The sequence below is a fragment of the Rhodoplanes tepidamans genome (assembly GCF_030813915.1).
Taxonomy (GTDB): domain Bacteria; phylum Pseudomonadota; class Alphaproteobacteria; order Rhizobiales; family Xanthobacteraceae; genus Rhodoplanes; species Rhodoplanes tepidamans.
This window is the reverse complement of sequence record NZ_JAUSUJ010000018.1, coordinates 56,046-152,161: the sequence shown is the minus strand read 5'-3', so window position 1 is coordinate 152,161 and position 96,116 is coordinate 56,046. Positions and strand designations below refer to the sequence as shown.

The 96,116-nt window shown below is 71.3% G+C and carries 82 protein-coding genes (1 of these 82 only partly in view); 37 read left to right on the top strand and 45 right to left on the bottom strand.

From position 1 onward, the window contains the following. Window positions 1–123: 123 nt before the first annotated feature. Window positions 124–1,557 (bottom strand): TolC family outer membrane protein, encoded by a 1,434-nt coding sequence (locus J2S22_RS20910; protein ID WP_272780403.1) that lies wholly within the window; start codon window positions 1,555–1,557, stop codon window positions 124–126. Between the two features lie 312 nt (window positions 1,558–1,869). Between J2S22_RS20910 and J2S22_RS20905 the strand changes: the two genes are divergently transcribed. The 3 genes from J2S22_RS20905 to J2S22_RS20895 all read left to right on the top strand — a co-directional run bounded on the left by J2S22_RS20905 (window position 1,870) and on the right by J2S22_RS20895 (window position 4,858). Beyond that, the gene (locus tag J2S22_RS20905; protein WP_272780404.1) at window positions 1,870–3,555 is read left to right on the top strand and encodes a thiamine pyrophosphate-binding protein; all 1,686 of its coding nucleotides are present in this window, start codon (window positions 1,870–1,872) and stop codon (window positions 3,553–3,555) included. 212 nt (window positions 3,556–3,767) lie between these two features. Further along, window positions 3,768–4,433 (top strand): TetR/AcrR family transcriptional regulator, encoded by a 666-nt coding sequence (locus tag J2S22_RS20900; RefSeq protein WP_272780405.1) that lies wholly within the window; start codon window positions 3,768–3,770, stop codon window positions 4,431–4,433. Window positions 4,434–4,570: 137 nt separating this feature from the next. Continuing rightward, window positions 4,571–4,858 (top strand): DUF6455 family protein, encoded by a 288-nt coding sequence (locus J2S22_RS20895; protein WP_272780406.1) that lies wholly within the window; start codon window positions 4,571–4,573, stop codon window positions 4,856–4,858. 135 nt (window positions 4,859–4,993) lie between these two features. Here J2S22_RS20895 and J2S22_RS20890 read toward each other — a convergent pair whose 3' ends face one another. Together J2S22_RS20890 and J2S22_RS20885 are read right to left on the bottom strand one after the other, a co-directional pair. Beyond that, a complete protein-coding gene (locus J2S22_RS20890; RefSeq protein ID WP_272780407.1) occupies window positions 4,994–5,824 on the bottom strand; it encodes a universal stress protein in 831 nt (276 codons plus the stop codon). Window positions 5,825–6,107: 283 nt separating this feature from the next. Next, a complete protein-coding gene (locus tag J2S22_RS20885) occupies window positions 6,108–6,479 on the bottom strand; it encodes a c-type cytochrome (protein ID WP_272780408.1) in 372 nt (123 codons plus the stop codon). A 196-nt stretch (window positions 6,480–6,675) separates the two neighbouring features. On the opposite strand from J2S22_RS20885, the gene J2S22_RS20880 reads away from it, so the two are divergent. From J2S22_RS20880 to J2S22_RS20845, 8 genes are all read left to right on the top strand, one after another. Beyond that, window positions 6,676–8,169: an FAD-linked oxidase C-terminal domain-containing protein gene (locus tag J2S22_RS20880; protein ID WP_272780409.1), complete on the top strand. Its 1,494-nt coding sequence runs from the start codon at window positions 6,676–6,678 to the stop codon at window positions 8,167–8,169. An 82-nt stretch (window positions 8,170–8,251) separates the two neighbouring features. Then, window positions 8,252–9,484 carry an FAD-binding protein gene (locus tag J2S22_RS20875; RefSeq protein WP_272780410.1) on the top strand — a complete coding sequence of 411 codons (1,233 nt, stop codon included), beginning with the start codon at window positions 8,252–8,254 and terminating at the stop codon, window positions 9,482–9,484. Continuing rightward, complete coding sequence (locus J2S22_RS20870; RefSeq protein ID WP_272780411.1) at window positions 9,484–10,167, top strand: response regulator; 684 nt, start codon at window positions 9,484–9,486, stop codon at window positions 10,165–10,167. Before J2S22_RS20875 ends, J2S22_RS20870 begins: the two co-directional genes overlap by 1 nt. Continuing rightward, on the top strand, window positions 10,164–11,510 hold the full coding sequence (gene glcF, locus J2S22_RS20865; protein ID WP_272780412.1) for a glycolate oxidase subunit GlcF: 1,347 nt from the start codon (window positions 10,164–10,166) through the stop codon (window positions 11,508–11,510). The genes J2S22_RS20870 and glcF overlap by 4 nt, the downstream gene beginning before the upstream one ends. 208 nt (window positions 11,511–11,718) lie before the next feature. Continuing rightward, the gene (locus tag J2S22_RS20860; protein ID WP_272780413.1) at window positions 11,719–11,991 is read left to right on the top strand and encodes a hypothetical protein; all 273 of its coding nucleotides are present in this window, start codon (window positions 11,719–11,721) and stop codon (window positions 11,989–11,991) included. A gap of 32 nt (window positions 11,992–12,023) precedes the next feature. Beyond that, the gene (locus tag J2S22_RS20855) at window positions 12,024–12,683 is read left to right on the top strand and encodes a hypothetical protein (protein WP_272780414.1); all 660 of its coding nucleotides are present in this window, start codon (window positions 12,024–12,026) and stop codon (window positions 12,681–12,683) included. Window positions 12,684–12,708: 25 nt separating this feature from the next. Beyond that, on the top strand, window positions 12,709–15,108 hold the full coding sequence (aceB, locus tag J2S22_RS20850; protein ID WP_272780415.1) for a malate synthase A: 2,400 nt from the start codon (window positions 12,709–12,711) through the stop codon (window positions 15,106–15,108). A gap of 390 nt (window positions 15,109–15,498) precedes the next feature. Further along, window positions 15,499–16,473 carry a TorF family putative porin gene (locus J2S22_RS20845; protein ID WP_272780416.1) on the top strand — a complete coding sequence of 325 codons (975 nt, stop codon included), beginning with the start codon at window positions 15,499–15,501 and terminating at the stop codon, window positions 16,471–16,473. 114 nt (window positions 16,474–16,587) lie between these two features. Here J2S22_RS20845 and J2S22_RS20840 read toward each other — a convergent pair whose 3' ends face one another. Continuing rightward, window positions 16,588–18,333 carry an ABC transporter ATP-binding protein/permease gene (locus tag J2S22_RS20840; RefSeq protein ID WP_272780417.1) on the bottom strand — a complete coding sequence of 582 codons (1,746 nt, stop codon included), beginning with the start codon at window positions 18,331–18,333 and terminating at the stop codon, window positions 16,588–16,590. 311 nt (window positions 18,334–18,644) lie between these two features. On the opposite strand from J2S22_RS20840, the gene J2S22_RS20835 reads away from it, so the two are divergent. The 3 genes from J2S22_RS20835 (at window position 18,645) to J2S22_RS20825 (ending at window position 22,425) form a co-directional block, all read left to right on the top strand. Continuing rightward, on the top strand, window positions 18,645–19,826 hold the full coding sequence (locus tag J2S22_RS20835) for a TRAP transporter substrate-binding protein (RefSeq protein ID WP_272780418.1): 1,182 nt from the start codon (window positions 18,645–18,647) through the stop codon (window positions 19,824–19,826). Between the two features lie 158 nt (window positions 19,827–19,984). Next, window positions 19,985–20,686 (top strand): TRAP transporter small permease subunit, encoded by a 702-nt coding sequence (locus J2S22_RS20830; protein WP_370878229.1) that lies wholly within the window; start codon window positions 19,985–19,987, stop codon window positions 20,684–20,686. After that, entirely contained in the window at window positions 20,683–22,425 is a 1,743-nt protein-coding gene (locus J2S22_RS20825; RefSeq protein ID WP_272780420.1) for a TRAP transporter large permease, read from the top strand. The genes J2S22_RS20830 and J2S22_RS20825 overlap by 4 nt, the downstream gene beginning before the upstream one ends. Before the next feature lie 447 nt (window positions 22,426–22,872). On the opposite strand, the gene J2S22_RS20820 is transcribed toward J2S22_RS20825, so the two are convergent. Then, entirely contained in the window at window positions 22,873–24,084 is a 1,212-nt protein-coding gene (locus J2S22_RS20820; protein WP_272840448.1) for a hypothetical protein, read from the bottom strand. Window positions 24,085–24,437: 353 nt separating this feature from the next. Between J2S22_RS20820 and J2S22_RS20815 the strand changes: the two genes are divergently transcribed. Beyond that, window positions 24,438–24,737: an META domain-containing protein gene (locus J2S22_RS20815; protein ID WP_272840447.1), complete on the top strand. Its 300-nt coding sequence runs from the start codon at window positions 24,438–24,440 to the stop codon at window positions 24,735–24,737. Between the two features lie 200 nt (window positions 24,738–24,937). On the opposite strand, the gene J2S22_RS20810 is transcribed toward J2S22_RS20815, so the two are convergent. Continuing rightward, complete coding sequence (locus tag J2S22_RS20810; RefSeq protein WP_272777041.1) at window positions 24,938–26,389, bottom strand: UbiD family decarboxylase; 1,452 nt, start codon at window positions 26,387–26,389, stop codon at window positions 24,938–24,940. Window positions 26,390–26,536: 147 nt separating this feature from the next. On the opposite strand from J2S22_RS20810, the gene ubiT reads away from it, so the two are divergent. The 6 genes from ubiT (at window position 26,537) to J2S22_RS20780 (ending at window position 29,904) form a co-directional block, all read left to right on the top strand. Then, window positions 26,537–27,091 (top strand): ubiquinone anaerobic biosynthesis accessory factor UbiT, encoded by a 555-nt coding sequence (gene ubiT / locus J2S22_RS20805; RefSeq protein ID WP_272776930.1) that lies wholly within the window; start codon window positions 26,537–26,539, stop codon window positions 27,089–27,091. A gap of 134 nt (window positions 27,092–27,225) precedes the next feature. Further along, window positions 27,226–28,167, top strand: a complete 942-nt coding sequence (ubiU, locus tag J2S22_RS20800) for a ubiquinone anaerobic biosynthesis protein UbiU (RefSeq protein WP_272777042.1) — start codon at window positions 27,226–27,228, stop codon at window positions 28,165–28,167. Continuing rightward, entirely contained in the window at window positions 28,164–28,289 is a 126-nt protein-coding gene (locus J2S22_RS20795) for a hypothetical protein (RefSeq protein WP_272776931.1), read from the top strand. The genes ubiU and J2S22_RS20795 overlap by 4 nt, the downstream gene beginning before the upstream one ends. A 27-nt stretch (window positions 28,290–28,316) precedes the next feature. Next, window positions 28,317–29,240 carry a ubiquinone anaerobic biosynthesis protein UbiV gene (gene ubiV / locus J2S22_RS20790; RefSeq protein ID WP_272776932.1) on the top strand — a complete coding sequence of 308 codons (924 nt, stop codon included), beginning with the start codon at window positions 28,317–28,319 and terminating at the stop codon, window positions 29,238–29,240. Window positions 29,241–29,307: 67 nt separating this feature from the next. Next, the gene (locus tag J2S22_RS20785) at window positions 29,308–29,538 is read left to right on the top strand and encodes a DUF433 domain-containing protein (RefSeq protein ID WP_272776933.1); all 231 of its coding nucleotides are present in this window, start codon (window positions 29,308–29,310) and stop codon (window positions 29,536–29,538) included. Then, window positions 29,539–29,904 carry a DUF5615 family PIN-like protein gene (locus tag J2S22_RS20780; protein WP_272776934.1) on the top strand — a complete coding sequence of 122 codons (366 nt, stop codon included), beginning with the start codon at window positions 29,539–29,541 and terminating at the stop codon, window positions 29,902–29,904. 52 nt (window positions 29,905–29,956) lie between these two features. Here J2S22_RS20780 and J2S22_RS20775 read toward each other — a convergent pair whose 3' ends face one another. The 3 genes from J2S22_RS20775 to J2S22_RS20765 all read right to left on the bottom strand — a co-directional run bounded on the left by J2S22_RS20775 (window position 29,957) and on the right by J2S22_RS20765 (window position 32,279). Then, window positions 29,957–30,388, bottom strand: a complete 432-nt coding sequence (locus tag J2S22_RS20775; RefSeq protein WP_272776935.1) for a RidA family protein — start codon at window positions 30,386–30,388, stop codon at window positions 29,957–29,959. Between the two features lie 194 nt (window positions 30,389–30,582). Beyond that, window positions 30,583–31,413 carry an ABC transporter permease gene (locus J2S22_RS20770; RefSeq protein ID WP_272776936.1) on the bottom strand — a complete coding sequence of 277 codons (831 nt, stop codon included), beginning with the start codon at window positions 31,411–31,413 and terminating at the stop codon, window positions 30,583–30,585. After that, window positions 31,410–32,279, bottom strand: coding sequence for an ABC transporter ATP-binding protein (locus J2S22_RS20765; RefSeq protein ID WP_272776937.1), 870 nt, complete (start codon window positions 32,277–32,279; stop codon window positions 31,410–31,412). The genes J2S22_RS20770 and J2S22_RS20765 overlap by 4 nt, the downstream gene beginning before the upstream one ends. A gap of 165 nt (window positions 32,280–32,444) precedes the next feature. On the opposite strand from J2S22_RS20765, the gene J2S22_RS20760 reads away from it, so the two are divergent. Beyond that, a complete protein-coding gene (locus J2S22_RS20760; RefSeq protein ID WP_272776938.1) occupies window positions 32,445–32,945 on the top strand; it encodes a MarR family winged helix-turn-helix transcriptional regulator in 501 nt (166 codons plus the stop codon). A gap of 247 nt (window positions 32,946–33,192) precedes the next feature. Then, window positions 33,193–34,248, top strand: a complete 1,056-nt coding sequence (locus tag J2S22_RS20755) for an ABC transporter substrate-binding protein (protein WP_272776939.1) — start codon at window positions 33,193–33,195, stop codon at window positions 34,246–34,248. A 115-nt stretch (window positions 34,249–34,363) separates the two neighbouring features. Here the strand turns inward: J2S22_RS20755 and J2S22_RS20750 are convergent, their stop codons facing one another. The 4 genes from J2S22_RS20750 to J2S22_RS20735 form a co-directional block, all read right to left on the bottom strand. Next, window positions 34,364–36,463, bottom strand: a complete 2,100-nt coding sequence (locus J2S22_RS20750) for a phosphatase PAP2 family protein (RefSeq protein WP_272776940.1) — start codon at window positions 36,461–36,463, stop codon at window positions 34,364–34,366. Window positions 36,464–37,190: 727 nt separating this feature from the next. Further along, on the bottom strand, window positions 37,191–38,828 hold the full coding sequence (groL, locus tag J2S22_RS20745; protein WP_272776941.1) for a chaperonin GroEL: 1,638 nt from the start codon (window positions 38,826–38,828) through the stop codon (window positions 37,191–37,193). Between the two features lie 95 nt (window positions 38,829–38,923). Beyond that, the gene (gene groES, locus J2S22_RS20740) at window positions 38,924–39,220 is read right to left on the bottom strand and encodes a co-chaperone GroES (protein ID WP_111357443.1); all 297 of its coding nucleotides are present in this window, start codon (window positions 39,218–39,220) and stop codon (window positions 38,924–38,926) included. A gap of 422 nt (window positions 39,221–39,642) precedes the next feature. Continuing rightward, a complete protein-coding gene (locus J2S22_RS20735; protein ID WP_272776942.1) occupies window positions 39,643–40,275 on the bottom strand; it encodes a peptidoglycan-binding domain-containing protein in 633 nt (210 codons plus the stop codon). Window positions 40,276–40,738: 463 nt separating this feature from the next. Between J2S22_RS20735 and J2S22_RS20730 the strand changes: the two genes are divergently transcribed. Beyond that, window positions 40,739–41,296, top strand: coding sequence for a hypothetical protein (locus J2S22_RS20730; RefSeq protein ID WP_272776943.1), 558 nt, complete (start codon window positions 40,739–40,741; stop codon window positions 41,294–41,296). A 13-nt stretch (window positions 41,297–41,309) separates the two neighbouring features. Next, a complete protein-coding gene (locus tag J2S22_RS20725) occupies window positions 41,310–41,744 on the top strand; it encodes a GNAT family N-acetyltransferase (protein WP_272776944.1) in 435 nt (144 codons plus the stop codon). Between the two features lie 106 nt (window positions 41,745–41,850). Here the strand turns inward: J2S22_RS20725 and J2S22_RS20720 are convergent, their stop codons facing one another. After that, window positions 41,851–42,846, bottom strand: a complete 996-nt coding sequence (locus J2S22_RS20720) for a Bug family tripartite tricarboxylate transporter substrate binding protein (RefSeq protein WP_272776945.1) — start codon at window positions 42,844–42,846, stop codon at window positions 41,851–41,853. A 167-nt stretch (window positions 42,847–43,013) separates the two neighbouring features. On the opposite strand from J2S22_RS20720, the gene J2S22_RS20715 reads away from it, so the two are divergent. Continuing rightward, the gene (locus tag J2S22_RS20715) at window positions 43,014–44,222 is read left to right on the top strand and encodes an MFS transporter (protein WP_272776946.1); all 1,209 of its coding nucleotides are present in this window, start codon (window positions 43,014–43,016) and stop codon (window positions 44,220–44,222) included. A 21-nt stretch (window positions 44,223–44,243) separates the two neighbouring features. Here the strand turns inward: J2S22_RS20715 and J2S22_RS20710 are convergent, their stop codons facing one another. Next, entirely contained in the window at window positions 44,244–45,005 is a 762-nt protein-coding gene (locus J2S22_RS20710) for a chemotaxis protein (protein WP_272776947.1), read from the bottom strand. Between the two features lie 360 nt (window positions 45,006–45,365). On the opposite strand from J2S22_RS20710, the gene J2S22_RS20705 reads away from it, so the two are divergent. Together J2S22_RS20705 and J2S22_RS20700 are read left to right on the top strand one after the other, a co-directional pair. Then, on the top strand, window positions 45,366–46,109 hold the full coding sequence (locus tag J2S22_RS20705) for a L,D-transpeptidase (protein WP_272776948.1): 744 nt from the start codon (window positions 45,366–45,368) through the stop codon (window positions 46,107–46,109). A gap of 303 nt (window positions 46,110–46,412) precedes the next feature. Next, on the top strand, window positions 46,413–48,797 hold the full coding sequence (locus J2S22_RS20700; RefSeq protein ID WP_272776949.1) for a tetratricopeptide repeat protein: 2,385 nt from the start codon (window positions 46,413–46,415) through the stop codon (window positions 48,795–48,797). A gap of 75 nt (window positions 48,798–48,872) precedes the next feature. Here the strand turns inward: J2S22_RS20700 and J2S22_RS20695 are convergent, their stop codons facing one another. From J2S22_RS20695 to J2S22_RS20685, 3 genes are all read right to left on the bottom strand, one after another. Beyond that, window positions 48,873–49,751, bottom strand: a complete 879-nt coding sequence (locus J2S22_RS20695; protein WP_272776950.1) for a DUF2076 domain-containing protein — start codon at window positions 49,749–49,751, stop codon at window positions 48,873–48,875. A 166-nt stretch (window positions 49,752–49,917) separates the two neighbouring features. After that, window positions 49,918–50,760 carry a ChbG/HpnK family deacetylase gene (locus J2S22_RS20690; RefSeq protein WP_272776951.1) on the bottom strand — a complete coding sequence of 281 codons (843 nt, stop codon included), beginning with the start codon at window positions 50,758–50,760 and terminating at the stop codon, window positions 49,918–49,920. Then, window positions 50,757–51,827, bottom strand: a complete 1,071-nt coding sequence (locus J2S22_RS20685) for a glycosyltransferase family 2 protein (protein WP_272776952.1) — start codon at window positions 51,825–51,827, stop codon at window positions 50,757–50,759. Before J2S22_RS20685 ends, J2S22_RS20690 begins: the two co-directional genes overlap by 4 nt. A gap of 206 nt (window positions 51,828–52,033) precedes the next feature. On the opposite strand from J2S22_RS20685, the gene J2S22_RS20680 reads away from it, so the two are divergent. After that, complete coding sequence (locus J2S22_RS20680; RefSeq protein ID WP_272776953.1) at window positions 52,034–52,588, top strand: GtrA family protein; 555 nt, start codon at window positions 52,034–52,036, stop codon at window positions 52,586–52,588. A 12-nt stretch (window positions 52,589–52,600) separates the two neighbouring features. Here the strand turns inward: J2S22_RS20680 and J2S22_RS20675 are convergent, their stop codons facing one another. The 6 genes from J2S22_RS20675 to J2S22_RS20650 form a co-directional block, all read right to left on the bottom strand. Next, the gene (locus J2S22_RS20675; RefSeq protein ID WP_307155867.1) at window positions 52,601–52,831 is read right to left on the bottom strand and encodes a GNAT family N-acetyltransferase; all 231 of its coding nucleotides are present in this window, start codon (window positions 52,829–52,831) and stop codon (window positions 52,601–52,603) included. A 271-nt stretch (window positions 52,832–53,102) separates the two neighbouring features. Further along, window positions 53,103–53,390 (bottom strand): type II toxin-antitoxin system TacA family antitoxin, encoded by a 288-nt coding sequence (locus tag J2S22_RS20670; RefSeq protein ID WP_272776954.1) that lies wholly within the window; start codon window positions 53,388–53,390, stop codon window positions 53,103–53,105. Window positions 53,391–53,504: 114 nt separating this feature from the next. Then, entirely contained in the window at window positions 53,505–53,747 is a 243-nt protein-coding gene (locus tag J2S22_RS20665) for a hypothetical protein (protein WP_272776955.1), read from the bottom strand. 102 nt (window positions 53,748–53,849) lie between these two features. Next, window positions 53,850–55,172 (bottom strand): S8 family serine peptidase, encoded by a 1,323-nt coding sequence (locus J2S22_RS20660; protein WP_272776956.1) that lies wholly within the window; start codon window positions 55,170–55,172, stop codon window positions 53,850–53,852. Between the two features lie 163 nt (window positions 55,173–55,335). Continuing rightward, complete coding sequence (gene hisG / locus J2S22_RS20655) at window positions 55,336–56,304, bottom strand: ATP phosphoribosyltransferase (RefSeq protein ID WP_272776957.1); 969 nt, start codon at window positions 56,302–56,304, stop codon at window positions 55,336–55,338. After that, window positions 56,301–57,476: an ATP phosphoribosyltransferase regulatory subunit gene (locus tag J2S22_RS20650; RefSeq protein ID WP_272776958.1), complete on the bottom strand. Its 1,176-nt coding sequence runs from the start codon at window positions 57,474–57,476 to the stop codon at window positions 56,301–56,303. The genes hisG and J2S22_RS20650 overlap by 4 nt, the downstream gene beginning before the upstream one ends. Window positions 57,477–57,918: 442 nt before the next feature. Between J2S22_RS20650 and J2S22_RS20645 the strand changes: the two genes are divergently transcribed. Then, window positions 57,919–58,734, top strand: a complete 816-nt coding sequence (locus tag J2S22_RS20645; protein ID WP_272776959.1) for an enoyl-CoA hydratase — start codon at window positions 57,919–57,921, stop codon at window positions 58,732–58,734. A gap of 135 nt (window positions 58,735–58,869) precedes the next feature. Here the strand turns inward: J2S22_RS20645 and J2S22_RS20640 are convergent, their stop codons facing one another. After that, window positions 58,870–60,225, bottom strand: a complete 1,356-nt coding sequence (locus J2S22_RS20640) for a peptidoglycan-binding domain-containing protein (RefSeq protein WP_272776960.1) — start codon at window positions 60,223–60,225, stop codon at window positions 58,870–58,872. Window positions 60,226–60,293: 68 nt separating this feature from the next. On the opposite strand from J2S22_RS20640, the gene J2S22_RS20635 reads away from it, so the two are divergent. Then, entirely contained in the window at window positions 60,294–61,100 is an 807-nt protein-coding gene (locus tag J2S22_RS20635; RefSeq protein WP_272776961.1) for a HesA/MoeB/ThiF family protein, read from the top strand. A 128-nt stretch (window positions 61,101–61,228) separates the two neighbouring features. On the opposite strand, the gene J2S22_RS20630 is transcribed toward J2S22_RS20635, so the two are convergent. After that, complete coding sequence (locus J2S22_RS20630; RefSeq protein ID WP_272776962.1) at window positions 61,229–62,011, bottom strand: SDR family NAD(P)-dependent oxidoreductase; 783 nt, start codon at window positions 62,009–62,011, stop codon at window positions 61,229–61,231. Window positions 62,012–62,187: 176 nt separating this feature from the next. On the opposite strand from J2S22_RS20630, the gene J2S22_RS20625 reads away from it, so the two are divergent. Further along, window positions 62,188–63,429 carry an extracellular catalytic domain type 1 short-chain-length polyhydroxyalkanoate depolymerase gene (locus J2S22_RS20625; RefSeq protein ID WP_272776963.1) on the top strand — a complete coding sequence of 414 codons (1,242 nt, stop codon included), beginning with the start codon at window positions 62,188–62,190 and terminating at the stop codon, window positions 63,427–63,429. 16 nt (window positions 63,430–63,445) lie between these two features. Here J2S22_RS20625 and J2S22_RS20620 read toward each other — a convergent pair whose 3' ends face one another. Together J2S22_RS20620 and J2S22_RS20615 are read right to left on the bottom strand one after the other, a co-directional pair. Next, the gene (locus J2S22_RS20620; RefSeq protein ID WP_272776964.1) at window positions 63,446–63,751 is read right to left on the bottom strand and encodes a hypothetical protein; all 306 of its coding nucleotides are present in this window, start codon (window positions 63,749–63,751) and stop codon (window positions 63,446–63,448) included. 55 nt (window positions 63,752–63,806) lie between these two features. After that, complete coding sequence (locus J2S22_RS20615) at window positions 63,807–63,971, bottom strand: hypothetical protein (RefSeq protein WP_272776965.1); 165 nt, start codon at window positions 63,969–63,971, stop codon at window positions 63,807–63,809. Window positions 63,972–64,248: 277 nt separating this feature from the next. Here J2S22_RS20615 and J2S22_RS20610 point away from each other — a divergent pair, with 277 nt between their 5' ends. Next, window positions 64,249–65,136, top strand: a complete 888-nt coding sequence (locus J2S22_RS20610; protein WP_272776966.1) for a LysR family transcriptional regulator — start codon at window positions 64,249–64,251, stop codon at window positions 65,134–65,136. Between the two features lie 28 nt (window positions 65,137–65,164). Here J2S22_RS20610 and J2S22_RS20605 read toward each other — a convergent pair whose 3' ends face one another. The 3 genes from J2S22_RS20605 to J2S22_RS20595 all read right to left on the bottom strand — a co-directional run bounded on the left by J2S22_RS20605 (window position 65,165) and on the right by J2S22_RS20595 (window position 66,602). After that, the gene (locus tag J2S22_RS20605; RefSeq protein WP_272776967.1) at window positions 65,165–65,869 is read right to left on the bottom strand and encodes a redoxin domain-containing protein; all 705 of its coding nucleotides are present in this window, start codon (window positions 65,867–65,869) and stop codon (window positions 65,165–65,167) included. Window positions 65,870–66,053: 184 nt separating this feature from the next. Then, entirely contained in the window at window positions 66,054–66,218 is a 165-nt protein-coding gene (locus tag J2S22_RS20600; protein WP_272776968.1) for a hypothetical protein, read from the bottom strand. Window positions 66,219–66,437: 219 nt separating this feature from the next. Continuing rightward, entirely contained in the window at window positions 66,438–66,602 is a 165-nt protein-coding gene (locus J2S22_RS20595; RefSeq protein ID WP_272776969.1) for a hypothetical protein, read from the bottom strand. An 810-nt stretch (window positions 66,603–67,412) separates the two neighbouring features. Between J2S22_RS20595 and J2S22_RS20590 the strand changes: the two genes are divergently transcribed. The 4 genes from J2S22_RS20590 (at window position 67,413) to J2S22_RS20575 (ending at window position 77,272) form a co-directional block, all read left to right on the top strand. Then, entirely contained in the window at window positions 67,413–72,401 is a 4,989-nt protein-coding gene (locus J2S22_RS20590) for a 2-oxoacid:acceptor oxidoreductase family protein (protein WP_272776970.1), read from the top strand. Next, complete coding sequence (locus J2S22_RS20585) at window positions 72,398–75,241, top strand: sulfide/dihydroorotate dehydrogenase-like FAD/NAD-binding protein (RefSeq protein ID WP_272776971.1); 2,844 nt, start codon at window positions 72,398–72,400, stop codon at window positions 75,239–75,241. The genes J2S22_RS20590 and J2S22_RS20585 overlap by 4 nt, the downstream gene beginning before the upstream one ends. A gap of 393 nt (window positions 75,242–75,634) precedes the next feature. Next, the gene (locus J2S22_RS20580; protein ID WP_272776972.1) at window positions 75,635–76,087 is read left to right on the top strand and encodes a GlcG/HbpS family heme-binding protein; all 453 of its coding nucleotides are present in this window, start codon (window positions 75,635–75,637) and stop codon (window positions 76,085–76,087) included. Window positions 76,088–76,261: 174 nt separating this feature from the next. Further along, window positions 76,262–77,272 carry a Gfo/Idh/MocA family protein gene (locus tag J2S22_RS20575; RefSeq protein ID WP_272776973.1) on the top strand — a complete coding sequence of 337 codons (1,011 nt, stop codon included), beginning with the start codon at window positions 76,262–76,264 and terminating at the stop codon, window positions 77,270–77,272. 334 nt (window positions 77,273–77,606) lie between these two features. On the opposite strand, the gene J2S22_RS20570 is transcribed toward J2S22_RS20575, so the two are convergent. The 14 genes from J2S22_RS20570 to J2S22_RS20505 form a co-directional block, all read right to left on the bottom strand. Further along, on the bottom strand, window positions 77,607–78,737 hold the full coding sequence (locus tag J2S22_RS20570; RefSeq protein WP_272776974.1) for a zinc-dependent alcohol dehydrogenase: 1,131 nt from the start codon (window positions 78,735–78,737) through the stop codon (window positions 77,607–77,609). 46 nt (window positions 78,738–78,783) lie between these two features. After that, window positions 78,784–79,623 (bottom strand): sulfurtransferase, encoded by an 840-nt coding sequence (locus J2S22_RS20565; RefSeq protein WP_272776975.1) that lies wholly within the window; start codon window positions 79,621–79,623, stop codon window positions 78,784–78,786. Between the two features lie 85 nt (window positions 79,624–79,708). Then, window positions 79,709–81,025: a C4-dicarboxylate transporter DctA gene (gene dctA, locus J2S22_RS20560; RefSeq protein WP_272776976.1), complete on the bottom strand. Its 1,317-nt coding sequence runs from the start codon at window positions 81,023–81,025 to the stop codon at window positions 79,709–79,711. A 130-nt stretch (window positions 81,026–81,155) separates the two neighbouring features. Further along, window positions 81,156–82,661, bottom strand: a complete 1,506-nt coding sequence (locus tag J2S22_RS20555; RefSeq protein ID WP_272776977.1) for a tripartite tricarboxylate transporter permease — start codon at window positions 82,659–82,661, stop codon at window positions 81,156–81,158. 9 nt (window positions 82,662–82,670) lie between these two features. Next, window positions 82,671–83,156, bottom strand: coding sequence for a tripartite tricarboxylate transporter TctB family protein (locus tag J2S22_RS20550; protein WP_272776978.1), 486 nt, complete (start codon window positions 83,154–83,156; stop codon window positions 82,671–82,673). 71 nt (window positions 83,157–83,227) lie between these two features. After that, on the bottom strand, window positions 83,228–84,211 hold the full coding sequence (locus J2S22_RS20545; protein WP_272776979.1) for a Bug family tripartite tricarboxylate transporter substrate binding protein: 984 nt from the start codon (window positions 84,209–84,211) through the stop codon (window positions 83,228–83,230). A gap of 460 nt (window positions 84,212–84,671) precedes the next feature. Next, on the bottom strand, window positions 84,672–85,547 hold the full coding sequence (ku, locus tag J2S22_RS20540) for a non-homologous end joining protein Ku (protein ID WP_272776980.1): 876 nt from the start codon (window positions 85,545–85,547) through the stop codon (window positions 84,672–84,674). A 347-nt stretch (window positions 85,548–85,894) separates the two neighbouring features. Further along, complete coding sequence (locus J2S22_RS20535) at window positions 85,895–86,887, bottom strand: Bug family tripartite tricarboxylate transporter substrate binding protein (RefSeq protein WP_272776981.1); 993 nt, start codon at window positions 86,885–86,887, stop codon at window positions 85,895–85,897. A 170-nt stretch (window positions 86,888–87,057) separates the two neighbouring features. Beyond that, on the bottom strand, window positions 87,058–87,735 hold the full coding sequence (locus J2S22_RS20530) for a GNAT family N-acetyltransferase (RefSeq protein ID WP_272776982.1): 678 nt from the start codon (window positions 87,733–87,735) through the stop codon (window positions 87,058–87,060). Continuing rightward, complete coding sequence (locus J2S22_RS20525) at window positions 87,732–88,565, bottom strand: lysophospholipid acyltransferase family protein (RefSeq protein WP_272776983.1); 834 nt, start codon at window positions 88,563–88,565, stop codon at window positions 87,732–87,734. The genes J2S22_RS20530 and J2S22_RS20525 overlap by 4 nt, the downstream gene beginning before the upstream one ends. 631 nt (window positions 88,566–89,196) lie before the next feature. Then, a complete protein-coding gene (locus J2S22_RS20520; protein WP_272776984.1) occupies window positions 89,197–91,881 on the bottom strand; it encodes an AAA family ATPase in 2,685 nt (894 codons plus the stop codon). A 7-nt stretch (window positions 91,882–91,888) separates the two neighbouring features. After that, window positions 91,889–93,007, bottom strand: a complete 1,119-nt coding sequence (locus J2S22_RS20515; RefSeq protein WP_272776985.1) for a metallophosphoesterase family protein — start codon at window positions 93,005–93,007, stop codon at window positions 91,889–91,891. 134 nt (window positions 93,008–93,141) lie between these two features. Further along, complete coding sequence (locus tag J2S22_RS20510; RefSeq protein WP_272776986.1) at window positions 93,142–95,310, bottom strand: S9 family peptidase; 2,169 nt, start codon at window positions 95,308–95,310, stop codon at window positions 93,142–93,144. Window positions 95,311–95,492: 182 nt separating this feature from the next. Beyond that, on the bottom strand, window positions 95,493–96,116 hold the 3' portion of the coding sequence (locus J2S22_RS20505) for a class I SAM-dependent methyltransferase (protein ID WP_272776987.1). 81 nt of this gene lie beyond the right edge of the window; the window shows 624 of its 705 coding nt (coding positions 82–705); its start codon lies off the right edge, out of view; it ends in the stop codon at window positions 95,493–95,495.

Genomic DNA, 96,116 nt, shown 5'->3' with positions numbered 1-96,116 from the left:
CCCCGCCCCCCCCCCCCGCGCCCGCCCCGCCCGCCGCGGCCCCCCCCCCCCGGGCGATTGGCGCCCCACCCCGGGGGGCGGGGGCGGCCCCGCGGCGGCCCCCCCCCCCACGACCCGCTCGCGCTACTTCCCGTCCGGGGTGCGCAGGCCGTGCCAGGCGTCGCGGACCTGCTGGTAGTGCACCTGCGGCTCGTAGCTCGACGTGCCGAGGCCGAGGCTCTTGTGGTCGAGCCGGCCGATGGTGGAGAGCAGCGTGTAGGAGGCGACGACGCGGTCGCGCTGCGCCAGGATCAGGCGCGAGCGGGCGAGCGTGAGGTCCTGCTGCGAGTTCAGCACCTCGAGCGTGGTGCGCTGGCCGGCCTGGGCCTCGCGCTGCACGCCCTCGAGCGCGAGGGTCGCGGCCCGCACCTCCGCCTCGGCGGCCGACAGCGCGACCTTGGCGCCCTCGTGCGTCACCCAGGCGGCGACCGCCGCCGTGTTGGTCTGGGTGCGCACCCGGTCGAGCACCATGCGGGCCTGGGTCATGACCTCCTTGGACTGGCGCACCTGCGCGGCCGCCTGGCCGCCGTCGTAGATCGGCACGTCGAGCCGGCCGACCAGGAAGGCCTGGTCGGTGCCCTTCGAGCCGAGCGTCGTGTCGGTGTTGCGGTCGCGCTGCAGCCCGGCCTGCGCCGTCAGGGTCGGATAGAGCGAGCCCTCGGCGATCTTGATGGCGTACTGGGCGACGTCGATGTCGTAGGTGGCGCCGGTCACGGCGGGATTGTCGCGGCGGGCGCGGGCGACGCTCTCGTCGCGGCTCCTCGGCAGCAGGCGGTCGATCGGCTCGGCATTGGCGAGGCGGCCGGGCGGCGTGCCGACCACCTGCTCGTAGGTCGCCTGGCTGATCGCGAGGCTGACCTCGGCGGCGTTGAGGTCGGCATTGCCGCGGGCGAGCCGGGCCTCGGCCTGGGCGACGTCGGTCGGCGTCACGTCGCCGGCGTCGAGCCGCTTGCGCGTGGTGCCGAGCGTCTCGCGCAGGAACGTCACGTTGACGCGCTGCGCCTCGACCAGCGACTGGTTGGCGACGACGTTCATGTAGGCCGTCACGGCGTCGAGCAGCACCGACTGCTCGACGCCGCGCAGCGCCTCGCGCCCGGACAGCACCTGCGCCTCGGCCTGACGGACCTGGTTGCCGGTGCGGAAGCCGTTGAACAGGACCTGGGTGATGGTGAGCTGCGCCGTGTAGCCGCGCAGCGTCGCCCGCTCGGTGTCGCCGCCCGGCAGCAGGTCGCGCAGCGCGATCAGGCTGGGGGAGAGCCCCGCCGCGATCTGCGGCCGATAGCCGGACAGCGCGATCGACACGTTCTCGTCGGTGCCGCGCTGGCGGGCCCGCTCGGCATTGAGCACCGGATTGGCCTGATAGGCGCGCACCAGCGCGCCCTGCAGGGTCTCGGCCAGCGCCGGCAGCGGCGCCGTCAGCACCAGCACGAGCGCCGTCGCGGTCAGCGCCCGATGGGAGCGCCGCCGGCGCGACGGCCGGTCCTCGGCGCCCGCGGCGCCCTGCCTCGTCGAAACCATCTGACCCCGTGCTCTCGTCCGACACCCCGGGCGGCGGGCCGTGCGTCTGTCGCCGTGCCGCGCGCGATCGCCGTCGCCCGTCCGGATGTTTACTACGGATTCACCGGCCGGTCGTCAGGGCGACGCCGCGTCGCGCCCGGATTCGTCCTCGGCGTGGCCGAAAAGACGCATTCAGGTCAGAGGCTTACACCTGGCTTACGCGCCCGAGTTGACACGTCGCCGCCGGCTCGGATGATCGCGACGCGCCCGCGCGGGGCGCGCGCCAGAGGCCGCCCTCACGTCGCCGCCTCGTCATCCGGGAACTGTCCTCACATGCGTCCGCAAGGCAATCTTCGCACGGCTGCCGAAGCCCTCGTCGATCAGCTCATCGTCAACGAGGTCCAGCACGTCTTCTGCGTGCCCGGCGAGAGCTATCTCGCGGTGCTCGACGCGTTCCACGATCGCGACATCGCCGTCACGGTGTGCCGGCAGGAGGGCGGCGCCGCCATGATGGCGGAGGCGGTCGGCAAGACGACGGGCCGGCCGGGCGTGTGCTTCGTCACCCGCGGGCCGGGTGCCACCAACGCCTCGCCGGGCGTGCACATCGCCCAGCAGGACTCGAGCCCGATGATCCTGTTCATCGGCCAGGTCGGACGCGACCAGAAGGAGCGCGAGGCGTTCCAGGAGGTCGACTACCGGGCGATGTTCGGCGGCATGGCCAAGTGGGTGGTCGAGATCAGCGATCCGGCCCGCATGCCGGAGCTGGTCTCGCGCGCCTTCTACGAGGCGACCTCGGGCCGGCCCGGCCCGGTGGTGGTGGCGCTGCCGCAGGACGTGCTGACCGAGCGCATCGAGACGCCGCCGGCGCCGCCGTTCCGGCCGGTCGACACCGCGGCCGGCGCCGCCGACATGGCGACGCTCAGCGACATGCTCGGCGCGGCGAAGCGGCCGATCCTGCTGCTCGGCGGCAGCCGCTGGTCGGAGGAGGGGTGCCGGGCGATCGCCGACTTCGCCACCCGCTTCGATCTGCCGGTCGCCACCACGTTCCGCCGCACCCATCTGTTCGACGCGCTGCATCCGTGCTTCGCCGGCGATCTCGGCATCGGCCCCAATCCGAAGCTGCTCGCCCGGGTGAAGGGGGCCGACCTGGTGATGCTGGTCGGCGGCCGGCTCGGCGAGATGCCGTCGCAGGGCTACACGCTGATCGACATTCCCGGGCCGCAGATGACCTTCGTGCACGTGCATCCGGGCGCCCAGGAGCTCGGCCGCGTCTACCGGCCGCACCTCGCCGTCAACGCGACGCCGACCGCCTTCGCGGCCGCCGCCGCGGCGCTGCCGCCGCCCGCGGCGATTCCGTGGGCCGGCGCCGCCGCCGCCGCCCATGCCGACTATCTCGCCTGGACCGAGACGCCGACCGAGGTCCCGGGCGGCGTCAATCTGGGCCACGTGATGGCGTGGCTGCGCGACAACATTCCGGCCGATTCGTTCGTCAGCAACGGCGCCGGCAACTATGCGGGCTGGATTCACCGCTTCTACCGGTTCCGCCGCTTCGCCACCCAGGTGGCGCCGATCTCCGGCTCGATGGGCTATTCGGTGCCGGCCGCCGTGGCGATGAAGCGCCTGCACCCGGACCGCACCGTCGTCTCGATCAACGGCGACGGCGATTTCCTGATGAACGGCCAGGAGTTCGCCACCGCCGTCCAGTACGGCCTGCCGGTGATCGTGGTGGTCTGCGACAACGGCATCTACGGCACCATCCGGATGCATCAGGAGCGCGAGTATCCGGGCCGCGTCTCGGCGACCGTGCTGCGCAACCCCGACTTCGCCGCCTATGCGCGGGCGTTCGGCGGCTTCGGCGCCACCGTCGAGACGACGGCGGCGTTCGCTCCGGCCTTCCGGGCCGCGCAGGCCTCCGGCCTGCCGGCGATCCTGCATCTCAAGATCGACCCGGAGGCCATCACGCCGACCGCGACGCTCGCCGGCATCCGCGAGACGGCGCTGGCCGCTCAGGGGGCCTGAGATCCGCGGCGGCGTCCCGGCGCCTGCGTGGTATGCCGGAGGCGGGACGCCGCCCGCGTGGTTTCGCTTGCGCGACGACGCCCGGCGCGGCAGGGTGTGAATCTCGACTCATCGCTTCTCGCGCGAGAACCCGCGGTCGAGCGGCCGACGCGCCGCCGGTGAGTCGCCGACACCCGTTTCAGATCGGTTCGAGAGTCGCCCGGAATCCGCCCATGCCCTACCGCCGCACCGAACGGGTCATCGAGCGCCTGGCCGCTCGCCGCGACGACATTCTCGCCTCCGCCCGGGCCGTCGCCGCCGCCCAGGGGCTCGCCGGCGTCCAGATCGTCCCGGTGGCCGAGCGGGCCGGCATCGCGGCCGGCACGGTCTATCGCTACTTTCCGGCCAAGGCCGACCTCGTCGCCGCCCTGCTCGAGCAGGTGAGCGGCCAGGAGGTCGCCGCCATGGTCAAGGCCGCCGCGGCGGCGCCCGGCCCGCTGTCCGGCCTCGCCGCCGCGGTGACGACCTTCGCGGGGCGGGCGCTGCGTCAGCGGCGCCTCGTCTTCGCCGTGCTGTCCGAGCCGGTGGAGCCCGACATCGAGCCGCAGCGGCGCGCCTGCCGGCGCGCCATCACCGACGTGATCGAGGGCTGCATCCGCACCGCCGTCGCCACCGGGCGGCTGCCCGAGCAGGACACCCGGATCGGCGCCGACGCCATCCTGGGCGCCCTGGTCGAGGCGCTGATCGGCCCGTCGGCGTCGATCGACGCCGACCCGGCCAAGCAGAAGGACGCCGTCCAGGCGATGGTGCTGCTGGTCCTGCGGGCGCTCGGCGTGGTCGACGCGCGCGCCCGCGGCCTCGTCGTGCAGGCCCCGTGGCCGGCCGAGGAGGCCGCCTGATCACGCCGGCGCGGGACCGCCGCGGCCGGTTTGCTGCAGATCAAGGTTGCGCTTGCCTAAGATCAAGGACGGTGGTGTCCGGGCAATCCAGTATGCCCACGGTGCCGGCCGCTCGATGCCGCGCCGCGGAGACGACGATGCGCGATTTCGACAGATTCGACCGGTTCTCGGCCAATATCGGCGAGATGATGGAGCGGCTCGGCATCGAGTGCGACGACGAGGTCGACAGCTATTTCGGGCGCGCGCTGGGCAGCGTCATCCGCTCCTGCCAGGCCTGCCGCTCCGCCGAGCTGTGCAGCGACTGGCTCGCCCGCGCACCCGTCGCGGTGAGCCGCGCCCCGGCCTTCTGCCCCTATGCCGAGCGGCTCGACGGCCTCGCCCTCGACCAGGCGGTCCTGCCGCCGCGCCGCCACACGGTGCACTGAGGGAGCCCGCAGCGAGCCCCTGCCGTGCCCGGCCTCGCGCCGGGCATTCTCTCGGAACCGGAGCGGTCGCGGCCTGTCATCCTCTCCCCGCCGGGGAGAGGTGACAGCACGTCTTCCGCCGAGCCGCCGAAAGGCTCAGTGCGCCATCAGCACCGGCACCGTCATCGAGGCGAGGATGCCGCGGGTGGCGCCGCCGAGGACGAACTCGCGCAGCCGCGAATGGCCGTAGCCGCCCATCACGATGAGGTCGGCCGAGACGTCGGCCGCGTAGGACAGGATGGTGTTCGGCACGTCGACGTCCTCGGCGACGATGCGCTTGACGTCGACCTTGATGCCGTGGCGCGCCAGATGGTGGCCGACATCGGCGCCCGGGACCTCGTCGCTCTTCGAGCGGCCGGTCGCCACGATCACCACGTCGACCTGCCTGGCGCGGGTCAGGAACGGCATCGCGTCGCCCATGGCGCGCGCCGCCGTCCGGCTGCCGTCCCAGCACATCAGCACCCGGTCGAGCGCGAGGCCCTGCTTCTGGATGTAGGGCACCATCACGACCGGCCGGCCGGACTCGAACAGGGCGCCTTCGGCGAACAGGTCGGCGGGCGACATGCGGTCGGGCTCGCGCTGGCCGACGACGACGAGGTCGAACCGCCGCGCGATGCGGCCGAACATGTCGGTGGCGCCGCCGAGCGTCGCCTCGATGATGCGGTGGCCGGCCTGGATGCCGGCGAGCTGCGCGGCCCGCTCGAACCGCTCGATCGCCGCCTGCGCCATGGTGCGGCTCTCGTCGCGCTGGGCGTCGATCCACTCGGCCGAGACCCCGTCCATGATGCTCGGCGAGATCACCGGATCGTAGACGAACACCACGCCGGTGACGTGCGCCCCGAAGATCCGGGCGATCGAGATCGCGAAGGCGGCGGCCGGATCGTGGTCGCCGACCAGGGCGAGGTTCACGACGATGTCCTTGATCATGTTTCACTCCCGTGACGCGCGGCCGGACGGGGCCGGCCCGGCGTCCTCTCGTTGCAGGGGTCGATGCTAGAAGGCGGACGGTGGTGGGTGTTGACGGGCGTCAAAGCCTAAGGCGGCGCGCCCGATCCATCAATCGGCGGCCGCATCGGCCCGCCGGCTCGGGCCGGGACGCGGCACCCGCCGCGGCGGCCGCGGGGCGGCCGACCCATCCCCTCGGCAGCGCGGGGGCGGCGGGGGCGGGCGGCCCGGCCGTGCGGCCGGACCGCCGGGTCGCTGGCGCGACCTACTTCAGGGTCTTGAGATAGGCGATCACCGCCTTGACGTCGTCCGGGTTCTTCAGGCCCGCGAAGACCATCTTGTTGCCGGGAATCGTGCCCTTGGGGTCGGCCAGGTACTTGGTGAGGAACGGCTCGTCCACGGTCTGCTGGGCGAACTTCAGGTGCGCCTCGGAGTACTTGAAGCCCGGGGCCTGGCCGAGCTTGTGGCCGAAGATGCCGAACAGCGACGGACCGACGCCGTTCTTGCCGGCCTCCACCTTGTGGCACGCCTTGCACTGATTGAAAGCCTTGGGGGCCTCCTGGGCCATGGCGGTCGAGGCCGTCGTGGCGCCGAGGAGGAACACGGCGAGCGCGGTAGCTGCAATCTGTGACGTCAACGTCGAGGCTCCTTATCGAGTGGTGTTGGAACAGGGTTGGTCGACGCCGCCCCGCCCAGGCCTCGCGGGCCTGGTGGCGGGACGGCCGGGGGATCGCCGCCACGACCAATACCATATTGCCGGTGCTATCCGAGAGCCCCCGATTGGCTGTATCGTGGCCGTCAACGAGAACAATGATCGTCGGGAGGATCGGCCGATGTCGGTGGGAATGCCCGCCCTCGATCAGGGCGTGCTGGCGCGGCGCGACGAGATCGTCGCCGCCTTGCGGCGCATCGTCCCCGGCGAGGGCGTCATCGCGACCGAGCGCGAGATGCGGCCCTACGAGTCGGACGGGCTGACCGCCTATCGCCAGCTTCCGCTGGTGGTCGTGCTGCCGGGCACCACGGCCCAGGTCTCGCAGGTGCTGCGCTGGTGCTTCGAGAACGGCGTCAAGGTGGTGCCGCGCGGCGCCGGGACCTCGCTGTCGGGCGGCGCGCTGCCGCTCGGCGACGGCGTGCTGCTCGGCATGGGCAAGTTCAACAAGGTGCGCCGGATCGACTTCGCCGACCGCGTCGCCGTGGTCGAGCCGGGGGTCACCAACCTGGCCATCACCCGGGCCGTGGAGCACGCCGGCTTCTACTACGCGCCCGACCCGTCCTCGCAGATCGCCTGCACGATCGGCGGCAACATCGCCGAGAACTCGGGCGGCGTGCACTGCCTCAAATACGGGCTGACCACCAACAACGTGCTCGGCTGCGAGCTGGTGCTGATCACCGGCGATGTGGTGCGGCTCGGCGGTGGCCATCTCGACGCCGGCGGCTACGATCTCCTGGGCGTGGTGACGGGCTCGGAGGGGCTGCTCGGCGTCGTCACCGAGGTGACGGTGCGGATCCTGCAGAAGCCGGAGACGGCCCGGGCGCTGCTGCTCGGCTTCGAGACGCCCGAGGCGGCCGGCGACTGCGTGGGAAAGATCATCGCGGCCGGCATCATCCCGGGCGGCATGGAGATGATGGACCGGCTCGCCACCGCGGCCGTCGAGGAATTCGTCCATGCCGGCTATCCGCTCGACGTCGAGGCGATCCTGATCGTCGAGCTCGACGGGCCGCGGGCCGAGTGCGACCACCTGGTCGAGACCGTGTCGGCGATCGCCCGCGACTGCGGCGCCGTCACGGTGCGGGTCTCCGCCTCGGAGGAGGAACGTCTGCTGTTCTGGGCCGGCCGCAAGGCGGCGTTCCCGGCGGTCGGACGCATCTCGCCCGACTACTACTGCATGGACGGCACCATCCCGCGCGCCAGGCTCCCTTACGTGCTGCAGCGCACCCGCGAGCTGTCGGAGCAGTACGGGCTGCGCTGCGCCAACGTGTTCCACGCCGGCGACGGCAACCTGCACCCGCTGATCCTCTACGACGCCAACGACGCCGACCAGCTCGCCCGCGCCGAGGCGTTCGGGGCCGACATCCTGCGGCTCTGCGTCGAGGTCGGCGGCGTGCTGACCGGCGAGCACGGCGTCGGGGTCGAGAAGCGCGACCTGATGCCGAGCATGTTCTCGCAGATCGATCTCGCCCATCAGCAGCGGCTCAAATGCGCCTTCGACCAGAAGGGCCTGCTCAATCCCGGCAAGGTCTTCCCGGTGCTGAGCACCTGCGCCGAGCTCGGCCGCATGCACGTCTCCGCCGGCCGGCTGCCGTTTCCCGACATTCCGAGGTTCTGATGCGTTCGAGCTGTTGCGAGACGACGCGGCGCTCTTCGACTCTCTCCCGCGGGGGGAGAGGGAAGACGAGAAGCGGTTCGCCATGACCGCCCCCCTGGTTCCCCGCGATGCCGCCGAGGTCGAGGAGGCCGTGCGCTGGGCGCTCGGCGCCGGCAAGACGCTGGAGGTGACGGGCCGCGGCTCGAAGCGCACGCTCGGCCGTCCGGCCCAGACCGACGCCACCCTCGACCTCTCGGCGCTCGCCGGCGTCACGCTCTACGAGCCCAGGGAGCTCGTCCTCTCGGCGCGCGCCGCCACGCCGATCGCCGCCATCGCGGCCCTGGTGGCGGAGAACGGCCAGGAGCTCGCCTTCGAGCCGATGGATTGTTCGGCGCTGCTCGGCGGCCCGGCCCGCGAGGGGACGCTGGGCGGGGTGCTGGCGACCAATCTCTCCGGCCCGCGGCGGATCAAGGCGGGCGCGGCGCGCGACCACTTCCTCGGCTTCTCGGCCGTGTCGGGCCGCGGCGAGACCTTCAAGGCGGGCGGCCGGGTGGTGAAGAACGTCACCGGCTACGACCTGTCGAAGCTGATGGCCGGCTCCTTCGGCACGCTGGCGGCGATGACCGAGGTGACGATCAAGACCCTGCCGCGGGCCGAGACCGAGGCGAGCGTGCTGCTGCTCGGGCTCGCGCCCGAAGCGGCCGTCCCGGCCATGGCGGCCGCCATGGGCTCGCCCTTCGAGGTGTCGGGGGCCGCCCACCTGCCGGCCGGCGTCGCCGCCCGTACGGGCGTCCCCGGGCTGCCGGACGGCAAGGCGGTGACGGCCCTGCGGCTGGAGGGCGTCGGACCGTCGGTGGCCCACCGCCGCGACGGACTTCTGGGACTTCTCGCCCCGCACGGGACCCGCGAATGCCTCGCGGTCGAGGCCTCGCGACAGCTGTGGGGAGCGATCCGGGACGTGACGCCGTTCGCGACGCGCGGGGAACCCGACGCCGACCGGCCGGTCTGGCGCATCTCGACGGCACCGTCGCGCGGCGCCGAGCTCGCCGCCATGATCGCCGGCGCGGACGAGGCGGAGGTGCTGCTCGACTGGGCCGGCGGCCTGGTCTGGGCCGCGGTGGCGCCGTCTGCGGACGCCGGCGCCGCGACGGTGCGGGCCGCGACGGCGCACTGCGGCGGCCACGCCACCCTGATCCGGGCGAGCGCCGCGGTGCGGGCCGCCGTGGACGTGTTCGAGCCGCAACGCGGCCCGCTCGCGGTGCTGACCCGGCGGGTCAAGGAGAGCTTCGATCCACGGGGCGTGCTCTGCCCCGGGCGGATGTGGGTGGGGGTGTGATGGACACTAAAGCAATCGCTGATCTTGTGAGCGCCCTTGCAAGCCTAGCATGGCCGGTGCTGGCTTTTCTGGTCATTCTGAAAATCTTTCCGCTTGCAGTGGGGTTATTCAAGAGGGAAAGGGTTCGGATAAAAATCGGCGATATGGAACTGTCTGCTGAGCAGGCAGGCGAGGCGTTCACCTCTCAAATAAAAGATCTTCAGGCTAAATTGGTCCAGATCGAAGACCGTCTGGGGATGAGCGGCGGTTCCCGAGAGGCTGAACGCTTCTCGGAGATCGAAACACTTCCGACTCGCCGACGAATATTGTGGGTTGACGATATTCCTACGAATAACGCGATATCAATCGATAAACTGAAGGGCGATGGCTACGATGTGATCGTCGCGCGGTCGACACGAGAGGCTATCGAGCAAATTGACTCGAGTTCGGGCTTCGATTTGATCATTTCTGATATGGGGCGACACGAAAGCGGTCGTTATGTGCCGAACGCCGGTATAATATTCGCACGGGAAATTCGCCAGCGTGCCTTGAATTTGCCGATTATAATTTTCTCCTCACAGGTCTCGATCCAAAAGTACCAGCAAGATGCGCGCGAGGCGGGCGTTACCGCCATGACCACATCGGTTGTGGATCTATACCTTTTTATCCAACGGTCCCTATCTGCGGCCGGAAAGGCGTCATGAGGACCGAGTTCTCCCTGGCCCAGCTGGCCGATCCCGCCATCGCCGAGGCCGACCGGATCCTGCGCGCCTGCGTGCATTGCGGCTTCTGCACGGCGACTTGCCCGACCTATGTGCTGCTCGGCGACGAGCTCGATTCGCCGCGCGGCCGCATCTACCTGATCAAGGACATGCTGGAGGCGGACCGGCCGGCTGGGCCCGAGGAGGCCAAGCACATCGACCGCTGCCTCTCGTGCCTGTCCTGCATGACCACCTGCCCGTCGGGGGTGCACTACATGCATCTCGTCGACCACGCCCGTGCCCATATCGCCGAGACCTACAGGCGGCCCTGGCACGACCGGCTGCTGCGCACGCTGCTCGCCCGCACCATCCCGAACCCGCGCCTGTTCCGCCTGGCGAGCGCCGCCGCGGCGCTCGGCAAGCCGCTGGCGCCGCTCCTCGCGCGCGCCGGGTTCTCGCGAATGGCCGCGATGCTGCGCCTCGCTCCGGCCGGGCTGCTGCCGGCCCCGACGCCGTCGGGCCGGGTGTTTCCCGCCGAAGGGCCGCGGCGCGGCCGGGTCGGCCTCCTGTCGGGCTGCGTCCAGCGGGTGCTGTCGCCCGACATCAACGCCGCCGCCATCCGGGTGCTGACGCGGCACGGCTTCGAGGTGGTGCTGCCGAAGGGCGAGGGCTGCTGCGGCTCGGTCACCCACCACATGGGGGACGAGGACCACGCGCTCGCCGCGGCGCGCGCCAACGTGACCGCCTTCTCGGCGGAGCTCGACGGCGCGGGACTCGACGCCGTCGTCTCCACGGCATCCGGCTGCGGCACCACGATGAAGGACTACGGCTTCATGCTGCGCACCGACCCCGCCTTCGCCGACCGGGCGGCGCGGTTCTCGGCCAAGGTGCGCGACGTCTCCGAGGTGCTGGCCGGCCTCGAGACGCTGCGGCCCGTGCCGGTGCCGGCCCTGACGGTCGCCTACCAGGCGCCGTGCTCGCTGCAGCACGGGCAGAAGGTGGTGCGGCAGCCCAAGGAGGTGCTGGCGCGCCTCGGCTTCACGGTGCGGGACGTGCCCGAGGGGCATCTGTGCTGCGGCTCGGCCGGCACCTACAACATCCTCCAGCCGGAGCTGTCGGACCGGCTGCGCGACCGCAAGATCGCGCATCTCGAGGGGCTCGCGCCCGACGTGATCGCGGCCGGCAATGTCGGCTGCATCAACCAGCTCGCCAGCGCGACCGCGGTGCCCGTCGTGCATCCGGTCGAGCTCGTCGACTGGGCCACGGGCGGGCCGCCGCCGGCCGCGCTCGCCCGCGCCGCATCCGCCGTCGCGCCGGCCGCGACGACCGCCGCACGAGCGTCGTGAGCGTCGCGCCGCGCCGCCGCCGGCGCGGCCGCGTCTCGTCTGGAGCGGTTCGAAAGCGGCAGTGCCGCGCCGATGCGACGCCGGTCATGCGCGGAAACCGCACGAAATGCTTTGCAAGCGGAGCGTCGTCGTGAAAGATGACGCGCGCGCAGTCGTTCGCTCACGACCGCACCGGTCATGAAAGGCCGGCCGCGAGTTGGCGAATCGGTTGCGCGAGCGCAAGATCGTGAATATCGAGAAGACCACGCCCGATGCGATCGTCGCCGACATGCTCGGCTCCTCCAGCGGATCGCCGCGGGCTTCGCAATCCCGGTCGCGCATGCCGATCGAGCACCTCGGTCGGACGACCGGGGGATCAGCGCAGATGGCCATGGAGCATCGCGGAATGGTCGAATCCGGTGTGCCCGACAGGAGCGCCGTGATGTCGTCCGCGTCCCCGCACGGTTCTTCTCGTCGTCCGATGATCCAGGCCATGCCGTAACGTCGAGCCCAGCCGAGATCGGGAGCACCATCATGGCGAAGACAGCGAAGAAGTCCGCCGCGAAGCCGAAGGCCAAGAAGCCGGCCAAGGCCGCCGCCAAGGCGCCGACGGCCAAGAAGGCCGCGGTGAAGAAGGCCGCGGTGAAGAAGGCGCCTGCCGCACGCAAGCCCGCCGCCAAGACGGCGACCGCGAAGAAGACCGCGGCCAAGAAGCCGGCGGCCAAAACGACCGCCACCAAGAAGGCGGCGACCAAGAAGACCGCGACCAGCAAGGCCACGACCAGCAAGACCACGGCGCGCAAGCCGGCCGCGACGAGCGCCCGCAAGCCGGCCGCCGCCAAGAAGACGACGGCGCGCAAGCCCGCCGCCAAGAAGACCACGGTGCGCAAGAGCACGGTCGGCAAGCCGTCCGCCGCGAAGCCCGCCCGCAAGGCCGCGGCGCCGCGCAAGCGCGTGACGGCTCCGGCTCCGGCTCCGGCGCCCGCGCCGGTCGCTCCGCCGGTCGCCGAGGCGGCGCCGCCCGCGGCCGTCAAACCGGCGCCGAAACCGCGCCGTATCGTCCGTCGTCCGGCGTCCCCGCCGGCCGCTGCCGCGCCGGCGCCCGTCGCCGCGGCGACGCCGGAGGACGTGAGCGTTTCCCCGCCGCCCGCCGCCGCCGTCGCGGCCGGCGAGATCGAGCAACCGAGTCCGTAAGACAGTAGGCCAACGAAGAGGTCCCATGGCCAAGGCATCCCGGAATCCGAAGAAGAACACGGGCGCGAAGGGCGCCAAGAAGGCGAAGGGCGCGGCGGCTGCCGAGCCGAAGACGCCGAAGACAGCCGCCAAGGCGGCCACGGCCGGGAGCCGTGCCGGCAAGACCAGCAAGCCGGCCGCGCGCCCTGCCGAGCGCGCGGCGGCCAGGCCGGCGAAGCCGGTCAAGGCCAAGACGCCGGCGAAGCCCGCAAAGGCGGCGAAGCCGGCCAGAGCCAAGGCCGCGGCCAAGCCGGCGAAGGCCAAGGCGCCGGCGAGCAGGCCGGCCGCGAAGCCGGCGCGCAAGGGCGCCGTGAAGGCCTCCGCCCCGAAGGCGAAGGCGGCCGGCAGGCCGGCCGCCAAGGCGCCGGCCCGCAGGGCTCCGGCCGCCAAGGTCGCCCCCAGGTCGGCCCCGAAGTCCGCGTCGAAGCCGCTGGCGAAGCCCGCCGCGAAGCCGGCCTCCCGACCGGCCCCGAAGGCGGCGGCGAAGCCGGCCGCCAAGCCGGCGGCGAAGCCGGCGAAGGCGCCGGCCGCCAGGACGCCCGCGGCCGGCAAGGCCCCGGCCAAGAGTCCGGCCAAGGCTCCGGCCAAGACCCAGACGCCCGCCGCCGAGGCGCCGGCGATGTCGACCATCGACCTCGCGCGCGAGCGCGCCGCCGGCCGTGTGAAGCGTGCCGTGCGCCGCGTGGTGGCGACCGTCGCGGACGTCGCGGCCTCCGCCCTCAAGCCGGCGCCGCGTCCGGCCTCGGCGCTGCGTCCGGCCGAGAAGAAGCCGCGGGCCGAGCGGCCGCGGGCGCGCGGAGGCGCGGTTCCGGGCGTGGTGATCAAGGGCCGCATGGGACCGCGCTATCCGGAGATCCTGTCGCCCGGGGCGCTCGCCTTCCTGGCCGAGCTGCATCGCCGCTTCGACGGCCGTCGCCGCGAGCTCCTGGCCGCCCGCGCCGAGCGGCAGGCCCGCTTCGACGCCGGCGAGCTGCCCGACTTCCTGCCCGAGACGGCCGAGATCCGCGCCGGCGACTGGACGGTCGGCCCGATCCCGGCCGACCTGCAGAACCGCCGCGTCGAGATCACGGGCCCGGTCGACCGCAAGATGATCGTCAATGCCCTCAACTCGGGCGCGACGCATTTCATGGCCGACTTCGAGGACGCCAACTCGCCGACCTGGTCCAACAACATCGAGGGCCAGCTCAACCTGCGCGACCGCTGGGACGGCAAGATCGACTTCACCGACGAGACCTCGGGGAAGCGCTACGCGATCGGCGAGAACCCGGCCGTGCTGATCATCCGGCCGCGCGGCTGGCACCTCCTGGAGGAGCACCTGACGGTCGACGGCGAGCCGATCTCCGGGTCGCTGTTCGACTTCGGCCTGTACTTCTTCCACAACGCCAAGGCGCTGCTCGCCAAGGGCTCGGGCCCGTACTTCTACATCCCCAAGCTCGAGTCGCATCTCGAGGCGCGGCTGTGGAACGACGTGTTCGTCTTCGCCCAGGAGAAGCTCGGCATCCCGACCGGCTCGATCAAGGCGACCGTGCTGATCGAGACCCTGCCGGCCGGCTTCGAGATGGACGAGATCCTCTACGAGCTGCGCGACCACGCCGCCGGCCTCAATGCCGGGCGCTGGGACTACATCTTCTCCTTCATCAAGAAGCTGGCGAAGCGGCCCGACTACGTGCTGCCGGACCGCGGCCAGGTGGTGATGGGGAAGGCGTTCCTGGGCGCCTATGCGCTTCTGCTGATCAAGACCTGCCACCGCCGCGGCGCCTTCGCGATGGGCGGCATGGCGGCGCAGATCCCGATCAAGAACGACCCGGCGGCCAACGAGGCGGCCTTCGCCAAGGTGCGGGCCGACAAGGAGCGCGAGGTCGGCGACGGCCACGACGGCACCTGGGTCGCCCATCCGGACCTGGTGTCGGTCGCCAAGGAGGTGTTCGACCGGCTGATGCCGCAGCCCAACCAGGTCGACCGCCAGCGCGACGACGTCGAGGTCGGCCAGGCCGATCTGCTGCGCATCCACGAGGGCACCAAGACCGAGGAGGGCTTCCGCCTGAACATCCGGGTCGGCGTGCAGTACATCGAGGCGTGGCTGCGCGGCCGCGGCGCGGTGCCGATCTACAACCTGATGGAGGACGCGGCGACGGCCGAGATCTCCCGGGCGCAGATCTGGCAGTGGCTCCAGTACGGCGCCGTGCTGGAGAACGGCATCACGGTGACGCCGGAGTTCTTCGACAAGGCGTTGGCCGAGGAGATGGAGCGGGTCAAGCAGGAGCTCGGGGCCGAGGCCTACGAGGCGGGCCGCTTCCCCGAGGCCATCGACCTGTTCCGCAGCCTGTCGCTGGCGCCTCAGTTCGAGGACTTCCTCACCGTGCCGGCCTACAAGCTGATCGCCTGACCGCCGCGCCGGTCCGGCCTGTCGGAAAGGGTCGCCCTCGCGGGCGGCCCTTTTTCGATTCGGCGGCGGGTCGGGCGGGACGCGGCACGGCCGCAATTTCGCCGTCCCGCGATGGGGCCGCGACGAGCGACCCATCTGACGGGACTAGGGAAATGACCCGGTCGGGCGGGCCACACGGCCACATTGTGACCAAAATGCAACGCGCCACGCGAACCTATCAGGGTTGCCTATTTAAGCGGCAATTGCTGCGCGATTTACCTTGCGATGCGTGTATCCCGTGTGAGTTTATAAAACACGATCTGTACCCGTCTGGGGAACGACGGGGCAGCGAGTGGGGGTTCAGGCGAGCGCAGCAGCCCGGTGCGGCTCGCAAGGGGGAAGGGGGCTCAGATGAAGAAGATCGCTCTGGCTACGGTCGCCATCACCTGTCTGGCCGGCTCGGCGTTCGCCGCCGACATGGCCGTGAAGGCGCCGCCGATCGTCGCGCCGGTCGTCACCAATCCGTGGGATCTGGCGTTCGGCGCCGGCATCTACTCCGACTACAATTTCCGCGGCATCTCGCAGTCGGACCGCGGTCCGTCGGTGAACGCCTATTTCGAGCCGCGCTACAACGTGAACTCGAACCTGCAGCTCTACGCGGGCATCGGCGGCTGGAGCATCAACTTCGCCAACAACGCGGACGCCGAGATCGACATCTACGGCGGCATCCGGCCGACCTTCGGCGCCCTCGCGCTCGATTTCGGCGTCTGGTACTACTACTATCCGGGCGGCCAGTGCTTCAACACGCCGATCGACACGGCCGGGCTCGCCACCGGGTGCACGGCGCCGCTGCAGAACGGCAACGTCATCAAGAAGGACCTGAGCTTCCTCGAGTACTACGCGAAGGCCACCTACACGTTCAGCCCGAACGTCGCGGTCGGCGCCGCGTTCTACTACGACGACAACTGGCTCAACTTCGGCTTCGACGCCCAGTACCTGTCGGGCAACATCAAGCTGACCGCCCCGTCGAACTGGCTGCCGACCGGCTTCGGCATGTACGTGTCGGGCGAGGTCGGCCACTACTGGCTCGGCACCACCGACTCGTTCTACGGCAACGGCTTCTTCCCGCTCGGCGTCGCGCTGCCCGACTACACCACCTGGAACGTCGGCATCGGCCTGACCTGGAAGGTGTTCACGGTCGACCTGCGCTACTACGACACCGACCTCTCCGAGGGCGACTGCAACGCCATCACGGGCGACCACACCGCCACGTTCGATCCGTCCGCCTACAGCCTGATCAACACCGGCAGCCTCGCCTCCAAGTGGTGCGGCCAGGCCTACGTGATCTCGCTCAAGGCCGACCTGACGCTCGACAGCTTGAAGTAAGAACCTCCTCCATCGAATGCCTCTCGGGGCGGCGCCATCGGCGCCGCCCCTTTTTCATGGAGGGCCGTGCGGGTCCGTGCGGCGGTGCGGACCGCCGCCGGAGGTCCGTCCGAGCTACTGGGCCGGCGTCAGGGTGCGCTCGCGCACCGCGTGGCCGTCGCCCTCGCGCTCCAGCACCAGATGGCGGTCGTGCAGGGCGTCCAGCGTCGAGCGGTGGCCGATCGAGATCAGCGCGGTGCCGGGCAGCCGCTCGCGCAGCAGACGATAGAGGGCCGCCTCCGACGGCTCGTCGAGCGAGGCGGTCGCCTCGTCCAGGAGCAGATAGTCGGGGGCGTGCAGGATGGCGCGGGCGATGGCGACGCGCTGCTGCTCGCCGAGCGACAGCATGCGGCCCCAGTGGGCCTCCTCGTCTAGCCGCGGCACCAGCCCGGGCAGGCCGACGGCGCCCAGCACCTCGGCCACGGTGTCGCGTGGAAACGCGTCCGGCAGGCCCGGATAGCTGACCGCGGCGGCGAGCGGGCCGACCGGCAGATAGGGCCGCTGGGGCAGCACCATCACGCTCTTGCCCTCCGGCACCGCGACGGTGCCGTCGCCGAACGGCCAGATCCCGGCGAGCGCCCGGAACAGGGTCGACTTGCCCGAGCCCGACGGGCCGTTCACCAGCACGCGCTCGCCGGCCGGCAGGCCGAGCGCGTCCGCCCTCACCAGCGCCCGGCCGTCGGGCAGCCGAACCGCGAGCGAGCCGGCGGCGATCCGGTCCGCCTCCGCCCGCGGCGTCACCGCGATGGTGGCCGGTCCCGCGGCCACGGCGCGGCCGGCCGCGATCGACCGGTCGAAGCCGTCGAGGCGGTCGACCACCGCCTTCCATTCGGCGATCGTGCGGTAGGAGGTGACGAAGAAGGAGAGCGCCGTCTGCACGTTGGCGAAGGCGTCGGCCGCCTGCATCAGGGCGCCCAGATTGATGACGCTGGCGAAATAGGCCGGCGACATCACCACGAAGGGGAACACGGTCGAGGCCTGGCGATAGCCGGCCGTGAAGAAGGTGAGCTTCTTCTGCCGGATCATGATCGCGTACCAGTTGCTCATCACGGCCGCGAAGCGGTCGAGCAGGCGGGCCTTCTCGGCGGGCTCGCCGGCCAGCAGGGCGATCTGCTCGCCGTTCTCGCGCACCCGCACCAGATGGAAGCGGAAGTCGGCCTCGTAGCGCTGCTGCTGGAAGTTCAGCGGGATCAGCGGACGGCCGATCAGATGGGTGAGCGCCGTGCCGGCGATCGCGTAGAGGAGCGCGGCCCAGACCAGATAGCCGGGGATGCTCCAGACCGTGCCGCCGATCTGCAGCGGCGCCTGCGCCGACAGGTTCCACAGGATGGCGACGAAGGAGACCAGGGTGACGACCGAGCTGAGCAGGCCGAGCCCGATCGACAGGCCGCGGTCGATGAACAGGTTGATGTCGTCGGCGATGCGCTGGTCGGGATTGTCGGCGGCGTCGCCGAGCAGCTGCATGCGGTAGTGGTTGGCGTCCTCCAGCCAGTGGGAGAGATAGCGGTCGGTCATCCAGCGCCGCCAGCGGATCTGCAGCCACTGGTTCAGGTAGAGCTGATAGACGGCGAGCACGATGAAGGCCGCGGCCAGCGCGCAGAAGAACACCAGCTCGGACACGAAGCTCGTCCAGTCGCGCTCCTGCAGGGCGTTGTAGAAGCGGGCGTTCCACTGGTTGATCATCACCGTGATGGCGACGATGGCGAGCTCGATGGCGATCACGGCGGCCAGGAGGGCACGGCCGGCCCAGCGGTCCTCCGAGCGGAAATAGGGTGCGGCGAGGCGCCACACGACGGCGAGGGCGGCGATCAGGCGGGACACGGGACGGCTCCGGTGGGGGCGGGCGCGCGCCGGCACGGCGCCCGCGGGACGGGCGCCTGCATCGGCGCCAAAGCAGGCGTTTTCACGTCCCGGCGGGCACCCGGCCGGCCGCCGGGGCGCCGGTCGACGGTCCGGAATTGCACCTAAAGTTCGACGGGTTCGCCCTTGAGGTTGCGCCGGGAACCGGCCACACTGCCGCGCAACCGACGGCCCCGCGTCCACGGATCCGCCTGTCGGACAACGAGCGGTCCACGCTCCAAGACGGCCCGAAACGAGGCCGCCGTTCCAAGATCCCAGGAGGAAACGAAGTCATGTCCCGTCAGGATTCCCGCCATTCTCCCCCCGCTTCCGCCTCGGCGTCGTCGGCGAAAGCCGCGACGCGGCGAAAATTCCTGCTGACCGCCGGCGCGGCCGGCGCCGCCGCCACGGTCGCCGCCCCGGCGGTCGCCCAGTCGACCGGCCCGGTCTCGATGCGCTGGCAGAGCACGTGGCCGTCGAAGGACATCTTCCACGAATACGCCCTCGACTTCGCCAAGAAGGTCAACGACATGACCGGTGGCGACCTGAAGATCGAGGTGCTGCCGGCGGGCGCCGTGGTGCCCGCCTTCGGCCTGCTCGAGGCGGTGTCGAAGGGCACCCTCGACGGCGGTCACGGCGTCATGGTCTATCACTACGGCAAGCAGACCGCGCTCGCCCTGTGGGGCTCCGGCCCGGGCTACGGCATGGACGCCAACATGCTGCTCGCCTGGCACAAGTACGGCGGCGGCAAGGAACTGCTCGCCAAGCTCTACGACTCGATCGGCGCCAGCGTTGTGTCGTTCCCCTACGGCCCGATGCCGACCCAGCCGCTCGGCTGGTTCAAGAAGCCGGTCGCCAAGGTCGACGACATGAAGGGCCTCAAGTTCCGCACCGTCGGCATCTCGATCGACGTGTTCCAGGGGCTCGGCATGGCCGTCAACGCGCTGCCCGGCGGCGAGATCGTCTCGGCCATGGACCGCGGCCTGCTCGACGCCGCCGAGTTCAACAACGCCTCCTCGGACCGGGTGCTCGGCTTCCCCGACGTCTCCAAGGTCTGCATGCTGCAGAGCTATCACCAGAACGCCGAGCAGTTCGAGGTGCTGTTCAACAAGGGCCGGTACGAGGCGCTGCCGGAGAAGATGCGGGCCATCATCGCCAACGCGGTCGAGGCCGCGTCGGCCGACATGTCGTGGAAGGCGATCGACCGCTACTCCAAGGACTATGTCGAGATGCAGCAGAAGGACAAGGTCCGCTTCTACAAGACCCCCGACGCCGTGCTGAAGCGGCAGCTCGAGGTCTACGACGACGTGGTGAAGAAGAAGGCCGCCGAGAACCCGATGTTCAAGGAGATTCTCGAGTCGCAGCGCCAGTTCGCCCAGCGCGCCACGCAGTGGGAGAACGACACGGTGGTGAACCGCCGCATGGCGTTCGACCATTACTTCGGCGCCTCCGGCGTGGCGAAGCAGCCGACCTGACGGATGCCGCGCCGGAGCGGCCTCCGTCCGCGGAGGCCGCTCCGCGCGGGTGACCGGCCGGTGCCGGCCCCGGCGCCGGCCAGACGACGTACCGTCCGCGGCGCGCCGGACGGTTCACGCCCCCGATCGCCCCGCGCCGAGCGGTCCCGCCCATGTCGATGCAAGCGTCCACCCGGGCCATCCGGCGCGCCAAGCCGGTCCAGCGCGTCCTCTACATCGCCGACCTGATCAGCACGCTGGTCGGCAAGACCGCGGCCTGGCTGATCATCGTCCTGATGACCGTGGTGGTGGTCGAGGTGGGCAAGCGCTACCTCCTCAACGCGCCCACCGCCTGGATCTTCGATCTCAACAACATGCTGTACGGCACCGTGTTCATGCTGTGCGGCGCCTACACGCTGGCGCAGAACTCGCACGTGCGCGGCGACTTCATCTACGGCTCGCTGAAGCCGCGCACCCAGGCGACGCTCGACCTGATCCTCTACGTGCTGTTCTTCCTGCCCGGCATCGCCGCGCTGGTCTATGCCGGCTGGCACTACGCGCAGGACTCCTGGCGCATCCTCGAGCACTCCAACGTCACGGCCGACGGGCCGCCCGTCTATCCGTTCAAGACCGTCATCCCGATCGCCGGCGCGCTGGTGCTGATGCAGGGCTTCGCCGAGATGCTGCGCTGCGTCGTCTGCCTGAAGAGCGGCGCGTGGCCGCCACGGCTGAAGGACGTCAGCGAGCTCGACGTCGTCGAGGAGCAGCTCGAGCACAGCGAATACGTGGACGAGGAGGTCCGGAAGTCGGCGATCGCCCGGGCCCACAAGATCGACGAGACCGCGCGCCAGCGCGGCATGGGGGGAGACGTGAACACATGAGTGATCCGGCCCTCGGGCTCCTGATGCTCGGGCTCATCGTGGTCGCCATCATGATGGGCTTCCCCACCGCCTTCACCCTGATGGGGCTCGGCATCTTCTTCGGCTTCTACGCCTTCTGGGATCCGACCCAGTTCTGGTGGGACAACCGGGTGTTCGACCTGATGGTCCAGCGCACCTACGGCGCCATGACCAACGACGTGCTGATCTCCATCCCGCTCTTCGTGCTGATGGGCTACGTGATGGAGCGCGGCGCCCTGGTCGACAAGATGTTCTACAGCGTGCAGCTGTCGTTCAGCCGGCTGCCGGCCTCGCTCGCGGTCGCCACCCTGATCGTCTGCGCCTTCTGGGGGCTGGCCTCCGGCCTCGTCGGCGCCGTCGTGGTGCTGATGGGCGTCATCGCCTTCGGCCCCATGCTGCGCGCCGGCTACGACGTCAAGCTCGCCGCCGGCGTCATCACGGCGGGCGGCACGCTCGGCATCCTGATCCCGCCGTCGGTGATGATCATCGTCTACGCGGCGGTCGCCGGGCAGTCGGTGGTGAAGCTCTACGCCGCCGCGATGTTTCCGGGCTTCTTCCTGGCGACCCTCTACATCGCCTACATCGTCGGCCGGGCCATCATCCAGCCGTCGCTGGCGCCGCCGCTGCCGCCGGACCAGACCCGCGTGCCGGTGCCGGCCTGGGTCGACCGGCTGCGGAGCGTCTACTCCTCCAACATGCTGAAGACCTTCGTCTCGGCCCTGGTCTCGCCGGCCCGCGCCCGCGCCGTGAAGACGGAGGACGGGCGGCCGATCGGCTACGGCACGCTGGTCGCCAACTTCCTGATCGCCCTGGTGCCGCTCGCGCTGTGCGCGGCCGTGATGGGGCTCGTCTGGTGGTACGTCGTCATCCATCGCGCCCCCGCCGAGGAGATCGAGTCGCTCGGCCTGCAGCCGCTCGGCGGCGCCGCGCCGGTGGAGGCCGAGGCGGCGTCCGGCCCGGCCACCGGCTTCTACGTCACCTACGCCGTGATCGCCGTGCTGCTCGCCCTGATGCTGGTCCGCTACTACTGGCGCATGGGCGCGGAGCGCTTCTCGCTGCTCAAGCTGCTCGCCTCGTCGGTGCTGCCGATCGCCGTGCTCAGCATCTCGGTGCTGCTGGTGATCCTGCTCGGCATCACCACGGCGACCGAGTCGGCCGCGGTCGGCTCGGCCGGCGCCTTTCTCCTGGCGCTGCTCGCGCGAACGCTCGACTGGAAGCGCACCAAGGAGGCGGTGTTCCTCACCGCCAAGACGACCGCCATGGTGTGCTGGCTGTTCGTCGGCTCGGCGCTGTTCTCGGCCGTGTTCGCGGTGCTGGGCGGTCAGGCGCTGCTGGAGCGGTGGGTGCTGTCGCTCGACCTCACGCCCACCCAGTTCATGATCCTGTCGCAGGCCATCATCTTCGTGCTCGGCTGGCCGCTGGAATGGACCGAGATCATCATCATCTTCGTGCCGATCTTCCTGCCGCTGCTCAAGCACTTCGGCATCGACCCGATCCTGTGGGGCGTGCTCGTCTTCGTGAACCTGCAGGCCGCCTTCCTGTCGCCGCCGGTCGCCATGTCGGCCTTCTACCTCAAGGGCGTCGCGCCGCCGCACGTCACCATCAACCAGATCTTCGCCGGCATGATGCCCTACATGGGCGTGGTGATCCTGTGCATGGTGATCATGTACATCTGGCCCGAGATCGTGCTTTGGCTTCCGACCTGGCTGTACGGGAGCTGACGGGACGAGGACGCCTGCTTCACCCTCTCCTGGAGGGGGAGGGTCGGGACGCGGAGCCTCCGACTCTCTCGTTTCACCTCTCCCCAGCGGGGAGAGGTCGACGCGCGAAGCGCGTCGAGGTGATCTTTGGACCGGTCCTGCTCGGCGTCATAACGCCCGGCGACGACCGGCTGAAGCGGCCGAAGCGCTGTGGACTTGTGGACGACGCAGCGCGTCGCCCACAGAGCCCACAGCCCCCACAATCGCAGCAATAGCAGACCTGAACGAAACGGGAATTGTGTCACCCATGTCCCAGGTCAGATCTGTAACCCATGTTCCCGGTTGCTCACGCCGCGCTCGCCGTATCGTCATAGGCTCCTCACGACCGTTCGTTTGCGGTCGTCCCAGGCGTCGTGAAAGGTGCCCGCGCCAGCCCTCGCGTGGAGAGGGACGAGACTCGGCGCACCCTCACTTCCAGCGCTGGTTCTCGGTGTCCCAGATGCGGCCGTTCAGGTCGCGGGCGAGCGCCGCGATCAGGGCGTCGATCTCGACCGCCGCGCTCTCCTCCTCCTGGCCGTGATAGCCGGACGTGAAGGCGAGCTGGGCGCCCGCCGCCTTGTCGGCCGGCTCTACCGAGGACTCGCCGAGCCAGATCACGAGACCATCGCCGCCGGCGGGCTTCTCCGGACCGACCAACAGGGTGACCTCGATCACCTCGGTGAGATCGAGCCCGCGCGCCGCCTGGTCGGGGCGCTCGAGCTTGATGGTCACCTCGCGCGTCACCTCGTCCCAGCGCGCCGACACCGGCTTCGCCCCGAGCGCGGCGCCGACCGCGGCCGATAGCCGCTCGCTCAACGCGTCGATCTTGAGGGCGCCGCCGTCCATGAACGCCGCGGCATCGATCCGCACGGCACGCTCGATCCCGTAGGCGCCGGTGGTCCAGCCCGCCATGATCACGCCCGTCATGCCCTGCAGCTTCGAGACCAGCGCCGCGGCGCGCTCCGGCGCCGTCTCCAGCCGCACCGTCTGATGGCCGCTGCGCAGATCCCTGCAGGTCTGCACCAGGCTCGTATAATCGACCCGCACGCCCTGGCCGCGCAGGCTCTTCACCAGCTCGGGCAGACCCTCGCGCGACACCTTCACGGCGACCGCCACGGGGGAGATGTCGGCGAAGGTCCCGGGCGCGGTGACGATCTCCTCCTCGCCGGCCTGCTGCTCCTGGAACTCCGGCTCGCTCATGTCCGAGAGGTCGGTCGCGGCGACCGGCTGGGTCTTGCCGCCGCGCGTGATGGTGCCCTCGAGCGAGAAGGTGTCGCCCGACGCCTTGCGCACCAGGCTGACCGAGATCGGCACGCCGTCGGGCTCGCTCTGGCCGGAGCCGACGAGCTTGCCGCCCTCGGGCTTCAGGGCGACGACGAAGCGGTCCTTGCGGTTCGAGCTCGGCGTCACCGAATGGCAGAGATCGAGCTCGGCCGAGACGACGCGGTTGCCCTGCCGGACCTCGCGCCACACCGCGTCGCTCGGCAGCTGGCCCATCAGCTCGCCGAAGATGGTCGCGTAGCGCACCGTCTCGGCGGGCGGTGTCGGAGCCGGCCGTGTTCCGCCCTTGGCCTGCGGAAAGGCCGGGCCCGCGAGGGCGAGCGTCAGGGACGCGGCAGCGACGACGGCGAGCGCACGCATGAAGTCCTCCAAAGGGGGATCGGCCGGATCGGCGGGGCGGCCGCCGAGGCTTGACCACAACCACGGCCAGCCGGCAAGAACAAGGCGCCCGCGGCGCGGCCGGCGGGCGCGGGGCCCGGCATTCGGCCGCCCCGGCGATCTGTTCTCGTTTTCGGAGTGTGCCCATGATTCGGCACTGCGCCCTGGATCCGCGGCCTTCGACCCGGCGCGGGGGCCCGATCCCCGGAGGCGCGCGCCGTCCGGTCCGCTTCGCCGCGGCGCTCGGCCTTCTCGCCGCGGGACTCGCGGCCGGCGGTGCGGGATCCGGGCCCGCGGCGGCGCAGGCGGCCTTCCCTTACGGGCAGGAGCTGCGCATGGACACCGATCCGATGAAGGGCTCCAAGAAGGTCCCGATCCTCGACATCGCCGACAACGGCCTCGCCGAGATCGAGCTGTGGTGCAACGCCGTGAAGGCGCGCCTGGTGGTGGCGGGCGACACCGTGACGGTGCTGGTCGGTCCGCGCACCGAGCGTCCGTGTCCGCCCGATCGCGCCCGCGGCGACGAGGAGATGCTCGCCGCCCTCAACCAGGCGACGCACTGGCGGGTGGTGGACGACGCCCTGGTGCTGACCGGCGGCCCGCGCGAGCTGCGCTTCAGGAAGCAGGGGAACTGAGGGGGCTTTCTTTCACCTCTCCCCGGCGGGGAGAGGTCGGATCTCGCGCGACCGCGCGAGATCCGGGTGAGGGGGGCCGAGGCAACCAATTGACGCCGTAAACCCTCACCCCGACGCGCTTCCCGCGTCGACCCTCTCCCTCAGGGAAAGGGTATCGGGGCGTGCGGCTCGGGAACGATGTCCTCGATCACGACGCCCCTTCAAAGGCCCAGCTTCGGCCACAGCGCGTCGACGCGCGCGACCAGGTCGGGCGTGGCCTTGAGCACCTGGCCCCATTCGCGGCTGGTCTCGGTCCCGATCTTGTTGGTGGCGTCGAGGCCGAGCTTGCCGCCGAGGCCGGAGAGCGGCGAGGCGAAGTCGAGATAGTCGATCGGCGTGCGGTCGATCACCATCAGGTCGCGCGAGGCGTCGAAGCGGGTCGAGATCGCCCAGGCGACGTCGTCCCAGCTCTTCGGATCGACGTCGTCGTCCACCACCACGATCAGCTTGGTGTAGGTGAACTGCGGCAGCATCCCCCACAGGCCCATCATGATGCGACGGGCGTGGCCGGGATAGCGCTTCCTGATCGAGATGATCGCCATCCGGTACGAGCAGGCGTGCGGCGGCAGCCAGACGTCGACGATCTCCGGGAAGGCGCGCTTGACGATCGGCAGGAACAGCTCGTTGAAGGTGGCGCCCAGCACCGCCGGCTCGTCCGGCGCGCGGCCCGTCAAGGTCGAGAGGTAGCTCGGGTCGCGCCGCGTCGTGATCGCGGTGACGCGCATCACCGGGAACGGCTCGACCGAGTTGTAGTAGCCGGTGTGGTCGCCGAACGGGCCCTCCGGCGCCGTCTCGGTCGGCGAGACGAAGCCCTCCAGCACGATCTCCGAATCCGCCGGCACCATCAGCGGCACGGTGCGGGCCTTGGCCAGCCGCGGCCGGGCGCCGCGCAGCAGCCCGGAGAAGCGCACCTCCGACAGCGTCTCGGGCAGCGGCAGCACGGCGCTCAGCATGGTGGCCGGATCGGTGCCGATCGCCACCGCCACCGGCGTCTCCTGGCCCTGCGCCGCCCACTGGGCGTGGTGCTTCGCCCCGCCGCGATGGTGCAGCCAGCGCATGATGACGCGGTCGCGTCCCAGCACCTGCATGCGGTAGATGCCGAGATTGTAGCCGGCGACCGCCTCCTGGTCCGGCGGGCGGGTCACCACCACGCCCCAGGTGATCAGCGGGCCGGCCTCGCCGGGCCAGCAGGTCTGCACGGGCAGGGCCGCGAGATCGACGTCCCGGCCGAGCCGCACCTCGTCCTGGGCCGGCGGCCGGTCGACGACCTCGGCGCGGGTCCGCATCGCGGCGCGCAGGATCGGCAGGCGGGCGAGGGCGTCGCGCAGGCCGTCCACGGGTTGCGGCTCGCGCAGGCTCGCGAGCGCCTCGCCGAGCTCGGCCAGCCGTTCGGGCCGGATGCCGAGGCCGGCGGCGACGCGGGCCCGCGTGCCGAACAGGTTGGCGACCACCGGCACGGGCAGGATCCGGCCGCTCGCGTCGCGCGGGCACTCGAACACCAGCGCCGGCCCGTCGCGGGCGATCACGCGGCGATGGACCTCCGCCATGTCGTGGACGATGTCGACCGGTTCGGACACCCGCGCCACCTCGCCGGCTGCGTCGAGATGGCGCATGAAGTCGCGCAGGTCGCGAAAGGGCGGAAAGTCTCGGATCGGCACGGCTCGTCTCCGGAAGGGAGGGGATCAAGAGCGCTAGCCTGTCGTGAGTCCTTGACATAGGACAAAGTGCCAGCCGCTGCGGCGCGGTAACCAAGCCATTCCATGTCGAGCAACTCAGCCACAGTTCCCGAGCTCCCGGGGGTTCTCGCGTTCGGCCTGCGGCCGCTGCCGCTCGCCCCGCTCGCGGCCGCCCTCGATCTCGTCGTCAAGTCGGCCGCCCGGCGGCATCCCGGCATGTTCGCCCGCCTGGGCGACCAGGCGGGGAAGCGGTTCCTGATCGAGCCGACCGACCTGCCCTTCGTCGTGGTGATGACGCCGCGCGCCGAGGACCCCGAGGTCCTGGTGGTGCGTCCGGGCGAGGAGCCGCAGGCCGACGCCCGCATCGCCGGGCCGCTCGGCGCGCTGGTCGGGCTGATCCACGGCGCCTATGACGGCGACGCCCTGTTCTTCTCGCGCGACCTGACCGTGGAAGGCGACATGTCGGCCGTGGTGGCGCTGCGCAACGCGCTCGACGACGCCGAGATCGACCTCGTCGCCGAGGCCGCCGCGGTGCTCGGCCCGCTCGCCTCGCCGGCCGAGCAGGTCGGCCGGCTCGCCGCCTCGGTCGCCGAGCGCATCACCGGCATCGCCTTCGCCCGCCCACGGAGCGGCTCATGACCCCCACTCTCGCGGCCGAACGGCCCGCCCCCGCCAAGTCGACGGGCTCCAAGCCGGCCGGCTCGACGACGACCGACACCTGGACGCCCAAGGGCAAGCTCGAGCTGGTCTGCCCGGCCGGCACGCCGGCGGCCATGCGGGCCGCCATCGAGGCGGGCGCCGACTCGGTCTATTGCGGCTTCGCCGACGACACCAACGCGCGCAACTTCCCGGGCCTCAACTTCTCGCCCGCCGAGATGGCCGAGGGCGTCGCCTACGCCCACAAGCGCGGCGTCAAGGTGCTGATCGCCGTCAACACGTTCCCGCGCGCCGGGCAGCCGGAGGCGTGGCACCGCGCCATCGACACCATCGCCCAGATCGGCGGCGACGCCGCGATCGTCGCCGACATCGGCCTGCTCGACTACGCCGCCGAGAAGCACCCCGGCCTGCGGCTGCATCTCTCGGTGCAGGCGGCGGCCGCCAATCCGGAGGCGATCGGCTTCTTCGTCGAGCGCTTCGGCGTCCGCCGCGTGGTACTGCCGCGGGTTCTGACCGTCCAGGAGATCGCCGTCCTCAACAAGGAGATCCCCTGCGAGACCGAGGTGTTCGTGTTCGGCGGCCTGTGCGTGATGGCGGAGGGGCGCTGCTCGCTGTCCTCCTACGCCACCGGCTGCTCGCCCAACATGAACGGCGTCTGCTCGCCGCCGAGCCACGTCACCTATGCGCAGGAGAAGGGCAACTTCGTCTCGCGCCTCGGCGAGTTCATGATCAACACCGTGCCGGGCGGCCAGCCGATGCCGTATCCGACGCTGTGCAAGGGCCGCTTCACGGCGAACGGCGAGACCTCGCACATCTTCGAGGACCCGGCGAGCCTCGACGCCAGCCTGCTGATCCCGCCGCTCGCCGAGGCCGGCGTGACGGCGCTGAAGATCGAGGGCCGGCAGCGCAGCCGCAGCTACACGGACGCGGTGGTGCGGGCCCTGCGCGGCGCGCTCGACCAGCACGCCCGCGGCCTGCCGATCAATGCCCGCGCCCTGATGGCGCTCTCCGAGGGCGCCTCGACGACGCGCGGCGCCTATCAGAAGACGTGGCGATGAGAACAGCGGAGCCGTCGCTGGTCATTCCGGGGCGCGCCGAAGGCGCGAACCCGGAATCCAGCACCGCGCTCGGAGTTTTCGGCTGGATTCCGGGTTCGGCGCTGCGCGTCGCCCCGGAATGACGCCGTCGGATATCGGGATCTGAGACAATGTCATCTTCGGACACCGCGGCGCGGCCGACCCTGACGCTCGGAGCGGTGCTGTTCAACTGGTCGCCCGAGCAGTGGCGCGACTTCCATTACCGGATCGCCGACGAGGCGCCGGTGGAGCGCGTCTGCGTCGGCGAGGTGGTGTGCTCGAAGCGCCTGCCGTTCTACCAGGACGACATGCCGGGCGTGATCGAGCGCCTGCAGCGCGGTGGCAAGACCGTGATCCTCTCCTCGCTGGCGCTGCCGACGCTGCCGCGCGAGCGCAGGATGATCAACGATCTCCTGGCGATCCCGGACGTGCTCGTCGAGGCGAGCGACGTCTCGGCGCTCTCGCCGATCGCCGGGCGGCCGCACGCCATCGGCCCGCTGATCAACGTCTACAACGAGGGCACGGTCGCCTTCATGGAGAAGCAGGGCGCCGTGCACATCTGCCTGCCGCCCGAGCTGCCGATGAGCGCCATGGGGCCGCTCGCCGCCAAGGCGCGGACCGCGACGCTCGAGGCCTGGGCCTTCGGCCGGGCGCCGCTCGCCATCTCGGCGCGCTGCTACCACGCCCGCATCCACGGGCTCGCCAAGGATTCCTGCCAGTTCGTCTGCAACAAGGACCCGGACGGGCTGGAGGTCGACACGCTGGAGGGCCGCCGCTTCCTCTCGGTCAACGGCGTGCAGACGCTCTCAGACACGGTGGTCAACCTGATCGGCGACCTCGACGCGGTGGTGTCGCGCGGCGTGCGCGCGTTCCGCCTGTCGCCGCACACCTGCGACATGGTGGCGGTGGCGCGGGCCTTCCGCGACGTGCTCGACGGCCGGCTCGCCGCCGCCGAGGGCGAGGCGCGGGTCGCCGCCCTGATGCCGAACGCCGCCTTCTCCAACGGCTTCCTGCACGGCAGGCCCGGCCACCAGCACATCGCCCTGGCCGGGTGAGGCGCCGCACGGCCCAGGTGTCAGGTCGATAGATTCACGTTAGACTGCGCCATCGGAGGATGATCCCGTGGCCGACCTGTCCCGTATCGTACTCGATCCCGCCGTCCTGGCCGGAAAGCCGGTGGTCCGCGGAACGCGGATCTCGGTCGACTTCGTCATCGGCCTCATGGCCGACGGCTGGAGCGAGACCGACATTCTGCAGAACTACCCGGGGCTCACCCACGAGGACGTCACGGCGTGCCTCGCCTACGCGCACGGGCTGCTCGCGTCCGAAAAGGTCTATCCGAGCGTCGTCTGAATGCGCTTCCTCGCGAACGAGAACATGCCGGCTTCGGCTGTCGTCGAACTGCGGGCCGCCGGGCACGACGTCGCCTGGATCCGGATCGATGCTCCCGGCGCAAGTGACGAAGACGTTCTCGACCGCGCTATCCGGGAGAACCGGATCTTGCCGACGTTCGACAAGGATTTCGGTGAGCTTGCCTGGCGGTACGGGCTGCCGGCCACGTGCGGCGTGGTGCTGTTCCGCCTTTCCATGCCGGCGGCCGGAAATGCAGGTGCGTCGATCACAGTTCGCATCGCCGAACGGACCGACTGGGCCGGACACTTCAGCATCGTCGAACCCGGCCGCACGCGTATGCGAGTCCTGCCGTCCAGGCCGCATTGACGTCATGGCCGGGGCGAGCCCCGGCCACGACGCGTCGTCGGAGGCGATCCGCTCACCCCTTCTTCGGCAATGCCACGATCATGTCCAGCTCCACGCGCGCACCCGGCGACGAGAGCTGGTTGATGCACACCATGGTGCTGGCCGGGCGCCAGTCGCCGAAATAGGGGCGCATGGCGCGGTGCATGCCGTCGCCGTCGCGGATGTCGGTCAGGTACTTGGTGATCTTCACCACGTCCTTCCAGCTCGCGCCGACCTCGTCGAGGATCGACTTGATCGCCTCCATGGCGTTCCTCGTCTGCTCTTCGATCGAATGCGGATGGACGTGCTCCTCGTCGCGATGCGGATGGTCGTGATAGAGCTTCGAGGCTGTGGCCCCCGAGATGAACATCAGGTCGCAGGCGCCGACGATGTGCACGGCCGGCGCGTAGGGCATCTTGTGGGCCTGCGACGGGTCGGGATGGATCGACTTCAGCTCGAAGGTCATGGGACGTCTCCGGTGCGTTGCTGATGATGACGTGAGAAGGGAAGCGTCAGGCGGGAATTACTCGCTGCGTCGATGCTGACTCCGCTCATCCCCGCGCAGGCGGGGATCCAGAGCGTCTCTGCCGTGGCGCCTCCGGGTCCCCGCCTGCGCGGGGACGAGCGGAAGCAGAAGACCGCCGCATCGCGCGATGGACCTCAGTTGACGCGCCAGTGGCCGAGGCGGACGTCGATGGCGTCCTGGACCTTGGTCACCACGATGCCGAGCGTGGCGAGCACGATCAGCACGGCGAACACCTGCTCGGTCTCCAGCACCTGGCCGGCGAGATAGAGCCGGGCGCCGAGCCCGAGCTTGCCGACCACCATCTCGGCGGCGACCACCAGGATGATCGACACGCCCAGCCCGAGCCGGATGCCGGCGAAGATCGACGGGATGGCGCTCGGCAGCAGCACCATGCGGATGATCTGGCGGCGCGAGGCGCCGAGGTCGCGGGCGGCGAGCACCAGCCCCTGGTCGCACTGGCTGATGCCCAGCACCGTGTTGATGACTACGGGGAAGAACGCCCCCAGCATGCTGATGGTCAGCATGAACGGCCCGCCGGTGCCGAGCCAGATGATCAGGAGCGGGATCAGCGTCACCTTGGGCAGCGGATAGAGCGCGGCGATGAAGTTGTCGGCGATCGCGCGGACCCGCACCGACACCGCCATCCACACGCCGAGCGCGACCCCGAAGGCGAGCGCGATGAAGAAGCCGCCGAAGATCCGGATCAGCGTCGCGATCAGATCGGTGGCGAGGCCGCCGGACCGGAACATCTCGAAGAGCGCGACGACGATGCGGCTCGGCCGCGGCAGATAGATCGGGTTGAGCTGGAGCACGATCACGGCGAGCTCCCAGGCGAGGATCACGACCGCGACGGCGATCCAGCTGAGCGCCTTCGGCTCGCCGAGGCGGGCGAGCAGGCCGCGGCTCGGCGCCGCCGGCGCCGTGTCGGGACTCGCGAGCGGGCCGGCCGTGGTGTCGGGGCTCACGCGTCGCCTCCCTCGGTCGCCATGGCGCGGATGACCTCCTGGCGCAGCAGCCCGTAGATGCGGTCGAACAGCGCGGCGAAGCGCGGATCGTGGGTGGTCGCCATGCTGCGCGGATGCGGCAGGTCGTCGTGGATCTCGGCGGCGATGCGGCCAGGCCGCGCCGTCATCACCAGGATGGTGTCGGCGAGCAGGATCGCCTCCTCGATCGAGTGGGTGACGAGGATCGCCGTGGTGCCGCTCCGCTCCACCAGGGTGGCGAGCTGCTCCTGCAGCACGAGGCGCGTCTGCGCGTCGAGGGCGCCGAACGGCTCGTCGAGCAGCAGCACCTCGGGCTCCATCACCAGGGCGCGGGCGATGCCGACGCGCTGGCGCATGCCGCCGGAGAGCTGACGCGGATACTTCTGCTCGAAGCCGCCGAGGTCGACGGCGGCGAGCGCCTTTCTGGCGCGTGCGAGGCGTTCGGCCTTCGGCACGCCGGCGACCTCCAGGCCGAACGCGACGTTGTCGATCACGGTGCGCCACGGAAACAGGTTGAAGGCCTGCCAGACCGTGGCCATGTGGGGCGCGGCGACGTCGCGCGGCGTGGCGGCGGCGTCCGTCGCGCCGTCGCCGCCGAGCAGGAGGAAGCGCAACGTCCCGCGCGTCGGCGCGAGGAAGCCGCGCACGATCTGCAGGAGCGTGCTCTTGCCGCAGCCGCTCGGCCCGATGATCGCCGTCACCTTGCCGGGGGCGAAGCGGCAGCTCACCTCGCCGAGCGCGACGGTCGGCTCGCCGCTCTTCGACGGGAAGGTGAGTCCGACCGCCTCGACCGCGATCGTGGTCGCCGAGGTCGCGGTGCGGGCGGCAGCCGGCGCTGGTGACGGCACGGGTGACACGGCGTCCACCTCCGGAGGCCGACGGGGGTTCTGGCCCGGCCTCTCGGCCGGCGGGTCGGTTGCACGGGAGCCTCCGACGTGATTATCTTCATGTCAAGATAATTGCGAGGGCAGCCCGTGCCGCGATCGGATGCAGAATCGGCCCGCCGGGACGCGATGGACCGCTTCGTCGCCGAATGGAAGGCGGCGCGGCCCGACATCGACGTGCACTATCTCGCGACGCTCGGCCGCATCCTGCGGCTCTCGACGCACCTGCGGGAGGCGGTCGACGGCTGGCTGAAGCCCTACGGGCTGACCTGGGACGTGTTCGATCTGCTGGTCACCATCATGCGCTCCGGCGCGCCCGAGGGCCTGCGGCCGACCGCGCTCACCGACGCCTGCCTGCTGTCCTCCGGCGCCATGACCAACCGCATCGACCGGGTGGAGCGGCTGGGCCTCGCGGTGCGCCGCCCCGATCCCGACGACCGCCGCGCCACCCGCGTCGCACTGACGCGGCGCGGGGCGAGCCTCGCCGACAGGGCGATGGCCGAGCACTCGGCGCAGTCCCGCCGCATCGCCGACCGGCTCACCCGGAGCGAGCAGGAGACGCTCGCGCGGCTGCTGCGCAAGCTGTTGAGCGGCTTCGAGAACGCGAACCCGACGGGGACGCCCGGATGAGCCGGGCGGGTCGTCGCGACGCGACGACCGCACGGCGCGCGCGGCGCGGCCCGCCGTGTCGCGTGACGAAACGCGGCGGCGGCCGCCGCGGATGGCCCCTTGCACGCGTCGCGAAGCGTGGTGCACAGTTCATACAAAGCGTGGCCGCCGTTCCCCGGCATCGCTCTTGCTTCCGTTCTCCTGTTGGTTCTCCCGTCCGCTCTCGACGCGGTCCGTCGATGTCCATCGTCCCACCCCCGGAGGCGCCATGACCCTCTCCCTCGACCGCCGACGCTTCGTGTCCACCACCGCGGCCGCGGCCGCGACGCTGGCGATGCCCCGCATCGGCCGCGCCCAGGAGCGCACCAGGATCCGCATCGGCGTGGTACCGCTGATCTCGTCGGGACCGATCTTCCTCGCGCAGGCGAGGGGATTCTTCGAGAAGGTCGGGCTCGACGTCGAGCTGCGCTACTTCGCCGACGGCGTGCTGGCGATGCCGGCCCTGGTCGCCGGCGAGCTCGACACCACGGTGGCGACCCTCAATGCCGGCCTGTTCAACACCGTGTCGAAGGGCGCGCCGTTCAAGCTGATCCTCGACCGCGGCTCGGAGAAGCCGGGCTCCGGCTCGATGACCATCGCGGCCTCGAACGACATGGTGACGGCCGGCATGACGGCGCCGGGCAAGATGGGCCTCCTGAAGGGCAAGCGCGTCGCCATCCAGGCGCCGGGCGGCATCGACCAGTATCTGATCGGCCTCGGCGTGCAGCGCGCCGGCCTCGATCCGCGCACCGACGTCGAGTGGTCGAGCGGGCTCGCCTATCCGGACATCGTCAAGGCGATCGGCGCCGGCCGGGCCGACGCCGCCAACGTGCCGGTGCCGCTCGGCTTCCTGGTCGAGAAAAACAATTTCGGCAAGCTGGTCTTCTCGGGATACGACATCGAGCCGAACACCCAGCTCGCCTGCTGGGTGATGTCGCAGAAGTTCCTCGACGCCAACAAGTCGGCGGCGGTGCGCTTCGCCATGGTGCACACCTGGGCGGGCCGGCTCTACAACAAGGCGGCCGCCGCCAAGGACCCGGACGTGATCAGGATCATCTCGGAGGCCACCAAGGTGCCGCCGCCCCTGATCGAGGCGGCCGCGCCGCGCTGGACCTGGTTCAACGAGGACGGCAAGCCCAACATCGACTCCTGCATGGCGCAGGGCAGGTTCTGGACCGAGCAGATGAAGCTCGTCTCCGGCCGCGTCACCCAGGAGCAGCTGTTCGACCTGTCCCCGGCCGTCGAGGCCAACGCCCAGCTGGAGAAGAAGAACCCGTTCGTGTGAGGAGGGTGGCGGGAGCGGTTCGTCGCAGTCGAAAGAGGCCGCCGTGCGGCGGCCTCTTCGAGGTGCGAATGCCGGCCCGTCTCACGGCCCGCCGCCGCGAGACGGGCCACCTGCACTACTCGGCGGCGGCCTGCAGGCCGGCGGCCGTCGGAGGCTCGATCGTGTGCCGGGTCCACCACCCGGAATAGGCCTCCGGCCGACCGTTGATGGTGACCAACGGGCGATCCCGGCCGGCCGCCTGTGGGCTGCGGATGACGATCCGATCACCGTCGAAGCTGTCGAACCTCATCGTCACCGGCTCGCCGTAGGTCAGCATCTGCTCCTCCAGGATGCCGACGGCGACGCGCTCGCCCATGCGCAGCGACTCGTAATAGTCGGTGTAGTAGTGGACGCCAGCCATGTTGCGTCCGATGGCGATGTTGGCGGCGAGCTTGTTGAGCTCGCCCTGGAGGGTCAGGGGTGCGCAGTGCGCCTTTTCGAGCCGGCTGCCGTCGTCGATCGGCTCGTACACCGGGAACGGCCACATCAGTGGGGAGCCCATGTCGTCGTACATCTCGAAGAAGGCCTTCAGGATGGTGACGCAGCCGCCGGCCACGGTCGCGTGCCCCGCCCCATAGGAGGCGTGCATCGGCGAGCCCTCCGGGAGTGCCATCGCGAGGAGATAGTTGCGATGCTCCGGCAGCCATTCCGGATTGGCCGGCGGTGTGACGCGGGACCGCGCCGCGTTCGGGCTGTGCCTGCGCAACGCGTTGTGGTGAGCGACGAGCGCGAGGATCTGCGACCGATCCAGCTCGTCCAGCATGCTCTCGCACTTCTCCTGGACGTTCCGGGTGAGGGCGGTCTGCCCGTGCAGCGGGCCTCCGTCCCGCGCGGCGGCCGCCAGCGTGAGCAGTCCCGCGATGCGTTCCGGCCGGGCGCGGCGATGGAAGCCGAACTTCTGGCGTCGGACCGCCTTGAGGCAGCGCGATGCGACCTCGGTCACCAGCGAGAGCACGTGCGGGCCGCCGAAGGTCGCGAAGGCGGCACGAGCACCGGACGACTCGGGGAATCCCGAATCGAACTTGAAGCTGCTCGTGTACTCGCGGGCCGACAGCATCAGCAGGCAAGCGTTGAGATAGGCTTGGTAGAGCTGGTCGAGCCGCACATAGGCGCAGAGGTCGCGCGGCGTGGTGAGGAAGCGGCGGGCGCCGTCGACCACCGAATAGGGACGCAGATCCGCGCCGCGTTGGACGTCGAGCCAGCCGCCCCAGGTGGTCATGTAGTCGAGCTGCGGGACGAAGGTGAAGACCCGCTGATCGAGGGCCTGCGCGCCGTAGACGATGTAGCCGTCCGACTCGGAGAAGGAGACCGACGTCGCGCCGTCCGGGCTGCGCGGTCCGCCGCGCCCCCGGTTGCCGATCAGCAGGAACTGCGACAGCAGCGGCCCGGCCTTGGCGCCCGGCACGGAGCCGCGGAACAGCAGCTTTCCGGTCAGTCGGGAGTAGGACGTGGCGGGGTCGTCGATCGGCCCGTAGTCCATGCTCCCGTGATCGTGGAAGCGGGCGGTGCGCCGACGCCGCTCCTGGAGGGTCAACGAACGGTCCGATCCGTCCGGAAACGAGCTCACCGGCCGGCCGTCGGGATCGAACCAGGACAGCTTCCGCAGCGCGGCGAGGACGCTCTCGACGTCGAGTTGCGTGTTCTCGTCGCCGCCGCTCTCGTCGGCGATCCGGCGGAACGGCACATCGCGCAGGATCGCCATCGCGTAGAGCTCCGCCATCTCGGCGCACAGCTCGCTGCCGCCGAGGCGCGGTGCGGGAGGCATCGCGACCTCCGCGGCATCCGGTCCCTCGAGATCGTGGACATGTCCGGCGCGCGGGCTCTCCCATCCGCGCCAGTCGACCTGCGGCTTGTCGTCGACCTCGGTCTCGAACAGCTTCGCGGGCGGCGTCGGCTGGGTCGGGCGGAGGTGCTCGAAATCGGTCGGGCCGGGCTGACAGATCGCGTCGACGAGCTGCTCGTACCGCGCACCGTCGGCGATCCCGTGCTGGTCGTGCGGAAGGCCCTTGGTGAAGTTGGTGACGTAGAGACCGGAGGCGTCGCTCTCCTCGCGGTTCGACACGGTCTGTGCCTCGTCACGCTCACGCGCGACGCGGCCGGCCAGGTCGCGCACCATTTGGCTGCGATTGCGACGCGCTTCGCCGTCCGGGTCGGGGATCGGATGAGAGATGGGCATGTCGCTTCCTTTGCTGATCGTGTTGCAACAGCACGCCGGCCACGGAGCGGCTCCATGGTCGTGAACGACACTCGGATTTTCATGTTACGGGGATCGGGAGACGATCACCTGTCGCGATCAACGGGATTCGATCGTTCGGTTCGATCGGGACCCGGTCGGGTATTCCAGGCCACTTCGATCATGCGAAGATTTCGATCATGCGAATTTCGATCATGCGAAGATCGTGTGAAACCGATGGTCGTCGACGATGCGTCCACGCTCATCCGCCTCGATCGTCGCGTATTGCGGCAGTTCTCGTACGAATGAAAATCTGCTGCGATCGGCGGCCCGACCGGCCGAGCGAATGATCTTATAAGCTGGTTGTGTCTGCAAGCCTGAGTTGATCGATCGGGTGCAACATAAACGGATTGTGAGAACTGGTAACCAGATACACGCGAATGAAGGCCGCCGACGTGCGCTCGCGTCGCCGCGGAGTGGTTCGAGGCGCGAGATGACGAGGTCGAAAAGCCGTTCTCGCCGATGATTCGAACGAGTCCTGTCGTCGGCGCACCGCATCGGCGGCGGTCCGGCGGACGTCTCGCTCCGTCGCCCCGGGTCCCGGTTCGCGCCGCGCCCGCGACGCGAGGATCCGGAACGAGCCGCGCGAAGCCCGAACCGGAACGCGAGAAAAAAGGGCCGCCTCTCGGCGGCCCTTCGTCGTGTTTCGATCAGATCCGGGACGGCCGGATCAGAAGTCCATGCCGCCCATGCCGCCGCCGTGCGGCATCGCCGGGGCCGGCTTGTCCTTCGGCAGCTCGGCGACCATCGCCTCGGTGGTGACGAGCAGGCCGGCGATCGAGGCGGCGTCCTGGAGCGCGGTGCGCACCACCTTGGCCGGATCGATGATGCCGGCCTCGACGAGGTCGACATACTTCTCGGTCTGCGCGTCGAAGCCGTAGGTCTCCGACTTGTTCTCGAGGATCTTGCCGACCACGATCGAGCCCTCGACGCCGGCATTCTCGACGATCTGCCGGATCGGCGCCTCGAGCGCCTTCAGCACGATGTTGATGCCGGCCTGGACGTCGGCGTTGTCGTTCTTGATCTTGCCGACCGAGGCCTTGGCGCGCAGCAGCGCGACGCCGCCGCCCGGGACGATGCCCTCTTCCACCGCGGCGCGGGTGGCGTTGAGCGCGTCCTCGACGCGGTCCTTCTTCTCCTTCACCTCGATCTCGGTGGCGCCGCCGACGCGGATCACCGCGACGCCGCCGGCCAGCTTGGCGAGGCGCTCCTGGAGCTTCTCGCGGTCGTAGTCCGAGGTGGTCTCCTCGACCTGCGCCTTGATCTGACCGACCCGCGCCTCGATGTCGGCCTTCTTGCCGGCGCCGTCGACGATCGTGGTCTTCTCCTTCTCGATCAGCACCTTCTTGGCGCGGCCGAGCATCTGGACCGTGACGTTCTCGAGCTTGATGCCGAGGTCCTCGGAGATCACCTGGCCGCCGGTGAGGATCGCGATGTCCTCCAGCATGGCCTTGCGGCGGTCACCGAAGCCCGGCGCCTTCACGGCCGCGACCTTGAGGCCGCCGCGCAGCTTGTTGACCACCAGGGTGGCCAGCGCCTCGCCCTCGACGTCCTCGGCGATGATGACGAGCGGCTTGCCCGACTGCACCACGGCCTCGAGGACCGGGAGCATGGCCTGCAGGCCGGAGAGCTTCTTCTCGTGCAGGAGGACGTAGGCGTCCTCGAGCTCGGCCGTCATCTTCTCGGCGTTGGTGATGAAGTACGGCGAGAGATAGCCGCGGTCGAACTGCATGCCCTCGACGACCTCGAGCTCGGTCTCGAGCGCCTTGGCCTCCTCGACCGTGATGACGCCCTCGTTGCCGACCTTCTGCATGGCGCCGGCGATCATCTCGCCCACGCCGGTGTCGCCGTTGGCCGAGATGGTGCCGACCTGCGCGACCTCGGCCGACGAGCCGACCTTCTTGGCGCGCTTCTCGATGTCCTTCACGACCGCCGCGACGGCGATCTCGATGCCGCGCTTGAGGTCCATCGGGTTCATGCCGGCGGCGACCGACTTGGCGCCCTCGCGCACGATCGCCTGGGCCAGCACGGTCGCCGTGGTGGTGCCGTCACCGGCGAGGTCGTTGGTTTTCGAGGCCACTTCGCGCACCATCTGGGCGCCCATGTTCTCGAACTTGTCCTCGAGCTCGATCTCCTTCGCCACCGTCACACCGTCCTTGGTGATGCGCGGCGCGCCGAAGCTCTTCTCGATCACGACGTTGCGGCCCTTGGGGCCGAGCGTCACCTTGACGGCGTTGGCGAGCAGGTCGACGCCGCGCAGCATCTTGTCGCGCGCGTCGGTGGAAAAGCGGACGTCCTTGGCAGCCATGTTGCTTGCTCCGAAATCTCGTCAGGGGGCCGTCGTCCCGGGGCGGCACCGTCGGTGCGCCGCCGCTCGCGGACGACGAGCGGGAAGGCGGTGGCTCAGCCGATCACGCCCATGATGTCGGACTCCTTCATGATCAGGAGGTCCTCGCCGTCGAGCTTCACCTCGGTGCCCGACCACTTGCCGAACAGCACGCGGTCGCCGACCTTGAGGTCGAGCGGGACCAGCTTGCCGGCCTCGTCGCGGCCGCCCGGGCCGACGGCGATGATCTCGCCCTGGCTCGGCTTCTCCTTGGCGGTGTCCGGGATGATGATGCCGCCGGCGGTCTTCTCCTCGGCCTCGATGCGCTTCACGACGACGCGATCGTGCAGCGGGCGGAACGTGGTCTTCGCCATGGATTGTGTATCCTCGTCGCCACCTGGGGTGGCTGGGGTTCGGTGAAAAAGCCTGGAATTGAGGTCTGGCACTCGGACCTCGCGAGTGCCAGCGCCGGCCGGGACATAGGGATTGGGGTTTTGGCTGTCAAGGCGCCGGCCGGAACGAAAGCGGCGCGGGCGCGTTGCGGCTCCCGGTGCGGTTAATGCCGCCGGGCGAGGGGCGGCGTTCCGGGCCGCGGCGGGCCACGCTGCTCGATACGACAGACCGGCCGCCCGGAAAACCAAAAAAGCCGCGGCGCAGGCGCCGCGGCTGATCGATGGTGAACGTCCCCCCGCCGCCCGGCCCCCGGAGGGGCGAGGCGAGGGGCGGGACGGTCACGGTCCGGTCCGGCCCTCCGGGGGCCTCGCCGTCATGCCGGCGGACGAGGGTCCGGTCCGCCTCAACGCCTGTCGGACCCGGACATGCCGCTGCCCGACCGATCGGACGAGCCCTGGCCCGAACCGCTGGCGGAGCCGCTGCCGGTGGTCTCGGAGCCGCTCATGCCGGACGATCCGCCCGCGCCGGTGGTCTCGGAGGCCGAGCCGCCCTGCTGCGCGGTCGACTGCGCGTCGAACCGCGACGCATCGAGGCCGAGCTCGGACAGGACGCGCCCGTCGATCTGGTCGTCGCCGGTGGCGAAGCCCTTCGACTGCTTGAAGTTGTCCAGCGCCGAGCGGGTGTCGGGGCCCCACACGCCGTCGACGTCACCGGAGCTGAAGCCCTTCTTGTTGAGAGCCTGCTGGATGTCGCGGATCTGGCCGCTGCTCAGCTGGTCGGTCTTGACCGGCTGCCGGTCCGCCGCCTGCTGGCCGGCGCTCGCCCCCTGACCGGAGCTCCGGCCCTGCTGGTACTGCTGGCCCTGCTGGGACTGCTGGGACTGGCTCTGCTGCCCCTGGCCCTGCTGCCCCTGGCCGGACTGCCAGGGCTGCGCCGCCGGCGGCTTCTGCTGCGAGGACTGCGACTGCGAGGGCTGCTGGGCATAGGCGGGCGACGCCAGGGCGAGCGCGGCCGTCGCGAGAAGGATGCGTTTCATGCGTTTTCTCCTGGAGGTGGTTTCTGGAGTGCGTTTCTGGCGGTGCGGCTCTGCTCCGTCTCCCGGACGCGACTGCTCCGTCGGCGCGGGCCGACGTCGCTCCGGGTCGGACACCGCGGTCCGCCGGCACGGACCGGACGCGCCGGCCGTACGACGGGGCAACCCGCGCCCCCGCCGAAACGTTCTGCTCACCTCTTCCGGTCGTGCCGCCCCGGGCCGGCGACCGTGCGGTTCCGTGCAGGCTTTGCGCGCCCCGCATGCCACGGCGGTGCCGCGTGCCCGTGGCGTCGAGATCCGCGCCGCGTCATCGAAACGCCCATCTCGCCCGGTCTAGGTGACGCGCCTTCCCGCCTGCCCGAAGGTGCCGTCGCCGCCCGGACATTCGGCCGCGACGGAGGTATGAAACGCTCTTGCGCCAAGGCCTTCCGCCGATCAGAGTGGGGCATCGATGTCGGAGATCGTCATGGTGGTTTCGTTCCGGGGCGCGGCGCGCGTATTGACGGCTGTCGCCGCCCTGACGTCGCTCGCCGGCTGTGCGAGCACGCTGCCGTCGTTTTCGGGCGGCGGCTCGGCGCCCGAGCCGGGTCCCCCGCCGGTCGCCGCGGCGCCGCCCGCCAGTCTCCGTCCCGACGAGATCGTCGGCCGCTGGGGCTATTCGGCCTTCCACCGGCCGGAGGATCGCGCCCGCACCGAGGGCAAGGCCCGCGAGGCGTGCAGCAATCCCTACATCATCAACCGCAGCTCGGTCGGCGTCGCCATGCTGGGCCACGACAGCCCGCAGGTGCAGGACATGCTGCTCAAGGCCGGGGCGGACGGAAAGACCTATATCGGCCCGAATCCGCCGGCGCCCGACAGCGACGATCGCGAGGTCGTGTCGTTCGACGGCCGCGTGCTGGTGCTGCGCTGGGTCGATCCGGAGGTCGCCGGCCGCTACGGCAACATGCTGCTGGTCCGCTGCGGCGCCGAGGGGACCGCGTCACGCCGGCCGCGCCCGGCTCCGGCACCCGGCGCGGTACGCTGATCACGAGGCCCGCATGAATGCCGGGCATCCCAAACTCCTCTGGCTGCCGCTGGCCCCGTTCGAGCGCGACGCCCTGAAGACGGCGCTCAAGGGCGCCGGCCTGCCGCACGACGACATCGACGCGCCCGGGCGCTGGTTCTGGCGCTTCGAGGAGAACGACGTGCCGATCGGCTTCGGCGGCATCGAGGTGCACGGCGACGACGGGCTGCTGCGCATCGTCACCCTGCCGATGCTGCGCCATCGCGGCCTCGGCGGCGCCATCGCCGACGCGCTCGAGGGCGAGACCGTGGCGCTCGGCTGCCGCGCCCTGTGGGTCGCGGTCGGCGGCGAGGCGCCCTTCTTCGCCGAGCGCGGCTACCTGCCGTGCCGGCCCGACGCGGTGCCGGCGGACATCGTCAAGAGCCTTCCGCCCGGCGCCGACACGGTCATGATGAAGCGGCTGGGGTAGGGCGGCCCGGACCCGCGGGGACGCCACGGCTGCGCAGCTACCGAAGCGGCGTGATCACGTCGATGCACGTGTTCCGCCGCCTCGGCCCGTCGCCGTCACGGCGCAATCACTGCGACTTGGCGCCGGCGCCCGAGATCCTGACGATGTTCGCCCACTTGTCGATGTCGGCGCGCAGGAACGCGTCGAAGTCCTTCGGGCTCATCTCCATCGGCACGGCGCCCTGGCGGCTCCACGCCTCGCGTATCTCGGGCCTGGCGATCACCTCGCGCACCGCCGCGTTGAGCCGATCGACGATCGCGGCCGGCGTGCCCGCCGGCGCCATGATGCCGAGCCAGATGGTCGCCTCGTAGCCCGGCACGCCGGCCTCGGCGACGGTCGGCACGTCGGCCATCAGCGCGGAACGCTTGGTGCCGGTGGTCGCCAGCGCGCGCACCTGGCCGCCCTCGGCAGTGGTGCGCATCGTCGTGATGGCGTCGAACATCATCTGGACGTGGCCGCCCATCACGGCGTTGCGCGCCTCGCCCGACGCCTTGTGCGGCACGTGCACGATGGTGGTGCCGCTCATCGCCTTGAACAGCTCGCCGGCCATGTGATACGGCGTGCCCGGCCCCGAGGAGGCGTAGTTGAGCCCGCCCGGCTGCGCCTTGGCCAGCGCGACGAACTCCGGCAGCGTCTTGGCCGGCACCGACGGATGCACCACCATCAGAAGGTCGGAGGAGTTGATCGGCGCCACCGCGACGAAGTCGCGCATCAGCTCGAACGGCTTGTTGGCGATCAGCGACTCGTTGGTCGTGTGGGTGTTCGACATGACGAGCAGCGTGTAGCCGTCGGGGGCCGACTTCGCGACCATGTCGGTGCCGATGATCGAGCCGGCGCCGGGCCGGTTCTCCACCACGAAGGACTGCTTCGTCGCGTCGGACAGGTGCTGGGCCAGCACGCGCGCGAACACGTCGGCCGGGCCGCCGGCTCCGAACGGCACGACGAGCCGCACCGGTCGGGCCGGATAATCCTGCGCGGTCGCGCCGGACACCATGGAGAGAGCGAGAAGGGCCGTGCCGGCGAGTCCGGACAGCACGGCGAGCGCACGCCGTCGAGCGTTCATGGTCTTCCTCCCTTGGTGGATCGTTCTTGCGGATCGTTGTGAAGGCCGATCCTTTCCATTAGGGCTAGCACGGAAGCGGATGGCGGGCGAGCCTCGCCCTTTCGCCGCGGCGTGCACGGCCGCGAGCGACGCAGGGGAGGCGACGCAGGGGAGGCGACGCAGGGGGCATGCCCGACATCCGCACGCGTCTGGCCGGGCCGCTCGTCGAGGGGCCGTGGCGGGCCCTGCCGGTGCTCGGCGTCACCCAGGTGCTGGCCTGGGGAGCGCTGTTCTATCCGCCCGTCCTCACCGTTCCGCTGATCGCCGCCGAGCGCGGCTGGTCGCTGTCCTTCGCCATGGCCGGGTTCTCGGCGGCGCTGCTCGCGGGCGGGGCCGTCGCGCCGCTGGTCGGTCGGGTGATCGATCGCCGCGGCGGCCATGTCGCCATGACGGCCGGGTCTCTCCTCGGCGCGCTGGGGCTCGTGGCGCTCGCGGTCGCGCAGCATCCGGCCGCCTATCTGGCGGCCTGGACCGTGGTCGGGGTCGCCATGGCGGCGTCGCTCTACGATCCCGCCTTCGCGACGCTCGGGCGGCTGTTCGGCGCCGCGGCGCGGCGGCCGATCACGCTGCTGACCTTCGTCGGCGGGCTCGCTTCGACGGTGAGCTGGCCGGCCACCCGGGCCCTGTGCGACGGGCTCGGCTGGCAGGGCTGCCTGATCGTCTACGCGGCGCTGCTCGCCGGCGTGGCGGCGCCGCTGCACGCCTTCGCGCTGCCGCGGCAGCCGGCCGCTCCGGCGCCGGCGCCGGCCAGGGCGGCGGCCGCCGCGCCGGCCGCGGTCTACGCCCCGAGCGGACGCCCGTTCCTGCTGGTGATGGCGGGATTCGCCGCCTATGCCTTCGTGCCCTCGGCCCTGTCGGCGCATCTGATCGCCATCCTGCAGCGCGGCGGCATCGACGCCGCGACGGCGGTCCTGATCGGCATGCTGTTCGGGCCGTGCCAGGTGCTGGCGCGGGTCACCGAGTTCGCCTTCGGGGCGCGCGAGCACCCACTGTCGCTGGCGCGCTTCGCCATCGCCCTGATGGTCGCGGCCTTCGTGCTGATCGGCACCGCCGGCGTGTCGGTCGCGGCGGCGGCGGCCTTCTACGTGATGTTCGGGGCGAGCAACGGCCTCGTCACCATCGCCCGCGGCACCGTGCCGCTCGCGCTGTTCGGACCCGCCGGCATCGGCACGGTGATCGGGCGCCTCGCGGCGCCGTGGCTCGCCATGCAGGCGGCGGCGCCGCTGGTCGTCGCGGTGGCGGCCGAGCGCGGCTCCGACATGGCGGCGCTCACGCTGGTCGCCGTCTTCGCGGCGGTGGCGCTCGCCTGCTTCGTGCTGGTGCGGAGGCCGGTTTGAGGATCGCGGGCGCGCCGCGGCTCAGTCGAACAGCGCGTCGATGTCGTTCTGGGAGACGTGGCCGGCGTCGCCTTCGAGCTTCGGGCCGTTGAGGAGCTTGTCCTCCTCGGGGATCTCGGGCGCGGCGACCTCGGGGACGTACTCGCCGAACGACTCGATGCCGCCCCAGATCTCCTCCATGCGGCGGATGTGGTCCTCGATGAACTTGAGGGCCGACACCACCTTGCTGATCCGCTGTCCGGTGAGGTCCTGGAAGTTGCACGACTCGAAGATGCGGACGACGCAGTCCTGGATCTCGCGGGCGGTCGCCTGGTCGGCTGCCGCCGTCACCGAGGCGGCGAGCCTGTCGGCCCGCGTGTCGATCTCCTCGACGGCGCCGAGGATCGCCTGGGTGGCGCGCTCGGTGTCCTCGACCACGGCGTCGAGCTCGTTCGCCACCCGCGACATGTCCTGGCCGTTGAAGCCGGTCACGTGGATCGTCGCCAGCTCGCGCTTGGTCTCGACGATCGCGTCGCTGATCACGTCGAGCTCGGCCTTGAGCTTGTGGAACTCGTTGAACTGCGCCTGCAGCCTCTCCAGCGCGTGTTGCGCCTCGGCGGCGCGGCCCTCGATCAGGGTGCGCACGCCGCGGATCTCGGTGATCACCTCGAGGTGACGCAACGCCGCGTCGGCGTCGTTGGCCGAGGCCGGCGGTACCCCATCGGTCTCGCCGCCGGTGAGGCCGGCTGCGATCTCCGCGATGGGGCGGACCTGCTCGATGCGGAATTGTTTGCGCGGCTGCATGGAGAGTTCGCAATTCGAGACGTTCTTTATCCTTCTACCGGACCATTCTTTAACGAGCGGTTTCACCGCTGTCGTGCGGTCCGGCGGTGCCGCGGGCGCAGGTGACGATCCGTTCACCATGTTCGAGGCCGTTGACCTCGTATTAACCACGATGATTTCTTGTTAACCATCCGTAAACCACGTCGATGCCGCGTTTACGGTTCGGACACCATAGTCGTTCGAATTGAATCGATCATGCCGTTACAGTAAATCCGCGCGGGCTCGTTTTTACGACTTGGTCGCCATTTCGGGTTTTTACTCGAAATGCACCAAGGTTTGGTGTCCGAACCGTTCAACGTGTAACGAGTGCAGAGCCCCGTCATGTACCGCGTTCTTCTTTGCGCCCTGGCCGCGACCGCGCTGTCCGGCCCGCCGGCCGCCGCCCAGACCTGGGGGAGCGGCTCCTACGGAATCTCCGGCCGGAGCTATGTGGTGCCGCAGACCGCCGTCCAGGCGCCGGTGCGGCGGGGGTCGCTCGGCGGCGGCTTCGTCGAGGCCATCTTCGGCGGCGGCGAAGCGCCCGAGATGCGCGCGCGCGGCTATCAGGCGCAGGAGCCGGCCGCGTATGGCGGCGGCCGCTACGCCGGCATCGATCCGAGCGAGCTCGGCCGCAACGCCGTCGATCCGCGCTTCCGGCCCCAGCGGGTCGCCTATGACGGCAGCGAGCCGGCCGGCACCATCGTGGTCGATACCCGCAACTTCTATCTCTACCTGGTCGAGGGCAACGGCCGGGCGATGCGCTACGGCGTCGGGGTCGGCCGCCCCGGCTTCACCTGGTCGGGCGCCCACACGATCACCGGCAAGAAGGAATGGCCGGACTGGCGGCCGCCCGAGGAGATGCTGCGCCGGCAGCCCAGCCTGCCGAGCTTCATGCCCGGCGGCCCGGAGAACCCGCTCGGCGCCCGCGCCCTCTATCTCGGCGACACGCTCTACCGCATCCACGGCTCCAACGAGCCCTGGACGATCGGCACCCAGGTGTCGTCCGGCTGCATCCGCATGCGCAACGAGGACGTCATCGACCTCTACGAGCGGGTGAAGGTCGGCGCCAGGGTCGTCGTGATCTGATCGATACCTGATCCGATCCGGCGGCCGAATCGCGCCGCCGGGGTCGTGCTCCGCGCCGTCCGCCGGACGGCGCCAACCCCGGAGGGACTGCCCACCGCTCGCCCGACCACTCGTCCATCCCGACTACACTGGCGCGGGGCGCGTCCGATTCCTGTTGGAATCGGGCGCGTTCCTGCATTCGGGGCGCCGCTCCGGACGCAGCATCGACACGCGAGGGCCAAATTCTTGCCCATAGGCTCCGGGGCGGTGCGATAACCACCCCGTCGTGGCGGCGACGGGACGACGAGACCGGGGGAGGGGATCGTGGCACAGGCTGTCCACCCGAAATATCGAGCGTTCCTGGTCCACGCCCCGGCCGACGAGGCGTGGGGCCGGACGCTGCAGCGCAGCCTCGAGGAGATGCGGGTGCCGTGGGCGCTGGTCGGCCGCGAGACCGCGCACGGCCCGGTGCCGAAGCGGATCGGGCCGCTCGCCCGGTTCGCCGCCGAGCCGCCCCCGGTGGCCCCGGGCGAGCCGGAGCCCGCCGCTGTTCCGGAGCCGTCCGCCGCCGCGACGCCGACCCCGGCCGAGCCCGCCGCGGAGGCGGCGCCCGGCGCGGCGGCCGACGCGGAGCCGCCGGCTGCGGCCGCGACGGTGGCCGGCCCGACCCTGGTGTCCTCGACGGACGCACCCGTGGGGCCGGCCGCCCCGCCCGAGCCGCCGGCCCTGCGCGCCCCGGCCCGGCCGACCCTGCCGGAGGACATGGTCGCGGCGCTGGTCGACGCGCGCTTCCTGGTGGTGCTGTGTTCGCCCGCCGCCGCCACCGACGCGGCCGTCGACGAGGCGGTGCGCCGCTACAAGGGGCTCGGCCGCGGCGACCGGGTCGTCGCCGTGCTGGTCGGCGGCGCGCCCGACGCCGATCCGCGCACGCTGTGCCCGCCGGCCCTGCGCCGGCGAATCAAGGTGGACGGCACCGTCTCGGACGAGGAGGAGGACGCGGTCGCGCCGCTGGTGATCGACGCCCGCACCCTGCCGCGCACCGAGGTGACGATGCGGCTCGCCGCCGCGCTGCTGGCGCTCTCCTTCGACGAGTTTCGCGGGCCGGCCGAGCGGTCGACGCGCGGCCGCCGCCGGCTGCGCGGCTGGCTCACCGCCGCCGCCGTGCTGCTGATCCTGGTCGGCGGCCTGGTCGCCGCGGTGCGCTTCGTGCTGCCGAACGATCCGATGCTGCTCGACAGGGTGCTGGCGGCCGGCACCGGGACGACGCTGCGCGCCGTCGACGCCGCCGACCGGCTCGGCGCGTCGCCGGCCGTGGTCGCCGGGATCGTCGCGCCGGCCGAGGCGGCGCTGCGCGACCTCGCGGCCGCCGGCGGCGACGATCCGCGGCTGCAGCTGCGGCGCGCCGCCATGCTGATCGCCTTCGAGCGCCGGCGCGACGCGCTCGGCCTCGCCGACGCCGCCCGCAGCCGCACCACGGCGGCGGAGGCGCTGCTCGACGGCCTCGTCTTCCCGGGCGGCATGGACGCCGAGGTGCAGCGCGAGATCGTCGCGGCGCGGCTCGATGCCGTCCGGCTGCGGCTCGCCCAGGGCGCGACGGACCGCGCGCTCGCCAACGCCCGCGCGGCGCTGGCCGCGGCCGAGCGGCTCGCCGGCGCCGACCCGACCAGCGTCGCGCGCCAGCGCGAGCTGTCGCGCGCCGCGACCGCGTTCGGCGACGCGCTGCTCGCCGCCGGCGAGGCCGACGATGCGCTCAAGCAGTTCCGCACCGTGCTGACCATCCGCGAGACGCTGCTCGCGGTCGATCCTTCGAGTGCCGAGGCGCGGCGCGACCTGTCGGTCGCCTACGAGCGGCTCGGCGACGTGCTGGTCGTCCGCGACGCCCCCGACGAGGCGCTCAAGGGCTATCGCACGGCGCTGTCGCTGCGGCTCTCGGCGGTCGATCCCGCCGCCGGCCCCGGCTGGCAGCGCGGCCTGTCGATCCTCTACAACAAGGTCGGCGACGTGCAGCTGGCGCAGGGCGCCGGCGAGGACGCCCTCGGCAGCTACCGGGCCGGGCTCGCCCTGCAGCTCGCGGTCGCCGAGCGGGCCGATGCGGCGGCGCGCCGGGCCATGTCGGTCTCCTACGAGCGCATCGGCGACGTGCTCAGGGCGCAGCGCGCCTTCGACGAGGCGCTGGCCTCCTACCGGGCGAGCCTGGCACTGCGCCAGGGCCTCGCCGGCGGCGATCCCGGCGGCTCGCGCTGGCCGCGCGACCTGCCGGTGTCGCAGGAGCGGATCGGCGACGTGCTGATGGCGAAGGGCGCGCCCGACGAGGCGCTCGCCGCCTATCAAACCGCGCTGGCGGCGCGCGAGCGGCTCCTCGCCGCGCAGCCGGGCCCGGCGGCCCGGCACGACGTCGCGGTGACGCAGAGCAAGATCGGCGACGCGCTGGCCGCCAGGCGGATGGGGGCGGAGGCGCTGGCGAGCTGGCGCGCGGCACTCGCCGCGACCGAGCAGCTCGTCGCGGCCGATCCCGACAATGCGGCGTGGCAGTGGGAGATGGCGGTGCTGCAGTGGCGGCTCGCCAGCGCCGGCGACGATCCGGTCGAGCGCTACCGGGTGGTGGTCGCGACGCTCCGCGAGCTCGCCGGCCGGCGCAAGCTCACGCCCGCGCAGGCGAAGTGGCTGCCGCTCGCCGAGCGCGCGCTGGTCGAGGCGCGGACGCGGTAGGGCGCGGACGCGCCGGAGGCAGGACGGGGGCGGGCGCGCCGCGGCACGCCCGCCCGGGTTTCCGCTGCGGCGGGCTCAGGCGTAGTCGGAATCGTCGCCGCCGAAATCGCCGAAATCGTCGCCGCCCTCGTCGTCACCGCCATCGTCCTCGTCGCTGCCGGGGTCGAAGGCCGAGGCGTGCCGGGCGCCGCCGCCGCTGCCGGAGCCGCCGATGTCGTCGAGGCCGGCCTCGCGGGAGAGATCGCCGCCCGAGGAGCCGCCGCCCCAGGGCGCACGGTCGCCGCCGCCGCCGCCGGAGGAGTCGAGGGCCGCCTGGCTGCTGCCGCCCCCGCCGCCGCCGGCCGCATGGCCCATGCCGCGCAGGCTGTCCATCAGCAGCGAGCCGCCGATGACGCCGGCGGCGGCCGCCGCCGCGGTGCCGAGGAACGAGCCGCCGCGGCCGCCGAACGCGCCCGCCTGGGGCGGGGCGCCGGTTCCCGGGCCGCCATAAGCCTGGTTGCCGTAGCCGGGGCCGCCATATTGCGCCTGACCGAAGCCGCCCGGCGCGCCCATCGGTGCGCCGCCGCCCATCGGCGCGCCACCGCCCGGACCGGGGCCCCAGCGCGGATCGCCGCCGGCGTCGGCCTGGCGGACCGACGGCACCGAGCCGCGGCCCTGGCCGGGCCCGCCCTGCGGGCCGCCGCCGAACACGGCGCTGCGCAGATTGTCGAGGAAGCCGCCCTGCTGCTGCGCCGGCGGGGCGAGCGCCGCCTCGAGCTCGTCGATGCGGGCCTGCGCCTGCTGCAGCGCCTCGTCCTGGAGCAGCGTGGTCTGGACCAGCGCATAGAGCGCGTTGGGGGCGCGGGCGAGGCCCTCGCGGATGGCGCGCTCGGCGTCGGGGTCGCGCGGCTCCCGCTCGAGCGTGGCGAGGCGCTCGAACAGGTCGGCGACGAGCTGGTGTTCCTGCGGAGTCATCGTGGTCTCCTGGTGGGCCGTGTCCGGCACGGACGGCTGCGGCGGGCGGCTGCGGTCGGAGACGATCCGCGCCGGCGCGCGCGCTCCCTATATGGGGCGCCGCCGCTGCGGCGGAATGGTGGTGGGGGAGGGGCCGTGGCAGCCTGCCGCACCCGCCGCCCGAACGTCACGCGAGCGTGAATCCCGCCTGCGCCAGCACGGCCGGAAAGCGGTCGCCGCCCAGATAGGCGTACTCGGCCTCGCGCAGCGCGGTGAGCGGGTCGAGGCGCTTGAGCTCGCCGTCCACGGTGCCGGGATGGCACATCACCACGCTGCCGTCCGGCAGGTCCTTCAGGAAGGCCGGGAACAGGGCGGCGTAGTCGACCTCCGGCTTGAACGTGTAGGTGCCGGCGAAGGCCGGGTTGGTGGCGACGCCGCGCTCCGCCGCGAGGCGCCGGAAGGCGCCGCTCATGCGGTCGAGCAGCAGGCTCTTGGGATCGCCGAGGCGCTTCAGCGTGGCGGTGATCTGGCCGCACTGGCGCACCCACGCCCCCGGGGCGAGGCGCGGCACGATCTCCAGCACCGCCTCGCGCACGCCGGGCAGCAGATGGACGTGCTGGTGGCCGTCCACATAGTCGGGCGGCCGGCCGAAGGCGGCGACGAAGGCCGCCATCTGGGCCTCGATCTCGCGGGCGACCGCGTCGCGGTCGAACGGCGTCACGAAGGAGGCGGCGAGCAGCTTGCCCACCGGCAGGAAGCGCCCGTCGCGGGCGAGCGGGGCGTAGCCGGCCGTGCAGGGCTGGAACGGCGCCGTCAGGGTCAGATGCAGGCCGACCTGGACCCGTCTCTCGGCGACCGCCGCGAGGCGCTTCGCCTCGGCCGGCGAGAAGGTCGGCGGCAGCACCATCACGCTGGTGGCGGCGAGGCGGCCGCGGCCGATCAGATCCAGGATGGCGTCGTCGACGCCGGGGGCCAGGCCGAAATCGTCGGCGCACAGGATCAGCCGGCGCAGGGGGGATTCGGTGCTCACGCGGTACGCTCCGGAACGTCGACGTCGGTCCGCGGCGGCGCGGCGGCGTCGGCCCGCTTCACGCTGTGCTCGGCGACGAAGTAGACGGGCCGTCCCTTGGTCTCCGAGAGGATCTTGGCGATGTACTCGCCCATCACGCCGATCATCACGAGCTGCACGCCGCCCAGCACCATCAGGCCGACGACCAGCGACGGATAGCCGGGCACGTCGGTGCCGAACACCAGCACCTCGATTAGGATGTAGATGCCGAAGAACAGCGCCGTCGCGGCGAGCAGCAGGCCGAGCAGGCTGGCGATACGCAGCGGCGCCACCGAGAACGCCGTGAGGCCCTCGATCGACAGGCCGAGCAGCGCGCCGAAGTTCCAGCTCGACGTGCCGTGCTCGCGGGCCGCCGGCTCGTAGTCGATGCGCAGCTGGCGGAAGCCGATCCAGCTCGCCAGGCCCTTGAAGAAGCGGTTGCGCTCGGGCAGCTGGCGGAGCGCGGCGGCGGCGCGCGGCGACAGCAGGCGGAAGTCGCCGGCGTCCTCCGGGATCTTGTGGCGCGAGCCCCAGTTGATCAGCGTGTAGAAGGTGCGGCCGAACAGCCGGCGCAGGAACGACTCCGATTTCCGGTGCGCCTTGGCCGTGAAGACGACGTCGTAGCCGTCCTCGATCCAGTGGCCGGCGAGCCGCTCCACCATGCTGGGCGGATGCTGCCCGTCCGAATCCATGAACAGCACGGCGCCGCGCCGCGCGTGCTCCAGCCCGGCGAGCAGCGCCGCCTCCTTGCCGAAGTTGCGCGAGAGCGCGATCACCTGCACGTCGAGCCCGTCGGCCGGCAGCCGGGTCGCGATCTCCAGCGAGCGGTCGCGGCTGCCGTCGTCGACATAGACGACCTCGCAGGCGAGGCCCCAGCGCTCGCGCAGCGTGCGGGCGACGCCGACGATGCGTCCGTGCAGCGCCTCCAGCCCGCCGGCCTCGTTGTAGACCGGCATGACGATCGACAGGCCGGCCGCGGCGCGCCGCGCCGGAGTGTCGGGCGTGCCGGCGCCCGCGTCCTGCCGCAATGCTGGCTCACCCGAGGTCATGCGCCCGTCGTCGTCCGTGTGGTTCCGGTCGGGCGCCTTATAGCCCATGCGCTCCGGGCTGTCGCCGGGCGGACCGCGGCGCCGGAGACGCCGGACGGTGTCGGGTTCAGGCTCGGTTTCGCCGCGCCGGCATGGTAGAGCGGCGGCAGTTGCGCCGAGCGACGGTCGCGGAGCGACGGCCGCGGAGAGACGGCCGCGGAGAGACCATGGAGCCGACCCGGTTGGAGAGCCTGTTTCCGCGCGCCGCCCCGGCGGTGCGCCGGCGCGCCGGCATGATGCGCAAGGCGGCGAGCTTCGCGCTGGTCGGCGTCGTCAACACGGCCGTGGACGCCAGCGTGTTCTTCGTCGCGCTGACGGCGCTGCAGTCGGCCGGCGCGAGCGTGCGCGCCTTCGAGACGATGTCCGGCCTGTGCGGCTGCGGCGGCGCCGACGACCTGATGCTGATCGCCGCCAACCTGATGGGCTGGGTGGTCGGGGTCACCGGCTCCTACGTGCTCAACTCCACCTTCACGTTCGCCGAGGAGTCCGGCCGCACGCTGCGGCTGCGCGACTACGGCGCCTTCGCGGCCTCCGGCGTGCTCGGCGCCGTCGCCAACACCACGACCCTGGTGCTGGTCGCCCAGGTGATGCCGGTGTGGTTCGCCAAGGCCTGCGCCATCCTGGTGAGCTTCGTGGTCAACTTCACCATGTCGCACTTCGTCGTGTTCCGCCCGCGGCGGACCCGCGAGGACGCCGTGGGGGCCGACGCGACGAAGCCGTGAGGCCGGCCCGCCTCACTGCGGGCCGGCCATCGCGCGGATGTCCTTGACCAGCAGGAACAGGTGGCGCGGATCGGTCGGCGACGGCACGAAGCCGAAATGGCGATAAAACGCGGCGGCACCATCGTCCTTGGCGTGCACGGCGAGCGCCCTAACGCCTGCGATGTCAGCGACCTGGAGCGTCCGACCGAGCGCGTCGAGCAGGAGCCCGGCGCCGATCCTCCTGTTCTGCCAGTCGACGTGCACGGCGAGACGGGCGAGGACGAGAAGCGGAATGGATGCCGCGGCATGCCCTTTCCGACCCGGTCCGGCGCCTCCTCGTGACGCACGTCGCCGACCACCAGCGTGTAGAACCCGACGACAGCATCGGCGGCGAGCGCCACATAGGTCCTGGATGCGTTCGCCTGCTGGGCCTGGAAGGCATGGCGGACGAGAAACCGGTCGAGGTCCGGCTGTCCGCACGTGAAGGCGTCGACGGAATGGCTCCGACCCAACGTCTCGATGCGGAGCGGGTCGGTCACTGCTTTGGATCGAAGACGGACGGCTCCCAGAACAGGCGTTCGAGACGGGGGGCCCGGCGAGGCGGAGCGTCGAGCGCGGCGACGAACGCCTCCCATCGCTCCGTGTCGAGGTGGAACACCGTTCGATCGGGAAGCCTCGCCTCCGCTTCGCACAGCGCCGTCTCCAGGACAAACTCGCTGAGCGACTTGCTGGCCGCCGTCGCCGCGGCCTGCAGAGTCTGCTTGGCCGATTTGGTCAGCCGCAGATCGAGCTTCTCGGTGCGGTTGGTTCGCGCTTCGATCATAAGACGATTCTCTGAAGTCTGCCTGACATTGTCAAAACAGGTCCGGCGTTCCGACGTGTCGCCGCTTCGGTGGCGGCCGTCGCGATGATGCCGGTGTCGCCGGCCCCGCCGCCGTCATTGCGGCGTCTTGTCGTCCATGGGCGGCAGCGTGAAGCGGGTCTGCGGCCGCACCGACTCGACGCCGTCGACCGCCTTCATGCCGCTCACCGCGGCGCTGTCGGCGGTCCCCACGATGGTGCGGAAGCGCGGGAAGGTCTGCTTGACCTGCAGGCCCTGCGCCTCGAGCGACCGGGCGACGCTCTCCAGCTCGCCGCGCTTGCCCTCCTGGACCAGGATCACGACCTCCATCTCGGCCATGCCGACCTCCTCGTGTCGATCTCCCCCGCGTCACGGCGACCGGCGGGCGAGGCCGTCGGTCGCCACGCCGGCAGTCCTGTCGGCCCGGCCCCGTCGGCCGCGTCAGACGGTGCCGACGGCGTCCGGCGCCTGCACCAGGCCGCGCCCGAAGTCGCGGGCGGTGCCGAGCGGGCGGGCGGAACGCTCGAGCGCGTCCCGCAGCTTCGCACCGCGCAGCGAAGCATCGGATTCCGCCCACAACGCGGCGATGCCGGCGGCGTGCGGACAGGCCATGCTGGTGCCGTCCAGCACCCGCGACTGGCGCGGCCGCGGGAACGACGAGTAGACGGTGACGCCCGGGCCGGACAGGTCGACCTCGCCGCCGCCCGCGGTCAGCCCGCCGCAGGAGAACGGGGCCACCTTCAGGTGCGGATCGACGGCCGCCACCGCGACGATCGAGCGGGCGTTTGCCGGCGCACCGACCGGGGCGATGAAGCCGAAGTCGCGGCCGCTCTCGTTGCCGGCGGCGGCGATGATGAGCGCGCCGGCGCGCAGCGCGGCGTCGCCGACCTCCTCGTAGAGCGGGTCGGGCTGCTCGCCGGGCGCGGTCGGCCGGCCGAGCGACATCGAGATCACGGCGCAGCCCTGCTCGATCGCCCAGTCCATCCCCTGCAGGATGTCGAGCTCGCGGCCGGAGCCGCCGTTGTTCAGCACCTTGCCGACGAACAGCTCGGCCTCGGGCGCGACGCCGTAGCGGCGGCCGATGGCGGAGCGGCGCGGCCCCGCCACGGTGCCGGCCGTGTGGGTGCCGTGGCCCTGGACGTCCTGGGCGTCCTCGCCGTCGACGAAGCTCCGGCTGACGATCGCGCGGCCGGTGAAATCCGGGTGATCGAGATCGAGGCCGGTGTCGAGCACGGCGACCTTGATGCCGCGGCCGCCGAAGCGGGAGCGGTGGGCCCCGGTGGCGATCAGGCCCCAGGTGTGATCGTCGGTGTCGGCGAACTCGGCCGCCGCGGTCGTCGCCTCGCTGATCACGGTCCGGGCCGTCTCGAACGCCGTGGTGGCGCCCTCGGCGAGCAGCTGCAGGCCCTCGCGCACCCAGACGCCGTAGCGCTCCCGCAGGTCGGCGATGGCGTAGAGGTAGAACTCCGGCCGCACCTGGCGGACGCCCTCGGCGGCGCGCAGCGCGGCCATCCCGGCGCCGGCGTCCCGCGGCTCGATCGCGGCGATCTTCAGCCGGCCGATGACCACGGCCTCGCCCTGGGCGATCGCGGTGGCCGCCTCGGTGACGGTGCCGAACTCGCGGGAATCGCGGGGGCGCGCCCCGGTCGCCCGCTCGACGGCGCGGCCCATGGCGGCCGGCTCGGCGTCGGGCCGGAACAGGACCAGGACGCGTCCGGTGGGCTGCGGACGCGGCGGCTCAGGGAAGCGTGACGTGTCGGCCATGACGGCTCCTCCCGTTGGGACAATCGCAGGTGGTCCTTGACCCGAGTCTGCGACAGTTTCCATGACGGGAGGAGAGTCGTGTGTACAATCCTGGGTGATCGCTCCGCCGCCGCGGGGCGATCACGTTTCGATGTCTTGCGACGTGGGACAGTGGCGCGCCGCCCTACAGCGCCGCCTCGAGCCGGTCGAACAGCGGGTTCTCGCGGGCGAAGACGTAGTCGAGCGGACCGACGACCACGCTCGCGGCGCCGTGGGCGCGCAGGACGGTGGCGAGCGCGTGGACGTGCTCGGGCGGGCAGTGCAGCGTCAGCATGCCCGAGGAGGTCGGGCCGCCGAACGGGGTCTCGACGCCGTACTGCTCGCGGATCTGCGTCAGCAGCGCCTCGTCGCAGCCCGGGAAGCGGGTGCGCATCTCGCGGAACCCGCTGGCCCGGCTGTAGGCGGCGATGCGGTCGAGCACGATGCGGGCGGTCTCGCGCGCCGCCGGGCTCCAGTCGGCGCCGCGCGCCGCGACCAGGTTCGCCTGCGAGCGCAGGATGATCCCGTCGTCGACGATCTTCAGCGCGTTGGCGGCGAGCGTGGTGCCCGTGGTGGTGATGTCGACGATCAGCTCGGCCGTGCCGGCGGCCGGCGCCCCTTCGGTCGCCCCCGCGCTCTCGACGATGCGGTAGTCGATGATGCCGTGCTGCGCGAAGAAGGCGCGGGTGAGGTTTACGTACTTGGTCGCCACCCGCATGCGGCGGTCGTTCTCCAGCCGGAACGCGGTGGCGACGTCGTCGAGATCGGCCATGCTGCGCACGTCGATCCAGGCCTGCGGCACCGCGACCACCACGGTGGCGAAGCCGAAGCCGAGCCCGTGCAGCAGCGTCACCTTGTCGTCGGCGTGCGGGATCGACTCGCGGATCAGATCCTCGCCCGTGATGCCGAAATGGACGCTGCCCTGGCTGAGCTGCTGGGCGATCTCGGAGGCGGAGAGGAACGCCACCTCGATCTCCGGCAGGCCGGCGACCGTGCCGCGATACTCGCGGGCGCCGCGCGGCTTCGCGAGCTTCAGCCCGGACCGGCCGAAATACTCCTCGGCGTTCTCCTGCAGCCGGCCCTTGGCCGGCACGGCGATGACGAAGGCGCTCATCGCGCAGCTCCCGAACCGATGTCCGACGGCGCCGCCGTCAGCGCGACCAGCCGCTCGATCCACACCGAGAAGCCGACCGCCGGGATCGGCGCGGCGTGGCCGAGCCGTGCGAACAGCCCGTCGTAGCGGCCGCCGGCGACCAGCTGGCCCTCGATGCGGCCGGCCGGGTCGTGCAGCTCGAAGACGAGGCCCGTGTAGTAGTCGAGGCCGCGCCCGAACGCGGTGGCGAAGCGGATGCGGCCGATGTCGATGCCGTTGCGGGCCAGCAGCGCGTTGCGCGCCTCGAAGGTGTCGAGCGCGGCGGCGAGATCGAGGCCGGCCTCGTCCGCGAAGCCGCGCAGCGCCGCGGCGGCCGTGGCCGGATCGCCCGCGACCGCGAAGAAGCGCGCGATCAGCCGGCCGGTCTCGGCCGGCAGCGCGGCGCCGGCGCCGAGCTCGGCCTGCTCCAGGAAGCGGGCGGCGATCTCGGCGACCGAGCGGCCGCCGACCGTGGAGATGCCGGCGATCGACAGGAGGTCGGCGACCAGCGCGCGGGCCGCCTTGGGGTCGGCGTTCGACAGCGCCGCCAGCACCCCCTGGTACTCGGGCGGACCGTTGCCGCCCGTGACCGTCAGGCGGTGCAGGTCCTCGGCCAGCACGGACTTGCGGTTGAAGTCCTTGGCGAGGCGGCGGCGCCACACCGGGGCGAGGTCGAGCGCCTCGACCAGCGCGGCGAACAGGCCGAGGTCGCCCATGCGGATGTCGGGCGCGGTCACGCCGTAGAGGTCGGTCGCCTCCAGAGCGAGCGCCATCGCCTCGGCGTCGGCCGCGGTCTTGTCGGCGCCGCCGAAGGATTCGATGCCGGCCTGCCAGAACTCGCCGGAGGCGCCGGGCCGCTGGCGGAACACCGGCCCGAGATAGCTGAAGCGGGCGGGCCGCCCGGCCTCCGACCCGGCCAGATAGTCGAGCGCCACCGGGATGGTGAGGTCCGGACGCAGGCAGAGGTCGTCGCCGCCGGCGTCGGGGATCAGGTACATGCGGCGGCGGATGTCCTCGCCGGACAGCGCCAGGAAGGGCTCGGCCGGCTGCAGCACGGCGGGCTCGACGCGGGCATAGCCGGCGCGTTCGTAGGACGCGACCAGCGCGTCGGCGCGTGCGTCCTTGCCGACGACGGTTGCAGATACGGCGGACATGAGTTCCCCGGCACCTTTGATCGCGCCGCCTGTAGCACGTCTCTCCCGGGGTTTCGACGGTCGGTTCGCGGCGGACGGGCCGGGCACCCGGCCCGTGCTGCGCGCAAAGGTTGACTCTCGGCCGGTCGACAGCGCGCCGGACATAAGGATGGTTACCAAGTATTCGCCATGCGGATTACGCGCGCCATGTCAGGATCGGCGGATAGGCATGCAGCGCAGCATTGTTTTTGTGCTTTGCACGACCTCTCCGAATCCTCACGATCACTGGAAATTAAGCGAATCGTGATTGCCTGCGAGGGGCTGGTGCGTTACCCCTGCTGCAATGCAGCACGTTCCGGCTAGTTCGTTTCCCTGCGTCCCCGGCGCGGCTGCACATCCCCCGCGACGCGCTTCGACACGGCGCCCGAGCACCCCCGGCTCGGTCCAAGAAGGACGTGATCCAATGACCTACGAGACCCTGATCGTCGAGACCGTGGGACGCGTCGGCGTCATCCGGCTGAACCGGCCGAAGGCGCTGAACGCGCTGAACTCGACCCTGGCGGAAGAACTGAGGGCGGCGTTCGCGGACTTCGACCGCAACGAGGAGATCGGCTGCGTCGTCATCACCGGCACGGAGCGGGCCTTCGCGGCCGGCGCCGACATCAAGGAGATGGCGCCGAAGTCGTTCATCGACACCTTCACCAACAACTACATGGCGAACTGGGACAGTCCGGCGCGCTCGCGCAAGCCGACCATCGCGGCGGTGGCGGGATTCGCGCTCGGCGGCGGCTGCGAGCTGGCCATGCAGTGCGACCTGATCATCGCGGCCGACAACGCCAAGTTCGGCCAGCCGGAGATCACGCTCGGCATCGTCCCCGGCCTCGGCGGCACCCAGCGGCTGACGCGGGCGCTCGGCAAGGCCAAGGCCATGGATCTGGTGCTGACCGGCCGCATGATGGATGCCGAGGAGGCGGAGCGCTGCGGCCTCGTCTCGCGGGTCGTGCCGCTCGCCGAGCTGATGGACGTCGCCATGAAGGCGGCCGAGACCATCGCCTCGATGTCGCTGCCGGCCGTGATGACGGCCAAGGAGCTGGTGCAGCGCGCCCACGAGCTGCCGCTCGCCGAAGGCCTGCGCTTCGAGCGCCGCGCCTTCCACGCGCTGTTCGGCACCGACGGCCAGCGCGAGGGCATGCAGGCCTTCCTGGAGAAGCGCAAGCCGCAGTTCAACCAGCCGCACCACAAGGCTCCGCAGGGCGGCCTCGGCGAGGCGGCGGAGTAGGTCATCCGCCCTCGTCCGGCTCGATTCCGCTCGTCCCCGCGAAGGCGGGGACCCAGGGGCCGCGCGACGTGTGGCCCTGGATTCCCGCTTGCGCGGGAATGAGCGGAGGATGGGGCGAGCGGGACCGGACGCTCGCTAATCCCGCACGCAGATCACACGCACCACCGCGGCCTTCGGGTCGGCGGCGGGCGGGGCCGTCGGGCCGGGGGTGATCCCGTGCGCGGCGAGCAGCCGGCGCACCGTGTCGGCCGGGACCAGGCCGGCGCCGGCGGCGCCCGGGCCGGCGACCTGGACCGGGGCGGTCGTCACCACGCCGACGAGGCGGCCGGCCGCATCGACCGCGGCGGCGCCGGAGAAGCCGGCCGGCGGAGGCGCCGCGAGCGTGCCGCCCGGGCCGAGCCGGGCCGGCAGCGTCGACACCGCGCCGCCGCCGTCCTGGCGCTCGGGATCGGCGATGCCGACCAGCGTGACGTCGCCGGACGGACCGGCCTCGGCCAGCGCCAGCGGGGCGAGGCCGTGGGCGCCCCAGAGATGCAGCAGCGCGAGGCCGTCGGCGGTCGCCCGGATCTCGGCGTAGCCGCGGCCGGCCACCTGGACGCTGCGGCACTGCTCCAGCGTCCGCGCCTCGGCGACGAGATCGCCGGCCGCACTCACCACGGCGGCGCTGGCATACTCGACCCGGCGGCGCGGCGGCGGCACGCCGGCGGTGCTCTCGGGGAACGGCACGAAGGCGCTCGACATGGCGACCGCCACCGGATCGAGCGTGCCCTCCATGCCCTGGTCGTAGAGCAGGACCATGCCGCGCACCTCGCGGTCGCGGCCGTGCGCCCGCACATAGAACTTCTTCAGCCCCTGGAAGCCGGAGACGACGAAGAAGTCGCCCTTCATCACGGCGTAGTCGGGCCTGCGGGTCTTCGGTTCCTTCTTCTGCTGCTCGAAGAGGCGCGACAGCGTCACGTCCGGGCCGGCGACCCGGAAGGTGTCGACCTGGACCTCGCCCTTGCCGGACTGCCAGTGCGTGCCGGTGCCGCCCGGCGCCGGGCTCGCCTTCGGCACCAGGCCGGCCGGCAGGCCGAGGCGGACGCCGCTCGTCCGGTCGTCGCGCACCGTCCAGCCGACCCGCCCCTGGGCGGCGCGGGCCGCCTCGGCGAGGCGGCTGCGCTCGGCCGGCTCCAGGACGCCCGTCTGCCGGTATCCGTAGCGCTTCTGGAAGGTCTTCACGGCGGCGAAGGCGCGCTCGCCGAACTCCGGCCCGATGACGCCGTTGTAGTCGCCGGTCCAGATCAGGTCGGACTGCACGGCGATGCGCTCCGGTTCCGGCACGCCGGCCCAGGCCGGCACGGTCGCGGGCTTGGGGGCGGGCTTCGGCGTCGCGGCCGGCGCCTGCGCGGCGGGCTTTCGCGCCGGCGCCGCCGGGCCGGGCGCCTGGGCGGACGCCGGTGCCAAGCCGGCCATCAGGACGGCGACGACCAGGGACGCGACACGGTTCATTCCGGCCTCCCGAACGTGGTAGAGCGCGGGACCCTAGCGAAACCGGGCCGGGGGAGAAAGGTGCCGCCATGCTGACCGCCGACGAGCTCGAGCGCTACGCCCGCCACATCGTGCTGCACGAGGTCGGCGGGCCGGGGCAGAACGCGCTCAAGACCGCCCGGGTGCTGGTGGTCGGGGCGGGCGGGCTCGGCGCGCCGCTGCTGCTCTATCTGGCCGCCGCCGGGGTCGGCACGCTCGGCATCGTCGACGACGACGTGGTGTCGCTCTCCAACCTGCAGCGCCAGGTGATCCACGCGACGCCGGATCTCGACCGGCCCAAGGTCGAGAGCGCCGCCGCGGCGATCGCGCGGCTCAACCCGCACGTGACGGTCGAGCCGCACCCGACCCGCATCACCGCGGCGAACGCGCTCGACCTGATCGGGCGCTACGACCTGGTCGCCGACGGCTCCGACAATTTTTCCACCCGCTATCTCGTGTCCGACGCGTGCTGCCTGGCGAAGACGCCGCTCGTCACCGCGGCGGTCGGCATCTTCGACGGCACGCTCACGACGCTGCGGCCGCACGAGCGCGGGCCGGACGGCCGCCCGAACCCGACCTATCGCTGCCTGTTTCCCGAGCCGCCGCCGCCCGGCACCGTGCCGGCCTGCGCCGAGGCCGGGATTCTCGGTGCCTTCACGGGCGTCATCGGATCGCTGATGGCGGTCGAGGTGGTGCGCGAGATTGTCGGCTTCGGCGACGGCCTGGTCGGCCGCCTGCTGATGGTCGACGGCCGCAGCCTGCGCTTCGAGACGCTGCGCTACGCCTGGGATCCGGACAACCCGCTGACCGGCGAGCGGCCGACCATCACGGATCTGTCGGCCTACGCGGCGGGGTGAGATCCTTGCGGTGGTCATTCCGGGACGCTGCGGAGCAGCGGACCCGGAATCCAGCCCGGTCGCACGAGCCCGTGGCTGGATTCCGGGTTCGCGGGCTTTCAGCCCGCGTCCCGGAATGACGGCGCCCCTCACAGCGTCCGCGTCTCGCCGCCGTCGAGGTCGACGACGGCGCCGTGCAAGTGGCCGAGGCGGTCCGACGCCATCATGGCGACGAGGTCGGCGACCTCCTCGGGCCGGCCGAAGCGGGCGACGCGGTGCGCTGCCAGCATGGTTTTCCGCGCCTCCTCCTCGGACACGCCGGTCTCCTCCATCACGCGGCGCAGGCGCGCGACGAAGCGGTCGGTCTCGACGATGCCGGGATTGATGGTGTTGACCCGCACGCCGTCGTCGACGCCGCGATCGGCCAGCACCTTCGTCATCAGTCCCAGCGCCGCGTTGACGCTGCCGCCGATGGCGAACGTGCGGTCGCCGGTGCGTCCGCCGGTGCCGGCGATCGTGATCACGCCGCCGCCGACCGCCTGCAGGAGCGGCCACGCGGCACGCGTCATCCGCACCGCGCCGAAGAACTTCAGCGCGAAGCCGTCGGCCCAGTCGTCGTCGCCGAGCGCGAGGACGTCGCCGCGCTTCGTCGCCCCCGCGTTGTTGACGAGGAGGTCGAGCCGGCCGAGCGCCCCGCTGGTCTCGGCGACGATGCGGGCCGGCACCTCGGGATCGCGCAGGTCGGCCGGACAGGCGACCGCCTCGCGGCCGAGCGCGTCGATCTCCCGGCGGACGCCGTCGAGCGCCGCGGCGGAGCGCGCGACCAGCGCGACGTCCATGCCTTCCCCGGCGAGACGCAGCGCGATGGCGCGGCCGATGCCGCGGCTCGCGCCGGTGACGATGGCGACCCTGCCGCCGAGCCCGAGATCCATGCTGCCTCGTTGTCCTGCTGTCACTTTCGCGTCATCGAAACGCCATTCCGCCCGCCATAGGACAGCCGCGATCTCCCATCAACAGTTTGTTCAGACGATGTGTGCATCGCAGCGCGGGCGGGCGCGTTCACCCCAGCGGCGTGCCTCGCGCGCGACGCGTCACCAAGGAGACACGGGTGCCCGGACTGGACATGACGATCGAGGCGCTCGCGCGCCAGCGCAAGCAGTGGGAAGCGTTCCTGCGGATGATGCCCGGCGCGGCGGCGCCGCGCGAGCGCGCCGCGGTGCCGAGCCGGCTCACCGAGGTCACCGGCTTCGGCCCCAATCCCGGCAACCTGCGGATGTTCGAATACGTCCCGAAGAAGCCGCAGAAGAGCCTGGTGGTGGTGCTGCACGGCTGCACCCAGACGGCGGCGAGCTACGATCTCGGCACCGGCTGGTCGACGCTCGCCGACCGCTACGGATTCATGCTGGTGTTCCCCGAGCAGACCGAGGCGAACAACCCGAAGACCTGCTTCAACTGGTTCCGCGACAGCGACATCACCCGCGGCCGCGGCGAGGCGGCCTCGATCCGCCAGATGATCGCCAGCATGGCGGAGCGGCACGCCGTCGACCCGGGGCGCATCTTCATCACCGGCCTGTCGGCCGGCGGCGCCATGACCGCCGTGATGCTCGCCACCTATCCCGAGGTGTTCGCCGCCGGCGCCGTGATTGCCGGCCTGCCCTACCGCAGCGCCAACGGCGTCCGCCAGGCGCTGGAGAGCATGTTCCGCGTGAAGGTCCGCACGTCGCAGGAATGGGGCGATCTGGTGCGCGCCGCCACGCCGCATCGCGGACCGTGGCCGCGCGTCTCGGTCTGGCACGGCGGCGCCGACACGGTGGTCAAGCCGAAGAACGCCGAGGAGCTGCTGAAGCAGTGGACCGACGTGCACGGCCTGTCGACGCGGCCCGACCGCACCGAGACGGTCGACGGCTATCCGCGCCACGTGTGGACCGACGGCACGGGCCGCGAGGTGATCGAGAGCTACATCATCCCGCTGATGGCGCACGGCGCGCCGGTGGCGACCGGCGACGACGACACCAGCTACGGCGTGCCGGGCGAGTATCTGATCGAGGTCGGGATCTCGTCGTCCTATCACATCGCCCGCTTCTTCGGCCTGACCCAGACGCGCCGCACGGCGCTGTGGCCGAGCCTCACCGGCGAGCCGCCGGCGCCGCGCGAGCCCGTGGCGGCGGCCGCCGCCGGTCGCCCGGCGGCGGACCACGCGTCGGCGACGCCGCCCGGCCGGCAGCCGCCGCCGGACGCTCAGGAGCCCGGCGCGCGCGGCGCACCGCCGCGGCGTCCGGGACTCTCGGGCTATGTGGAGGAGAGGATCCGGCGGGCGCTCGCCTCCGCCGGTCTGATCAGGCGGCGCTGACTGCCGTCACGCGTCGTCAGTGCGCCGGCGGCAGCGCCAGCGTGCCGTCCGGCGCGCACTCGAAGGTGCGGCCGCGTCCGGGCGGGCCTGGCGTGAACGGTCCGGGGTCGCGGCAGACGACGTCGATCGACCAGCCGAAGCCCGTGCGTGGCGTCGCGGGGGCGACCCAGTCGTGGCGGACCTCGCCCGCGGTCGCGGCGGAGCCGGACGATTCGCCGGGGCCGAACGGCTCGGCGCCGGCGGTCGCGATCGAGAGTGCGGCGAGGACGGCGACCGCGAGGCCGAGGCGCGGCGTCCGGGCCGGTCGGAGGGGTGCGATCATGATGCGTCTCCCCGAGCCGGCGGCCGGCCTCGCGAGGCCGGCCGCGCGTGCGCGATCAACGAATGCCGCCCTTGGCCTGGTCGATGCCGGTCTCGACGACGCCGGCCTGGCTCTGGACGTAGCGGCTGCCCTGGTCGCCGAGCGGCGCGGCCTGGACGGACTGCGCCGACGCGAGCACGACGGCGGCGAGGGCGAAGAGGGCGATCTTGGACGAGGTCATCGGGGGTCTCCGTGGTTCGGTGAAGGCTTCGTCTCGAAGCCGGTGATGCGAATATCGCGGCGACGGCCGCCGAACTGAAATGCCGAGTGGCTATGGGATCGATAGCGTCGCGCTATCGGGACGCCGGCGGCGCGGCGGTCGGCACCGCGCGGGGCGCCGCACCGATTCCGGCTTGACCGGAGGAGAGCGTTTCCCGAGACTCGCCGGCGGCCGGCCGATGCCGCCACCGCCGGCCGGCGCAGCGCCGGCGCCTCCCCCGATCCTGGTTCGTGCGCGAATGGAAATGCATCAGGTGCGCTATTTCCTCGCCTTGGCGAGGACGCGCAATTTCACGCAGGCCGCCGCCGACTGCAACGTGTCGCAGCCGTCGCTGACGCGCGCGATCCAGCAGCTCGAGGCGGAGTTCGGCGGCGATCTGTTCCGGCGCGAGCGGCCGCAGGCGCTGCTCACCGATCTCGGCCAGCGGATGCTGCCGTTCCTCCAGCAATGCGACGACGCGGCCCGCGCGGCGCGCTCGCTCGCCTCGTCGATGAAGAAGGGCGAGGCCGGCACGCTGCGCATCGCCGCGTCGGACAGCATCGACGGCGCGCTGCTGGTGCCGCATGTCCGCGAGCTCGGACGGCATTTCCGCGGGCTCGACCTGAGGCTGCTGCGCGGCTCGGCCGCCGACGTCGCGCGCTTCCTGAAGGAGGGACGCGCCGAGCTCGGCCTGATCGCGGCGATCGACGTGAGCTGGGACCGGCTCGATCACTGGCCGCTGTTCTCGGAGCCGTTCCAGCTGCTGTTCGGTGCCGCCAGCCGGCTCGCCGGCCAGGACGTCGTCGCGCTCGACGCGCTGCGCGACGAGCGGCTCCTCACCCGGACCTATTGCGAGCACGCCGGCAGGATCGCCGAGCTGCTGCGCAAGGCCGACATCGACGTCGACCGCGCCCACGAGATCGACAGCGAGCGCGATCTCCTGCATTTCCTGGAGGCGGATCTCGGCGTCGTGATCGCGCCGCAGAGCCTCGCCGGGAGCGCCGGCGTGGCGCGCGCCGCGCTGTCCGGCTTCGCGCTCGAGCGGACCGTCTATCTGTACGGCGTCGCCGGGCGCGAGCGTTCGGCCGCCGCGACGGCCGCGATGAAGATGCTGCGCGCCTGCAACTGGAAGAGCCTGCTGACGTGAGACGCGCCGCGGCCGCGCCGGCGGCGGATCAGCGCGCCGCGGCGTCGGCGCGCCGGGCGGCGGCCAGCATGTCCTCGATCGGCATCCGCCTGCGGTAGTCCGGATCGACGAAGCGCGCCAGGATCCGCCTGTCGCGGCCGATCACGAAGGCGGCCGGGATCGGCAGCGACCAGGAGTCGTTGCCCTGGTAGCGCGGCAGGTCGACGCCGGCCTTCTTGGTGAGCGCCAGCATCTCGTCGCCCATCCACACGACCAGGTTCAGGCTGGCCGCGTAGCCGTTGTCGACGTCGCACAGCACCGGGATCGCGCCGTGCGCATCCGCCGCGAAGGCCGCGGCGAACTCCTGGATGTCGGGCACCACGGCGACGATCCGCAGCCCGGCCGCCCTGGCGGCCTCGCTCGCCTCCGCCAGCGCGTCGACGCTCAGCCGGCAGTACGAGCACCAGTGGCCGCGGTGGAACACCAGCGCCACCGGTCCGTCCTCCAGCAGGTCGTCGAGGCCGACCAGCCGGCCGGAGCAGTCGGGGAGCAGGAAGTCCGGCATCGGGTCGCCGACCTGCGGCGCGGCGGCACCGACCCCGCTGGCGCGCAGCCGCGCGACCAGCCGGTCGGTCACCTCCTGGAGGCCGGGAAACTGCTCCTGGAAGGCCGCGTCGAGGGCGTCGAGCCGCTCGCACAGCGACGCATCCATGTCGCGGCAGCATTCGAAGGCGGATCGGCGCGGTTCGGACATCGCCTGTGGCCTCGTCGGAAGAGCGCCTCGTCGAAGAAGGCCCCGGTGCCGTCGCGCAGCGCGGACCGGACGGGTCCGGCCGGGCGGGACGACGTCCGGTCTACAACACGTCCGGGGCGGCGGCAATCGAAGCCGCCGGCCGTGGCGACGGGCCGGCCGGAGGCCGGCCCGTCATGTCCGCCGGTCAGCGGATGTCGCCCTTGGCCTGGTCGGTGCCGGTCTCGACGGCGCCGGCCCGGGTCTGGACGTAGTGGCTGCCCTGGTCGCCGAACGGCGCGGCGTGGACGGGCTGCACGGACGCCAGCACGCTGGCGGCGAGGGCGAAGAGGGCGATCTTGGACGCGGTCATCAGAGTCTCCTGTTCGTTGCGGGGGTGACGGGGGTTGGAGTGTGGTCTTTCGCCGATGCCGACCCGCCCTCCGCTCATCCCCGCGCAAGCGGGGATCCAGGGCGTCTTGCGGCGGCGCCCCTGGGTCCCCGCCTTCGCGGGGACGAGCGGAACATCACGAGTCATCGGCATCGGAAACGCTTCGGGTTCGGGGGATTTCAGGGGGCGTGGATCCGCCGGTCAGCGGATGTCGCCCTTGGCCTGGTCGGTGCCGGTCTCGACGACGCCGGCCCGGGTCTGGACGTAGTGGCTGCCCTGGTCGCCGAACGGCGCGGCGTGGACGGGCTGCACGGACGCCAGCACGCTGGCGGCGAGGGCGAAGAGGGCGATCTTGGACGCGGTCATCGGGGGTCTCCGTGGTTCGTTGAAGGCTTCGTCTCGAAGCCGGTGATGCGAATATCGCGGCGGCGACGGCCGAACTGAAATGCCGAGTCCCTATCGGTTCGATAGCCGGCTGCTATGGTGCGGGTGGCCGGTGCGGGCGGCCGGCGGAGCGGGGCCGACTCGGGGCCCGCCCGGGGCCGGGGCGCGAGGTGCGGGGGGCGGGCCGTGCGCGTCTTCGGACGTCCCGGGGAAGGGCCGGCGAGGCCGTCGTCTCCGTCCCGCGCATGCCGGTGCCGGCGCTCCGACATATCAGGAGCGCATCCAGCTCCCAGATCACTTGATATTTCACATGACGGGAATGCGGCGCGCGCGGATCACCCGCCCGTCTGTTCCGCAGTGCAACGAAAGCCGGGCGGCGCCGGCCGGCCGGGGGCGGCGGGCGCGGCGCCGTCGTGAAAACCCGCACCGGGCGCCGCTTTCCGCGACGCGGTCGATCGGAGGGCGGCGGCCCCGCGCGGCGCACCCGCCCGCGGCGGCGTCCCGTCATGCGGTGCGCATGCGTGCCCTGCGTCGCGGTTGCGGCAGTGCGGTACGAGGCTGCCGCCCGGGACCCTTTGACAATAGTCAGAGCGGGGGAGGGACCCGCGGCGTAGAACGCTTCCAGTCAAGGTGGACGGCACGCCTGAGCGGGTCTCGTCGTGTCGACCGGAGAACAGTCAGGGGCGGAACGTCGATTTCCGAAGGTTCGAGCGACCTCGGTCGCCCCGACTCCGAACGCGAGCGCACGGACGCCTGCTCGGCGCGAGATCACGTACCAGACGGACGCAACAGATGAACGCGAAATATCCCGGCATTCCGACAGTCATCAACGGAAACGGTGCCGTCGCCCAGGTGATGGGTCACGTCTGCGGCGGCGTCATCGGCTACCCGATCACGCCGTCCACCGAGATCTCGGAAATCTACGAGGCCTTCCGCTCGGCGGGCGGCTGCAACGTGTGGGGCAAGCATCCGTTCTTCTTCGAGCCGGAAGGCGAGCACTCGGCCCAGTCGGGCGCGCTCGGCGCCGCGCTCACCGGCGGCAAGTTCGTCTCCAACGCCTCGTCCAGCCAGGGCATCCTCTACGGCCTCGAGTCCCACTACGTGACGGTCGGCAAGAAGGTCGGCGGCTTCGTGCTGCAGGTCGCCGCCCGCGTGGTGTCGAAGCACTCGCTCAACGTGATGGCTGGCCACGACGACGTCTACGCGCTGCTGCAGTCCGGCTACACGATCCTGTTCGGCTCCAACCCGCAGGAGGCGGCCGACCTCGCCGTGATCTCCTACAAGGTGTCGGCCACCTCGCTGATCCCGGTCGCCAACGCCATGGACGGCTTCGCCACCTCGCACATGATGAGCGAGGCGCTGATGCCGGAGCCGGAGCTGATCCGCGAGTTCCTCGGCGATCCGGCCGGCCGCATCAAGTGCCCGACGGTGGCCCAGGAGATTCTGTTCGGCGGCAAGGGCCGCGTCCAGCAGCTCAAGCTGTGGCTGATCAAGCACGAGGGCGACTTCGCCCCCGCCGACCTCGCCAAGCTGCGCACCTGGCTCGACACCGAGGCCGAGCAGGTCGAGACCGACAACGCCGCGGCGCTGGTCGGCGACACGCTGGCCCTGGTGCCGGAGGAGCTGCGCGGCGCCTGGAAGCGCCAGTGGCTGAACGCCTACGAGAAGGGCACCCGCCAGCTGGTGCCGGCGCTGGTCGACGTGCACAATCCCGGCCTCACCGGCGGCGTGCAGAACCAGCCCGACTTCCAGGCCGGCTCGATCGACCACCGCACCCACTTCGTGCGCGACGTGCCGCGCTTCGTGCGCGAGGCGATGGCCGAGTACTCGGCGCTCACCGGCCGCGAGTACAAGCCGGTGATGACCTACATGTGCGACGACGCCGAGCACGTGATGGTCGGCCTCGGCTCGGTGACCGACGACGTCGAGGCCGTGGTCGCGCATCTGCGCAGCAAGGGCAAGAAGGTCGGCGTGGTGTCGATCAAGCTGCTGCAGCCGTTCCCGGAGGCCGAGCTGGTCGAGGCCCTGAAGGGCAAGACGGCCGTCACCGTGCTGGAGCGCTCCGACGTCACGGCGCTGACCAGCTTCGTCACCCAGGCACTGTTCAAGGGCGTCGAGAACGCCGCCGGCCCGCGCCACCCCGGCATCCCGGCGATCGACCGCCTGCCCAAGATGACCACGGCGATCTTCGGCCTCGGCGCGCACGACCTGCAGCCGCGCCACCTGATCGCGGCGTTCAGGAACATGGAGACGACGAACGCGCCGTTCGTCTATCTCGGCTCGCAGTTCTTCGCCAAGGATCCGAGCCCGCGGCTGGCGGCCCTGCAGGAGCGCCTGAAGGCGGCCTATCCCGAGACCGAGCTGATGGCGCTCGAGACCGAGCCGAACCCGAGCCTGCTGCCGCCCTCGGCCTTCCGGGTGCGCTTCCACTCGGTCGGCGGCTACGGCACCATCGCCACCGGCAAGCTGCTGACCGACATCCTGGCCGGCGTGCTCGACATGCACTCCAAGGCGTCGCCCAAGTACGGCTCGGAGAAGAGCGGCGCGCCGACCAACTACTACATCACCCTGAGCCCGGAGACGGTGAAGATCACCAATGCCGAGCTCGAGGACGTCGAGATCGTCGTCTCGCCGGACCACAAGGTCTTCGCCCACACCAACCCGCTGCGCGGCCTGGTCGAGGGCGGCACCTTCGTGCTGCAGTCGAACCTCTCGCCGCTCGAGGTGTGGAAGGAGCTGCCCAAGCGCGCCCGCAAGACGATCCGCGACAAGAAGCTGAAGATGTTCGTGCTCGACGGCTTCGCGGTGGCCAAGCGCCACGCGCCGACGCCTGAGCTCGAGACCCGCATGATGGGCATCGCCTTCATCGGCGCGGTGTGCGGCCATGTCGACCGCATCGTCGCCGACGCCTCGATCGACGTCATCCTCAAGAAGGTCCAGCAGCAGCTCTCGAAGAAGTTCGGCTCCAAGGGCGCCGCCGTCGTCGAAGGCAACATGGCGGTGATCAAGGAGGGCCTGGAGGCCACCCAGGCGGTCGACTACACCCGGCCCGAATTCGCCGAGGCGGAGACCGAAGCCGGCGTGCAGCAGCTGCGCAGCGTCGCCATCTCGGCGGCGATGTGCAAGGCGGCCGGCACGGCGCCGGCCGAGGGCATCTTCGACCGCGAGTACTACGAGGAGATGATCGCCGCGCCGTTCCGCGACGGCACCATCGCCGAGGCGCCGGTGCTGCCCGGCACCGGCATGTTCATGCCGGCCGGCTCCGCCGCCTGGAAGGACAAGGGCCTGTTCCGCCGCGACGTGCCGGAGTTCGCGCCCGAGCTCTGCACCGGCTGCATGGAATGCACCCTGGTCTGCCCGGACGCCGCGATCCCCAACACGGTGCACGACATCCACGACCTGCTGCTCACCGGCCTCAAGCATCTCGATCTGGTCGAGGCGCAGCGCGAGGCGGTGCGCGGGCAGGTCTTCGTCCTCTCCGAGGCGGTGCGCGAGGCGTATCGCGGGTCGAAGGAGTCGAAGCCGCTCGGCGAGGTGGTCGGCGGCGTCGTCGCCTCGCTCGACCTCGACAACCCGACCCTCAAGCGCAATCTCGGCAAGCTCGCCGAGATCCTGTCCGATTTCCCGGTCGCCAGGACGCGGCCGTTCTTCGACGCGATGGAGAAGGAGAAGCCCGGCTCGGGCGGCCTCTACTCGGTGGCGATCGACCCGTGGAAGTGCTCGGGCTGCCTGGAGTGCATCGACGTCTGCGGCCCCGGCGCCCTCAAGCCGCGCGAGCAGGACGCCAAGCTGCTCGACACCCTGCAGGCCCGGTTCGAGTTCCTGTCCGGCACGCCCAACACGCCGGCCCGGTTCACCGACTCGGCGCTCGCCGCCGACGGCGACACCAAGCGGCTGATGCTCGACCGCAACAACTACTACGCCACCACGGGCGGCCACGGCGCCTGCCGCGGCTGCGGCGAGGTGACGGCGATCCGCCTCGTCACCTCGACCAACAACGCCATCCAGACGCGGCGCCGCAAGGAGCACCTGCGCGAGCTGGAGGGCCTGATCGAGAAGCTGCAGGCGAAGCTCGCCAGCGTCCAGGACGACGCGGCCCGCCGCGACCGCATCAAGGGCGTGATCGAGACGCTGGAGAAGCGGCAGTACCTGCTGGAGAGCGGCCCGACCGGCAACGGCCCGGCCTCCGCCGTGATCGCCAACGCCACCGGCTGCTCGAGCGTCTACGCCTCGACCTTCCCGTTCAACCCCTACAACGACCCGTGGGTGAACAGCCTGTTCCAGGACACCCCGGCGGTCGCCAAGGGCCTGTTCGAGGGCCTCACCGCCTCGGCCGTGGACGACGTGAAGGCGCTGCGCATCGCCAGGCTCGAACTCGACGACGCCTACGACGCGGCCATGCACGACAAGTTCTTCCGCACCTTCGCGTGGCCGCAGTTCACGCCGGAGGAGCTGTCGCTGCTGCCGACCGTGATCAGCATGGGCGGTGACGGCGCCACCTACGACATCGGCTTCGGCGCGCTGTCGCGGCTCCTCGCCACCAACACGCCGGTCAAGGTCGTGGTGCTGAACACCGGCGTCTACTCCAACACCGGCGGCCAGGCCTCCACGGCCAGCCTCACCGGCCAGGACTCGGATCTGTCGCGCTTCGGCTCGGCCCACAAGGGCAAGCAGGAGGACCGCAAGGAGCTCGGCCTGATCGCCGCGTTCCACCCGAACGTCTTCGTGGTGCAGACCTCGACGGCGCTGCAGCAGCACTTCCTGCAGAACGTCACCAAGTACCTGAACCACACCTCCTCGCCGGCCGTGCTCGACGTCTACACGCCGTGCCAGGCCGAGCACGGCATCGCCGACGCCGCCGCGAGCCGCCGCGCCCGCCTCGCCGTCGAGAGCCGCATGAACCCGGTGTTCGTCCACGATCCGGGGGCGAGCCCGACCCGCAAGGGCTGGTTCTCGCTCGACGGGAACCCGGACCTCGACAAGGACTGGACGACGACCACGCTCGAATATGTCGAGAACGGCGCCGTCAAGCTGATGGACGTGGCGCTCACCCCGGCCTACTTCGCCCAGGAGGAGACCCGCTTCAAGAAGCAGTTCCGCCGGCTCGCCGCCGACGCCGACGCGCTGCCGGTGGAGGACTACGTCGCCCTCGCCCCGGCCGAGCGGGTCGGCAAGACCGCCTTCGTGTGGTCGACCGACCACGACAAGAAGCTGATCAAGCTGGAGGTGTCGGACGCCATCGTCCACCTGGTCGAGGAGCGGCGGCGCTACTGGCGGACCCTGCAGTACCTGGCCGGCCGCCAGATCGAGAAGCTGGACGCCGATCACCGGGTCGAGCTCGAGGCGCTCAAGTCGCGCTACGAGCAGGCCGTGCAGACGCAGGAATCGACGCTCGACACCATCGCCCGGGCGATGAGCGAGCTCGCCGCCTCGTCCAGCGCCCCGCCGTCCGCGCTCGGCGATGCGCTGGCACCCTTCGGGGCAGGGGCGGGCGTCGCGTCCGCCGCTCCGGCGGCCGGTGCCGGACCGGCGGCCGGCAAGGCCAACGGCGCCGCGGTGCCGTACATCCACGACGAGGACGTCGCCGCCTGCACCAACTGCAAGACCTGCTACCAGCAGGTCCCCGAGCTGTTCGAGAAGACCAAGATCGTGGTGGACGGCGCGCCCAAGGAGGTCGCCCACACCATTCCGGGGGCTCTCGACAAGGTGCAGATCACGCCGGACCTCAAGGCCCGGGTGGCCAAGGTCGCGGCCAGCTGCGACGCGGAGATCGTGCGATGACGACGGCCACCCCCCAGGCGGCGACGCCGCAAGAGCAGCTGCTGCGCTACGCCCAGACCACCCAGGCCCTGGAGCAGACGCGCAGCCAGCTCGAGGAGCTGGAATCCTCCGAAGCCGTCGAGCTGTTCCAGAAGCAGCTCGAGCTTCTCAAGCGGCGGCTGCTCGGCGATCCGAAGTCGCTGCGCGGCACCTTCGTGGCCGACGGCGTCCAGGCGATCGCCTGGGAGTTCCAGCAGGAGGAGCTGAGCCCCGCCTTCACGCGGACGTTCTGGAACCTGCTGCTGCGCAACGACGAGATGAGCGTGCTGCTGCAACGCTTCATCTGGGCGATGCCGATGCGGTTCAAGCGCAAGTTCGTCAAGGCGCTCGACGATCACCTGTCCGAGAAGTACCCGATGTTCAAGGGCCTCTCGAACAAGTGGCCGTTCGACGCCTACATCCCGCCCTACATCCGGCCGCCGGAGGAGCGCACCCAGGACTTCGCGCTCGTGAACACCGGCTATCTCGGCTACATGGCGCTCGGCTACACCGAGCGCGAGGTCGAGATGTTCGTGTGGCTGGAGGTGCTGCGCGACAAGCAGTGCACCGACAAGCCGTGCGAGCTCGGCGTGCTGATCCACGGCAAGAAGGAGCCGAAGGGCGGCTGCCCGGTGAAGATCCACATCCCCGAGATGCTGGAGATGCTGGGCCAGGGCAAGTTCCGCCAGGCCCTGGAGCTGATCGAGAGCTGCAACCCGCTGCCCAACGTGACGGGCCGCGTGTGCCCGCAGGAGCTGCAGTGCCAGGGCGTCTGCAAGCAGACGCGGCGGCCGATCGAGATCGGCCAGCTCGAATGGTTCCTGCCGGAGCGCGAGAAGCTGGTCGGCCTCAAGCCGGCCGAGCGCTTCGCCGGCGTGATCAGCCCGTGGGCGCGCGCCGAGAAGCCGCCGATCGCGGTGGTCGGGTCCGGCCCGTCCGGCCTGATCAACGCCTATCTGCTGGCCGTGGAGGGCTTCCCGGTCACGGTGTTCGAGGCGTTCCACGACCTCGGGGGCGTGCTGCGCTACGGCATCCCCGAGTTCCGCCTGCCCAACGCGCTGATCGACGACGTGGTCGAGAAGATCACGCTGCTCGGCGGCCGCTTCGTGAAGAACTTCGTGGTCGGCAAGACGGCGACGCTCGAGGATCTCAAGGCCGCCGGCTTCTGGAAGATCTTCGTCGGCACCGGCGCCGGCCTGCCGACCTTCATGAACGTCCCGGGCGAGCACCTGCTCGGCGTCATGTCGGCCAACGAGTTCCTCACCCGCGTCAACCTGATGCGGGCGCTGGACGACAAGTACGAGACGCCGCTGCCCGACGTGAGGGGCAAGAACGTCTTCGTCATCGGCGGCGGCAACACCGCCATGGACGCCGCCCGCACGGCCCGCCGGCTCGGCGGCAACGTGACCATCGTCTATCGCCGCACCAAGAGCGAGATGCCGGCCCGCGTCGAGGAGCTGCACCACGCGCTGGAGGAGGGCATCGAGCTCGCGGTGCTGCGCGCCCCGACCGAGTTCATCGGCGACGAGAAGACGCATTTCGTCACCCATGCGGTGCTCGCCGTCAACGAGCTCGGCCCGCCCGACAAGTCGGGCCGCCGCGCCCCGGTGCCGACCGGCGCGACCGAGCGGGTGCCGGTCGACCTCGTCATCATGGCGCTGGGCAACACCGCGAACCCGATCATGAAGGAGGCCGAGCCCGGCCTGAAGACCTCCAAGTGGGGCACCATCGAGGTCGGCGAGGGCACCCAGAGGACCTCGATCGCCGACGTCTACTCGGGCGGCGACGCGGCCCGCGGCGGCTCCACCGCCATCCGGGCGGCCGGCGACGGCCAGGCGGCGGCGCGCGAGATCGTCGGCGACATTCCGTTCACGCCGGCCGAGATCGCGGAGAAGGTGGCCAAGGCCGCCCGCTACACCGAGCTCGGCCAGGTGAAGCAGACCATCGTCGAGAAGATCCCGCTCGCCGGCGGCATCGTCGAGTTCAAGGTGCGGGCCCCGATGGTGGCGCACGCCGCCAAGGCCGGCCAGTTCGTCCGCGTCCTCGGCTGGGACGACGGCGAGCTGATCCCGCTGACGCTCGCCGACTGGGACGCCGAGGCCGGCACCATCGACCTGGTCATCCAGGGCATGGGCACCTCGACGCTGCTGATGAACCAGATGGCGATCGGCGACGCCTTCGCCGGCATCGCCGGCCCGCTCGGCAAGGCGAGCGAGCTGCATCACTACGGCCCCGACCAGACCGTGGTGTTCACGGCCGGCGGCGTCGGCCTGCCGCCCGTCTACCCGATCGCCCGGGCGCATCTGGAGATGGGCAACCACGTCACGCTCATCGCCGGCTTCCGCTCCAAGGAGTTCCTGTTCTGGACCGGCGACGACGAGCGGATGGGCAAGCTGAAGGCCAAGTACGGCGACCAGCTCGACCTGATCTACTGCACCAACGACGGCACGTTCGGCATGAAGGGCTTCGTCACCACGCCGCTCGAGGAGATGCTGAAGAACGACAAGACGTCGAAGGGCCGCAGGATCGCCGAGGTGATCACCATCGGCCCGCCGATCATGATGCGGGTGGTCTCCGACCTGACGAAGCCGTACGGCGTCAAGACGGTCGCGAGCCTCAACTCGATCATGGTCGACGCCACCGGCATGTGCGGCGCCTGCATGGTGCCGATCACGGTGGACGGCAAGATGGTGCGCAAGCACGCCTGCATCGACGGGCCGGAGCTCGACGCCCATCTCATCGACTGGGACAAGTTCCTGCCCCGGTTCAACACCTTCAAGGCGCAGGAGCAGCGCAGCAAGGTGGCGCACGGCCTGGCCTGAGCCCGGCCCGCGGCAACGTTCCGCACTGCGAAACGACGCCGCGACGACGGGCCGAGAGCCGGCGCGAGAGACGAAACGACCGAGGAGCGGGGGCGACCCCGCTCCTTTCTCGTATACACGTCTCGTAGGCAGGCGGGTCTTGCATGCAGGCGGGCCGGCCGGCGCCGGCGGCCGTCCCTGCGGCGGCGTGCCACAGGCCGGGGGCACCGGCCCGCGTCGCTCGACCGACTCTGTATGACAGGCGCGGCCGGGCCGGCCGCCAGCCCTGCATCCGATGCATCCGGACCGGCGCCAGCCATGCGTGCGGAGGTGTGTTGCGGTCGCGCGGCCTTGCGTCGGGAATCGGACGCCCCGACAATGGCCTCCCGCAACGAACCCTGCGAAACATCAGTCATGTACACCGCAAGCGCGAAGCGCCTGACCAATGCCGGCGCCCGGAAGATCCTGGAAACCGCGATGGAGAAAGCCCGCGAGGCCGGCATCCAGGTCGCCGTCGCGATCGTCGACGGCGGCGGCAACCTGCTGCTGCTGGAGCGCATGGACACGGCGCGGTTCCACCTCGTCCACTCGTCCACCACCAAGGCGAAGTGCTGCGCCTCCAACAAGCGCCCGACGACCTCCAAGGGCGCGGTGGCCCAGCCCCTCGACGTCGCCCACGCGCTCGGCCTGGCGCTGGCGGCCGGGCCGGAGAACTGGACCGCCATGGAGGGCGGCTGCCCGATCATCGTCGACGGCGAATGCGTCGGCGGCGTCGGCGTCTCCGGCGGCAGCTGGGACATGGACGCCCGCATCGCCGAGGAGGCGGTGAAGTCGATCGGCGCCGCGGTCTCGATCGACGGGAAGTGAGCCCGATTCCGCTGGTCATTCCGGGGCGGCGCGCAGCGACGAACCCGGAATCCAGCCAAGATCTCGGAGCTTGCCGCTGGATTCCGGGTTCGCGCCTGCGGCGCGCCCCGGAATGACCGCGAACCCGGCGGTCGCCTCCCTGACTCCCCACTCAACAGAGCCTGGTCATTCGTCATGAGCAACAACAATCCCGTGAAGGTCGGCTGCATCGGCATGGGCTGGTGGTCGGACGTCCTGGCCGACGCCATCTCGCGCTCGAGCAAGATCGAGATCGTCAGCTGCTACACCCGCACCGCCGAGAAGCGCGACGCCTTCGCGAAGAAATACGGCTGCAAGGCGGTGTCGAGCTACGAGGAGATGCTGGCCGACCCGACCATCGAGGGCATCATCAACACGACGCCCAACAACGTGCACCTGGAGACCACGGCCCAGGCCGCCGCCGTCGGCAAGCACGTCTTCCTCGACAAGCCGATCGCCAACAACGTCTCGACCGGCCGCGCCATCGCCGCGGTGGCGAAGAAGCACGGCATCATCCTGCAGCTCGGCTACCAGCGCCGCCGCGAGAACCAGTTCCGCTGGATCAAGCAGCAGATCGACGCCGGCGTGTTCGGCCGGCTGGTGAACGCCGAATCCAACATCAGCCGCGACCGGCTCGGCAAGTTCGACGCGCACCACTGGCGCCACACGGCCGAGGGCATGCCGGGCGGCGTGATGCTGCAGATCGGCATCCACTACATCGACGTGCTGAGCTACCTGATGGGGCCGGTGGTCGCGGTGTCGGGGCGCGCCTCGCAGCTCGTCCTGCCGGGCGACAATCCCGACGTCGCCTCGATGATCCTGGAGCACGAGAACGGTGCGCTCTCCACCGTCAACGCCTGCTACGCCTCGGCCGGCGAGTACTATCTGATGAACATCTACGGCAAGGAGGCGACCGCCTATTACGACCTGCACGGCGGCCTGCGCCTGCAGAAGCGCCACTCCGACGTGGTGACGCCGATCCCGTTCGAGAAGAACGACGCCATCCGGGACGAGCTCGAGGAGTTCGCCGCCGTGGTGCGCAGCGGCGGCAAGCCGGAGACCGACGGCGTGCACGGCTACGAGTCGCTCGCCGTGGTGCGGGCCGGCACCGTCTCGGCCCGCGAAGGCCGCCGCGTCGAGGTCGCCGAGATGCTGGAGAAGGATTGAGACGTCGGCTGCTCTTCACCTCTCCCCGCACGCGGGGAGAGGTCGGCATCCGCACCGCAGGTGCGGATGCCGGGTGAGGGGGCGCCGCAGCCGGAACCGAAGCGCTGCGGCCCCTCGTCCCGACCTCCTCCCCACGCGGGGAGAAGGGGTCCGTGCGCCCGGATCGAGGAGGGCCGCCGACGAGTGGCCGCCTTCGTCGGCGCCATGGCCTGTCGCCACACCTCCGTTCGTCCCCGCGAAAGCGGGGACCCAGGAGTCGCGAGGGTGCGCGTGCGGCCCTGGGTTCCCGCTTTCGCGGGAACGAGCGGTCAGTGGAACGGCTGCCGCCCCGCCCTCACTTGCGCATCTTCACCACGACCTTGATGGCGTCCTCGATGCGGTCGCGGGCGTAGCGGAAGGCGGTCGGCACCTCCTCCAGCGGGAAGGTGTGGGTGTGGATCAGCTTCGGCTCGAGCCGCTTCTGCGCCACCAGGGCGGCGCAGCGGTGGGTGGCGCTGCGCCCCTCGCCGCGGATGCCGAACACCGAGATGTGCTGGCGGATCAGCTTGGCGAGGTCGACCGAGGCCTTCTCCTCGGGGAAGCCGACCAGGCACACCTTGCCGCCGCGCTTGAGCATGTCGGTGGCGACGTTGAGGCTGTTCGGGTCGCCCGAGGCCTCGACCACGTAGTTGACGCCCTTGCCGCCCGTGATGCGGCGCACCGCCTCCAGCGGGTCCTCGTTGCGGATGTTGACGACGTGGTCGGCGCCCATCCGCTTGCCGAGCGCGAGCCGGCTGTCGCGCGTGCCGGTGAGGATCACCGGATCGGCGCCGAGCGCCTTGGCGACCGCCGTCACCATCAGGCCGATGGCGCCGGGCCCGAGCACCACGACGCTCTCGCCGGCGATCAGGCCGCCCAGCGTGTCGAGCGCGTACATGGCGGTGCCGGCCGTGACGATCAGGGTCGCCTCCTCGTCGCCGACGCCCTCCGGCACGTGGATCAGGGTCGAGACGTGGTTGACCTGGTACTCGCAGAAGCCGCCGTCGGTGGTGAAGCCGTTGGCGCGGTGGCCCTTGTCGTGGCCCTTGTAGTTCATGCCGTAGTTGAGGCAGGCCGTGTACATGCCGGCGCGGCAGCGCTCGCAGCGGCCGCAGCCGTAGTGCACCTCGACGACGACGCGGTCGCCGACCGCGAACTCGTCGACGCCGGCGCCGAGCTTCACCACCGTGCCCATGTATTCGTGGCCGGGGGTGAAGTTCTTGTTGAACGGCTTGCCGCCCTCGATCAGGGCCGGCGGTCCCTTGGTGATGATGCTGATGTCGCCGGCGCAGAACGCGATGGCGTCGATGCGCACCAGCACCTCGGCGTGGCCGGGCTGGGGCACCGGCTTCTCGGCGAGGCGGAGCTGGCCGGGATCGTCCAGCACCCAGGCCTTCATGGTCTGCGGAATGTCGAAGCTCTGTACGGCGGCGGTGGTCGCGGTCATCGCAATGCCCTTTCGCTGGCGGCGCGGCGGACGCGCCTGACGACGCTCATTTCTCGATCGGGAAGCCGACGATGCTGCCCCATTCGGTCCACGAGCCGTCGTAGATCCTGATGTTGCGGAAGCCGAGGAGCTTTTCCAGCGCGACCCAGACCAGGGTGGCGCGGTGGCTCATGCGGCAGTAGACGACGACGTCCTCGTAGCGGGCCGGGTCGACGTCGGCGACGGCGAGCGCCCGGCGCATCTCGTCGGGCGTCCTGAACGAGTTGTCGTCGTTCAGGACGCAGCGGAAGAACAGGTGCCGGGCGCCGGGAATGCGGCCGTAGCGCATGGCGCCGTGGTCGAAGGCGGTGGCGTATTCGGCCATCCTGACGCCGAGATACTCCTCGGCCGAGCGGACGTCGAGGAGCAGGCGCTCCGGCCGGCCGAGTTTCGAGCGCACGTCGTCGCGGCCGAGCCGCATCGACAGGTCGGGCGCCGGCACCGGATAGGCGACGGGCGCGCAGGTCGGCACGGTCTGCGACAGCGGGCGCTTCTCCTGCAGCCACTTGCGGCGGCCGCCGTCGAGCACCTTGAGGTTCCTGTGGCCCGCCATGGTGAAGGCCCAGTAGGCGTAGGTGCCGTATTGCACCGGCTCGCCGTAGAGCACCACCGTGGTGTCCGGCCCGATGCCGAGACGGCCGAACATCGCGGCCAGCGCCTCGGGGCTGATCAGCTCGCGGTCGGTCTCGTGCCAGCAGGCGTCCTTCCAGTACAGGAAGGCCGCGCCGGGCACGTGGCCCTCGCAATAGGCCTTCGGCTCGGCGTCGCCGGAGATCTCGACGATCCGCAGGCCCGGGTCGCCCAGGTGGCTCTCCAGCCAGTCGTTCGAGACGAGCGGTGATTCCATGGTGGTCCTCGATCGAAGCAGCCGCCCGGATGCGGCACGGGAACGAGCGGGCCCCGCGGCGGCGCCGCGGGCCCCGCGATACGGATCAGTCGACCTCGCCGGACGCGAGCCGCCGCCGCGCCGTCTCGGTGTCGCAGCCTCCGACCCACCGGCCGACGACCAGGGTGGCGATCACGTTGCCCATCAGGTTGGTGGCGGCGCGGATCTGCGACATGAAGCTGTCGGCGCCGATCAGCAGGGCCAGCGCCCCGACCGGGATGTCGCTGATGGTCGGCATGGTGGCGGCGAGCGCCACGAAGCCGGCCCCGGCGACGCCGGCCGCGCCCTTCGAGGTGAACAGCATCACGAAGAGCACCGAGAGCTGCTGCCAGATCGACATCTCGATGTCGAGCGCGTGGGCCATGAACATCAGGCCCATGGTCATGTAGATGGCGGTGCCGTCGGTGTTGAACGACATGCCGGACGGCATGACGAGGCCGACCACCTCGCGCGAGACGCCGAGCTTCTCGAGCTTCTCCATGCAGCGGGGCAGCATCGCCTCGCCCGAGGTGGCGGCGAGACAGAACAGCCACTCGTCCTTGAAGTAGGACAGGACCTGCCAGATGCTGAAGCCGGCCCAGCGCAGGAAACCGCCGAGCACCACGACGACGAACAGGATGCTGACCAGATACACGCCGAGGATGAGCTGGCCGAGATCGATCAGCGTGCGGGTGCCGAACTTCGACACCGTGAACGCCATGGCGCCGAAGGCGGCCAGCGGCGCGATGGTCATGATGATCTTGACCATGCCGAAGAAGGCGTAGGTCGAGCGGTCGAGGAAGTCGACGATCGGACGGCCCTTCTCGCCGATGCCGACGAGCGCGAAGCCGAACAGGGTGGCGACGAACACCACCTGCAGCATGTTGCCCTTGGCGAAGGGGTCGACGAAGGTGGACGGGATGATGTCCATCAGGAAGTGCATCATCGTCATGTCCTGGCCCTGCTTGGCGAAGCCCTGGACCAGCTTGGTGTCGAGCGCGGCCGGGTCGGCGTGGATGCCGGACCCGATCGGCCACACGTTGATGACGACGATGCCGATGAGGAGCGCGATGGTGGAGGCGACCTCGAAGTAGATCAGCGCCTTGGCGCCGACATTGGCGACCCGGTGCATGTCGCCCATCTTGGCGATGCCGACCACGATGGTCAGGAAGATGATCGGCGTGATCACCATCTTGATGGCCTTGATGAAGACCATGCCGAGCGGCTGCAGCGTCACCCCGACGTTCGGATAGACGGCGGCGAGCAGCGAGCCCAGGATCACGCCCGCGATCACCTGGACGTACATCTTCTTGTAGAAAGGCTTGGCCTTCCGGCTCGGCGCCGGTGCGACGGACGCGCCGGCGGCGGCATTCACGACAGTCATCACCATTCCCCCAAAGAGTCGGTCCCCGCAGGGACGGCCGGGCGGTCGGCGCGGTGCGCCGGCCCGGCTTCGTTGTCGGTCGACGGTCGACCGTGAATCTCGCGGAGCGGAACGCGCGGGGGTGCCGCGTTCACGCCGCCGCCTTCTTGCTCCCCTGATTCCGGCTGCGCATCATGGTGATCAGCTGGCTGCCGAGGATGACCAGGGCGAGGGCCCAGAACAGCAGCGCCGTGTAGGATTCGACGAACACGGCGGGCGAGCCCTCCGACATGATCATGGCGGTGCGGGCCTCGCGCTCGAGCGTCGGGCCGAGCACCAGGCCGAGCAGGATCGGCGTCGCCGGAATGCCGCCCTTGATCAGCCAGTAGGCGACGAACCCGACCAGCCCCATCACCCCGACGTCGAACAGCGAGTTGCGGATCGCGAAGGAGCCGATCACGCACATCACCAGGATGCCGACCGCCATCAGGTGCGGCGGCACCCGCAGCGCCTTGACGAAGGCGCGCACCCCGAACAGCTGGATGAGCGCCGTCACCACGTAGGCGAGGACGAACAGGAGATAGATCGACATGATGACGTCGGGCTTCTCCATGAACAGCAGCGGCCCCGGCTGGATGCCGTGGATCAGCAGGCCGCCGAGGATGATGGCGGTCGCGGGATCGCCCGGGATGCCGAGACCGATCAGCGGGATCATGGCGCCGCCCGTGACGGCGTGGTTGGACGCCTCCGGCGCGACCACGCCCGACACCTCGCCCTTGCCGAAGGTCTCGGGATGCTTCGACCAGCGCTTCGCCTGGTCGTAGGCCAGGAACGCGGCGATCGGGCCGCCGGTGCCCGGGATGGCGCCGACCACCGTGCCGATGGCGGCGGATCGGAGGAAGTTCCAGCGCTGCGACAGCAGCAGCCGCCAGGACGGCAGCTCCGTGCGCACGTTGCCGGCCTCGATCCGCATCTCCTTGCCGCGCCAGTAGGTGGCGAACACGGTGACGACGTGCGGGACCGCGAACAGGCCGATCATGGCGACCAGCAGGTCGACGCCCTGCAGCATCGCCGTGGTGCCGAAGGTGAAGCGCGGCACGCCGTCGATCGGGTCCTGGCCGATGTTCATCAGCATCAGGCCGATGACGCCGCCGATCAGGCCCTTCACCAGCGAGCCGCCGGCCAGCCCGCAGATGGTGGAGAGGCCGAACACGACGAGCGCCGTGATCTCGGCCGGCCCGAACGAGATGGCGACGCGGGCGAGCGCGTCGACCGAGACCAGCATCACGATCAGGCTGAGAATGCCCCCGACGCAGCCCGCGATGGTGGCGATGCCGATGGCGATCGAGGCCTTGCCCTGCTTGGCCATCACCTCGCCGTCGAGCACCGTGGCGGCGGCCGAGGGCGTGCCGGGGACGCCGATCAGGATGGCCGAGACGGCGCCGCCCGTCATGCCGCCGATATAGGTGCCGAGCAGCATGGCGATGGCGGCCGTGTGGCTCATCGAGAAGGTGATGGGCAGCACCATGGCGAGCGCCATGGAGTAGGTCAGCCCCGGAATGGCGCCGAAGATCAGGCCGACCAGCGCGCCGAAGAAGGTGCCGAGCAGCGCCTGCCAGCTGAGCGAGGCGGCCAGGGCGGTCAGGAAGATGTCCATGGTCGATCCTCAGAACAGATTGATCAGCTCGCCTTGCGGCAGGTAGACGGCGAGGAGCTTGCCGAGGATCAGCCAGACCGCCACGGCGAAGCCGACCGGATACCCGATCAGCAGCCACGGCGATCGCTTGCCGAGCATGAGATACAGGAAGGCGGCGAGGGCGACGACGGTGCCGATCAGGAAGCCGGTGAGCTTCAGCAGCAGGATGTAGACGGCCAGGAACCCGAAGGTGGCGGCGATGCCGCGCCAGTCGAGCGCGTCGAGGGCCGGCGCGGCCTTCTTGGCCTGGAGCGGGGATGTTCTGAAGATCGCGCCGGCCAGCAGCACGGCGGAGAGCACCGCCAGCGCGATGCCGGAGGCGAGCGGGAAGGTCCGGGCGCTCGACGGGCTGCCGGGCGAGTCCGGGATGGTGGTCAGGATGAAACCGATCCACACCAGGGCGATGACGAAGAGCAGTGTTCCGGTCAGAAGATCTCGGGCGCGGTCGGCCGCCATCGGGTACTCCCAGGTGACTGTTCTTGGCGTGCGAGGTCGAGGCGGGCGCGCGGCCCGCCTCGCTGATCGTGCTACTTCTTCTTCTTGTTGATGCCGAGCTCGGTCATGAGCTCGCCGATCTCCTTGTCGTTCTCGGCCACCATGGCGCCGAAGTCCTTGGCCGACTTGAACAGCGGCGAGAAGCCGAGATTGTCGCCGGCCTTCTTGAAGTCGGGCGACTCGACGGCCTGCTTGATCGACGCCTCGAGCTTGGCGATCACGGCCGGCGGCGTGTCCTTGGGCGCGTGGATGCCGCGCCAGATGGTGAGGTCGAGGCCCTTGGCTCCGGCGGAGTCGCAGGTGACGGTGTCGACCGGAAGGTCGACCTTCTCCTTGCTGGTCATGCACAGCACGTTGATGGTGCCGGCCTTCACGTGCGGGGCGAACTGGCTCGCCCACTGCAGGGCCGCATCGATGCGCCCGCCGAGCAGCTCGGCCGGCGCACGGCCTTCGCCGTACGGAATGTAGACCACCTGCAGGCCGAGGCGGTTGAACAGCGCCGCCGAGGCGAGGTGGGTGAAGGTGCCGAGGCCGGAGACGCCGACGCGCAGCTTCTTGCCGCTCGCCTTGCCGGCGTCCTGCAGGGCCTTGAGGTCCTTCCAGCCGGAGTCGGCGCGGACGGCGAGCACCGGCACTTCCATTCCGATCTGCGCAACAGGCGCGAGGGCCGAATAATTGAACGGCAGATTGCCCTGATAGTAGACGGTCGAGATCGAGTTCGAGGAGAACACGATGCTGTAGCCGTCCGGTGCAGCGCTCTGCAGGAACGTGTAGCCGATGGCGCCGCCGCCGCCGGGCCGGCTGACCGTGATGACGGGCTGGCCGATGTTCTTCGACATCAGATCGGCGAGCACCTGGCTGATCGTCTGCGCCGGGCCGCCGAACAACGTCGTCATCTCGATCGTCTTCTCGGGGAACTCGGCGTGGGCGGGAGACGGCAGGGAGAGCAGAAGTCCGGCGGCAGCCGCCGCGCCGAACAAACGAAAAGTCGTGGCAGTGGTCCGCGTCAGTCTCATCAGGTCCTCCGGACGTGGAAGAGTCGTTTCGGTCACTGTCGCCGCGGCGGATGCTGCCTCATTAGCAACCTTTGGAAAAGCAACGGACTCGCCCGCCCTGATCCGCGTGACGCGCATGCGGGCGCGGTGGCGGATAAGAACCGAGCCGGGAGCCGCGGCGGGTTGTCGTCGGCGACGATTCGTGCGCCGGCGAGCGATTGCAGCAGACTGGACACGCCGTGGGAAGGCCGCCAAACGGCCGGTCGATCTAAAACGTCCTGCGTCGGCGCTGGAATCCCGATTGTTTATCGGATGATATGGAGCATTAACGCGGATCGCCTCGCGTTGCCGCAATGCGGGCCATGCGTGCTGCATCGCAGCGCGGGCGGCGGCTCGCGGGGCTGCGATCCCGGAAACTACGGATGGTGGGAGTCCGTCGCGCGGGCCGGCGAAGAAGACGGACGGTGCCGCCGGCGCTGCTTCAGCCGGCGCGGCGGCGACGCTGCGACGTTCCACCGCGCGCCTTCTTGGCGGTCGCCGCGCCGCGGCCGACCGGCTTGCGCGGGTGGCCCGGGCCCGCCCCGTCCTGCGCCTCGACGCTGCGCCGGAGTGCGTCCATCAGGTTCACCACCTTGGACGGCGTCTTCTGGCGGGTCGGCCGGGCCGCCTCGCCGTTTTCCTTGCGGGCGATCAGCTCGCGCAGCGCCGTCTCGTACCGGTCCTCGAACTCGTCGGGGCGGAATTCGCCCTTCATGGTGTCGATGATGTGGGTCGCGAGCTCGATCATCTCCTTGGGGATCGGCTCGTCCGGGATGTCGTCGAAGAACTCGGCCTCGTCGCGCACCTCGTAGGGATAGCGCAGCAGCGTGCCCATCAGGCCCTTGCCGCGCGGCTCCAGCGCGATGACGTGCTCGCGGCTGGAGATGACGACGCGGCCGAGCGCCACCATGCCGCGGGCCCGGATCGCCTCGCGGATCACCGCGAAGGCCTGGCGGCCGGCCTCGCCGTCCGGGACGACGTAGTAGGGCCGCACATTGTAGAGATCGTCGATCTCCTCGTGCGGCACGAAGCGGGTGATGTCGAGGGTGCGCGAGCTCTCGATCTCGATCGACTCGAGATCCTCGGACGTGATCTCGACATAGCCGTCGGCGGTCTTGTAGCCCTTGACGATGTCGCCGGCCTCGACCGGCTCGCCCGTGTCGGCGTCCACCTTCTGCATGCGGATGCGGTGCCCGGTCGCCTTGTCGAGGAGATTCAGGCGAATCTTTTCGCGGTCCGTCGTCGCGGGATAGAGCGCGATCGGGCAGGAGACCAGCGACAGGCGTAGATAGCCCTTCCAGTTCGCACGCGGTGCCATCGGGCATACTCCGGTACAAACGACGACTCAACGCCACCCGGCGAGGTGCGTTCCGATTCGATGAAACGGGCGTTTTCGAAGGGCTGGCGTACCGTGCGATTCACGGTTCGTTCGTGACGCGGCGCGTCGGAGGCGACGGATGCGCGCCGAGGACCGACGAAGACAGGCCGAGCAGCCGAGCCGGACCGGGAAGCGAACAGAAATCGTGCGATGTCGACGAGACGGCCTCGATCCGCTCGTCTCCACGAAGGCGGGGACCCAGGGGCTCCACGGCAAGGCGCCCTGGATCCCCGCTTGCGCGGGGATGAGCGGAGGATGCGGCACGCGTCGGCGTCGCTCGGCTCGCCTCACTGCGGCTGGAAGTTCACGCTCTTCAGCAGGGCGGCGAGGCGGGGGACGTCGCGGGCGATGTAGCTCTTCGTCTCGTCGATGGTCTCGACGACCGGCTCGAGCAGGGTCGACTCGAGGCGCTTCTGGACCTCGGGATCGGCCATCGCCTCGCGCATCACGGCGTTGATCTGCTCCCGAATGGCGAGCGGCGTGCCCTTCGGGGCCCAGATGCCGTACCACGACTGCCACTGGAAGCCCGGCATGCCGCTCTCGGCGATGGTCGGGATCTCGGGGGCGAGCTTCGAGCGTTCCAGCGAGGCGATGCCGAGCGCCTTCACCTTGCCGTCGCGCGCCGAGGGCAGCAGCGCGAAGGAGGAGTCGATGAGAAGCTGGACGTGGCCGCCCATCACGTCGGTCAGGGCCGGCGCCGTGCCGCGATAGGGCGAGATGGTCATGGTCAGGCCGGCGCGGGCGAGGAAGTCGATGGCGGCGAGATGGCTCGGCGCGCCGAGCGCCGCGACCGCGAAGGTCCACTTGTCGGGCTGCGCCTTGGCGGCGGCGATCACCTCGGCGATGCTCTTCTCCGGACGGCCCGGCGCCATCACCATCACGAGCGGCGCCTTGGCCGTGCGGCCGACCACCTCGAAGTCCTTCTGCGGATCGAACGTGACGCCGCCGACCACCATGTTCAGGACGATGTGGTTGAACGCCGAGGCGAGCAGAGTGTAGCCGTCCGGCGGCGAATGCAGCACCGCGGTGGTGCCGATCACGGCGCTGCCGCCCGGACGGTTTTCCACCACGACGGTGGCGCCGAGCTTGTCCTGCAGGCGCTGCCCGGCGAGCCGGCCCATGGCGTCGTTGGCGGCGCCGGCCGGGAAGGGCACGACGATCTTGATCGGCCGCTCCTTCGGCCAGGCGGCCTGGGCGTGCACGGCCGGGGCGGGGAACGAGGCGGCAGCGAGGCCCGCCGCACCGCCGATGAGGAGCCGTCGTCGCGTCGTGTCGATCATGATGCTCTCCCGGACTGCGCCGCCGTTATCGACAGGCGGTCGCCGTCCGCGATAGCACTCCGGTGCGGACCGCTCCAGCGATGGGTGGTCGATACGGGATCGGCCGGATCGAAGCACGTCATCGCGTATCGGAGAGAAGAACGCTCTTCGGACTCCGATCTGGCGCTGCGTCAGGCGACGAGGCGCTGGTGCAGTGCGTCGGGCCACTGGCTGGTGAGATACCGGAACATCCAGTTGCCGCGCCGCTTCAGGCGCTGATACGCGGCCTTGAGGTCGAGCACCATGGTGATGCGGCGGCTGCTGCAGGCGAGCTCGCCGACCTCGTGGGTGGCGACCGGGTGGAAGCCCATCACGCGGGTGTGGAAGCCGTAGGGACTGTGCGGGTCGTCCTCGAACACGTCGGTGAGGTAGTGCGTGTAGCCGCGCGAGATGGTCTCGGCGGCGGCGGCCCGCATCAGCGCGGCGGCGACCACCAAGCGGCGGCGGAAGCGCGGCACCACGGCGAACCGGCCGATCTCGGCGATGCGGCTGCCGCGGATCATGTCCTCGATCTTCAGCGACGGGTCGAGCGGCGCGAAGCCGTAGGACGCATAGGCCTCGACCGGCGGATCGTAGACGACCCGCACGACGCCGGCCGGGCGCACCCGCACGCCGATCGGACGCGAGCGCACGTCGACCACGAACCACGAGACGTCGTCGCGGGCGAGGTCGGCGGGCGGGAACTGGGTCTCCGGATCGATCACCCAGCGCTTCTCGCGCTGATAGGTGGCCTGCAGCACCGTCAGCACCCGCTGGCGTCCGGCCTCGTCGGTCACCCGGGTGGTGGTCACGCGCTCGTCCAGTGTCATGGCGCAGCTCCGTGCGAGGGGGGCGGAAGGGCGGCCCGGCGGGGGGGCGCGCCGACGAGGCGGCCGGAGCCGGGGGCGGGCGACCAGCGTTTGCCGGACAGGCGGGCGATCTCGCCCATCACGGTCGCGTGCCATGCGCGCAGGGCGGCGGGCGACGGCCGCTCCAGGCGCTCGCGCGGCAGCAGCGGGGGCCCGATGCGGACCTCCATGGCGTCGCCGTCGCCGATCGGCCGGCCGGGCGCGGCATGCGGGAAGCGGATGCCGACCGGCACGATCGGCACGCCGGTCTCCAGCGACAGGAGCGCGGCGCTGCGCCGACCGGGCAGCAGCGTCTCGGGATCGCGGTTGACCGTGCCCTCGACGAAGACGCCGACCGATCGGCCGCGGGCGAGCGTCGCGCGGGCATGGTCGAGCACCGAGCCGGGCGCGCGGTAGAGCGGGCGCAACGCGTCGAGCACCCGCGGCCGCGCCGGCTTCGTCGTGACGGTGAGGGTCTCTGCCCGGCGATAGAGCAGGCCGATTCCGGGGATCAGCCGGAAATTCCAGTCGGCCATGAAGTGGATCAGCCGGCCGCCGCGATGCAGGGTCAGCACGGCGGGCACCAGCAGCGCCTCGGTGCGGGTCGAGTGGTTGAGGGCGAGGATGAACGGGTCGTAGCCGGCCCGGACGTTCTGCAGCCCGCTCACCGCCAGCACGCGGCCGCGCGCCGCCAGCGCCACGGCGCGCAGCAGGCCGCGGTTCACGGCGCCCTCCTGATAAGGCAGCGGCCAGCGCAGCAGCTCGCCCAGCGTCACGAGCTCCCAGTCGGGCGGATCGGCGTACAGCGACATCGTCGAACGGGGTCGGGTCGGAGCGCGGCCACCGCCCGGCGCGGCGACCCGGCGTCTCCGATCATTCGGACAGTGTTCGGCGATTCCTGTTGCGCGGCGATGAGGGGCGCGTGACGGAGAGGTGACAACGTGGACGGGAGGTCGCCGCGGGCCGCAGGGCGGACACGGAGAGGCCCGTGCCGTCTGCAGGTGCGCCCCCGAGGGGCCGCTCGCGAGGTCCGACGGCGTAAGCCGGCGCGGTGTGCCGCACCCGCGCTACGCCTCACCGCCGGCCGGTTCGCTGAGCTCGACCCATTCTCGGCTCATTCCCGCGCAAGCGGGAATCCAGGGGCCACACGTCCTGCCGCCCTGGGTCCCCGCTGGCGCGCCATGGGATGCGCAGGTCCCGAAAGCGTCAGCGAATTCAATGCATCGCATTTCGTCGGCGTCATCGCCGGGCTCGCCCCGGCCGACCATCCGCTTCGAAAAACATGACGGCTTGCGAAGCATGGCTGTCTGCGAAGAGTGACGGATGCGCGGGGCGAGCCCGCCGCATGATGATTGGCATGCGCAGCGCACGATGTGTGCATGCCGCAGCGCCTGCGCGGGGACGAACGGAAGCGGGGCCGGTTCATCGCGACCGGAAACCGCCCTACGCGTCGTCGCGCTCGATCGTCAGCGCGCGGCCGCCGCAGCTGAGGAAGGCGCGGCTGCGGCAGGTGAGGACGATCACCTGCTGCTTCTCGGCCGCCTGGGTGAGCACGTCGAACATCCGCTCGATGCGGTCGTCGTCGGAGAAGACGAGCGAGTCGTCGAGCAGCACGGGCACGGCCTGGCCGCGTTCGGCGAGCAGGCGTCCGAGCGCGAGGCGGACGATGATGGCGACCTGCTCGCGGGTGCCGTCGGAGAGCGACACGAAGGGCTCGTCGGCCCCGGCCCGGGTCAGCCCGTCGATCGCGAAGGAGGCGTCGAGCGCCGCGTCGGCGCCCGGGAACAGGGCGTGCAGATAGGGCCGCATGGCGGTCTTCACCGGGGCCAGATAGCTGTCGCGCGCGGCGCGGCGGCTCTCCGTCACGGCGTCGCGCAGGAGCCTGAGCGCGGCGAGCCGGCGCTCGATGGCGGCGACCTCGGTCTCGGCCAGCGCCAGCGCGTCGGCCGTCTCGGCCTCGCGCTCGCCCAGCCCTTCGCCGCCCCGGGTGGCGATGCGGCCCTGCAGGTTGGCGATGTCGCGCTCGACCTCGGCGAGCCGTCTTTCGCGGCCGTCGATCGCCTGGGTCAGCCGCCTCACCCGGGCGTCGAGCGCGGTGCGCTGGTCGGCGGTCGGCACCGCGGCGCGCAGCTCCGCCGCCCGGCGGGTCGCCGCGTCGAAGGCGGCGCGCGCCTGCGCGGCCTCGGCCGCCAGCGACACCAGCCGCTCGGCCCGCCTGTCGTCGGGGCAGACGGCCAGATCCTCGCCGAGTCTGGTCTGCATGTCGGCGAGATCGAGCTGCAGTGCCTGCAGGCGCAGCGTTTCGGCCTCCGCCTCGCTGCGGGCCGCCAGCACGGCGGACTGCGCGTCGGCGTGCTCGCGGCGCAGCCGGTCGCGCGCCGCCTCGGCGGCGGCCCGCTCGCGCGCCAGCGTGTCGCGGTCGGGCAGGGGAGCGCCGGAGTCGGACCCCGTCTCCAGGCCTGCCTGGGCTTCGGCGAGCGCCTTCTCCAGCAGGGCGATGCCGTCCTCCTTGCCGCCCTTCGCCGGCCCGGGTCCCGGCACCGGCGCCGTGGCGGCCAGCTCGGCGGCGAGGCCGCGTCCCTCGGTCTGCAGGTCGGCCGCCCTGGCGCGCCGTTCGTGCGCCTCGGCGAGCGAGGCGACGCCGGCCTCGCGCAGCGCGCGGGCGAGCTGCTCGCGCGCGCCTTCGATCGCGGCGGCGTCGTCCGAGGCGGCCGGCACGATCTCGACCGTGGCGAGGTCGCCGACCGCGACGGTGACGGGCGCCACCGCCGCGATGTCGCGGGTGCCGTCGACCGCCTCGCCCGCGCAGGTGACGCGGCCGGCGCCGGCCGGCCCGATCGTCACGCGCACCCGCGGCGCCTTCGCCTCGGCGCGGGCGCGCGCCGCGTCGAGCGCCTGCATGGCCGTCTCGATCGCCTTGACGGCGTCGGCCGGCACGGCGAGCGTCGTGATCAGCTGGCGGATCCGCGCGATATGCTCGCGCAGCTCGCGGGCGCGGACGAGCCGGGCCGAGATCTCGGCCACCCGCTCGGCGTCGCGCGCCGCGGTCTCGCGTCGCCGCGCCCGGTCGACCGCCCGCTCCGCCTCGGCGAGCCGCGTCGCCAGCGCCCCGAACGCCTGCTCCTGCGCGGCGAGGCGCGCCGCCTGGGCGTCCTTCGCCGCGCTCTGCTCGGCGGCGCGCCGCGTCAGCGCCGCGATCTTCTCGCGCGTCCTGGCGATGCGCTGGTCGAGCCCGACCAGCTCCTCGTGGCGCTTGCGGGCGCGGTCGGCGGCGAGCTCGCGCTGCGCCTCCTCGGTCCCGGCCTGCTGGGCCGCCTGCTCGGCCCGGGCGCCGGCGTCGCGTTCGGCGAGGGCGGCGTCGCGGTCGGCCTTCTGGCGGGCGGTCTCGGCCGGGTCGGCGAGCAGCGCGCGCTCGCGCAGCTTGTCGGTCAGCGCGGTGCGGTCCGCCTCCAGCGCGTCGAGCGTGCGGCGCAGCTCGGCGAGCGTCCTCTCCGCCTCGGCGCGACGGTCGAGCGCCGCCTTCCAGGGGCCGCCGGCCTTGGGCTGGCCGCGCGCCGTCTCGTCCTCGGCCAGCCGGTCGGCGACGCGCCGGAGCACCCGCTCGCCGCGCTCGCCGCCCAGCACCTCGCCGACCTCGGCCTCGATGACGCGGGAGAGCAGCGCCCGCGTGCCCTCGTCCGGCTCGGCCGGCCTGAACGACTGGCCCTGCCGCACCCACAGGAGCCCGAAGGCGGCCTCCTCGGCCGCCGAAGTGCCGGGCGTGAGGTCGAGCGCCGTCCACACGGCCTCGTCGGCGGCGCGGCCGTCGGCGACCAGGGTGCCGTTCTTGTAGAGCTTGGCGCCGGTCGAGCGCAGGAACGACTTCTTGACGAGGTAGTCGGCGCCGCCACGCTTGAAGCCGACCTCGACGCAGGCGGGCAACTCGGCGCCGAGGCTGCCGAGCCGGCGCATCTCCTCGGTCTTGCTGCCGTGACGGGCGAACAGCGCGAGATGCAGGGCGCGGAACAGCGTGGACTTGCCGGCCTCGTTGGGGGCGCACAGCAGGTTCAGCCCGGTATCGAGGCCGCGCAGAACATGGCGGCTGCGGAAGCGGCCGACGCCTTCGACGGCGAGATGCGTGATGATCATGTCGGCCTCACGCCGTCGCTTCGAGATAGAGGGCGAGGAGCGCGTCCTCGGCGGTCTGCCGCTCGGCCGCGGTCAGGGCCGGGTCGGCGGCGCGCGCCTTCAGGGTCTCGGCCACGCGGCGCAGGACGCCGTCGAAGTCGATGCGCTCGAGGTCGGCGGCGTCGGGCCGGATGGCGAGGGCGAGCGCCGCGTCGAGGTGGAACACCGAGGCCTGCAACCGCTCCAGCCACTCGTCGAGGGCGCGGCGCGCCGCGATCGACAGGGCGCCGCCGATCTTCAGCTTCAGCACCAGCTTCGACACCGGGTCGTGGGCGGTGCGCAGCAGCGCCTCGCGGGCGGCGAGCGTGTCGGCGTCGGCGAGATCGAGGGTCTCGGCGGCCCAGCGATAGGTGCCCACGTGGCGCGGCTCGACGGTCGGCGGGGCGCCGGCCTGCGGGACCGTGACGAGGAGCGCGGTGCCGACCGTCTGGCTGTCGTGGCGGTCCGGCTCGGGCGTGCCGGCGTACCAGGTGCGCGGGCCGATCTCCCGGGTGCGGTGCCAGTCGCCGAGCGCCAGGTAGTCGAGGCCGGCCTTCTCGGCGCGGCCCGGGTCGATCTGGTTCGCGGCCTCGCCGTCGTCGCCGGGCGTGCCGAAGCGGGTGACGGCGCCGTGGGCCAGCCCGATGCGGATGGTGCCGGGCGGGGTCGCCGCCTCGTCCATGCGGGCGGTGAGGTCGCGGGTCTCGTGCCGGCTGGTCAGCGGCGCCGGCAGCAGCACGGCGTGGCCGCCGAGCGCCACCGGCTCGGCCGAGAGGTGAACCACGACATTGGCGGGCAGGCCGAGGGCACAGAGGCGCTCCCACGGCCCGCCGGGCCGGTGGGCGTCGTGGTTGCCGGGCAGGAGGTGCCAGATGACCGCGGAGAAGCCGCGCATGCGCTCGACCGGCGCCCGCAGCGTCACGTTGGCCGGGCTGTCGCTGTCGAACACGTCGCCGGCGACCAGGACGTGGGCGGCGCCCTCGGCGACCGCGAGGCGGCCGATCGCCTCGACGGCGTCGAGCCGCGCGGCCCGGAACGCCTCCGCCTTGTCGCCGAAGCGGACGAACGGCTTGCCGATCTGCCAGTCGGCGGTGTGGACGAAACGCATGGAACGACCTGCCCGAGCCTCGGCGCGGCGCGCCGATTCGTGGGCCGATCCTAGCGCATTCGCGGTTTGTTCGGTGGTGCGTACGGGGCTGACGGGTCGCTATCCACCGTCGGCGCAGCGGCGTCACTCCTCCCCTACCGCCCCGTCGCCCGGCCCGCCTGGGAGACCAGCCAGGCCATGATCTCGGCGCTCTCCTGGACGGTGCCGAGGCGGCCGGAGCGGCCGGAGTGGCCGGCGCCCATGTCGGTCTTGAACAGGATCTCGCGGCGGTCGGTCCGGGTGGCGCGCAGCCGCGCCACCCACTTGGCCGGCTCGGCGTAGCGCACCTGGCTGTCGTACCAGCCGGCGGTGACGAACATGGCCGGATAGGCCTTGGCCTCGATGTTGTCGTAGGGCGACCACGCGCGGATGTTGTCGTATTCGGCCGGGTTCTTCGGGTTGCCCCACTCGACCCATTCCAGCGTGGTGAGCGGGATCGAAGGATCCGACGTGGTCGTCACCACGTCGACGAACGGCACCTCGGCGACGATCCCGGTGAACAGATCCGGCCGCAGGTTGGCGGCGGCGGCGACCAGCAGTCCGCCGGCGCTGCCGCCGCGGGCGAACAGGGCGCGCGGCGTGGCCCAGCGCTGCGCCGCCAGCGCCTCGCCGACCGCGATCAGGTCGGTGAAGCTGTTGCGCTTGGCCATGCCGCGGCCCTCGCGGTGCCAGCGCTCGCCCTTCTCGTGGCCGCCGCGGACATGCGCCATGGCGTGCACGAAGCCGCGGTCGAGCAGGCTGAAGACGGTCTCGTTGAACACCGGCCGCTGGCTGAACCCGTAGGCCCCGTAGCCGACCACGAGGGTCGGATTGCCGCTGACCGCCTTCAGGCTCCTGCGGTAGGTGATGGTGACGGGCACGCGCTCGCCGTCCGGCGCCGTCGCCTCGATGCGCTCGACCGCGTAGTCGTCCGGCCGCAGCCAGGCGGCCGGCTCCTCCCGGCGCAGCGCCAGGGTGCGGGAGACCATGTCGAAGTCGTAGGTGCGCTCCGGCGTCAGCGGGGCCGAGAAGCGGAAGCGCAGCACGGTGGCGTCCGGCTCGCGGTTGCCGCCGAAGCCGCCGAAGAAGAAGTTGGTGGTGGCAACGCCGATCGCCGCCGGCTGCGGCACCGTCACCGCGTCGCGGTCGGACAGCCGCATCACCTTCACGTGCAGGCCGTTCTGGTCCTCGACGTCCCAGGCGAGGAAGTCCCGGAACGGCTCCATCCGGCGGATCACCTGGCCGGGCTGCTGCGGCACCAGCTCGCGCCAGTGGGCGGCGCCCGGCGTCGCCTCCGGCGCCGTCATGATGCGGAAGTCCGGCGCGTCGAGATCGGTGCGCACGAACACCGTGTCGCCGACATGGTCGACCTCGTAGCGCAGGCCGGCGCGGCGCGGCTCGACCACCTGGAACGCGTCCTCCGGCCGGTCGGCCGGCAGCCAGTGCACCTCGCTGGTCCGCTCCTGGTCGCTCTCCAGCAGGATGTAGCGGCCCGACTTGCTCCGGTGCACGGCGACGCTGAAGGTCGGGTCGCGCTCCTCGTAGACCATCACGTCGCCGTCGGCCGGCGTGCCGATTTGGTGGCGCCAGACCTGGTGGCCGCGCAGCGTCACGGGCTCGCGTCGCACGTAGAACAGCGTCTCGGAATCCGCCGCGAAGGCGAAGCTCTCGGCGCCGTCCGTGATGCCCTGCTCGGTCACGGCGCCGGTGGCGATGTCGCGCACGAACAGGCGGTTCTGCCGGTCGCCCGTGAAGTCGACCATGAAGGCGACGCGCCGCCCGTCCGGGCTCGGTCGCCAGCGCCCGAGCCGGTACATGGCGTGGCCGGCGGCGAGCGCCGGCACGTCGAGCACGATCTCCTCGGGCGCGTCCGGTGCGTCGCGCCGGCGGACGATCACCGGATACTGCGCGCCCTCGGCGAAGCGCCGCTCGTAGAGATAGCCGCCGTCCCGATAGGGGACGCTGGCGTCGCGGGTGGCGCGGCGGTCGCGCAGCTCGGCGGCGATCTCGTCGATCAGCGGGCGGATCGGCTCCAGCCGGCGCTCCGCATAGGCGTTCTCGGCGTTCAGATAGGCCGTGACGTCGGGGTCGTCGCGGTTCGCCAGCCAGTCGTAGGGGTCGGGACGCTCGCGGCCGTGCTCGCGCAGCACCGTGGTGCTCTTGCGGGCGACCGGCGGCCGCACCGCGCGGTCGGCCGGGTCCTCGGCGTCGGCCGAGGGGGCGATCGCCGTCAGGCCGAAATAGACCGCCGCACCGAGTAGGATCGTGAACAGGCCGTGGGGCATTCGTCACCGCCGCTGTGGTCCCGAACTCCGGGGAACACCGGAACTATGGTGGTTCCGGGGCGGTGCCGAAAATCACGATGTTGCGCGGTGTTGCGGCGGCGGCAGCGAGCGGGCCGTCGTCCGTTCGAGGGCCGCTGCGCGGCCACCTCGGGGTGACGGAGCGAAGCCGCCGGCGGGCGACGTCACGGCCGCGGGCGGGCCCGGAAGCTGATGCGGGCCGGATTGTGCTCCATGTTGCCGGGCAGGCGCTCGGCCGCGAAGCCGGCGCGCGTCAGGATCTCGCGGAACTCGGCCTCGGTGTACTTGGCGATGCCGAGCTTCTGGCGGAGCTTGCTGTAGGAGGAGAGGGCGGTCCGCGCGACCCCGAACAGGGCGGCGATCAGGAACCCGTTCGTCCAGGCGTAGCGGAGCAGCGCGACGAGGTCGCTGACGGCGCCGACGTCGGGCGGAATCACGTCGGCGACGATCAGCACGCCGTCCGGCGTCAGCAGGCGCCGCCATTCGGCCAGCAGGCCGTCGAGGTCGGCCCGCGAGAGATACTGGACCACCGAGTTGGCGACGATCAGCTCGAAGGAGCCGGCCGGCATCGCCTGCAGCTCCTCCGGGCTCGCGACGGCGATGTTCGGCACCTGCCGGAAGCGCTCGGCGAGGTTCCGGCGCACGCTCGGCGCCGCGTCGGACAGCACCACGCGGCCCGCCACCTTCGCCACGGTGTCGGCGTGCAGCGCCTCGCCGCAGCCGAAGTCGAGCACCCGCGCCTGCGGCCCCGGCACGAAGCCGGCGATGGCGTTCGCGATGTCGCGGTA

Excerpts from the sequence above, each read along its gene's own strand:
- J2S22_RS20910 (WP_272780403.1), bottom strand. The coding sequence starts at position 1,557 with ATGGTTTCGACGAGGCAGGGCGCCGCGGGCGCCGAGGACCGGCCGTCG.
- J2S22_RS20905 (WP_272780404.1), top strand. The coding sequence starts at position 1,870 with ATGCGTCCGCAAGGCAATCTTCGCACGGCTGCCGAAGCCCTCGTCGAT.
- J2S22_RS20900 (WP_272780405.1), top strand. The coding sequence starts at position 3,768 with ATGCCCTACCGCCGCACCGAACGGGTCATCGAGCGCCTGGCCGCTCGC.
- J2S22_RS20895 (WP_272780406.1), top strand. The coding sequence starts at position 4,571 with ATGCGCGATTTCGACAGATTCGACCGGTTCTCGGCCAATATCGGCGAG.
- J2S22_RS20890 (WP_272780407.1), bottom strand. The coding sequence starts at position 5,824 with ATGATCAAGGACATCGTCGTGAACCTCGCCCTGGTCGGCGACCACGAT.
- J2S22_RS20880 (WP_272780409.1), top strand. The coding sequence starts at position 6,676 with ATGTCGGTGGGAATGCCCGCCCTCGATCAGGGCGTGCTGGCGCGGCGC.
- J2S22_RS20875 (WP_272780410.1), top strand. The coding sequence starts at position 8,252 with ATGACCGCCCCCCTGGTTCCCCGCGATGCCGCCGAGGTCGAGGAGGCC.
- J2S22_RS20870 (WP_272780411.1), top strand. The coding sequence starts at position 9,484 with ATGGACACTAAAGCAATCGCTGATCTTGTGAGCGCCCTTGCAAGCCTA.
- glcF (WP_272780412.1), top strand. The coding sequence starts at position 10,164 with ATGAGGACCGAGTTCTCCCTGGCCCAGCTGGCCGATCCCGCCATCGCC.
- J2S22_RS20855 (WP_272780414.1), top strand. The coding sequence starts at position 12,024 with ATGGCGAAGACAGCGAAGAAGTCCGCCGCGAAGCCGAAGGCCAAGAAG.
- aceB (WP_272780415.1), top strand. The coding sequence starts at position 12,709 with ATGGCCAAGGCATCCCGGAATCCGAAGAAGAACACGGGCGCGAAGGGC.
- J2S22_RS20845 (WP_272780416.1), top strand. The coding sequence starts at position 15,499 with ATGAAGAAGATCGCTCTGGCTACGGTCGCCATCACCTGTCTGGCCGGC.
- J2S22_RS20835 (WP_272780418.1), top strand. The coding sequence starts at position 18,645 with ATGTCCCGTCAGGATTCCCGCCATTCTCCCCCCGCTTCCGCCTCGGCG.
- J2S22_RS20830 (WP_370878229.1), top strand. The coding sequence starts at position 19,985 with ATGCAAGCGTCCACCCGGGCCATCCGGCGCGCCAAGCCGGTCCAGCGC.
- J2S22_RS20825 (WP_272780420.1), top strand. The coding sequence starts at position 20,683 with ATGAGTGATCCGGCCCTCGGGCTCCTGATGCTCGGGCTCATCGTGGTC.
- J2S22_RS20820 (WP_272840448.1), bottom strand. The coding sequence starts at position 24,084 with ATGCGTGCGCTCGCCGTCGTCGCTGCCGCGTCCCTGACGCTCGCCCTC.
- J2S22_RS20815 (WP_272840447.1), top strand. The coding sequence starts at position 24,438 with ATGGACACCGATCCGATGAAGGGCTCCAAGAAGGTCCCGATCCTCGAC.
- J2S22_RS20810 (WP_272777041.1), bottom strand. The coding sequence starts at position 26,389 with ATGCGCCATCTCGACGCAGCCGGCGAGGTGGCGCGGGTGTCCGAACCG.
- ubiT (WP_272776930.1), top strand. The coding sequence starts at position 26,537 with ATGTCGAGCAACTCAGCCACAGTTCCCGAGCTCCCGGGGGTTCTCGCG.
- ubiU (WP_272777042.1), top strand. The coding sequence starts at position 27,226 with ATGCGGGCCGCCATCGAGGCGGGCGCCGACTCGGTCTATTGCGGCTTC.
- J2S22_RS20795 (WP_272776931.1), top strand. The coding sequence starts at position 28,164 with ATGAGAACAGCGGAGCCGTCGCTGGTCATTCCGGGGCGCGCCGAAGGC.
- ubiV (WP_272776932.1), top strand. The coding sequence starts at position 28,317 with ATGTCATCTTCGGACACCGCGGCGCGGCCGACCCTGACGCTCGGAGCG.
- J2S22_RS20780 (WP_272776934.1), top strand. The coding sequence starts at position 29,539 with ATGCGCTTCCTCGCGAACGAGAACATGCCGGCTTCGGCTGTCGTCGAA.
- J2S22_RS20775 (WP_272776935.1), bottom strand. The coding sequence starts at position 30,388 with ATGACCTTCGAGCTGAAGTCGATCCATCCCGACCCGTCGCAGGCCCAC.
- J2S22_RS20760 (WP_272776938.1), top strand. The coding sequence starts at position 32,445 with ATGGACCGCTTCGTCGCCGAATGGAAGGCGGCGCGGCCCGACATCGAC.
- J2S22_RS20755 (WP_272776939.1), top strand. The coding sequence starts at position 33,193 with ATGACCCTCTCCCTCGACCGCCGACGCTTCGTGTCCACCACCGCGGCC.
- J2S22_RS20750 (WP_272776940.1), bottom strand. The coding sequence starts at position 36,463 with ATGCCCATCTCTCATCCGATCCCCGACCCGGACGGCGAAGCGCGTCGC.
- groL (WP_272776941.1), bottom strand. The coding sequence starts at position 38,828 with ATGGCTGCCAAGGACGTCCGCTTTTCCACCGACGCGCGCGACAAGATG.
- groES (WP_111357443.1), bottom strand. The coding sequence starts at position 39,220 with ATGGCGAAGACCACGTTCCGCCCGCTGCACGATCGCGTCGTCGTGAAG.
- J2S22_RS20735 (WP_272776942.1), bottom strand. The coding sequence starts at position 40,275 with ATGAAACGCATCCTTCTCGCGACGGCCGCGCTCGCCCTGGCGTCGCCC.
- J2S22_RS20730 (WP_272776943.1), top strand. The coding sequence starts at position 40,739 with ATGGTGGTTTCGTTCCGGGGCGCGGCGCGCGTATTGACGGCTGTCGCC.
- J2S22_RS20725 (WP_272776944.1), top strand. The coding sequence starts at position 41,310 with ATGAATGCCGGGCATCCCAAACTCCTCTGGCTGCCGCTGGCCCCGTTC.
- J2S22_RS20720 (WP_272776945.1), bottom strand. The coding sequence starts at position 42,846 with ATGAACGCTCGACGGCGTGCGCTCGCCGTGCTGTCCGGACTCGCCGGC.
- J2S22_RS20715 (WP_272776946.1), top strand. The coding sequence starts at position 43,014 with ATGCCCGACATCCGCACGCGTCTGGCCGGGCCGCTCGTCGAGGGGCCG.
- J2S22_RS20710 (WP_272776947.1), bottom strand. The coding sequence starts at position 45,005 with ATGCAGCCGCGCAAACAATTCCGCATCGAGCAGGTCCGCCCCATCGCG.
- J2S22_RS20705 (WP_272776948.1), top strand. The coding sequence starts at position 45,366 with ATGTACCGCGTTCTTCTTTGCGCCCTGGCCGCGACCGCGCTGTCCGGC.
- J2S22_RS20695 (WP_272776950.1), bottom strand. The coding sequence starts at position 49,751 with ATGACTCCGCAGGAACACCAGCTCGTCGCCGACCTGTTCGAGCGCCTC.
- J2S22_RS20685 (WP_272776952.1), bottom strand. The coding sequence starts at position 51,827 with ATGACCTCGGGTGAGCCAGCATTGCGGCAGGACGCGGGCGCCGGCACG.
- J2S22_RS20680 (WP_272776953.1), top strand. The coding sequence starts at position 52,034 with ATGGAGCCGACCCGGTTGGAGAGCCTGTTTCCGCGCGCCGCCCCGGCG.
- J2S22_RS20670 (WP_272776954.1), bottom strand. The coding sequence starts at position 53,390 with ATGATCGAAGCGCGAACCAACCGCACCGAGAAGCTCGATCTGCGGCTG.
- J2S22_RS20665 (WP_272776955.1), bottom strand. The coding sequence starts at position 53,747 with ATGGCCGAGATGGAGGTCGTGATCCTGGTCCAGGAGGGCAAGCGCGGC.
- J2S22_RS20660 (WP_272776956.1), bottom strand. The coding sequence starts at position 55,172 with ATGGCCGACACGTCACGCTTCCCTGAGCCGCCGCGTCCGCAGCCCACC.
- hisG (WP_272776957.1), bottom strand. The coding sequence starts at position 56,304 with ATGAGCGCCTTCGTCATCGCCGTGCCGGCCAAGGGCCGGCTGCAGGAG.
- J2S22_RS20650 (WP_272776958.1), bottom strand. The coding sequence starts at position 57,476 with ATGTCCGCCGTATCTGCAACCGTCGTCGGCAAGGACGCACGCGCCGAC.
- J2S22_RS20645 (WP_272776959.1), top strand. The coding sequence starts at position 57,919 with ATGACCTACGAGACCCTGATCGTCGAGACCGTGGGACGCGTCGGCGTC.
- J2S22_RS20640 (WP_272776960.1), bottom strand. The coding sequence starts at position 60,225 with ATGAACCGTGTCGCGTCCCTGGTCGTCGCCGTCCTGATGGCCGGCTTG.
- J2S22_RS20635 (WP_272776961.1), top strand. The coding sequence starts at position 60,294 with ATGCTGACCGCCGACGAGCTCGAGCGCTACGCCCGCCACATCGTGCTG.
- J2S22_RS20630 (WP_272776962.1), bottom strand. The coding sequence starts at position 62,011 with ATGGATCTCGGGCTCGGCGGCAGGGTCGCCATCGTCACCGGCGCGAGC.
- J2S22_RS20620 (WP_272776964.1), bottom strand. The coding sequence starts at position 63,751 with ATGATCGCACCCCTCCGACCGGCCCGGACGCCGCGCCTCGGCCTCGCG.
- J2S22_RS20615 (WP_272776965.1), bottom strand. The coding sequence starts at position 63,971 with ATGACCTCGTCCAAGATCGCCCTCTTCGCCCTCGCCGCCGTCGTGCTC.
- J2S22_RS20610 (WP_272776966.1), top strand. The coding sequence starts at position 64,249 with ATGGAAATGCATCAGGTGCGCTATTTCCTCGCCTTGGCGAGGACGCGC.
- J2S22_RS20605 (WP_272776967.1), bottom strand. The coding sequence starts at position 65,869 with ATGTCCGAACCGCGCCGATCCGCCTTCGAATGCTGCCGCGACATGGAT.
- J2S22_RS20600 (WP_272776968.1), bottom strand. The coding sequence starts at position 66,218 with ATGACCGCGTCCAAGATCGCCCTCTTCGCCCTCGCCGCCAGCGTGCTG.
- J2S22_RS20595 (WP_272776969.1), bottom strand. The coding sequence starts at position 66,602 with ATGACCGCGTCCAAGATCGCCCTCTTCGCCCTCGCCGCCAGCGTGCTG.
- J2S22_RS20590 (WP_272776970.1), top strand. The coding sequence starts at position 67,413 with ATGAACGCGAAATATCCCGGCATTCCGACAGTCATCAACGGAAACGGT.
- J2S22_RS20585 (WP_272776971.1), top strand. The coding sequence starts at position 72,398 with ATGACGACGGCCACCCCCCAGGCGGCGACGCCGCAAGAGCAGCTGCTG.
- J2S22_RS20580 (WP_272776972.1), top strand. The coding sequence starts at position 75,635 with ATGTACACCGCAAGCGCGAAGCGCCTGACCAATGCCGGCGCCCGGAAG.
- J2S22_RS20575 (WP_272776973.1), top strand. The coding sequence starts at position 76,262 with ATGAGCAACAACAATCCCGTGAAGGTCGGCTGCATCGGCATGGGCTGG.
- J2S22_RS20570 (WP_272776974.1), bottom strand. The coding sequence starts at position 78,737 with ATGACCGCGACCACCGCCGCCGTACAGAGCTTCGACATTCCGCAGACC.
- J2S22_RS20565 (WP_272776975.1), bottom strand. The coding sequence starts at position 79,623 with ATGGAATCACCGCTCGTCTCGAACGACTGGCTGGAGAGCCACCTGGGC.
- dctA (WP_272776976.1), bottom strand. The coding sequence starts at position 81,025 with ATGACTGTCGTGAATGCCGCCGCCGGCGCGTCCGTCGCACCGGCGCCG.
- J2S22_RS20555 (WP_272776977.1), bottom strand. The coding sequence starts at position 82,661 with ATGGACATCTTCCTGACCGCCCTGGCCGCCTCGCTCAGCTGGCAGGCG.
- J2S22_RS20550 (WP_272776978.1), bottom strand. The coding sequence starts at position 83,156 with ATGGCGGCCGACCGCGCCCGAGATCTTCTGACCGGAACACTGCTCTTC.
- J2S22_RS20545 (WP_272776979.1), bottom strand. The coding sequence starts at position 84,211 with ATGAGACTGACGCGGACCACTGCCACGACTTTTCGTTTGTTCGGCGCG.
- ku (WP_272776980.1), bottom strand. The coding sequence starts at position 85,547 with ATGGCACCGCGTGCGAACTGGAAGGGCTATCTACGCCTGTCGCTGGTC.
- J2S22_RS20535 (WP_272776981.1), bottom strand. The coding sequence starts at position 86,887 with ATGATCGACACGACGCGACGACGGCTCCTCATCGGCGGTGCGGCGGGC.
- J2S22_RS20530 (WP_272776982.1), bottom strand. The coding sequence starts at position 87,735 with ATGACACTGGACGAGCGCGTGACCACCACCCGGGTGACCGACGAGGCC.
- J2S22_RS20525 (WP_272776983.1), bottom strand. The coding sequence starts at position 88,565 with ATGTCGCTGTACGCCGATCCGCCCGACTGGGAGCTCGTGACGCTGGGC.
- J2S22_RS20520 (WP_272776984.1), bottom strand. The coding sequence starts at position 91,881 with ATGATCATCACGCATCTCGCCGTCGAAGGCGTCGGCCGCTTCCGCAGC.
- J2S22_RS20515 (WP_272776985.1), bottom strand. The coding sequence starts at position 93,007 with ATGCGTTTCGTCCACACCGCCGACTGGCAGATCGGCAAGCCGTTCGTC.
- J2S22_RS20510 (WP_272776986.1), bottom strand. The coding sequence starts at position 95,310 with ATGCCCCACGGCCTGTTCACGATCCTACTCGGTGCGGCGGTCTATTTC.